This is a genomic window from Actinokineospora inagensis DSM 44258, from assembly GCF_000482865.1.
GTDB classification, from domain to species: Bacteria; Actinomycetota; Actinomycetes; order Mycobacteriales; family Pseudonocardiaceae; genus Actinokineospora; species Actinokineospora inagensis.
Map to the genome: position 1 here is coordinate 1 of NZ_AXWW01000006.1, position 115,343 is coordinate 115,343.

General features: G+C 70.2%; 106 protein-coding genes, 4 tRNA genes and 1 pseudogene (1 of these 111 running past the window's edge). 44 read left to right on the forward strand and 67 right to left on the reverse strand.

The annotated features are described in order from the left end of the window. Together fdhD and H504_RS32730 are read left to right on the forward strand one after the other, a co-directional pair. Positions 1-742 (forward strand): formate dehydrogenase accessory sulfurtransferase FdhD (gene fdhD / locus H504_RS0101075; protein WP_026421243.1); only part of this gene is annotated, 742 nt, incomplete at its 5' end. A 222-nt stretch (positions 743-964) separates the two neighbouring features. After that, entirely contained in the window at positions 965-1,849 is an 885-nt protein-coding gene (locus H504_RS32730) for an alpha/beta hydrolase (RefSeq protein WP_035302968.1), read from the forward strand. Between the two features lie 115 nt (positions 1,850-1,964). On the opposite strand, the gene clpX is transcribed toward H504_RS32730, so the two are convergent. From clpX to H504_RS0101100, 4 genes are all read right to left on the reverse strand, one after another. Further along, positions 1,965-3,257 (reverse strand): ATP-dependent Clp protease ATP-binding subunit ClpX, encoded by a 1,293-nt coding sequence (gene clpX / locus H504_RS0101085; RefSeq protein WP_026421244.1) that lies wholly within the window; start codon positions 3,255-3,257, stop codon positions 1,965-1,967. Positions 3,258-3,622: 365 nt separating this feature from the next. After that, positions 3,623-4,249: an ATP-dependent Clp protease proteolytic subunit gene (locus H504_RS0101090; protein ID WP_026421245.1), complete on the reverse strand. Its 627-nt coding sequence runs from the start codon at positions 4,247-4,249 to the stop codon at positions 3,623-3,625. 129 nt (positions 4,250-4,378) lie between these two features. Then, positions 4,379-5,794, reverse strand: coding sequence for a trigger factor (gene tig / locus H504_RS32735; RefSeq protein WP_051385370.1), 1,416 nt, complete (start codon positions 5,792-5,794; stop codon positions 4,379-4,381). Between the two features lie 114 nt (positions 5,795-5,908). Continuing rightward, the gene (locus H504_RS0101100) at positions 5,909-6,916 is read right to left on the reverse strand and encodes an LLM class flavin-dependent oxidoreductase (protein ID WP_026421246.1); all 1,008 of its coding nucleotides are present in this window, start codon (positions 6,914-6,916) and stop codon (positions 5,909-5,911) included. 154 nt (positions 6,917-7,070) lie between these two features. On the opposite strand from H504_RS0101100, the gene H504_RS0101105 reads away from it, so the two are divergent. From H504_RS0101105 to H504_RS32745, 3 genes are all read left to right on the forward strand, one after another. Then, entirely contained in the window at positions 7,071-7,457 is a 387-nt protein-coding gene (locus H504_RS0101105) for an SCO5389 family protein (RefSeq protein WP_026421247.1), read from the forward strand. A gap of 515 nt (positions 7,458-7,972) precedes the next feature. Further along, positions 7,973-8,824: a hypothetical protein gene (locus H504_RS32740; RefSeq protein ID WP_051385371.1), complete on the forward strand. Its 852-nt coding sequence runs from the start codon at positions 7,973-7,975 to the stop codon at positions 8,822-8,824. A 55-nt stretch (positions 8,825-8,879) separates the two neighbouring features. Next, a complete protein-coding gene (locus H504_RS32745) occupies positions 8,880-9,734 on the forward strand; it encodes a hypothetical protein (RefSeq protein WP_051385372.1) in 855 nt (284 codons plus the stop codon). A gap of 1,015 nt (positions 9,735-10,749) precedes the next feature. Here the strand turns inward: H504_RS32745 and H504_RS39285 are convergent. Next, positions 10,750-11,523: a GntR family transcriptional regulator gene (locus H504_RS39285; RefSeq protein WP_084467275.1), complete on the reverse strand. Its 774-nt coding sequence runs from the start codon at positions 11,521-11,523 to the stop codon at positions 10,750-10,752. A 224-nt stretch (positions 11,524-11,747) separates the two neighbouring features. Here H504_RS39285 and H504_RS38250 point away from each other — a divergent pair, with 224 nt between their 5' ends. The 9 genes from H504_RS38250 (at position 11,748) to H504_RS32755 (ending at position 17,876) form a co-directional block, all read left to right on the forward strand. Next, the gene (locus tag H504_RS38250; protein ID WP_157440141.1) at positions 11,748-12,032 is read left to right on the forward strand and encodes a helix-turn-helix domain-containing protein; all 285 of its coding nucleotides are present in this window, start codon (positions 11,748-11,750) and stop codon (positions 12,030-12,032) included. Next, the gene (locus tag H504_RS0101125) at positions 12,029-12,487 is read left to right on the forward strand and encodes a hypothetical protein (RefSeq protein ID WP_026421248.1); all 459 of its coding nucleotides are present in this window, start codon (positions 12,029-12,031) and stop codon (positions 12,485-12,487) included. The genes H504_RS38250 and H504_RS0101125 overlap by 4 nt, the downstream gene beginning before the upstream one ends. Next, positions 12,487-12,915 (forward strand): hypothetical protein, encoded by a 429-nt coding sequence (locus tag H504_RS0101130; RefSeq protein ID WP_026421249.1) that lies wholly within the window; start codon positions 12,487-12,489, stop codon positions 12,913-12,915. Before H504_RS0101125 ends, H504_RS0101130 begins: the two co-directional genes overlap by 1 nt. Before the next feature lie 152 nt (positions 12,916-13,067). Beyond that, the gene (locus H504_RS0101135) at positions 13,068-13,508 is read left to right on the forward strand and encodes a hypothetical protein (RefSeq protein ID WP_026421250.1); all 441 of its coding nucleotides are present in this window, start codon (positions 13,068-13,070) and stop codon (positions 13,506-13,508) included. A gap of 56 nt (positions 13,509-13,564) precedes the next feature. Further along, entirely contained in the window at positions 13,565-13,774 is a 210-nt protein-coding gene (locus H504_RS0101140) for a hypothetical protein (RefSeq protein ID WP_026421251.1), read from the forward strand. A gap of 8 nt (positions 13,775-13,782) precedes the next feature. Further along, positions 13,783-13,974, forward strand: coding sequence for a hypothetical protein (locus H504_RS0101145; protein ID WP_026421252.1), 192 nt, complete (start codon positions 13,783-13,785; stop codon positions 13,972-13,974). Between the two features lie 516 nt (positions 13,975-14,490). Continuing rightward, positions 14,491-15,885, forward strand: coding sequence for a DUF3987 domain-containing protein (locus H504_RS0101150; RefSeq protein ID WP_245614024.1), 1,395 nt, complete (start codon positions 14,491-14,493; stop codon positions 15,883-15,885). A 187-nt stretch (positions 15,886-16,072) separates the two neighbouring features. Beyond that, the gene (locus H504_RS0101155) at positions 16,073-16,267 is read left to right on the forward strand and encodes a helix-turn-helix domain-containing protein (protein ID WP_026421254.1); all 195 of its coding nucleotides are present in this window, start codon (positions 16,073-16,075) and stop codon (positions 16,265-16,267) included. Between the two features lie 94 nt (positions 16,268-16,361). Then, positions 16,362-17,876 (forward strand): tyrosine-type recombinase/integrase, encoded by a 1,515-nt coding sequence (locus tag H504_RS32755; RefSeq protein WP_084467277.1) that lies wholly within the window; start codon positions 16,362-16,364, stop codon positions 17,874-17,876. Between the two features lie 91 nt (positions 17,877-17,967). On the opposite strand, the gene H504_RS0101165 is transcribed toward H504_RS32755, so the two are convergent. Then, positions 17,968-18,041, reverse strand: a tRNA-Pro gene (locus H504_RS0101165). A 67-nt stretch (positions 18,042-18,108) separates the two neighbouring features. On the opposite strand from H504_RS0101165, the gene H504_RS0101170 reads away from it, so the two are divergent. Continuing rightward, a tRNA-Gly gene (locus tag H504_RS0101170) sits at positions 18,109-18,179 on the forward strand. 214 nt (positions 18,180-18,393) lie between these two features. After that, on the forward strand, positions 18,394-18,819 hold the full coding sequence (locus H504_RS38255; RefSeq protein WP_051385374.1) for an NUDIX hydrolase: 426 nt from the start codon (positions 18,394-18,396) through the stop codon (positions 18,817-18,819). Here H504_RS38255 and H504_RS0101180 read toward each other — a convergent pair. After that, positions 18,812-19,336: a GNAT family N-acetyltransferase gene (locus H504_RS0101180; protein ID WP_035302970.1), complete on the reverse strand. Its 525-nt coding sequence runs from the start codon at positions 19,334-19,336 to the stop codon at positions 18,812-18,814. The two genes, H504_RS38255 and H504_RS0101180, sit on opposite strands and share 8 nt — an antisense overlap. A 116-nt stretch (positions 19,337-19,452) precedes the next feature. Between H504_RS0101180 and H504_RS0101185 the strand changes: the two genes are divergently transcribed. Together H504_RS0101185 and H504_RS0101190 are read left to right on the forward strand one after the other, a co-directional pair. Beyond that, a complete protein-coding gene (locus H504_RS0101185; RefSeq protein WP_035302972.1) occupies positions 19,453-20,655 on the forward strand; it encodes a GNAT family N-acetyltransferase in 1,203 nt (400 codons plus the stop codon). Between the two features lie 94 nt (positions 20,656-20,749). Continuing rightward, complete coding sequence (locus tag H504_RS0101190; RefSeq protein WP_026421257.1) at positions 20,750-21,568, forward strand: hypothetical protein; 819 nt, start codon at positions 20,750-20,752, stop codon at positions 21,566-21,568. Here the strand turns inward: H504_RS0101190 and H504_RS0101195 are convergent. Both H504_RS0101195 and H504_RS0101200 read right to left on the reverse strand, forming a co-directional pair. Continuing rightward, positions 21,565-22,371 (reverse strand): Fpg/Nei family DNA glycosylase, encoded by an 807-nt coding sequence (locus tag H504_RS0101195; RefSeq protein WP_026421258.1) that lies wholly within the window; start codon positions 22,369-22,371, stop codon positions 21,565-21,567. The genes H504_RS0101190 and H504_RS0101195 overlap by 4 nt on opposite strands. Before the next feature lie 134 nt (positions 22,372-22,505). Next, positions 22,506-22,976: a ribose-5-phosphate isomerase gene (locus H504_RS0101200; protein ID WP_026421259.1), complete on the reverse strand. Its 471-nt coding sequence runs from the start codon at positions 22,974-22,976 to the stop codon at positions 22,506-22,508. A 102-nt stretch (positions 22,977-23,078) separates the two neighbouring features. On the opposite strand from H504_RS0101200, the gene H504_RS0101205 reads away from it, so the two are divergent. Further along, the gene (locus H504_RS0101205; RefSeq protein ID WP_026421260.1) at positions 23,079-23,885 is read left to right on the forward strand and encodes an MBL fold metallo-hydrolase; all 807 of its coding nucleotides are present in this window, start codon (positions 23,079-23,081) and stop codon (positions 23,883-23,885) included. Here the strand turns inward: H504_RS0101205 and H504_RS0101210 are convergent. Further along, positions 23,882-25,309 carry an aldehyde dehydrogenase family protein gene (locus H504_RS0101210; protein ID WP_026421261.1) on the reverse strand — a complete coding sequence of 476 codons (1,428 nt, stop codon included), beginning with the start codon at positions 25,307-25,309 and terminating at the stop codon, positions 23,882-23,884. The genes H504_RS0101205 and H504_RS0101210 overlap by 4 nt on opposite strands. 163 nt (positions 25,310-25,472) lie before the next feature. Continuing rightward, the gene (locus H504_RS0101215) at positions 25,473-26,123 is read right to left on the reverse strand and encodes a DsbA family oxidoreductase (RefSeq protein WP_026421262.1); all 651 of its coding nucleotides are present in this window, start codon (positions 26,121-26,123) and stop codon (positions 25,473-25,475) included. 206 nt (positions 26,124-26,329) lie between these two features. On the opposite strand from H504_RS0101215, the gene pepN reads away from it, so the two are divergent. Further along, complete coding sequence (pepN, locus tag H504_RS0101220) at positions 26,330-28,900, forward strand: aminopeptidase N (protein ID WP_026421263.1); 2,571 nt, start codon at positions 26,330-26,332, stop codon at positions 28,898-28,900. 170 nt (positions 28,901-29,070) lie between these two features. On the opposite strand, the gene H504_RS0101225 is transcribed toward pepN, so the two are convergent. Together H504_RS0101225 and ctaJ are read right to left on the reverse strand one after the other, a co-directional pair. After that, positions 29,071-29,571, reverse strand: coding sequence for a DUF5130 family protein (locus H504_RS0101225; RefSeq protein WP_026421264.1), 501 nt, complete (start codon positions 29,569-29,571; stop codon positions 29,071-29,073). After that, positions 29,558-29,806: an aa3-type cytochrome oxidase subunit CtaJ gene (gene ctaJ / locus H504_RS0101230; protein ID WP_026421265.1), complete on the reverse strand. Its 249-nt coding sequence runs from the start codon at positions 29,804-29,806 to the stop codon at positions 29,558-29,560. The genes H504_RS0101225 and ctaJ overlap by 14 nt, the downstream gene beginning before the upstream one ends. A gap of 826 nt (positions 29,807-30,632) precedes the next feature. On the opposite strand from ctaJ, the gene H504_RS43800 reads away from it, so the two are divergent. Continuing rightward, complete coding sequence (locus H504_RS43800; RefSeq protein WP_342668747.1) at positions 30,633-30,959, forward strand: hypothetical protein; 327 nt, start codon at positions 30,633-30,635, stop codon at positions 30,957-30,959. 19 nt (positions 30,960-30,978) lie between these two features. Here the strand turns inward: H504_RS43800 and H504_RS0101240 are convergent, their stop codons facing one another. Beyond that, positions 30,979-31,530 (reverse strand): HNH endonuclease, encoded by a 552-nt coding sequence (locus tag H504_RS0101240; RefSeq protein ID WP_084467278.1) that lies wholly within the window; start codon positions 31,528-31,530, stop codon positions 30,979-30,981. Positions 31,531-31,817: 287 nt separating this feature from the next. Here H504_RS0101240 and H504_RS0101245 point away from each other — a divergent pair, with 287 nt between their 5' ends. From H504_RS0101245 to H504_RS0101255, 3 genes are read left to right on the forward strand one after another with little or no spacing between them, the layout of a single operon-like run. Next, a complete protein-coding gene (locus H504_RS0101245) occupies positions 31,818-32,807 on the forward strand; it encodes a mechanosensitive ion channel family protein (protein ID WP_084467279.1) in 990 nt (329 codons plus the stop codon). Positions 32,808-32,832: 25 nt separating this feature from the next. Continuing rightward, positions 32,833-33,252, forward strand: a complete 420-nt coding sequence (locus H504_RS0101250; protein ID WP_245614026.1) for a globin — start codon at positions 32,833-32,835, stop codon at positions 33,250-33,252. 58 nt (positions 33,253-33,310) lie between these two features. Then, on the forward strand, positions 33,311-34,900 hold the full coding sequence (locus H504_RS0101255) for a glycoside hydrolase family 13 protein (RefSeq protein ID WP_026421270.1): 1,590 nt from the start codon (positions 33,311-33,313) through the stop codon (positions 34,898-34,900). A gap of 13 nt (positions 34,901-34,913) precedes the next feature. Here the strand turns inward: H504_RS0101255 and H504_RS0101260 are convergent, their stop codons facing one another. From H504_RS0101260 to H504_RS0101290, 7 genes are all read right to left on the reverse strand, one after another. Next, positions 34,914-35,549, reverse strand: coding sequence for a DUF8010 domain-containing protein (locus H504_RS0101260; protein ID WP_026421271.1), 636 nt, complete (start codon positions 35,547-35,549; stop codon positions 34,914-34,916). Further along, the gene (locus H504_RS0101265; RefSeq protein WP_026421272.1) at positions 35,542-35,970 is read right to left on the reverse strand and encodes an acyl-CoA thioesterase; all 429 of its coding nucleotides are present in this window, start codon (positions 35,968-35,970) and stop codon (positions 35,542-35,544) included. Before H504_RS0101265 ends, H504_RS0101260 begins: the two co-directional genes overlap by 8 nt. Positions 35,971-36,085: 115 nt before the next feature. Continuing rightward, positions 36,086-41,056, reverse strand: coding sequence for an NAD-glutamate dehydrogenase (locus H504_RS0101270; protein ID WP_026421273.1), 4,971 nt, complete (start codon positions 41,054-41,056; stop codon positions 36,086-36,088). A 376-nt stretch (positions 41,057-41,432) separates the two neighbouring features. Then, on the reverse strand, positions 41,433-45,086 hold the full coding sequence (locus H504_RS38265; RefSeq protein WP_051385376.1) for a hypothetical protein: 3,654 nt from the start codon (positions 45,084-45,086) through the stop codon (positions 41,433-41,435). A 16-nt stretch (positions 45,087-45,102) separates the two neighbouring features. Next, the gene (ettA, locus tag H504_RS0101280) at positions 45,103-46,779 is read right to left on the reverse strand and encodes an energy-dependent translational throttle protein EttA (RefSeq protein ID WP_026421274.1); all 1,677 of its coding nucleotides are present in this window, start codon (positions 46,777-46,779) and stop codon (positions 45,103-45,105) included. Between the two features lie 280 nt (positions 46,780-47,059). Further along, positions 47,060-47,551, reverse strand: coding sequence for a single-stranded DNA-binding protein (locus tag H504_RS38270; RefSeq protein ID WP_051385377.1), 492 nt, complete (start codon positions 47,549-47,551; stop codon positions 47,060-47,062). 126 nt (positions 47,552-47,677) lie between these two features. Beyond that, positions 47,678-49,687, reverse strand: a complete 2,010-nt coding sequence (locus tag H504_RS0101290; protein ID WP_026421275.1) for a bifunctional copper resistance protein CopD/cytochrome c oxidase assembly protein — start codon at positions 49,685-49,687, stop codon at positions 47,678-47,680. A 115-nt stretch (positions 49,688-49,802) separates the two neighbouring features. Between H504_RS0101290 and H504_RS0101295 the strand changes: the two genes are divergently transcribed. The 5 genes from H504_RS0101295 to H504_RS0101315 all read left to right on the forward strand — a co-directional run bounded on the left by H504_RS0101295 (position 49,803) and on the right by H504_RS0101315 (position 54,224). Further along, a complete protein-coding gene (locus tag H504_RS0101295; protein WP_084467281.1) occupies positions 49,803-50,345 on the forward strand; it encodes a DUF3558 family protein in 543 nt (180 codons plus the stop codon). Positions 50,346-50,482: 137 nt separating this feature from the next. Continuing rightward, positions 50,483-50,555: transfer RNA gene (locus H504_RS0101300), tRNA-Arg, on the forward strand. Positions 50,556-51,281: 726 nt separating this feature from the next. Beyond that, the gene (locus H504_RS0101305) at positions 51,282-51,989 is read left to right on the forward strand and encodes a dihydrofolate reductase family protein (protein WP_281173577.1); all 708 of its coding nucleotides are present in this window, start codon (positions 51,282-51,284) and stop codon (positions 51,987-51,989) included. A gap of 37 nt (positions 51,990-52,026) precedes the next feature. Then, a complete protein-coding gene (locus H504_RS0101310) occupies positions 52,027-53,013 on the forward strand; it encodes a GTP cyclohydrolase, FolE2/MptA family (RefSeq protein ID WP_026421278.1) in 987 nt (328 codons plus the stop codon). Next, a complete protein-coding gene (locus tag H504_RS0101315; RefSeq protein ID WP_026421279.1) occupies positions 53,010-54,224 on the forward strand; it encodes a hypothetical protein in 1,215 nt (404 codons plus the stop codon). Before H504_RS0101310 ends, H504_RS0101315 begins: the two co-directional genes overlap by 4 nt. Before the next feature lie 19 nt (positions 54,225-54,243). Here the strand turns inward: H504_RS0101315 and H504_RS40740 are convergent, their stop codons facing one another. From H504_RS40740 to H504_RS0101325, 3 genes are read right to left on the reverse strand one after another with little or no spacing between them, the layout of a single operon-like run. Then, positions 54,244-54,393, reverse strand: coding sequence for a hypothetical protein (locus H504_RS40740; RefSeq protein ID WP_157440144.1), 150 nt, complete (start codon positions 54,391-54,393; stop codon positions 54,244-54,246). A gap of 58 nt (positions 54,394-54,451) precedes the next feature. Next, a complete protein-coding gene (locus H504_RS32780) occupies positions 54,452-55,459 on the reverse strand; it encodes an isopenicillin N synthase family dioxygenase (RefSeq protein WP_051385378.1) in 1,008 nt (335 codons plus the stop codon). Positions 55,460-55,484: 25 nt separating this feature from the next. Then, the gene (locus H504_RS0101325; protein WP_026421280.1) at positions 55,485-56,336 is read right to left on the reverse strand and encodes a mycofactocin-coupled SDR family oxidoreductase; all 852 of its coding nucleotides are present in this window, start codon (positions 56,334-56,336) and stop codon (positions 55,485-55,487) included. A gap of 95 nt (positions 56,337-56,431) precedes the next feature. Between H504_RS0101325 and H504_RS0101330 the strand changes: the two genes are divergently transcribed. After that, entirely contained in the window at positions 56,432-57,253 is an 822-nt protein-coding gene (locus H504_RS0101330) for an LLM class F420-dependent oxidoreductase (RefSeq protein ID WP_035302975.1), read from the forward strand. A 3-nt stretch (positions 57,254-57,256) separates the two neighbouring features. Here the strand turns inward: H504_RS0101330 and H504_RS0101335 are convergent, their stop codons facing one another. From H504_RS0101335 to H504_RS38275, 6 genes are all read right to left on the reverse strand, one after another. Beyond that, the gene (locus H504_RS0101335; RefSeq protein WP_026421282.1) at positions 57,257-57,907 is read right to left on the reverse strand and encodes an FkbM family methyltransferase; all 651 of its coding nucleotides are present in this window, start codon (positions 57,905-57,907) and stop codon (positions 57,257-57,259) included. Between the two features lie 224 nt (positions 57,908-58,131). Beyond that, a complete protein-coding gene (locus H504_RS42270; protein WP_211239236.1) occupies positions 58,132-58,914 on the reverse strand; it encodes a gamma-glutamylcyclotransferase in 783 nt (260 codons plus the stop codon). A gap of 58 nt (positions 58,915-58,972) precedes the next feature. Then, the gene (locus H504_RS0101345) at positions 58,973-59,689 is read right to left on the reverse strand and encodes a M24 family metallopeptidase (RefSeq protein WP_026421284.1); all 717 of its coding nucleotides are present in this window, start codon (positions 59,687-59,689) and stop codon (positions 58,973-58,975) included. 62 nt (positions 59,690-59,751) lie between these two features. Then, positions 59,752-60,954, reverse strand: coding sequence for a hypothetical protein (locus H504_RS0101350; RefSeq protein ID WP_157440145.1), 1,203 nt, complete (start codon positions 60,952-60,954; stop codon positions 59,752-59,754). A gap of 123 nt (positions 60,955-61,077) precedes the next feature. Then, on the reverse strand, positions 61,078-61,881 hold the full coding sequence (locus H504_RS32785; RefSeq protein ID WP_035302977.1) for an MmyB family transcriptional regulator: 804 nt from the start codon (positions 61,879-61,881) through the stop codon (positions 61,078-61,080). 772 nt (positions 61,882-62,653) lie between these two features. Further along, positions 62,654-64,501, reverse strand: coding sequence for an HNH endonuclease signature motif containing protein (locus H504_RS38275; protein ID WP_157440146.1), 1,848 nt, complete (start codon positions 64,499-64,501; stop codon positions 62,654-62,656). Between the two features lie 224 nt (positions 64,502-64,725). Here H504_RS38275 and H504_RS0101365 point away from each other — a divergent pair, with 224 nt between their 5' ends. Then, complete coding sequence (locus H504_RS0101365; RefSeq protein WP_157440147.1) at positions 64,726-66,660, forward strand: hypothetical protein; 1,935 nt, start codon at positions 64,726-64,728, stop codon at positions 66,658-66,660. Positions 66,661-66,798: 138 nt separating this feature from the next. On the opposite strand, the gene H504_RS0101370 is transcribed toward H504_RS0101365, so the two are convergent. From H504_RS0101370 to H504_RS0101445, 16 genes are all read right to left on the reverse strand, one after another. After that, positions 66,799-67,188 (reverse strand): MarR family winged helix-turn-helix transcriptional regulator, encoded by a 390-nt coding sequence (locus H504_RS0101370; protein WP_026421287.1) that lies wholly within the window; start codon positions 67,186-67,188, stop codon positions 66,799-66,801. A 184-nt stretch (positions 67,189-67,372) separates the two neighbouring features. Then, entirely contained in the window at positions 67,373-68,176 is an 804-nt protein-coding gene (locus H504_RS0101375) for a maleate cis-trans isomerase family protein (protein WP_035303016.1), read from the reverse strand. 30 nt (positions 68,177-68,206) lie between these two features. Continuing rightward, positions 68,207-68,680, reverse strand: a complete 474-nt coding sequence (locus H504_RS32795; RefSeq protein ID WP_211239237.1) for a nucleoside deaminase — start codon at positions 68,678-68,680, stop codon at positions 68,207-68,209. Then, positions 68,677-69,090 carry a DMT family transporter gene (locus H504_RS32800; protein WP_051385381.1) on the reverse strand — a complete coding sequence of 138 codons (414 nt, stop codon included), beginning with the start codon at positions 69,088-69,090 and terminating at the stop codon, positions 68,677-68,679. The genes H504_RS32795 and H504_RS32800 overlap by 4 nt, the downstream gene beginning before the upstream one ends. A gap of 37 nt (positions 69,091-69,127) precedes the next feature. Beyond that, positions 69,128-69,445, reverse strand: a complete 318-nt coding sequence (locus H504_RS0101390; RefSeq protein ID WP_026421289.1) for a DMT family transporter — start codon at positions 69,443-69,445, stop codon at positions 69,128-69,130. A gap of 25 nt (positions 69,446-69,470) precedes the next feature. Then, positions 69,471-70,061, reverse strand: a complete 591-nt coding sequence (locus H504_RS0101395; RefSeq protein ID WP_035302978.1) for a DsbA family oxidoreductase — start codon at positions 70,059-70,061, stop codon at positions 69,471-69,473. Positions 70,062-70,141: 80 nt separating this feature from the next. Continuing rightward, positions 70,142-70,816: a transglutaminase-like domain-containing protein gene (locus H504_RS0101400; protein ID WP_026421291.1), complete on the reverse strand. Its 675-nt coding sequence runs from the start codon at positions 70,814-70,816 to the stop codon at positions 70,142-70,144. An 11-nt stretch (positions 70,817-70,827) separates the two neighbouring features. Continuing rightward, a complete protein-coding gene (locus H504_RS0101405) occupies positions 70,828-71,970 on the reverse strand; it encodes an acyl-CoA dehydrogenase family protein (RefSeq protein WP_026421292.1) in 1,143 nt (380 codons plus the stop codon). Between the two features lie 135 nt (positions 71,971-72,105). Continuing rightward, the gene (locus H504_RS0101410; protein ID WP_026421293.1) at positions 72,106-72,483 is read right to left on the reverse strand and encodes an ectoine synthase; all 378 of its coding nucleotides are present in this window, start codon (positions 72,481-72,483) and stop codon (positions 72,106-72,108) included. An 18-nt stretch (positions 72,484-72,501) separates the two neighbouring features. Beyond that, positions 72,502-72,765, reverse strand: a complete 264-nt coding sequence (locus H504_RS0101415) for a hypothetical protein (RefSeq protein WP_026421294.1) — start codon at positions 72,763-72,765, stop codon at positions 72,502-72,504. Next, positions 72,765-74,231: an AMP-binding protein gene (locus H504_RS0101420; RefSeq protein WP_026421295.1), complete on the reverse strand. Its 1,467-nt coding sequence runs from the start codon at positions 74,229-74,231 to the stop codon at positions 72,765-72,767. Before H504_RS0101420 ends, H504_RS0101415 begins: the two co-directional genes overlap by 1 nt. Positions 74,232-74,970: 739 nt before the next feature. After that, positions 74,971-76,116, reverse strand: coding sequence for an RNA polymerase sigma factor (locus tag H504_RS0101425; RefSeq protein ID WP_026421296.1), 1,146 nt, complete (start codon positions 76,114-76,116; stop codon positions 74,971-74,973). Continuing rightward, complete coding sequence (locus H504_RS0101430) at positions 76,113-76,499, reverse strand: YciI family protein (protein WP_026421297.1); 387 nt, start codon at positions 76,497-76,499, stop codon at positions 76,113-76,115. Before H504_RS0101430 ends, H504_RS0101425 begins: the two co-directional genes overlap by 4 nt. 195 nt (positions 76,500-76,694) lie before the next feature. Further along, positions 76,695-77,069 (reverse strand): hypothetical protein, encoded by a 375-nt coding sequence (locus tag H504_RS0101435; RefSeq protein WP_026421298.1) that lies wholly within the window; start codon positions 77,067-77,069, stop codon positions 76,695-76,697. Continuing rightward, positions 77,066-78,001, reverse strand: a complete 936-nt coding sequence (locus tag H504_RS0101440) for a metallophosphoesterase family protein (RefSeq protein WP_245614027.1) — start codon at positions 77,999-78,001, stop codon at positions 77,066-77,068. Before H504_RS0101440 ends, H504_RS0101435 begins: the two co-directional genes overlap by 4 nt. Beyond that, positions 77,998-78,429 carry a plastocyanin/azurin family copper-binding protein gene (locus tag H504_RS0101445; protein WP_026421300.1) on the reverse strand — a complete coding sequence of 144 codons (432 nt, stop codon included), beginning with the start codon at positions 78,427-78,429 and terminating at the stop codon, positions 77,998-78,000. The genes H504_RS0101440 and H504_RS0101445 overlap by 4 nt, the downstream gene beginning before the upstream one ends. A 503-nt stretch (positions 78,430-78,932) precedes the next feature. Between H504_RS0101445 and H504_RS0101450 the strand changes: the two genes are divergently transcribed. After that, positions 78,933-79,733 carry a hypothetical protein gene (locus tag H504_RS0101450; RefSeq protein ID WP_026421301.1) on the forward strand — a complete coding sequence of 267 codons (801 nt, stop codon included), beginning with the start codon at positions 78,933-78,935 and terminating at the stop codon, positions 79,731-79,733. Position 79,734: 1 nt separating this feature from the next. Here H504_RS0101450 and H504_RS0101455 read toward each other — a convergent pair whose 3' ends face one another. Then, complete coding sequence (locus H504_RS0101455) at positions 79,735-80,385, reverse strand: QcrA and Rieske domain-containing protein (protein ID WP_026421302.1); 651 nt, start codon at positions 80,383-80,385, stop codon at positions 79,735-79,737. Next, on the reverse strand, positions 80,385-80,885 hold the full coding sequence (locus tag H504_RS0101460; protein WP_245614028.1) for an RNA polymerase sigma factor: 501 nt from the start codon (positions 80,883-80,885) through the stop codon (positions 80,385-80,387). The genes H504_RS0101455 and H504_RS0101460 overlap by 1 nt, the downstream gene beginning before the upstream one ends. 365 nt (positions 80,886-81,250) lie before the next feature. On the opposite strand from H504_RS0101460, the gene H504_RS0101465 reads away from it, so the two are divergent. The 5 genes from H504_RS0101465 to H504_RS0101485 all read left to right on the forward strand — a co-directional run bounded on the left by H504_RS0101465 (position 81,251) and on the right by H504_RS0101485 (position 88,729). Further along, positions 81,251-83,323, forward strand: a complete 2,073-nt coding sequence (locus H504_RS0101465) for a DUF6541 family protein (RefSeq protein WP_035302979.1) — start codon at positions 81,251-81,253, stop codon at positions 83,321-83,323. A 36-nt stretch (positions 83,324-83,359) separates the two neighbouring features. After that, positions 83,360-84,163, forward strand: coding sequence for a polyphosphate kinase 2 (gene ppk2, locus H504_RS0101470; protein ID WP_026421305.1), 804 nt, complete (start codon positions 83,360-83,362; stop codon positions 84,161-84,163). 103 nt (positions 84,164-84,266) lie between these two features. Beyond that, complete coding sequence (locus H504_RS0101475) at positions 84,267-86,600, forward strand: phosphoketolase family protein (RefSeq protein WP_026421306.1); 2,334 nt, start codon at positions 84,267-84,269, stop codon at positions 86,598-86,600. Continuing rightward, positions 86,585-87,640: an acetate/propionate family kinase gene (locus H504_RS0101480; RefSeq protein ID WP_026421307.1), complete on the forward strand. Its 1,056-nt coding sequence runs from the start codon at positions 86,585-86,587 to the stop codon at positions 87,638-87,640. The genes H504_RS0101475 and H504_RS0101480 overlap by 16 nt, the downstream gene beginning before the upstream one ends. A gap of 27 nt (positions 87,641-87,667) precedes the next feature. After that, on the forward strand, positions 87,668-88,729 hold the full coding sequence (locus H504_RS0101485; protein WP_026421308.1) for a DUF371 domain-containing protein: 1,062 nt from the start codon (positions 87,668-87,670) through the stop codon (positions 88,727-88,729). A 16-nt stretch (positions 88,730-88,745) separates the two neighbouring features. Here H504_RS0101485 and kamB read toward each other — a convergent pair whose 3' ends face one another. The 10 genes from kamB to H504_RS0101540 all read right to left on the reverse strand — a co-directional run bounded on the left by kamB (position 88,746) and on the right by H504_RS0101540 (position 98,567). Next, positions 88,746-89,399: a 16S rRNA (adenine(1408)-N(1))-methyltransferase KamB gene (kamB, locus tag H504_RS32805; RefSeq protein ID WP_035302981.1), complete on the reverse strand. Its 654-nt coding sequence runs from the start codon at positions 89,397-89,399 to the stop codon at positions 88,746-88,748. A 260-nt stretch (positions 89,400-89,659) separates the two neighbouring features. Then, positions 89,660-90,496: a hypothetical protein gene (locus H504_RS0101495; protein WP_026421309.1), complete on the reverse strand. Its 837-nt coding sequence runs from the start codon at positions 90,494-90,496 to the stop codon at positions 89,660-89,662. A 276-nt stretch (positions 90,497-90,772) separates the two neighbouring features. Then, on the reverse strand, positions 90,773-91,147 hold the full coding sequence (locus H504_RS38280) for an STAS domain-containing protein (protein ID WP_051385383.1): 375 nt from the start codon (positions 91,145-91,147) through the stop codon (positions 90,773-90,775). Positions 91,148-91,365: 218 nt separating this feature from the next. Further along, entirely contained in the window at positions 91,366-91,533 is a 168-nt protein-coding gene (locus H504_RS40745) for a hypothetical protein (RefSeq protein ID WP_157440148.1), read from the reverse strand. Positions 91,534-91,772: 239 nt separating this feature from the next. Continuing rightward, positions 91,773-92,234 carry a PPOX class F420-dependent oxidoreductase gene (locus H504_RS0101515; RefSeq protein ID WP_026421310.1) on the reverse strand — a complete coding sequence of 154 codons (462 nt, stop codon included), beginning with the start codon at positions 92,232-92,234 and terminating at the stop codon, positions 91,773-91,775. Further along, positions 92,235-93,173, reverse strand: coding sequence for an acyl-CoA desaturase (locus tag H504_RS0101520; RefSeq protein WP_026421311.1), 939 nt, complete (start codon positions 93,171-93,173; stop codon positions 92,235-92,237). Between the two features lie 213 nt (positions 93,174-93,386). Then, the gene (locus tag H504_RS0101525; protein WP_026421312.1) at positions 93,387-94,166 is read right to left on the reverse strand and encodes a S1 family peptidase; all 780 of its coding nucleotides are present in this window, start codon (positions 94,164-94,166) and stop codon (positions 93,387-93,389) included. 1,017 nt (positions 94,167-95,183) lie between these two features. Next, positions 95,184-96,164 (reverse strand): SMP-30/gluconolactonase/LRE family protein, encoded by a 981-nt coding sequence (locus H504_RS0101530; protein WP_084467288.1) that lies wholly within the window; start codon positions 96,162-96,164, stop codon positions 95,184-95,186. A gap of 9 nt (positions 96,165-96,173) precedes the next feature. After that, positions 96,174-96,923, reverse strand: a complete 750-nt coding sequence (locus tag H504_RS0101535) for an SDR family oxidoreductase (RefSeq protein WP_026421314.1) — start codon at positions 96,921-96,923, stop codon at positions 96,174-96,176. 81 nt (positions 96,924-97,004) lie between these two features. Continuing rightward, positions 97,005-98,567, reverse strand: a complete 1,563-nt coding sequence (locus H504_RS0101540; RefSeq protein ID WP_211239240.1) for an AMP-binding protein — start codon at positions 98,565-98,567, stop codon at positions 97,005-97,007. A 179-nt stretch (positions 98,568-98,746) separates the two neighbouring features. On the opposite strand from H504_RS0101540, the gene H504_RS0101545 reads away from it, so the two are divergent. Further along, positions 98,747-100,408: a bifunctional 3'-5' exonuclease/DNA polymerase gene (locus H504_RS0101545; protein ID WP_051385384.1), complete on the forward strand. Its 1,662-nt coding sequence runs from the start codon at positions 98,747-98,749 to the stop codon at positions 100,406-100,408. A 3-nt stretch (positions 100,409-100,411) separates the two neighbouring features. Here H504_RS0101545 and H504_RS0101550 read toward each other — a convergent pair whose 3' ends face one another. From H504_RS0101550 to H504_RS38290, 3 genes are all read right to left on the reverse strand, one after another. Beyond that, complete coding sequence (locus H504_RS0101550; RefSeq protein WP_026421317.1) at positions 100,412-101,566, reverse strand: lactate 2-monooxygenase; 1,155 nt, start codon at positions 101,564-101,566, stop codon at positions 100,412-100,414. Between the two features lie 59 nt (positions 101,567-101,625). After that, entirely contained in the window at positions 101,626-102,147 is a 522-nt protein-coding gene (locus H504_RS38285; RefSeq protein WP_157440149.1) for a hypothetical protein, read from the reverse strand. A gap of 79 nt (positions 102,148-102,226) precedes the next feature. Further along, on the reverse strand, positions 102,227-103,807 hold the full coding sequence (locus tag H504_RS38290) for a tetratricopeptide repeat protein (RefSeq protein ID WP_051385385.1): 1,581 nt from the start codon (positions 103,805-103,807) through the stop codon (positions 102,227-102,229). Positions 103,808-104,062: 255 nt separating this feature from the next. Here H504_RS38290 and H504_RS39300 point away from each other — a divergent pair, with 255 nt between their 5' ends. After that, entirely contained in the window at positions 104,063-105,403 is a 1,341-nt protein-coding gene (locus tag H504_RS39300) for a multidrug effflux MFS transporter (protein WP_026421319.1), read from the forward strand. Here the strand turns inward: H504_RS39300 and H504_RS0101570 are convergent. Beyond that, positions 105,374-107,152, reverse strand: a pseudogene (locus H504_RS0101570) (SDR family oxidoreductase); the annotation flags it as partial. The gene H504_RS39300 and the pseudogene H504_RS0101570 sit on opposite strands and share 30 nt — an antisense overlap. Positions 107,153-107,203: 51 nt before the next feature. Further along, positions 107,204-107,407 (reverse strand): hypothetical protein, encoded by a 204-nt coding sequence (locus tag H504_RS0101575; RefSeq protein WP_026421321.1) that lies wholly within the window; start codon positions 107,405-107,407, stop codon positions 107,204-107,206. Between the two features lie 175 nt (positions 107,408-107,582). On the opposite strand from H504_RS0101575, the gene H504_RS0101580 reads away from it, so the two are divergent. Next, complete coding sequence (locus H504_RS0101580; protein WP_026421322.1) at positions 107,583-108,782, forward strand: NAD(P)/FAD-dependent oxidoreductase; 1,200 nt, start codon at positions 107,583-107,585, stop codon at positions 108,780-108,782. Here the strand turns inward: H504_RS0101580 and H504_RS0101585 are convergent. Next, the gene (locus H504_RS0101585) at positions 108,775-109,854 is read right to left on the reverse strand and encodes an NsdA family TPR-like regulatory protein (RefSeq protein WP_483756960.1); all 1,080 of its coding nucleotides are present in this window, start codon (positions 109,852-109,854) and stop codon (positions 108,775-108,777) included. The two genes, H504_RS0101580 and H504_RS0101585, sit on opposite strands and share 8 nt — an antisense overlap. A gap of 76 nt (positions 109,855-109,930) precedes the next feature. Between H504_RS0101585 and H504_RS0101590 the strand changes: the two genes are divergently transcribed. Together H504_RS0101590 and H504_RS0101595 are read left to right on the forward strand one after the other, a co-directional pair. Further along, positions 109,931-110,428, forward strand: a complete 498-nt coding sequence (locus H504_RS0101590) for a PH domain-containing protein (protein ID WP_245614029.1) — start codon at positions 109,931-109,933, stop codon at positions 110,426-110,428. Next, positions 110,425-111,882: a PH domain-containing protein gene (locus H504_RS0101595; protein ID WP_026421325.1), complete on the forward strand. Its 1,458-nt coding sequence runs from the start codon at positions 110,425-110,427 to the stop codon at positions 111,880-111,882. The genes H504_RS0101590 and H504_RS0101595 overlap by 4 nt, the downstream gene beginning before the upstream one ends. On the opposite strand, the gene H504_RS0101600 is transcribed toward H504_RS0101595, so the two are convergent. Continuing rightward, positions 111,879-113,354 (reverse strand): glutamate-cysteine ligase family protein, encoded by a 1,476-nt coding sequence (locus tag H504_RS0101600; protein WP_026421326.1) that lies wholly within the window; start codon positions 113,352-113,354, stop codon positions 111,879-111,881. The genes H504_RS0101595 and H504_RS0101600 overlap by 4 nt on opposite strands. Before the next feature lie 157 nt (positions 113,355-113,511). Here H504_RS0101600 and orn point away from each other — a divergent pair, with 157 nt between their 5' ends. Together orn and H504_RS0101610 are read left to right on the forward strand one after the other, a co-directional pair. Beyond that, positions 113,512-114,117, forward strand: coding sequence for an oligoribonuclease (gene orn / locus H504_RS0101605; RefSeq protein ID WP_026421327.1), 606 nt, complete (start codon positions 113,512-113,514; stop codon positions 114,115-114,117). Between the two features lie 76 nt (positions 114,118-114,193). After that, a tRNA-His gene (locus H504_RS0101610) sits at positions 114,194-114,266 on the forward strand. A 193-nt stretch (positions 114,267-114,459) separates the two neighbouring features. Here H504_RS0101610 and H504_RS0101620 read toward each other — a convergent pair. After that, the gene (locus H504_RS0101620; protein ID WP_026421328.1) at positions 114,460-114,672 is read right to left on the reverse strand and encodes an RNA-binding S4 domain-containing protein; all 213 of its coding nucleotides are present in this window, start codon (positions 114,670-114,672) and stop codon (positions 114,460-114,462) included. A 9-nt stretch (positions 114,673-114,681) separates the two neighbouring features. Then, positions 114,682-115,343, reverse strand: the 3' portion of a protein-coding gene (locus H504_RS0101625; RefSeq protein WP_035302983.1) for a L,D-transpeptidase. The gene runs 409 nt beyond the window's last position; the window shows 662 of its 1,071 coding nt (coding positions 410-1,071); the start codon falls outside the window, past its right edge; its stop codon occupies positions 114,682-114,684.

The following is a 115,343-nucleotide window of genomic DNA, read 5'->3' on the forward strand; positions in this document are numbered from 1 at the left end:
GGAGGAGCCGTTGGAGGTGCGGGTTGGGGGGCGGGCGTTGGCGGTGACCATGCGGACGCCGGGGAGTGATGTGGAGTTGGTGCATGGGTTTTTGTTGACGGAGGGGGTTATCGGGGGGCGGGGGGATGTGGCGGTCGCCCGGTATTGCGATGGGGTGGATGAGTGGGGGCGGAATACGTACAACGTTCTCGACGTGACGTTGGCGGAGGGGGTGGCGGCGCCTGCGCCTGGGGTGGAGCGGAACTTCTACACGACCTCCTCCTGCGGCGTGTGCGGTAAGGCGGCGTTGGAGGCGGTGCGGGTGAAGACGCGGTTTTCGCCTGCGGGGGATTCCGTGGTGGTGGAGGCGGCGACACTGGCGGGGTTGCCGGGGGTGTTGCGGGAGAAGCAGAAGGTGTTCGGCAGCACCGGTGGGCTACACGCCGCAGGGCTGTTCACCGCCGACGGGGATGTCCTGGTGGTTCGGGAGGACGTGGGGCGGCACAACGCGGTCGACAAGGTGTTGGGGTGGGCGTTGCAGCAAGAGCTGGTACCGCTGCGGAACACCATCTTGCTCGTGTCGGGGCGGGTGTCGTTCGAGTTGGTGCAGAAGGCTGCGATGGCGGGGGTGCCGGTGTTGGCGGCGGTGTCGGCGCCGTCGTCGTTGGCGGTGGAGTTGGCGGAGGAACAGGGCATGACGCTGGTGGGGTTCCTGCGCGGGGACACGATGAACCTGTACAGCGGCGACGAGCGCGTCCGCTGAGTGGACTGGGGTCCAGTTCCCGGTGGGCGAGACGGCCCCGGGGGTGATGTGGGCAACAAGTCACCACTGATTGGGCTGGTCGGGGGACATCAACCGAGCAGTGGGCACACTCTGTAGCTGAACCGAGAAACATCCGGGCATGCTCACACGATTGAGCATGTTGACGAACCCAGCCCTAGGGCCGGTCCGTCACTTCGGGGGGCGGGGAGCACGGAGGACACCATGGCGCGACTGGGCAACATCCGGATGAGCAGGCGTTCCCTGCTCATCGCCGGTGCCGCCGGTGCCACCACGGCGGGGATCGCGCTCGGCGCGAGCACGGGCGCCCTGCCGGTGCTCGAGGCTATCGCACAGGCCCTCGGGGACGTCGACCCGGTCATCCGCACCGACCGGGTGCACTCCGCGGCCCGGGGCACCGATGTCGACGTGGTCACGATCCTGCCCACCGAACTCCCGGCGAAAGACCTGCCGGTCTGCCTGTTCCTGCACGGCCTGCGCGGCAACGCGCGGCACGCGGCGCCGACCGGGTTGGCGACCAGCCTGGTCCGCAAGGCCGCCGACGGGTCGATCCCGCCGTTCGCCTTCGTCGCGGTCGACGGCGGCGACAACTACTGGCACGAGAACCACGTCGGCGACAACCCGATGGGCATGCTGCTCGACGAGGTCCCCCGCTGGCTGGCGCAGCGCGGCCTCAACCCCACCCCGTTCGCCTGCGCTGGTGTCTCCATGGGCGGCTTCGGAGCCCTGCTGTACGCGCGGCGCCGGGCCGAACTCGGTCGACCGCTGAACGCGGTGGCGGCGATCTCGCCGGGGCTGCTGATGTCGTGGCGCGAGATGAGCACCCGGCACGCGTTCAAGAGCAACCACGAATGGGCGTCGCTGGACCCGCTGCGCAACACCGACCGGCTGGGCAAGACCCCGGTCGGCATCTGGTGCGGCACCGAGGACCACTTCATCGACGGCGCCCGCAAGTTCATCAAGCTGGCGCACCCGGAGGTCGCCTTCACCGGGCCCGGCGGCCACGGCGACCCGTTCTACCGGGGGGTCGTGCCGTCCGTGCTCGACTTCCTCGGCAAGCACAACCGGACCACCGCGATCCACAGCTGACCGGCGTTCCGAGGCTCTGGACGCCACGCAGCAGCCAGTTCGGTGCGCGCGCGGGAAAACGGACGAGGCCGCCTGCTCCGGGATCGGAGCGGCGGCCTCATCGGGTGTCTCGAGGTCAGGCGGACTTCTCGCGGCGCTCGCGGCGGGACGGCTGCCTGGCGACGATCGTCGGGTTCACGTTCTCCCGGACCGTCTGCTCGGTGATGACGACCTTCGCCACGTCGGTGCGGCTCGGGATGTCGTACATCACCGACTGGAGGACCTCCTCCATGATGGCGCGCAGGCCACGGGCACCGGTGCCGCGCAGGATCGCCTGGTCGGCGACCGCCTCCAGCGCCGTGTCGGTGAACTCGAGCTCCACACCGTCCATCTCGAACAGCTTCTGGTACTGCTTGACCAGGGCGTTGCGCGGCTCGGTGAGGATCTGCACCAGGGACTGCTTGTCCAGGTTGGTGACGCTGGCCAGCACCGGCAGGCGGCCGATGAACTCCGGGATCAGCCCGAACTTGATCAGGTCTTCCGGCATGGTGTCGGCGAACATGTCGGCGGCGTCCACGTCGGCCTTGGACCGGATCTCGGCGCCGAAGCCGAGACCGCGCTTGCCGACCCGGTCCTGGATGATCTTCTCCAGGCCCGCGAACGCGCCTGCCACGATGAACAGCACGTTCGTCGTGTCGATCTGGATGAACTCCTGGTGCGGGTGCTTGCGGCCACCCTGCGGCGGCACGCTCGCGGTGGTGCCCTCCAGGATCTTCAGCAGCGCCTGCTGCACGCCCTCGCCGGAGACGTCCCGGGTGATCGACGGGTTCTCGCTCTTGCGGGCGATCTTGTCGACCTCGTCGATGTAGATGATGCCGGTCTCGGCGCGCTTGACGTCGTAGTCCGCGGCCTGGATCAGCTTCAGCAGGATGTTCTCGACGTCCTCGCCGACATAACCGGCCTCGGTGAGCGCGGTGGCGTCGGCGATCGCGAACGGCACGTTCAGCAGCTTCGCCAAGGTCTGCGCGAGGTAGGTCTTGCCGCAACCGGTGGGGCCGAGCATCAGGATGTTCGACTTGGCCAGCTCGACGGTCTCCTCGCGGGACTCGCGGCCCTCGGGGCGGGCGCGGTCACCGGCCTGGATGCGCTTGTAGTGGTTGTACACCGCCACCGCCAGCGAGCGCTTCGCGTCGTCCTGGCCGATGACGTACTGGTCGAGGAAGTCGTGGATCTCGGCGGGCTTGGGCAGCTCGTCGAGCTTCACGTCACCGGCCTCGGCCAGCTCCTCCTCGATGATCTCGTTGCAGAGGTCGATGCACTCATCGCAGATGTACACACCTGGACCGGCGATGAGCTTCTTCACCTGCTTCTGGCTCTTTCCGCAGAAAGAGCACTTGAGCAGGTCTCCGCCGTCACCGATACGTGCCATGACCGCTGACCTCTGTCCCCTCCGGCGCGCCCGGGGCGGCGCGTCTGGCTGTGTGTCCGGCTGCTCCCGGACCCGACCACCCGGCCGGAACCCCGCAGGGGGATCCGCCACGTGACCGGACCGGTCGCGACCGTTGCCCTCGACGGTACCCGCCCACCCCCGCCGAACGGGAGAAGCAGGCACCGACGCGGGCCAATTCGCTCGGGTGACCGGGTGGTCCCCGGCCCTCGGCACCGGTGTTGACCGGCGCCCGCCTCGACCCGTGACCGCCTTGGTACCGCCTAGACGACCACGGTAGGCCGCCTTCGGCCCGCGTGTCGGGTCTTTTCGACCGTTCGGCGGCCCAGTCGAGGAATTTCGCGCTCTCAGCCGCGGGACAGCTTGCGGTACGGCAGCACCTCGTCGATGATGCCGTACTCCTTCGCCTCGTCGGCGGTGAGGATCTTGTCCCGCTCGATGTCCTGGCGGACCTGGGTGACGTCGCGGCCGGTGTGCCGGGACAGGGTGGTCTCCAGGGCGGTGCGCACCCGCTGGATCTCGTTGGCCTGGATCTCCAGGTCCGACACCTGGCCGTAGACACCCTCGGTGGCGGGCTGGTGGATGAGCACGCGCACGTTGGGCAGCGCGAACCGCTTGCCCTTGGTGCCCGCGGCCAGCAGCACCGCGGCGGCCGACGCGGCCTGGCCGAGGCAGAACGTCTGGATGTCCGGGCGGACGTACTGCATCGTGTCGTAGATGGCCATCAACGAGGTGAACGAGCCACCCGGGGAGTTGATGTACATGGTGATGTCGCGATCCGGGTCGGTGGACTCCAGGTAGATCAACTGGGCCATCACGTCGTTCGCCGAGGCGTCATCGATCTGGACCCCGACGAAGATCACCCGCTCCTCGAACAGCTTGTTGTAGGGGTTGGACTCCTTGACCCCGTAGCTCGTGCGCTCCACGAAAGACGGCAGCACGTACCGGGACTGTGGGATGTGGCGTTCACTCACGGGAAGTGCTCCTGTTTCTCTACGTAAGCAGGTGGATCTAGTCCGACATTAACGAAGGCGGGCGGCGCCGACTTCCCGACACCGCCCACTTTCGCTCAGAGCGTCAAACCCGTCTCGCCCGACCGGGTGCTACCGGGCGGCCGTTTCCTCGTCCCGCGCGTCCGACCCGGCCTCGACCGGGGCGGCCTCGGTGACCTCGGCGACCGCCGTGGCCTCGGCGGGCTCGTCGGCGCCGAACAGCTCCGAGAGGTCCACCGCGTTGCCGGACTCGTCGGTCACCTCGGCCTGGCGGACCACCGAGGCCAGCGCCTTGCCCCGGCGCACGTCGGCGAAGATCGCGCCGAGCTGGCCGGACTGCTGGGCCCGCTGCACGTACTCGTCCGGGCTGATGCCGAACCGCTGCGCCTGGTAGATGATCCGCTCGGTCAGCTCGGCGTCGGACACCGACACCTGCTCGCTCTCGGCGATCGCGTCCAGGATCAACTGGGTCTTGACCGACTTCTCCGCCTCGGCGCGCACCTCGGCGTCGAACTCCTCGCGGGTGCGGTCCTCGGTCGCCAGGTAGGCGTTGAACTGCTCCTCGCTGTGGTCGAACGGGTGCACCGCGTCGTGCTGGCGGCTGCTCACCTCGGCCTCGACGACCTTGTCCGGCAGCGGCACCTCGACGATCTCCAGCAGCGCGTCGAGCACCTTGTCCCGCGCCTGCACGCCCTGCTGCATCTTCCGCACGCGGGTGAGCCGCTCACGCAGGTCGGCGCGCAGGTCCTCGATCGTGTCGAACTCGCTGGCCAACTGGGCGAACTCGTCGTCGGGCTCGGGCAGCTCGCGCACCTTCACCGACTGGACGGTGACCGACACCTCGGCGTCCTGACCGGCGAACTCGCCCGCGACCAGGGCCGTGGTGAAGGTCTTGGTCTCGCCGACCTGGGCGCCGAGCAGGGCGTCGTCGATGCCGTCGATCAGCTCGCCCGAGCCGACCTGGTAGGACAGGCCGCTGGTCTTGGCGTCCTCGACCTCTTGGCCGTCGACGGTGGCCGACAGGTCGACGGAGAGGAAGTCACCGTCCTCGACCGGGCGGTCGGCGCCGGTGAGGGTGCCGAACCGGGCGCGCAGCTCATCGAGCTGCTCGTCGACCTGGGCGTCGGTGAGCTCCAAGTCGTCCACGGACACCTTGAACTCGCCGAACGCGGGCACGGTGATGTCCGGGCGCACGTCGACCTCGGCGGTGAACGCCAGGTGGTCGCCGTCCTCCAGCTTGGTGACCTCGATGTCCGGCTGGCCGAGCGCGCGCACCTCGCCCGCGTTCACGGCCTCCATGTACTTGGCCGGGATCGCCTCGTTGACGACCTCGTCGAGCACCGGCGCGCGGCCGATGCGGGACTCGATGACCCGGGCGGGCGCCTTGCCCGGCCGGAACCCGGGGATGCGGACCTGACTGGCGAGCTTGCGGTATGCGCGGTCGAAGTTCGGCTTGAGCTCGTCGAACGGCACCTCGACGTTGATCCGTACCCGCGTCGGGCTGAGCTGCTCGACGGTGCTCTTCAACGTGATCTCCTCGTGCGACTGTCTTATGGCGGTAGGGCCTTGCCTGGTGTGTCGGGGGTTCCCCTGGTCCAGCCCGGCAAGGCGGGGGCGCGCGGGCTGGATCAGCCCCCGAGTCTAGGCGAGCTTGCCCAGGTCGGGACCGGGCGGGGTGGCCACGACCCGCCCGAGGTGGTCGAGGGTGCGCCGCGCGTGCCCCGGGGACCCGGTCACCTCGACCAACGCGATGACGTGGTCGACACCGGACCCACGCGCCCCATCCCGCAGCTTGCGCGCGCAGTGGGCGGGGTCGCCGACTGGGTGAAGGTCGCACAGTAGCCGCGCGTACGCCACTGGATCTCGGTCTGGGCCGGGGCCACCGTCGACTCTTACGTGGGCGGCCAGACCCTGGGCGAGCCATCCGGGGGCCGTAGTCATGACGTCCTCGACGGCTTGCTCGCGCGTGTCGGCGACGTGGGCGACGACGGTGGAGATGTGGTCCGCGTCCTCGGGGCCGCCCGCGCTCCGGTAGTGGTCGACGAACTCGCGCTTTTGTTCGTCGGTCATGTGCATGCCGAGGAGCATGGGGAGCTTCTTGGCGGCGGCCAGTTCGACGGAGGCCGTGGACGTGCATGCCATGTGGACGGTGGGGATGGCTTGCGGCGTGGGGGACATCGGGACGGGGCGGAAGTCGTAGTAGCGGTCGTGGTTTTCGACCGTGGAGTCGTTGAGGGCTCTTAGGAGGAGATCGAGGGTGGCGGGGAAGCCTTCGTTGTAGCGGTCCAGTGAGGAGTTGAAGACCTCTAGATCCATCCACGGTCCGCCGCGTCCGACCCCCAAGCGGAAGCGGTTGTGGCTGACGATGGACAACAACCTTGCCCGCTCCGCTAGGGCCAACGGGTGGGTTGTGGTGAGGACGCTAACTGCCGTGCCGACGTCAATCCGGTTCGTGGCACCAAGGATGTTGGCAGCGAGCGTCGTGGCATCGGGGCAAGTGCCGTAAGACATGAAGTGGTGCTCGGCGACCCAGACGTCGTGCAGGCCGAGCCGGTCGGCGTCGATGGCGAGAGCGGTGGACCGGGTCAGGGCATCGATGTCGCTCTGACCGGGGAACCGGGCGGCGAGGAGGAAGACTCCGAGTTTCACCCTCCCCGCTGGTACGGGTTTTCCGCCGCGAGGGCAAGGGGCGACGGGGTGATCCCGACTGGGCCGAACCGGTGGCGGGTCTTGTCCACTGTTCAACCGTCGCGGTACGCAGTACTCGCGGCCGGACGGCCGCCCCATGGACCAGGAGGTGCGGATGTCTCTCGATGTGCCCGCTGACCTGTTGGCGCGCGCCGAGGCAGGCCCCGTCGACGACGCCGAGTTCATCACCGTCGTGCGCGACTCACTGCCCTACGCCTGGAAGGTGATCTCCTCGGTGGCCACCTCCGTCGACGCCACCGGCTTCGCCGACAACGAGATCCCACCCCCCAGCGAGACCGAACGCGGCCAACTCCTGCGCGCCCTCGCCTCCGACGCCATCCGCGGCGGCCTCGAACGCCACTTCGGCGTCAAACTCGCCTTCCAGAACTGCCACCGCGTCGCCGCCTTCACCCCCGCCACCGTAGACAGCGACCGCTACCGCGCCTTCATCTCCCCCCGCGGCCAACTCCTCAACCAGTCCCCCGAACTCCGCGACTGCTAACCCCCTCCTCCCCTTCCCCTCCAACCCGGCAGGGGGCGCGCACTTTCACTCCCCGCGGGAAGCGACCTCCCGCCCGCCGCCCCCTGCCTTCCCCCTGCCCAAGGGGTCGCCACACTCACTCTTCGTAGTCGCAACGCCGCTGGTCGGCGCACCAGCCGGGCGAGTACTTGCCAAATACGGATATTTGCCACGGCCTGACAAGTCGCCAAATCTGGCAAGTCCGCTAGTCTGGTCGGGTGAGCACGACCACCAGGCCACTTGATGGACCCGAGCTACTCCACAACGGCGCGGAGGCTCTGAAACGTCTGCTTGGAACACGGTGGGTGGTCAAGGCAAGCATCGAGTCACACGATCACCTCGGTCGAGATCGTGACTGTGACGCCGTGTGGGAGGTTGCCCCTCCCGCAGGCGGCCCGGCCGCGACCGTTCTCGTCGAAGCCAAGTTACGACCCACTCCAGCGATCGCCGAGGCAAGTGCCAGACAACTGGCTCATCGCGCCGAGGAGCGGCACGCCGTGCCGCTGTTCCTCGCTCCTTGGCTGAGCCCGCGCGCACGGCAGGTGCTCGATTCCATTCCAGTTGGCTACCTCGACCTCACCGGCAACGTTCACCTGTCGCTCGAAGCACCAGCCGTGCTCATCCGCACTGTCGGCGATGATCGCGATCCCGCTCCGGCGAGTCAGGCCAAGCGCGGCTTGTCCGGGGCGCTGGCCGGTCGCCTGGTCCGCGAACTAGTGGACCACGACGCACCCAGGCAACCGCGCGAACTGACCCGCGCCGCAGGCATCAGCGAGAGCTACACGAGCCGGTTGTTGGACGTGATGACCAGGGAAGCCCTGATCACCAGGAACAACAAGGAAATCACGCACATCGACTGGGAAGGGCTGCTGCGAGCGCGAGCGGCCACCTATGACCTGACAGGCGTCAACAGTGTGGTGCCGACGATCGCCAGGCAGGGTGTCGACGAGGTCCTGCGGAAACTCCAACGCGGCGCGTCCCGGCACGAGGTGCTGGTGACCGGCACCTACGCCGCGACCGTGCTCGCGCCGCTCGCCGTGGGAGGTGCTCTCATGCTGTACGTGCGGGCGAGCCCGCTGATCGAGGACGTGCGCAAGGACTTGGCCCTGATGCGAGCCCGCGAGGTCAACGACGCGGATGTGTTGCTACTGGTGTCCCCCGACTCCGCCGTGTTCATCCGCCCCGAAGCAAGCTTGTTCAACGGCCTGCTCGGCGTCGGGATCAGCCAACTCGCGCTCGACTGCTTGAGCGGGCCTGGACGAATGCCCGCGGAGGCGGAGGAACTGCTGGCGTGGATGCGCGGCAACGAGCACGCGTGGCGTCGCCCCAGCCCGCGGCAAACGCCGTAGTGCGACCGACTTCCACCACGAAATGCGAGAGGCACGTCGAAGGTCCCCGACGGCGTTGACCGCCGCCAACTCACCATCATTCACCCGCCGAGTCCTGCTAGACGCCCTGACGGCGCTGCGCGACCAGACCACGGCGGTGACCGTGGTCGGCGCCCAAGCCGTCTACCTCCGCAGCGACGACGTCCGCTTGGCGGTCGCCGCCTTCACCAGCGACGCCGACGTCAGCCTGGACCCTGGCGCACTCCAAGACGTCCCACGGCTCGAACAGGCCATGCTGGAAGCCGGGTTCACCGTGGGGGACAGAGGTCAGCCCGGTACCTGGCTTCGAGATGAGCGCGTCAACGGCAAGGTGGTCTCGATCCCGGTCGACCTGCTCGTGCCCCAGAGCCTCACCCCGGGCAGGCGCGGCGGGAAGATCCCCCGCACAGCTACGACGCGACCCGGCGGGTCCTGGGGATTGAGGCGGCCCTCGTTCGACCGAGACCTCATGGACGTGACAGCCCTCGATTCCGGCACGGACCGGCGCGGCATCAAGGCCAACGTGGCCGGGCCCGCGGCCTTGTTGATCGCCAAAGCGCACGAGATCGGTGAACGGGCCGTCGACAGGGGACGACCGGATCGACTGATCGACAAAGACGCGGGCGACATCGCCCGTCTGATGATGGCCGATGGGAGCGGGGTCGAGGAGGTCGCCGCCCGCGTCCGGCGCCTCCAAGCCGACCCGCGCACGGTCGAGGTCACGAACGCCGGTCTCCGGTACTTGGACGAACTCTTCGGCTCCCCATCAGCCGTCGGGCTGACGATGGCCCACCGGGCGCTGGCAGAGCCCCCCGGCGTCCTACCGCGCACCCTCGCCTACATCGACGAACTCAAGATGGAACTCACCGACAACTGGCCCCCAAGGTCCTAACACCCACACCCACTCACCCACCGCACCGTGGCCGCAAGCCCCCTGGTCCCCCACCTCGATGCGACGACCGAAGGTCGAGCGAGCCCCGCTGGTTCCGGCGCCCGCCGCACCGTGGGCGACAAGCCCATCGGTTACCTACTCGACGTGAGGGCCGACAGGCCCAAAACGAGCAACGCTGGTGCCGCCGCCCGCCGCGCCGTGGGCGACAAGCCCATTGGTTACATACCCGATGTGAGGGCCGACAGGCCCGAACGAGCAACGCTGGTTCGGGAGAGATCGCACCGTGGGGGTCTGGGGGGTCGCCCCCCAGTCGAAACTACGAACGACCCGGCTCACGCTTTCCGTGAGCACGGGTCGTCCGGAGTTCGTCGGGCTGACAGGATTTGAACCTGCGACCCTCCGCTCCCAAAGACTCGGCACGGTCGTTCCGCACGGTTCACCGCCGATGCTTTCGCAGGTGGGGCGGCATTAGCGAGACTGAGGAAACTCGCTGAACGATCCCGTACTGAGACCCGCATTGAGACCCTTCGGAGCCGAGGCCGCCGCAACTGTGCGGCCTGGCGGCCAAGCCGTGAGGCCTGCACAGCGGCTGGCCTCTGCATGACGCTGACAGGTTGCGGCGTGGCCGCAACTGGTCGCGGCCACGCTACCTGGGCCGCGACCGCACTGGTCAGCGATGACGCATCAAAGTCGCGGGTCGCGCCCGGTGTCTACAGGCCCCCGAAACCGCGCAGACGCAAGGGTCCCTGGCTGCGACAGCGCAACCGCGACCGAGCGAAGATCCCCGAACATCGTCCTACTAGCCCCCGCGCCGTGCTAGTAGGGCTGCGGTCGGTGCGTTCCATTGGCCGCGCGAGAAAGGCCCCTAGAGGCACTAGAGCGCAGGTGAGTGGGCCGTAGCGCCCTAGGGCCTGCCCCTAGACCTAGGGGCGATAGGCCTAGCTTGGCGGTGCGCCCCTAGACACTGCGGATTTGGGGTCCGGCCAAACCCGCAGCACGTCTTCGCTTCACGACGTTAGTCCACGGCGAGCTGGTAAAGCAGCCCATTTCGGTCAGCTCTCAACACAAAACGGGTGACCTCAAAAGGCGACTGGTTTTGGTCAATGCTTGTGTGAATTACTTGCAGCACGGGCGTCCCTCCTGGCAATGCCAGCATTTCACGCTCGCGATGATCAGGCATCCGTGCCGTAACCTCTTCGCGGATAGTGGTCATGATGTGGCCGCAGTCTTCAAGCCTGCCGTAGATGCCATCTTTTCCGGTCTGTTTGCGTTCAACCAGTGGTGTTCCCTCTGCCACAGCCCAAGGGATGTAAGTGTTGACGACTTGCACAGGCTCATCGTCTGCGAAGTAGAGGTTCGAGCGCTGCAGAACGGATTCTGTAAATGAGTCTACGCCTAGGCGCTGTGCAATCTCAATCGGAGGCCGCGCCTGCTCTGCCGCAAGGACTTCTACTCGCGGAGTAAGTCCAGCCCTTTCGCACTCTCTACGAAAGGGGGTCGGCCCCCCTCGATACTTACGGGAGTACCGATCACCGCCAAGGCGAATTAGCGGGCTCGTCTCGCGAACGAAGTTTCCCCGACCATGCTGGCGAAGTACTAGACCTTCCTGCTCAAGAAGGCGGATCGCGGCGGAAGCCGTTGTCCTTGCAATTTCATATTCGGAAGCTATCTCGCGTTCGGACGGCAATTTAGATCCCGCCGCAAGTTCGCCTTTCTCAATCCTGCCCCGCAGGGCCGCTGCGACCCTCTTGCTTGCTGGCTCATCTTGCGCAGACAAGTTCCCTCCCATCAGGCCGGACTGGCTGCTGCCTGCTAGTGACTGTACCCCGCACTGGCTTGAGCCAATCGGGTGACATTGGCTGCAGCCAGTTGACTCTAACTGGCTGCAGCCAGTAGACCTTGGAGGCGTTGGAACTGGCAGCAGCCAGTGACACGCTGAGGGACAACAGAAAGCCCCGACCAGTGCGGACACACCGGCCGGGGCGCATGCACCGAGCCGTGAAGGGCATAGCGATGCGAACTGAGAGTAGCCGATTCCACCGCGTTCGCGCGGTCGCTGACATGTTGGATGTGTCCCCGAACACGATCTATCGGGCGATTGAAGCTGGTGAGTTGGACGCGGTGCGGATCGGGAAGTCGTTGCGGATCTCGCCGGAGTCCCTGCGCATCTACCTGAACACCCGCGCTGAGTCGGCCTACCAGGTGCAGGCGGTGGGCCAGGTCGTGGTGGAGCCGAGCGCCGGAGACCTCCCGGTGGCCCCGGTGTCCGGGGCGGTTGTGTCGGGGGTGGCCCGGTGAGCGGCTACAGGGTCATTCCCCGGGCCGCCGCGAACGGTGAGATCACCTCCCGCACCGGCCGGGTGAGGGTCCGGTTCACCGCCGTGAACCGCGAAACGACCCGACCCGACCCGGTGGCGGCGACCATCGCGATCGCGGTCCCGATGAGCGCCGGTGACCTGGCCGCCCTGGCGTGGTTGGCCATCCAGGGTGACAACCCGGACGAGTGGCTGGCCGACTTCGAGGCCGACCCGCAGCTGTTGCACGCGATGCTGTGCGAGGCGTTGCTGGCCTGCGGTGGTCACGACATCGCCGACACCCGGGCGCTGATCGAGTCCGGTCACCGCGACGGCCCCGACCGTGACCTGCGCGACCGGCTCTACGCCGTGATCGAGCAGATCTACGGCGGTCGCACGGCCCCGGTGGCGAGTTCCCGGGGTGGTCGCGGTTCGCGCCTGCCGGTGGGGGTGGCCTGATGTCGTCCACCCAGGCCCTGCCCACCCAGGTCGCCCAGGTCCGTTTCGGTGACTACCCGCCTGTCTCGGTGCCCACCGCGTTCGAGTGGGAACCGGCCGCCGGCCCCACCGTGGCGTTCTCCGCCCCGCTGCGGTTGAGCACCGGCAACCTGGTCGCCGTCCTCTACGGCCTGGTCTGTCAGGGCCACCCGGTCGAGGACCTCGAAGGCGACCACGTCCATGTCCGCGCACTCGTCGCGGACCAGGTCCTCAACCTGGGCCTGATCCACGTCGTCGAGTGCGAGAACGCCGTGCGTGCCCGCCTGCGCCGCGACCACGACGTCATCGCCCGCCTCAACACCGTCGTCCACGCCGCGTTCACCCTCGCCCTGCCCCGCGACACCCGACCCCGCCCGGCCCGGCAGCCCTTGGCCGCCCTGCGCGGCTGACACCCGGGTCCCCAAGCCCCCCGGCTGTTCCAGCCGAACTCCGCCCGGCTGGAACAGCCGGGGGCTCCCGGACCGCCCTCGCCGCAGCTCACCCCGCCCACGAACCCGGGTTCGTGGGCGCCCGCCAACCGCCCCCGGGGAAGGGACACGACATGCCCACCACCGCCCACGAACCCGCCCACGAACTCGCACCCGCCGCCGCGCCCGTGGTCGGGTTCCGCACCATCGGCACCACCCACGACCGGTGGGGCCGCGTCCCCCTGATCCGCCTGTCCGGACCCGGAGCGCCGCCCCAGGTCCTCACCGGCCCGGAACTGGCCACCGCCCTCACCCTGGCCCGGACCCGCCTGCTCGGCACCGCCACCCCCACCCAGATCGCCACCGACGCCTGGACCGCGCTGACCGACACCGGCGTCGAAGCGCTGCGCGCCCTCACCGACACCACCCCCGACCCCGTCGTCCACGCCGTGCGCACCGGACACCCCGAACGGCTCTACGCCCTCACCCGCGACCACAACGCCCGCCGCTGCCACGCCCTCGCCGCCCTGCTGGCCGACGCGGGAACCGGGCCGGTCGACCTCGACCACCCCTGACACCCGTATCGACGACAGCCGTCCTCACCCGTCCACGAGAAGGGACACCACACACCATGACCACCCCCGACCGACACGAACCGACCCCGACCACCGGGCGCCGAGGTGCCGTCGACACCGTCGCGCCGTTCCCCACCCTCACCCCCGCCCCCGACACCGTCCCCGGGGTCGGCCGCGTCGACCTCACCGTCGACACCGTGGCCGCCCTGCTGTACCTGGTCCCCTCGACCCGCATGGACTGGCGCACCCTCGACACCCCACCCTGACCCAGTTCGTGCTGTTCCTGGTCGACACCGCCCTGGCCAACGCCGCTCGAACGGTGGACCTGTCCACCGTCGGCACACTCGTGTTCGACACCCGCCGCCACCCCGGCGCCCGACTGGACATGGATCTGCTCACTCTCGCCCAGACCCGGGCCGCGCAGGTCATGGACGAACTCGCCGCCATCTCCGAGCACACCGACTGACCCTCGACTACAGCCGCAGTCCACTCGGGACCGCTGCAGTCGAAGACGGGGACGGCAGTCGAGACCACGTCCCACTAGCCCCCCCGCTCAGCGGGCCACCCCCGCTAGACCTAGCGGCGCCACTAGCGGCCCACACCGGCGCTGACCTCGGCACTAGCACCTAGCGGCCTCCCGGCCCGCACACCGCGAAACCGCCCACACCCGGCCAGACACACCCCCCGGGGGGGCTAGTGGGACCTCAGATCACACCCCGCACGAGCACCGACAGCAACAGGGAACGCCCGAGGGACACGGGCCGAGGGGAGGGAGTTTTCCCTCACCGCCTCCCCACCCCACATCCCTCACCCGACCAGCCCCAACACCCGCCAGGGAGGCAAGGGAGCACCCCGCGCCCCCTGCCCCGAGACCCCCGGAAACGCGAATCTCCGCCCCCACTCGGTCCTCCCTCCCCGACTGGTCCTGCCCTTTGCCCGGACTGTTTGGCCACGTTCTGTCACCGCCCGAGAGGAACCCGCCGTGAGCACACCACACCCCGCCACCCGGCGGCTGCACGCGGTCCCACCCCCGGCCGACCAGCCCGAACACGGCCCGGCCACCGCGGCGACCGACCAGACGGACCGGGCGATGGCCGCCCAGGTCGCCCGGGTCCGCGACTGGCTGCCCCCGACCGCCCCGGCCGTGTTCGACACCTTCCTGGGCCAGGTCGCCCTCCACGTGGACCGGTTCACCGAGGCCGACCCGGTCAACGTCCTGGTCACCCTCCTCGCCGCCGCCGCAACCGCCATCGGCCCCGGCCCGCACGTGGTGGTGGGCGGGTTCGAGCGCCACCCCCTGCTCACCTGGCCCATCGTCATCGGCCGGACCGGCACCGGACGCAAAGGCACCGGCTACAACGTCGCCAAAGCCGTCCTGTCCCACGCCATCCCCGACTTCGTCACCGGCAACATCAAGTCCGGCCTGTCCAGCGGCGAGGGCCTGGCCGCCGTCTTCGCCACCGACGACGACGGCGGCGGCGGCGGCGGGAAACCGGGCCGCGCGCGGCTGCTCCCCGCCGGAGACGTCCGGCTCCTGGCCTACGAACCCGAGTGGGCCTCCGTCATGGCACGCATGAAACGAGAGGGCAACACCCTCTCCGCAACCCTGCGCGCCGCATGGGAAGGCGGCGACCTGTCCACATTGAACGTCGCCGCCCGCACCGCCCGCGACACCCACATCGGCATCATCGCCCACATCACCCCCCAAGAGTTCGCCGCCAAGGTCTCCGCCACCGACCTGGCCGGAGGCACCTACAACCGCTTCCTCCCCATCGCGGTCGCCCAGTCGAAGTTCCTGCCCACACCCTCCCCAGTGGACGACACCCTCATCCTCCACTTCGGCGCCGCGCTCAACGACCGCATCGGCCACGCCACCCGACTCGACCGCATCACCATCGCACCCGACGCCACCGACCACTGGCGACAGTTCTACCTCGAATTCGCAGGCACCGACTCCGACGGCGACGGCAACCCCGTCCTCGCCCAATTCACCTCCCGAGCCGTCCCCAACACCCTGCGCATCGCCGCCACCTACGCAGCCCTCGACCGCACCCCCCACATCACGACCCAACACCTCGCCGCAGCCGCCGCCCTCACCCGCTACAGCATCAACTCAGCCCGCGCCGTCCTCCACCCTGACAACGCGCTCGCCGCCCTACTGGCCTACATCACCGCAGCCGGACCACAAGGCCGCACCAAACGCGACATCACCACCGGGCACTACCAGGGCAACGCCAAACGACGCCACATCGACCCCGACGCACTCCTCGCCCGCCTGATCGACACCGGCCGCGTCACCCACACCACCCACCGCCGACCCGAGGGAGGCCGCCCCACCGACACCTACACCGCCACCCCGGCGAACTTGACGAACTAACGAACTATGCCCCCCACCAGCACAAACACCACCAGGTTAGTTCGTCACGACGAACTAACCCCCCACCAAACCCCCAGGTCAGACCCAAAGTTCGTTAGTTCGTCAAGTTCGTCGGCCCGCGCCACCCGTGACGCAAGAGACCAGGTCGCTTCCGTCACCACCACCCTCACCAAGGAGCACCCCGGTCATGAACAACGACACGAACACGGCCACACCACGCGTGCTGCTCACCGTCGAAGCCGCCGCCGCACTGCTCTCGATCAGCCGCACCCGCATGTACGCGCTCATCAAGAATGGCGCCATCCACAGCGTCCGCATCGGACGGCTACGCCGCGTCCCCGCCGACGCCCTCACCACCTTCACCAACGCCCTAGCCGCCTGACGACAAGAACGGCTGCAACAGGGGGCATCACCACTGCTGCAGCAGCAGTCCGCCGCACCACGCATCGCACACCCCACCACGCGAAAGGCCACCCATGCCTCGCAAGAAGCGCCCCGAAGGGACACGACGCCCCAACAACGCCTCGTCCATCTACTTCGGAAAGGATGGCAAATGGCACGGTCGTGTCACCATGGGTGTCAAGGACAACGGCAAGCCTGATCGTCGGCACGTCAAGCGTGCTGATGAGAATGCCGTGATCGAACGCGTTCGAGAATTGGAGCAGCAGCGGAAGTCGGGGGCGGTCACCAAGGCGGGTCGCGCTCCGACGCTGGAATCGTGGCTCACCGAATGGGTCGAAAAGATTGCCGCACCAACGGTTCGAGACTCGACACTCGCGGGCTACCGTACGGCGGTCTACCGGCACCTGGTCCCGGGAGTTGGTGCGCACCGGCTGGACCGACTCCAGCCCTCTCACTTGGAAAAGCTGTACGCCGCAATGATGAAGGCCGGGGCGAAGTCGGGTACTGCTCACCAGGTTCACCGCACCGTGAAAACCGCCCTGTTCGTCGCCGTGGAACGCGGGATCGTCACCAAGAATCCAGCGGCGATGGCGAAGCCGCCGCGAGTGGATGAAGACGAGATCATTCCGTTCACTGAGGACGAGGCCCAGCGCATTCTCCTCGCCGCAGAGAAGCGTCGCAACGGTGTACGGTTCGCGCTGGCGCTGTCGCTAGGTCTCCGTAAGGGTGAAACACTCGGCCTGAAATGGACACGGATCGACCTGGACAAGGGTCTTCTGCGCACGCCGCGCCAACTCCAGCGCCATACCTGGAAACATGGATGCGAAGACTCACACGAATGCGGCCGCAGGTTGCACAAGACCAAGCCATGCAAGCGCGAGTGCACCCGCCACAAGCGACAGTGTCCGCCGCCCTGCCCGCCGAACTGCACCGCGCACGCCTCGGCCTGCCCACAGCGGCGCGGCGGCGGTCTCCGCGAAGTCGAAGTGAAGTCCCGGGCCGGGAACAGGACCGTAGGTCTCCCTCGCCCGCTGTTGGAGTTGCTCCGCGAGCACAAAGCCGCTCAAGACATCGAGCGCGCGGACGCCGGGAACCTCTGGGAAGAGGGCGGGTGGGTCTTCACCCAGCCCACCGGTCGCCCGATCGACCCACGTGCCGACCACACCGCGTGGAAGGAGCTGCTGATCGATGCCGAGGTGCGGGACGCCCGACTCCACGACGCACGCCACACGGCGGCAACCATGCTGCTCGTGCTCGGAGTGCCGCTCCCCGCGATCATGGAGGTCATGGGCTGGGGCGAAGCCTCGATTGTCAAGCGCTACGTCCACGTGCCCACGGAGGTTGTCCTGGGCATCGCAGGACAGGTGGAACAGCTGTTGTGGAAGACGCCGCCAGTGGCCCCCGTGGAGGGCGCCTGTCCGCACTGCGGGGCGACGTCCACACCAGCAGGGGAAGGAGGCCCGGAGGGCTTCTCCACAGCGCAGAAGGACGCCCTGGTGAGCCTTCTCGCCGAGGTGCTGCCCACGATCGCCAGGAACGGCGATGACGACGAACCTGGCGGCCGAAGGTGGCCTGTGCCGGCGGCCTAGCAGGTACGAGTGAGACCCCAAATGAGACACAGTGGGGCACCCTCACCGAGGGTGCCCCACTGTTTTCGCTGGTCAGGACCAACATTTCCGGTCGGGCTGACAGGATTTGAACCTGCGACCCTCCGCTCCCAAAGCGGATGCGCTACCAAACTGCGCCACAGCCCGGGGGGTCGTCACCCAGCCTAGCGGCACGCGCTAGGCTGTTTCCCGCGCGGGGCCACTTACCGCGTACGCGGGCGTAGCTCAATGGTAGAGCCCTAGTCTTCCAAACTAGCTACGCGGGTTCGATTCCCGTCGCCCGCTCTGGGTGCGGCCGCTCCGGGGGGACCGGGGCGGCCGTTTCGTCGTTTGGGATCGTTCCCGGCCTGCGGATCAGTGGGAATGCCCGACTGTCGGTGGCGGGTTGTCCGGCTGTGTGGTGCACGGCACAGCCAGCCGGGTGATTTTCCGGCTCGGGTGCGAAGAACGGGTCAAGGGCCGTGGTGCCGGGTGCCGGTCGGACGGTAGGCAGTAAGGCATGTCGCAATCCGGCTATTTCGACTCTGTGGCCGCCGTCCGCCGGACCGTGGTGGGGGCGGGGATCGTGGTGTTCGACGACGCGGGGCTGGTGTTGATGGCGCGCACCGGGGACGGGTACCGGCTGCCCGGACGACCGCAGCCCGCGGCCGACTCGTTGCCGGTGGTCGCGGTGCGGGCGGTGGAGGCGCTGACCGGGGTCCACGTGGAGATCACCGGGCTGGTGGGGGTGTTCAACGACCCCAGCGAGCCGTGGAGCGCCGAGCTCGCCGTGTGCTTCCGGGGGCGCCCGGTCGGCGGTCGGCTGATGACGTCGCGGGCGGCGTGGCTGGAACCGGAGCGGCTGGGTGAGCTGCCCGTGCCGGAAGCCACCCGGCTGGTCGTCGAGCACGGCCTGGAACAGCAGGGCGAGGCCTACTTCAACTGAGCGCGACCGGCCGCCTGGCGTACTCGACCTCGAGGACCGGGCGGCCGTCGCCGTAGTCGCGTTCGCGGATGAGGCCGGTCTCGGCGAAACCCGCGCGGGTGTAGAAGCGGCGGGCCCGGGTGGCGCCGCGCAGGGTCCACAGGCGGATCCGGCGGCAGCTCGCGGCGGCGGTGAGCACCTCGTCGAGCAGGGTCTGGGCGACGCCGCTGCCCCAAGCGGTGGGGTGGGCGTAGAGCGACCGCAGTTGCACGTCGGCACGGTTGTCCGGGTGTTCGCGGTACCAGGCGAACGCGACGACCCGTTCACCGCGCTGGGCGACCAGCACGACGTCCTCCGCGCCCATCGCGGCCATCCGGTCCACCCACTGGCCGCGGCGGCGTTCGGCGAGGATCGCGAGCCAGTGGCTCTCGAACAGGTCCCGGTGCCCGGTGCGCCAAGACTCGGCGTGCACGGCGCCGATCGCCAAGGCGTCGTGCACCGTCGCGTCCCGGACCAGGACTGGAGCGCTTACCCGCATGACACACCCACCCCGAGGGCTGCCTTCCCCATCGCCCCACCCTAGCGGGGGTCGCCACCCGGGCAACGGGACAAATCCGTGGCAACGAGGAGCCATTCTCCCGTAGACACGGCGACATGGACACCTTCACCGTGCGGAACCTGACCGCCGACGAGATCCAGCCGAGCGCCGCCCTGGTGGCGCGCGCCTTCCTCTGGGACCACAACTCGGCCGCGTTCGAGGCGAAAGAGTTGCTGTTCACCGACGCCCTGCTCGATCTCGGCGCGTTCGCGGGCGACCGGCAGGTCGGCGCCACCCGGGTGCACGAGCGGCCGTTGGCGCTACCCGGCACTGGGCCGGTCCCGATCGCGGCGGTGTCGGCGGTCGCGGTGGCCTCGGACTTCCGCAGGCGCGGCGTGTTGCGGGCGATGCTGCGGGAGGCGCTGCCGCGGTCGGGTCCGGCGGTGTCGGCGTTGTTCGCGTCGGAATCGGTGATCTACGGCCGGTTCGGGTACGGGGTGGCCACCGAGCAGCAGCAATTCACGTTGCCCGCCAAGACGCCGTTCCAGCCTGACGTGCACGCCGACTCGACGGCGGTAAGAGAGTTGACGCGGGACGAGGCGATGCCGCTCCTGCGCGAGAAGTACGACCGGTACGCGCGTGAACGCGTTGGCGCGCTCGGTCGCGTGGACGCGAACTGGGGCTACCACTTCCACGACACCGAGAACACGCGTCGTGGCCGGTCGGCGTTCAGGTTCGCGGTGCACCCGGAGGGCTACGCGGCCTACCGGGTGACGCCGAGCTTCGACGACCACGGTCCGGCGGGCAAGGTGTCGGTGTACGAACTGGTCGCGAACTCCCCCGCCGCGTACACGGCGCTGTGGCGGTACCTGCTAGACCTCGACCTGGTCACCACCGTGGACTACGCGGGCAGCCCTGACGAGCCGCTCACGCGCCTGCTGCCGGAGTCGCGGGTGGCCCTGCGCAAGCGCTTCGACGCGCTGCACGTCCGGCTGGTGGACGTGGCGGAGGCGCTACCGCTGCGGGGCTACCTGACGCCGGTGGACGTGGTCGTCGAGGTCGTGGACGCGTTCTGCCGCTGGAACGAGGGACGCTGGCGGCTCACGGCGGCCGACGGGCGGATGACGGTCACGCAGACTGAGCAGGCCGCCGACCTGACGCTGGACGTGCGGGAGTTGGGCGCGGCCTACCTCGGCGGCGCCCGGCTGAGCGCGGCAGCGGCGGCGGGCCTGGTCCAGGAGCACACGGCGGGCGCGGTCGCGGCCCTGTCGAACGCGATGCTGGCCGAGCGCGAGCCGGTCTGCACCGAGATCTTCTGAGCGGAACCTGTGGGTCGCGGTGTTCTGGGTGACACGGGGAACCCCGGCGGTAGCGTCCCGCGTTGTCCAGGACAAGCGGACAAAGGAGGCACGCATGGGCGGCGCGATCGCGGTCGTCGTGATCATCGTGGCGCTGGTCGTGGTGGGGGTCGTGGTGACGCGCCGCCAGGCCGCGGCCCGCGCCGCGCGGCTGGCGGACGCCAAGGCCGACGCCCGGCGCTGGGTCGAGCGGCTGGGCGGGCAGGTGGTGAACCTGTCCGGCACCGACGAGGCGTCCAAGCAGGCGTTGGCCGACGCGGCCGAGCGGTACACCGCGGCCGGGTCGCAGATGGAGCAGGCGACCACCGTCGAGCAGGCGCGGCTGGTCACCAAGACCGCCATGGAGGGCCTGTACTACGTGCGTGCCGCGCGCACCGCGATGGGCTTGGACCCCGGCCCGGAACTGCCCGCCGACCCGGAGCAGCAGCGCGCCGGGCGGGTGCAGGAGGACCGGCGCGTCGTCGTCGAGGGCCACGAGTACGAGGCGTCGCCGATGCCCGGCCAGGGCACCCCGCACTACTACCCGGGCGGGCGGGTGGCCGGGCGGCCGGTCCCGCAGGGCTGGTACAGCGAGCCGTGGTGGAAGCCCGCGCTCATCGGCGGCGCGTGGGGCCTGGGCACCGTCCTGCTGTTCGACGCGATGTTCACCGGCATGCACGGCATCCCCGACGCCTCGGCGTGGGAGTCCGGGTACGACGCGGGCCAGGCCGACGCGATGAACGACTTCGGCGACTTCAACGGCGGAGACGGCGGTGACGGGGGCGGCTTCGACGGCGGCGCCGACAACGCAGGCGACTTCGGCGGCAACGACTTCGGCGATTTCGGCGGCGGGGACTTCGGCGGGGGCGACTTCGGTGGAGGTGACTTCTTCTAGGCCGGTTGGCAGGTGGGGCACCAGAAGTTGTTGCGTGCCGAGAGCTTCTCGGTGAGCACCGGGGTTCCGCAGACCAGGCAGGGCAGACCGGCGCGGCGGTAGACGTAGACCTCGCCGCCGTGCCGGTCCTGTCGCGGGGCGCGGCCGGTGGCCTCGGGCAGGTCCTCGTCCCTGACCGTGTCAATGCGTCCTCTGTGGACGCCGATGGTCATCAGGGCGACCAGGTCGGCCCACAGCTCGTCCCAGCACGGGCGGGCGATGTCCTTGCCCGCCACCGACGGGTGGATGTGGTGGCGGAACAGCAGTTCGGCGCGGTAGACGTTGCCGACACCGGCGATCACCGACTGGTCCATGAGCAGGACGGCGACGGACGTGCGGGACCGCGAGATCCGCGCCCACCCGCGGTCGGGGTCGGCGTCGGCGCGCAGCGGGTCGGGGCCGAGGCGGGCGCGCAGCGCGTCGACCTCGGCGTCGGTGAGGACCTCACAGCGGGTGGGGCCGCGCAGGTCCGTCCACTGTGTCCGGCCGATCAACCGCATGCGCACCTGGCCCACCGGGTCCGGGGGCGGTAGCTCGCCGTCGGTGAACGTGCCGTAGAGACCGAGGTGGATGTGCACCACCCGGTCGGGGCCGTAGCCGTGGAACAGGTGTTTGCCGTGCGCCTCGGCGTGGTCGAGCACCTGACCGTCCACAAGGGACGCGTCGGTGAACCGGCCCTGCGGGCTGGTCACCCGCACCGGCGCACCGGCGTAGAACTCCTGGTGCAGCCGAGCGAGCCGGTGCAGGGTGTGCCCCTCCGGCAAAGTTCACCCCATCAAGTGAGTGGAACCGGGCCGCGTTCCGGGTTGGTGGTCACGGCCATTCGACCTGGCGGCGCCCGCCCAGCCCAGCCGGGGACGGTGCCGGGTGGGGAAGAGGGGGCGGGCGGCGGGAGGAATCAACTCGGCAGTGAAGGCGGGGTGCCGGTGCGTTCGTAGTCGGTGAGTTGGGTGATGCGGCGGATGTGCCGCTCGTCGCCGGAGAACGGGGTGGCCAGGAAGGCCTCAACGATGGCGGTGGCGTCCTCGGCGCTGTGCATGCGGGCGCCGACGCCGACGACCTGGGCGTCGTTGTGCTGGCGGCACAGTCGCGCGGTCTCCTCGCTCCAGGCGAGGGCGGCGCGGCAGCCGGGGACCTTGTTGGCGGCGATCTGCTCGCCGTTGCCGGAACCGCCGAGCACCACGCCCAGGCTGCCCGGGTCGGCGACGACGCGGCGCGCGGTCTCCACGCAGTACGGCGGGTAGTCGTCGAGGGCGTCGTAAGCGTGCGGGCCGACGTCGATGACGTCGTGGCCCGCCGCGCCGAGGTGCTCGACGAGGTGGTTCTTCAGGTCGAGGCCCGCGTGGTCCGATCCGAGGTAAACGCGCACGGGTCGGAGTCTGCCATCCGGACCACGACGGCACCCACCGGGGCGCGGGCGGCGTGATCGGGGTTACCGGCGATCGGGGCGTGATCGTGTAAAAACCGGAAAATGCGATGGATCGAACTGGCTGACCGGGTGTTCGCCCGCCGCTACCCCGAACTGGACCAGACGCTGGGCCTGGTGGTCGGCGACGACCGGTGCCTGGTGGTCGACACCGGCACCGACGAGCACCACGGCACGGACTGGGCCAAGCGGGTGCGGGAGATCACGGATCTGCCGTGGACCGTGGTCATCACGCACGCCCACTGGGACCACTTCCTCGGCACGACCGCGTTCCACGGGGCGGACGTGTGGGCGCACCCCCGCTGCGCGGCGGGAATCGCCGCGGGGGCGCGCGAACAGGTGCTGACGTGGGCGGGCAAGTACCGCGACGACGACAAGGACCTGCTCGCGGAGCGGTTATTGGCCGCGCGGGTCGTCCTGCCCACGCACGAAGTCGCGGACCGGGTCGAGTTGGACCTGGGCGGTCGCGTGGTGACGTTGCTGCACCCCGGCCACGGGCACACCGACAACGACATCGTGGTGCACGTGCCCGACACCGCGGTGGTTTTCGCGGGTGACACGGTGGAACAGGGCGCGCCGCCGTCGATCGGGAAGGACGGTTTCCCGCTGGACTGGCCGAGCGCCCTGGACACCATCCTGGAGTTGGCGCCGCACAAGGTGGTTCCCGGGCACGGCGAACCGGTGGACGCCGGTTTCGTGCGGACCCAGCGCTCGGAACTGGCCACGATCGCGAGCCTCTACGACGGTGTGCGCAGCGGCTCGATGTCCGTCGAGGAAGCGTTGCTGCAGAGCCCTTATCCGGCGGACGCGACCCGCCCAGCCCTGGAGCGTGGACGGGTCACCAAACCCTAGAGCTGAATGCTCTTTACTTCGCAGAACTCCTCTAGGCCGTACCGGCCAAGTTCGCGGCCGTTGCCGGACTGCTTGTAGCCGCCGAACGGGGCGATCGGGTTGAAGGCGCCGCCGTTGACGTCCACCTGGCCGGTGCGCAGCCGCTTGGCGACCGCGACAGCGTGGTCCCGGTCGCCGCCGAACACCGCGCCCGCCAGGCCGTAGACCGTCGAGTTGGCGATGGCCACGGCCTCGTCCTCGTCGCGGTAAGGCAGGATCGACAGAACCGGGCCGAAGATCTCCTCCTGCGCGATCCGCATGTCCGCCCGCACGTTCGCGAAGATCGTGGGCGGGACGAAGGCGCCGTGTTCGGGCAGGCCGTCGGTCTTGCCGCCGTAGGCGAGGGTCGCGCCCTCGTCCACCCCGAGGTCGATGTAGCCGAGGACCCGGTCGCGCTGGGCGGCCGACGCCATCGGGCCGATCCGGGTGCTCTCGTCGAACGGGTCGCCCACGGTGTACTTCGCGGCCGCGGCGGCGGCGAGGGCCACGATCTCGTCGTGCTTGTCGGTGGGCACCAGCATCCGGGTCCACGCGGTGCAGGTCTGGCCGCCGTTGAGGTAGGTGTTGGCCAACCCGATCTTGACGGCCCGGCCGAGGTCGGCGTCGGCCAGGATCACGTTGGCCGACTTGCCGCCCAACTCCAGCGCGACCCGCTTCACCGTGCCCGCCGCCACGACCGACACGCGCTTGCCCGCCGCCGTCGACCCGGTGAACGAGACCATGTCGACCCGGGGGTGCGCGGCGATGGCCTCGCCGACGACGGGGCCGGTGCCGTGCACCAGGTTCACCACGCCGTCCGGGACCCCGGCCGCGGCGAGGACCTCCAGGAAGAGGTTGGCGTTGAGCGGAGCGACCTCGCTGGGCTTGAGCACGACGGTGTTGCCCGCCGCGAGCGCGGGGGCGATCTTCGCGGCGATCTGGTGCAGTGGGTAGTTCCACGGGGTGATCGCGCCGACGACGCCGATCGGCTCGCGCAGCACGAGCGAGTTGCCGATCTCCTCGGTGAACGCGTAGCCGGCGTCGAGCAGGTCGGCGATGCCCGCGGTGGTGGCGGCCGGGAGGGACGCCTGGACCTTGGTGGCGAACCCGATCGGCGAGCCCATCTCGGTGGTGATGAGCCGGGCGATCTCGTCGCGGCGGGCGATCAGGCCCTCGGCGATCTTGCGGACCACGGCGGCGCGCTCGGCCGGATCAGTGCCCGCCCAAGCGGGGAAAGCCTCGGCGGCCGCGGCGACGGCGGTGTCGACGTCGGCGGCGGTGCCCGCGGGGACGGCGGCCACGACGGCACCGGTGGTCGGGTCGACCACGTCGATCCGCTCGCCCGCCTGCTCGATGAGCCTGCCGCCGATCACGTGCCCGGCGCGGACGGTGACGGGTGCGGCCATGCGAACCTCCAGCTTGTGACACTTGAGCCGACTTTCGGGGCAAGAGTGTCACAAGTCGGCGGCCGCGCGCACCCGGGCCCGGGGCGGGAATCCCGACCCGGGCCCGGTGTGACGCAGCCTGCCGCGTGATGTTCGGCTCAGAGGAATTTTCGGGTAAGACCGATCAGTCGAAGCTCAGCTCACCCGTCCGGGTGCGCTTCAATTCGAAGAACTTCGGGTAGCTCGCCAGCGCCACGGCCCCGTCGAAGATCTTCAGCGCCTCCTCGCCGCGCGGGATGGCGGTGAGCACCGGGCCGAAGAACGCGACCCCGTCGATGTGGATGGTCGGGGTGCCGACCTCCTGGCCGACCGGGTCCATGCCCTCGTGGTGCGACTTGCGCAGCGCCTCGTCGTACTCGGTGCTCGACGCCGCCTCCGCCAGCTCCACGGGCAGCCCGACCTCGGCCAACGCGCCCGTGATCACCTCGGTGTAGTCGGTGAGCTTCTGGTTGTGGATGCGGGTGCCCAGCGCCGTGTACAGGTCGCGCAGCACCTCCTCGCCGTGCGCCTGGGCGGCCGCGATCGCCACCCGGACCGGGCCCCACCCGCGGTCGAGCAGGTCGCGGTACTGCTCGGGCAGGTCCGGCTTGTTCTCGTTGAGCACCGACAGGCTCATCACCCGGAACCGCAGGTCGAGGTCGCGGTGCTGCTCGACCTCGAGGATCCACCGCGAGGTGATCCAGGCGAACGGGCACAGCGGGTCGAAGTAGAAGTCGACCTTGGTCTTCTTGTTCCCAGTGTTGCCAGTCGACGGTGCGGACTGCGTGGCGGTCATCGGGTCTCCCAGTTGGATCTTTGCCGCGGTGGGCGGGCGCGGACGGCCTCCCGACCGGGGCAACACGCCGACGCTGGGAATGCTTCCCCGACATCGGGCACACCATCGGTGCTCGGAGCGTGATTGGATGCGATTGTCAGTACGAGTTTGCCAGCCCCCGCTGTTCCCCGCCCCAGTCCAACCGACGAGTTCGCCGAGGTGTTGTCGTGGCCGCGCCCAACCTGACCCGAGACCAAGCCCAACAGCGCGCCGCGCTCCTGGGGGTGGCGTCCTACACCATCGAGCTGGACCTCACCGACGGCGTCGGGCAGCCGGGTGAGACCACCTTCGGCTCGACGTCGACGGTCCGGTTCACCGCCGAGCCGGGGTCGAGCACCTTCATCGACATCGTGGCCGAATCGGTGCGCTCGGCCGAGCTGAACGGCACCCCGCTCGACGTGTCCGGCTACCTCCCGGAGGCGGGGCTGGAGCTGACCGGGCTCGGCGAGACCAACGTGCTGACCGTGGTCGCGGACTGCCTGTACACCAACACCGGTGAGGGGCTGCACCGGTTCGTCGACCCGGTCGACAAGGGCGTCTACCTGTACTCCCAGTTCGAGACCGCGGACGCCAAGCGGATGTTCGCCTGCTTCGACCAGCCCGACCTGAAGTCGACCTACGCGATCACCGTGCTGGCGCCCGAGTCGTGGAAGGTCATCTCCAACGCGGCCGCCGAGTCGATCACCGCGGCCGCCGACGTCGAGGGCACCTCGCGGCACGTGTTCGAGACCACCAAACCGATGTCCACCTACCTGGTGGCGCTCGTGGCCGGTCCCTACGCGGAGTGGCGCGACGAGTTCCGCGACGAGCACGGCACGATCCCGCTGGGCATCTACTGCCGGGCCTCGCTGGCCGAGTTCATGGACGCCGACCGGCTGTTCACCGAGTCCAAGCAGGGCTTCGCGTTCTTCCACGAGAACTTCGGCGTCGCCTACCCGTTCGGCAAGTACGACCAGTGCTTCGTGCCCGAGTTCAACGCGGGCGCCATGGAGAACGCGGGCTGCGTGACCTTCCTGGAGGACTACGTCTTCCGCAGCCGGGTCACCCGCTACTCCTACGAGCGCCGCTGCGAGACCGTGCTGCACGAGATGGCGCACATGTGGTTCGGCGACCTGGTCACCATGCGCTGGTGGGACGACCTGTGGCTCAACGAGTCGTTCGCGACCTGGGCCAGCGTGCTGGCGCAGGCCAGCGCCACCGAGTACGAGCACGCCTGGACCAGCTTCGCCAACATCGAGAAGTCCTGGGCCTACCGGCAGGACCAGCTCCCCTCGACGCACCCGGTCGCCGCGGACATCCCGGACGTGCAGGCGGTCGAGGTCAACTTCGACGGCATCACCTACGCCAAGGGCGCGGCGGTGCTCAAGCAACTGGTCGCCTACGTCGGCCTGGACAACTTCCTCTCCGGCCTGCGGGTGTACTTCGGCAAGCACGCCTGGGGCAACGCGACCCTGGCCGACCTGCTGGCCGCGCTGGAGGAGGCGTCCGGCCGGGACCTGTCCTGGTGGAGCGCGCAGTGGCTGGAGACCACCGGCCTCACCTCGCTGCGCCCCCGGTTCGCGGTCGACGCCGCGGGCCGGTTCACCGAGTTCGCCGTGCTGCAGGGCGGCGCCAAGCCGGGCAAGGGCGAGCTGCGCACGCACCGGGTCGCCATCGGCGTCTACGACGACGCGGCGGACGCGGTCGGCAAGCTGGTCCGCACGCACCGGATCGAGATCGACGTGGACGGCGAGCGCACCGACGTGCCGGAGCTGGTCGGCATCGACGCGGGCAAGCTGGTGCTGGTCAACGACGACGACCTGACCTACTGCACGATGCGGCTGGACCCGGGCTCGCTGACCACCCTGATCGACCGGATCGGCGACGTCACCGAGCCGCTGCCGCGCACCCTGTGCTGGTCGGCGGCCTGGGAGATGACCCGCGAGGCCGAGCTGAAGGCCCGCGACTTCGTCACCCTGGTCTGCCACGGCCTGGCCGCCGAGACCGAGGTGGGCGTGGTGCAGCGGCTGCTGCTGCAGGCGCAGACCGCCGTCGCCTCGTACGCCGACCCGGCGTGGGCGCCCACCGGCTGGCGGCAGCTCACCGACCGGGTGCTGGAGCTGGCCTTCGCCGCCGAGCCCGGCTCGGACCACCAGCTCGCCCTGGTCAACTCGCTGACCACCTCGGTGCTCGACGACGCCAAGCTGACCGTGCTGCGCGGCTGGCTGACCGGCGACGACGCCCTCGACGGGCTGGTCGTGGACACCGACCTGCGCTGGCGGCTGCTGCACGCCCTGGTCGCGCACGGCCAAGCGGGCGACGCCGAGATCGACGCCGAGCTCAAGCGGGACTCCACCGCGGCCGGGCACCGGCAGGCCGAGCGGTCCCGGTCGCTGCGGCCCGGCGCCGAGCACAAGGCCGAGGCCTGGCGGCGCGCGATCCACGACGACGAACTGCCCAACGCGATCAACGAGGCGATCATCGCGGGCTTCTCGCACCCGGCGCAGCGGCCGGGTCTGGCCGAGTACGCGCCGCGCTACTTCGCCGACGTGGCGGGTGTCTGGGAGCGGCGCTCCAGCGAGCGAGCGCAGTCGGTGGCGCTGGGCCTGTTCCCGGCCTGGGCGGTCACCGCGGAGACGGTCGCGGCGGCCGACGAGTGGCTGGCGGGCGAGCACCCGCCCGCGCTGCGCAGGCTCGTGTCCGAGGGACGCGCGGGCATCATCCGGGCACTGGCGGCCCGCGAGTTCGACGGCTCCTGAGACGCCGGCGTCGATCCCCGGGCACCACACGGGCGCCCGGGACCGGCGACACGTCTACCAGCGGTAATCGCGGCGGACGGGCAGGCGCGACCACACCCGCGCGGAACAATCGACCCACAACACGCGAAACGGCCCGGACGCGATGTCCGGGCCGTTGATCGCTGAGACGGTCAGCGCCGCTTGGGGGCGTGGCCCGCCTGGTCGGCCAGCATGCGCAGGGCGCTCACCAGGCCGCCGACCAGGTCACCCTCCTTGAACGAGGCCACCATGCTCATCACGGCCAGGTTGCAGCCGCGGTCGGGCAGCCTGCGGCCGGACTCGGCGCCGGTGACGACCTCCACCCGGCGCTTGCCGGGGGACACGGCGATCAGCACCGCGTCGGCGGCGTCCGGGCCGATGTCCGCGTGCAGCTCCCTGGCTCGGGCTCGGGTGTCCGCGCCCAGGTCGCCCAGGTACACGCTGAACGCGATGCCGGTGGCCCTCGACGCGAGCGTCAGGGCCTCGTCCAGGCGGGTCAGCGCGACCGAGGAGAACGGCAGGCCGGGCGGGGCGGGCGTGTACTGCCTGGCCACCGAGATCCGGCCGCTGATGGTGCGGACGGCCCCGTAGCCGTGCTCGGGGTCCTCGGCGATGATGTCCGGCTCGGTCCGGACCAGGTCACCAGCCACCACTGGCTCCTCCCTGCGCGGTGTGGGCGGGGGACGACGCGGCCACGTCGTGCGTCCGCTGCGTCGCGCCCACCCCGACGGGGTTGGCCGTCCACCACACCGGCTCGTGCTCCCACTCCTGGCCGGGGCGGTAGCGGGGTGCCTTGGTGAACTTCTCGCGCAAGGTCAGGAGGGCGATCACGCCGTAGATGGCCAGCGGGATCGCCGCGAAGACGAGAAGGGTCTCGACGAGCGTCACAGCCGATACGGTAGCCGACACGGCGCTGACCGGCCGCGACACCCTCCGGGTGGGATCACTGCTCCGGGGTGGCCGCCACCGGCCCGCACAGCCCGCGCCGGTCGCGCGGAGTGAGCGGTTGGTGCTCCCCTGGTAAGCCTGCTCGGCCGGTGGACGGCCGCACCGATAGCTCGTTGGGCCTATCGACAAGGGGCGAATGGCCTCAAACACGCACGCCAGGACCGTTGGGGACGCCCGGCGTCTTGTCGGTTACCGATCCGAGTCATAGCTTTCACCTGTACGGCCCTTGCGAAGTCAACCCCCAGCTCTCGTCGATGCGCAACCGCCCACAGGAGGCCACTCCATGTACACCATCGCTTCCCACGACGCGGCAAAGATCATCACCCAGATGGCCGACAAGGCGCAACCGGTAGTCGGTTCGCGGGGTACCCGGGTGACCAGGGGAACCCGCGTCACCGCCGCACAGCGTGACATGGAGCACGACATCGACACCAGGGACAGCCGGGACACCGGCGCGGGCGGCTGGGTGATCGTCGCCGCCGACCGGGGTACCCGCGTCACGCGCGGTACCCGGGTGACCGCACTGCTCGGGACCCGGGTGACCAGCGAGCTGGACCGGGGCACCCGCGTCACTTTCCGGGTGGAGCGCGGCACCCGGGTGACCCGCGGGACCCGGGTCACCATGGGCACCAGGGTCACCGCCCAGGCCGGGCGCGGCACCCGAGTCACGCGCGGCACCAGGGTGACGGCACTGCTCGGGACCCGGGTGACCGGCGAGTTCGACCGCGGCACCCGGGTCACCCGGGGTACCCGCGTCACCGCCGAACTGGACCGCGGCACCCGCGTCACGCGCGGCACCAGGGTCACCTCGGAACTGGACCGGGGTACCCGCGTGACCCGTGGCACCAGGGTCACCGCCGAGGCGGACCGGGGCACCCGGGTCACGCGCGGCACCCGGGTCACGTCGCAGGAGCGCGGGACGCGGGTCACCAGGGGTACGCGGGTCACGTCCGCCGTCGAGCGGGGCACCCGGGTGACGCGCGGGACGCGGGTCACCGCTCAGCACCGGGGTACGCGGGTCACGCGCGGGACCCGGGTCACGCTGCAGGAGCGGGGCACCCGGGTCACCCGGGGCACCCGCGTCACGGCCTAGGCGCACTGGGGCGGATCCGTCAGGCGGCGGGTTCGCCCAGGTAGGGCAACCAGAGCGGGTCGGCGTCGAGCACGCCCGCGAGCAGCCGCCAGTGCGGCCCGCGCGGGGCGGTGGGCACGACCCGCAGCCGCCAGCCCAGTTCGGCCAGCAGCTTGTCCGCCTTGCGGTGGTTGCACCTGGCGCAGCAGGCGACGCAGTTCTGCCAGGTGTGCTGACCGCCTCGGCTGCGCGGGATCACGTGGTCTATTGTCTCCGCTCGGCCACCGCAGTAGGCGCAGCGGTACCGGTCGCGGTGCATGAGTCCGGCTCGGGTGAGCGGGACCCGGCCGCGGTAAGGGACGCGCACGTAGCTGCTGAGGCGGATCACCGAGGGGATCACCACGGTCGACGTCGCGGAGTGCACCACCATGCCCGCCGGGTCGCCGTGCACGACCTCGGCCTTGCCGCAGACGACGAGCACTACCGCCCGGCGCAACGACAGCGCGGTCAGCGGTTCGAACGTGGTGTTGAGCAGCAGGACCCGCCGCCTGCCCCAGGAGGGCGCGGGCGAGCTCGGCACGGGGACGGCCACGCAGGTCGGGGCAGCCCGGCTCGCCTGAACCACGCCATCCGGCGCGGTACCCGGCTCCGGGCACAGTCTGGGCCCCGGCGCGTGCCCCGAGGGCACGCCGGAGCGGGTCGGTTGTCGGTCTGGCACTCGACCACCTCCACCGATGCTGCCTAAGTCGACCACACACCGGGGCCACTACGCACGCGTGTTCTGTGACGTGTCCCGGATCACCCGGCCAAATCGGGGTGAACGCGGCTCGCGCATCCCGTTTCGACCGATGTCGCCCCGGCCGGCTATCGTCGGCCCCGATGAACGCCTCGATCCCCCTCACCGGACTCCCGTTCTCCATGGAGCCGCCCAAGTGCATCACCGACGACGGGTCGTGGTGCGCGGAGGTGTGGCGGCTGACCGGCAACGAGTGGCTGGCCGCCTCGGCGGGCTGGCTGGTGGCCAAGCCGCTGAAGATCCTGGTGATCTTCCTGGTGGCGTTCGTCATCCGCTACCTGGTGCGCAGGCTGATCGACCAGTTGACCTCCGGGCAGGGCAAGACCCCCGCGCTGCTGCGGCCGCTCAAGGAACGCGCGCCGCAGGCCCTCGGCGCGTTGATCTCGGAGCGGCGCCAGCAGCGGGCCAAGACCATCGGCTCGGTGCTCAAGTCCGTGGTGACCTTCCTGGTCTACGGGCTGGCGTTCATGATGGCGCTGGGCGAGCTCGGGGTGAACCTGGGACCGATCATCGCGTCCGCCGGGATCGTCGGCGTCGCGCTCGGGTTCGGCGCGCAGAACCTGGTCAAGGACTTCCTGTCCGGGATCTTCATGATGCTGGAGGACCAGTACGGCGTCGGTGACGTGGTCGACGTCGGCGCGGCCAGCGGCACGATCGAGGCCGTCGGCCTGCGGGTCACCACGCTGCGCGACGTGAACGGCACCGTGTGGTACGTGCGCAACGGCGAGATCCTGCGGGTCGGCAACTCCAGCCAGGGCTTCGCGGTCGCCGTGGTCGACCTGCCGGTCGGCTACGGCGTGGACGTCACCGCCGTGTCCGACCTGCTGCACGACGTGGCGACCACGCTGGCCAAGGCGGAGCCGTTCTCGGCGGACGTGATCGCGCCGCCGGAGGTGCTCGGCGTGGAGAAGGTCACCCCGGAGAGCGTGACGATCCGGATGACCGTGAAGGTCCGGCCGGGCCGCCAGTGGGCGGTGCAGCGGGCGCTGCGGGCACGGGCCATGGCGGCGATCGAGGAGGCCGGGATCCAGCCGCCGATGGGCAGGCTGTTCCCCCCAACGGCCGCGGACTAGCGGTCGGTACGCGAGGATGGACGTCGTGGGCACACCGTTGAACCCGTCCGACCCCCCGGAGAACCTCCCGGTCGAGAACTTCTACGAGGCGGTCGGCGGGGAGCAGACCTTCCACCGGGTGGTGGCCCGGTTCTACGCCGAGGTCGCCCAAGACCCGCTGCTGCGGCCGATGTACCCGGAGGAGGACCTCGGTCCGGCCGAGGAGCGGCTGCGGCTGTTCCTGATGCAGTACTGGGGCGGGCCGCACACGTACTCGGACCGGCGTGGGCACCCGCGGCTGCGGATGCGGCACATGCCGTTCACCATCGGCCCGGAGCAGCGGGACGCGTGGCTGCGCTGCATGCGGGTCGCGGTGGACTCGGTCGGGCTGGCCGAGGCGCACCGGCAGCGGTTGTGGCAGTACCTGGAGATGGCGGCGAACAGCCTGCTCAACAGCTGGGCCTGACGGGTTCAAGATCACAGGTGCTTCGCGCGCAGCGGCACCGCGGGCAGGATGGACAACCGTGCGACGATCCGCCGAACCGGACCACCCGGGAAACCAGCAGGCACCGCCGTGGTGGCACCGGGCCGTGTTCTACCAGGTGTACGTGCGCTCCTTCGCCGACGCGAGCGGCGACGGGGTGGGCGACCTGGACGGGATCCGCTCCCGGCTGGGCTACCTGGAGCTGCTGGGGGTCGACGGGCTGTGGCTGACCCCGTTCTACGCCTCGCCGATGGCCGACCACGGCTACGACGTGGCGGACCCGCGCGCGGTGGACCCGCTGTTCGGTGATCTCGACGCGTTCGACCGGCTGGTGGCCGACGCGCACGCGCGCGGCATCAAGATCACCGTGGACGTGGTGCCGAACCACGTGAGCGACCGGCACCGCTGGTTCCAGGAGGCGCTGGCGGCAGGCCCCGGCTCAGCGGAGCGGGCCAGGTTCTTCTTCCGCGACGGCCGCGGCGACGGGCCGCCGAACAACTGGACGAGCGTGTTCGGCGGGCCCGCGTGGACCCGGGTGCCGGACGGCCAGTGGTACCTGCACCTGTTCGCCCCCGAGCAGCCGGACCTGAACTGGGACAACTCGGAGGTCCGCGCGGACCTGGTGACCACGCTGCGGTTCTGGCTGGACCGGGGCGTCGACGGGTTCCGCATCGACGTGGCGCACGGGATGGCGAAACCGGCCGGGCTGCCGGACATGCCGGAGTACCTGCGGGTGGTGCACGGCGCGCACGGGCACGGCCCGGACGACCCGCGGTTCGACAACGACGAGGTGCACGAGGTGCACCGGCTGATCCGCAAGGTGACCGACGAGTACCCGGGCAGCATGGCGGTCGGCGAGATCTGGGTGCAGACCGACGACCGGTTCGCCCGCTACGTCCGGCCGGACGAGCTGCACCTGGGTTTCAACTTCGCCCTGGTGGGGGCCGATTTCGACGCGGACGCGGTGCGCAGGGCGATCGACCTGTCGCTGGCGGCCGTGTCCCGCTCCCCCGCGCCGCCGACGTGGACCCTGTCCAACCACGACGTGCCCAGGCACGTGTCCCGGTACGGCGGCGGTGACGTCGGCGCGCGGCGCGCGCGGGCGATGGCGTTGGTGGAGTTAGCGCTGCCCGGCGTGGTGTACCTGTACAACGGCGAGGAGTTGGGGCTGCCCAGCGTCGACCTGCCGGACTGGGCGCTGCAGGACCCGATCTGGGAGCGGTCGGGGCACACCGAGCGCGGCCGGGACGGCGCGCGGGTGCCGCTGCCGTGGGAGGGTTCCGCGCCGCCGTTCGCGTTCACCGAGGGCGAGTCGACGTGGCTGCCGATCCCACCGGAGTGGGCCGGGTTGACCGTCGAGGCGCAGTTGGAAGACCCGGAGTCGATGCTGTCGCTGTACCGACAGGCGTTGGAGCTGCGGAAAACCCACCCGGGCTTCGAAGGCACGGGGCTTGAGTGGTACGGCGCCCCGCCGGGGTGCTTCGCGTACCGGCGCAAGGGCGGCGGGTTGATCTGCGCGCTCAACACCTCCGGCGCGCCGGTTCCGTTGCCGCCCGGGGAGATCCTGCTGTCGTCGGGTCCGATCGAGGGCACGGACCTGCCGCCGGAGACATCTGTGTGGCTTGTCTGACCGGCTGATCCGGCTAGACGAGCAGTGGCAGCAGGGCGTGTCGGCGGCGGACAACGGCGCCGTAGCGGGCGTCCAGGCGCAGCCACGCGTCGGTGGCGGTCACCCGGATCCGGTCGTCCGCGCCGTCGTCGGCGAGGAAACCCATGCCGGACAAGGCGAACAGGCAGCGCAGCGGGACCTTCACCTCGAGGCCGTCGCCGGACACGGTCAGCACGGTCTGGTCCAACAGGGACGCGGGTGGTGTCCCTTGTGGACCGACGTTCTCCCGGGCGACCGCGATGCCCTTGTCGGCCAACTCGGTGACCATCCGGGCGGGCAGCAGGTCAACCACCTGCCAGTGCTTGGTGGGCGGCAGGGCGGAGCGCCACAGCATGTCTCGCGGCGGACCCGGGTCCAGGTGATCACCGCGGACGACGGCGAGCGCGGCGAGCAACTCGTTGCCGGACACGGTCATGTCGGTCGGCTCGACCGTCCCGCGCGCGGTGCGGGTGGCCAGCACGTCGAACGGGGTGGCGACCCAGGCGTCGAGCAGGCCCTCGTCGCGCGAGCGCAGGCGGACCACGGCCTGCTGGTCGAGCCGGACCGCGCGGGCGACGAAGGCGCCGAGGTCGTCGCGGTCGGACGGGTCGGCGAAGCGCAGTTCAGGCACCGTTGCCCCCGTGCCACGCGGCGAGGAAGTCACGTTCGGCGTCGGTGATCCGGCGGGGCTTGCCCTCGGCGAGGTCGTACGGGGCGAGCGTGGTGGACGCGGTGACCGCGACCTGGTCGGACTCGGCCGGTCCGCCGCGGATCGAGTAGTCCATCACGAAGTACGCGGCGCGGATCTCCCGAACCGACATCTCCACCCGTAACGCGCCGCCGTTGGCGAACAGCGGGGCGCGGTACTCCACGGTCAGCTTCGCCACCACCACGCCGCGGGCCAGGTCGTGCGCGCCACGGCGTGCGGCCTCGTGGAACAGCAGGTCGATACGGGCCTCTTCCAGCAAGGTGACCGTGTGCGCGTGGTTCACATGGCCGTACACGTCCATGTCCGACCAGCGCGGCCGCACCTCGGCGACGAACACACCCAAACGACTGCCCCTCCCGGCTCACCCACTGCTCACCCAGACCCTATCTCGCCCTGGTCGCGACCGATTTCGGGCCGCGACCAGGGCGAGTTCGGGAGTGTCCTGCCAGCCGACCCGGCTAGCGGACCATGCTGCGGACCTGCCGCGCGGCCACCGACAGCGTCGCCAGGTCCAGCCTGCCGGAGGCGTGGATCTGCTCCAGCGCGGTGCGCGACCGGGCCAGCCGGGACGCGTTGACCCGCTCCCAGGTGGCGATCTTGTCCTCGGCCGCCTCGCCCGGCTCGGCCTGGCGCAGCACGTCGAGGGTGATCGCGCGCAGCGACCCGTACAGGTCGTCGCGCAGGGCGAGCCGGGCCAGCGCGTGCCAGCGGTTGCCGCGCTCCAGCGCGCTGACCGAGCTCAGCATCTCGTCGATGTTGAGGTGGTCGGACAGCGCGTAGTAGAGCTGCGCCGTCTCCAGCGGGCTGCGCTCGGACTCCACGCCCGCGTCCCGCTCGGCCAGCTCCGACACCTCGGTGATGTCGAGCAGGCTGTACGCGTCGAGCATCCCGGACACCCGCTTGGCCAGCGCCGCGGGCACCCCCGCCTGGACCATCCGGTCCGCGTCGGCGGCAGCCTCCTCGCGGGCGTTGCCGCGCAACAGGTCGCCGACCACGGGGGCCAGCTCGCCGACCACCCGGTGGAACCGGCTGATCTCCGCGCCCACCGCCAGCGGCTGCGGCCGGTTCGACAGCAGCCACCGCGACGCCCGGTCGACCAACCTGCGCGACTCCAGCACCATGGCGTCGGCGACGTCGGTGGGCACCACGTTGTCCAGCGCGTCGATCTCGGACCACAGCGACGGCAGGTCGTAGACCCGGGTCGCCACCACGAACGCCCGCACCGCGTCGGTCGCGCTGGCGCTCATCTCCTCGGCCAGGCGGAACGCGAAGGAGATGCCCGCGCCGTCGACCACCTCGTTGACCAGCAGGGTCGTGGTGATCTGGCGGTGCAGCGGGTGCGCTCCGATGGCCTGCCCGAACCGCCTGCGCAACTGGGTCGGGAAGTAGTCGACCAGCCTGCGGGCGAACACGTCCTGCTCGGGCAGCTCGCTGGCGAGCACGTCCTCCTTGAGGGCGAGCTTCACGTGCGCGAGCAGCGTCGCCAGCTCCGGCGAGGTCAGCCCGTCGCCGGACTTGTCCATCGCGCGGAACTGGGCGCGCGAGGGCAGCGCCTCCAACTGGCGGTCGAAGCCCTCCTCCTGCTCCAGGGAGTCGACCAGGCGGGCGTGCACCGACAGCATCGGCTTGGCGTGCGCGCGGCTGACGCCGAGCACCGCGTTCTGCCGGTAGTTGTCGGCCAGCACCAGCGCGCCGACCTCCTCGGTCATCTCGGCCAGCAGCGCGTCGCGGTCGGCCCTGGCCAGCTCGCCGTCGCGGACCAGGTGGTCCAGCAGGATCTTGATGTTGACCTCGTGGTCGGAGCAGTCCACCCCGGCGCTGTTGTCCAGCGCGTCGGTGTTGACCTTGCCGCCCTTGCGGGCGAACTCGATCCGGCCGCGCTGGGTCAACCCCAGGTTGCCACCCTCGCCGACGACCTTGGCCCGCAGCGCCGACCCGTCGACCCGGACCGCGTCGTTGGCCTTGTCGCCGACATCGGCGTGGCTCTCGGTGCTCGCCTTGACGTAGGTGCCGATGCCGCCGTTCCACAGCAGGTCGACCTCGGCGAGCAGGATCGCCTTCATCAACTCCTGCGGGGACAGCTTGCCGGTGTCCTCGGGGATGCCGAGCGCGCGGGCCACCTCGGCGCTGATCGGGATCGCCTTGAGCGTGCGCGGGAAGACGCCGCCGCCCGCGCTGATCAGCGAGCGCTCGTAGTCGTCCCAGGAGGACCGGGGCAGCTCGAACAGGCGCTTGCGCTCGGCGAAACCGACCTCGGCGGACGGGTCCGGGTCGAGGAAGACGTGCCGGTGGTCGAACGCGGCCACCAGGCGGATCTTCTCGGAGAGCAGCATGCCGTTGCCGAACACGTCACCGGACATGTCGCCGACCCCGACGACGGTGAACTCCTCGGTCTGCGTGTCCGTGCCCAACTCGCGGAAGGCGCGCTTCACGCTCTCCCACGCGCCCTTCGCGGTGATGCCCATCGCCTTGTGGTCGTAGCCGACCGAACCGCCGGAGGCGAACGCGTCGCCCAACCAGAAGCCCCGGCTCATCGCGACCTCGTTGGCGATGTCGGAGAACGTCGCGGTGCCCTTGTCCGCGGCCACCACCAGGTACGTGTCGTCGCCGTCGTAGCGCACCACGCCGTGCGCGGGCACGACCTGCCCCGCGTCCAGGTTGTCGGTCAGGTCGAGCAGGCCGGAGATGAACATCCGGTAGCAGGCGATGCCCTCGGCCAGGAACGACTCGCGGTCCAGGCTCGCGTCACCGGTCGCCGCGGGCGGGCGCTTCACCACGAACCCGCCCTTCGCGCCGACCGGCACGATCACCGCGTTCTTCACCGCCTGCGCCTTCACCAGGCCCAGGATCTCGGTGCGGAAGTCCTCCCGGCGGTCCGACCAGCGCAGACCGCCGCGGGCCACCGCGCCGAACCGCAGGTGCACGCCCTCGACCCGCGGCGAGTACACGAAGATCTCGAACCGCGGCCGGGGCTCCGGCAGGTCCGGCACCGAACGCGGCTCCAACTTCACCGCCAGGTACGGGCGCGACGAACCGTCCGCGTCGCGGACGAAGTAGTTGGTGCGCAGCGTCGCCCGGATCATGGTGAGCAGGCTGCGCAGGATCCGGTCCTCGTCCAGGCTGGTCACCCCGTCGATCAACTCGGTGATCTCGGCGACCCTGGTGCCGGACTGCGCCTGCCGGGACTCCTCGGTGAGCGACGGGTCGTGGGCCACCTCGAACAGGCCGACCAACGCGGTCGCGACATCGGTGTGCGCGAGCACGGCGTCCTCGATGTACTCCTGCGAGTACGGGGTGCCCGCCTGCCGCAGGTACCGCGAGTAGGCCCGCAAGATCACCGCCTGGCGCCAGGTGAGACCGCCGCGCAGCACGAGCGCGTTGAACCGGTCCGGCTCGGCGTCACCCCGCCAGATCGCGGCGAACGCGTCCTGGAAGTGGACCCTCGCCTGGTCCAGCGTGTCCGCGTCCCGACCCTCCAGCACCGAAGGCTCGATCCGCAGACCGAAGTCGTAGATCCACCAACGCCTGCCGTCCTCCGGACGCAGCTCGTACGGGCGCTCGTCGACCACCTCGACGCCCATGTTCTGCAGCACCGGCAACACCTGCGACAGCGTCACGCCCTCGCCGGACAGGTACAGCTTGAACCGCCGCTCCCCCGGCGCCGCGCCCTCCGGCAGGTAGAACGACATGTCCAAATCGGACTCACCGGACAGCCCGTGCAGCCGGTGCAGGTCGGCCAGCGCGTCGGCGGCGGTGAAGTCCTCCTTGTAGGCCTCCGGGAACACGCTCGCGTACCGCTGGCCCTGCTCGGTCGCCGACTCCGAACCCAACTGCGAACCGAGGTCGGCCTGCTCGCGCTGCTCGGCGAACACGGCCTCGACCAGGCGGTCGTCCCAGCCGCGCACCGCCTCGGTCAACCGCTCCTGGATGCGCTGCACGTCCGGGTCGACCTGGCGGCCCGGGTCGGTGTGCACGATGAAGTACACCTGGGCCAGCGGCGTCTCCCCCAGCCGCGTGCTGAACTCCAGGTTGGTGCCGCCCAACTCGTCGAGCAGCACCTCCTGCATGGCGATGCGGGAAGTCGTGGTGTAGCGGTCGCGGGGAAGGAAGATCAAGCACGAGAAGAACCGGTTGTACGGGTCGCGGCGCAGGAACAGCCGCAGCCTGCGCCGGTCGGCCAGCGCCAGCAGACCCGTCGCGGTCTGGTACAGCGCGTCGGCGGTCGTGGAGAACAGCTCGGCGCGCGGCCAGTTCTGGATGACCTCCAGCATCCGCTGACCGGAGTACGACTCCAGCGGGAACCCGGCCTGGTGGATCACCTCACGCACCCGGCGGGCCACCACCGGGATGTCCAGGACGTCCTCGTGCAACGCGTTCGTGGTGAACACACCGAGGAAGCGGTGCTCGCCGTTGACCTTGCCGTCCGCGCCGAAGGTCTTCACACCGACGTAGTACGGGTACGTGGAACGGTGCACTGTGGAGGGCGCGCTCGCCTCGGTGAGCACCAACAGTCGCGGGGCGAGGGCGTACGCGGCGGAATCGGGACCCGCGGTGAGGCTGCGCGCGGCGAGACTGTCCTGCCGCAACACACCCAGGCCGGACGCCAGGACGGCCCGCAACGCCGGGTCGCCGTCCTCGCTGACCACCTCGTTCTGGCGGTAACCGAGGAAGGTGAAGTGGCCGTCGGCCAGCCAGCGCAGCAGCGCGGCGCCGTCGCGCACCTCGTGGTCGTCGACCGGCGGCGGGTTGCCCTCCAACTGGTCGGCCAACGCCCGCGCGGTCCCGGCCATCTTCTCGGTGTCCTCGACGACCTCGCGCACGTCGTTGAGGACGCTGAGCAGACCGGTCTCGATCTCCCGCGCCCGGTCGGCGTCGGTGAGCAGGTCCACCTCGATGGACATCCACGACTCGGCGAACGCCTCCCCGGGCGGGGCGTCCGGGTCGCACCGGGGCAGCACGTCCTTGAGGCTGCCCGCGAGATCGCGGCGCACCACCACGATCGGGTGCACCACCCGCTGCACCTGCACACCGCGGCGCACCAACTCGGCGCTCACGGACTCCACCAGGTACGGCATGTCGTCGGTGACGATCTGCACCACCGAACCACCCGTCGACCACCCGTCGGTCGCCGGGGTCGGGTTCAGCATCCGCACCGCGGGGCGACCCTTCACCCTGGTCAGCGCCAACTGCGCGTGCGAACGCACCGCGCCGACGAGGTCGACCGGGTCGTCGTCGATGACCTCCTCGGGCGGGATGTAGCGGAAGTAGAGGCGGATGAGGTCGGCGATGTCCGGCGCCTGCTCGGCCGCGCGCTCGATGAGGTCGTCTCTTTTTTGTTCCGGGCTGCTGCTGACCGGCCGCCCGGCCGACGCCGAGCCGTCGACGCTGACGGCTCCATCGGTGCGGGACGGTGTTCCAGTCGAGGTCATGGTGTTCCTTGGCTCCACGCTTGGCGGCACGCCGCTGTGCCGCATGCACCCCACACACTAGTGCCGCCGGACCGCCCGCCCGCACGTCGGGACGCGCCGTTGACCCCACTCGACATGGCGTTTTCCGAGGTGGGAACGGTGTGTTCGGACCGTCGTGGCGCACTGGCCACCTCCCGGTGGCCGGTTGTCGCGGATCAGCCGGCCCGGGTGGGACGGCGGATGAAGATCAACAGCTGTGGAGCGCGCCGATCCCGGTGCGCCACTGGGCCTTCCGGCGGTCACCCACCCGGCCGGACACCGGCGGCGAGCGGGTGTTCTGCGGGAACTGGAGGTCGACGGTCGGGGTTGGCTGTGGGGCGACGTTGCCCGGGTGGGATCAGCCGCTTTCGAAGTCGGCGGGCGCCCACTCGGAGGACCGGTGCCGGCCGCGCAGCGGGGACGAGGAGGAACGGCGGGTGGGGCGCTCGGTCGGCTCGGCGGCGCGGGCATCGGCCGCCCAGGTGGCGCCGTCGGTGCTGGGGGTGGGCCAAGTGGGTTGGTCCGGCCAGTGCGACTCGGTCGACATGCGGGACCAGCGGGGCAGCTCACCGGTCGGCCGGGTCTTCGCACCGTCGTCCGGCTGGGGGATGTCGGTGGAGCGCAACAGGTCGCCGAGGCGTTGGGGCTCACTGGCCGACTCCGCGGGGGGCGGCCAGTCGACGGCGGGTGGGTCGTCATCGGGTTGGGTGGCCTTGAAGGCGACCAGTGCCTCGGCGAGCAGGTCGGCGAGACCACTGGGGTTGGTGCGCTCCCGCCTGCTGCTCGGCGAACGCCGCCTGCGCGTGGGCAGGGTGGTCCGGTCGTCCAGGTCCTCGACCGGGATTTCCTCCTCGGCCGGGGTGATCTCGGTGCTGGCGGCGGTGGTGCGCGGCAGACCGCGCAACCGGGCGGCGAAATCGATGGCCTGGCGATCGGTACCGGTGGGCTCGGCACTCACCTGCCCGGCCGACCAGACACCGCTGTTCTCCCCGGCCCGCCGCCCGGACTCGCCTCTCGCGCCGACGCGGTCGCTCTCCGGCCGCCCCGACGCGGCCGACCAGGCCGGGTCATCAGCCGAACCGTGCCGCGGTCCGGAATCACCCGATGTCGACCAGGTGGCACTGGATTCACCGGGCGCGGGTGGGGAATGACCTGTGTCCACGGGATCTGGCGCCGAGCGGGCACTGCCGCGCTCGTCCGAACCATGCCGGGAGTCGCCCGCCTCGGCTTCCGAGAGGTCGCTGGGCTTGGCGGGTGGGGGTGGGGTGATGGCCGCCCACACGCCGCTCGTCTCGCCGGGGCGATGTGGCCGGGCCTCGGTGGCGTCCGCGGTGAACCAGGTGCCGCTGGACTCGCCCGTTCGGATGGCGGGCCACACGCCGCTGGGGTTGGTGGTGGGCTCGGCGGCGAGGGTTTCGCTGATCTTGCTCGCGGTCGGTGGGGTGGGGTCATCGGGGCGCGGCGGATCTGGCTCGGGGGACGGCCATGATCCGCTGGGGTCGGCGTCGGGGGCCATGCCGGGGGGGAGCATGGGTGGGGCCGGGAGGTTGGTGCCGACGAGGGCGTTGGGGTCGTAGTAGTCGTCCTCGCCGTCGGGGGCACGGCGGCGGCCACCTGGCTCGGGGGTGCGGCCGAAGCGGCTGAGCATCGACTGGACGCCTTCGTCCGGTGTGGACTCCTCGGTCGACTTGGCGCGACGGGCGGCGCGGCGGCCGATCGCACCGGTGTTGGTGCTGACCGGGTCGTCGGTCTCGTAGTCGGGGGTCTCGTGATCGCGGGTCTCGTCGACGCCGGCCTCTTGGTCACGGGGCTCGCCGTCGTGGGCTTGGTCGTCGTGGGCCTGGTCGTCGTGGACGGCGTCGATCGGGGCGGTTGGCTCGTCTTCGTCGGAGCGGGTTTGCCGTGGGATGGCACCGGAGTTGCGGAGGCTCTCGACGGTGTCGGCGAGCTGTTCGGAGGTCCGGTGCAGGCGCTCGGTCCGGCGCAGCACAACGGGCGCGGGACTCGACGGCTCGGGGACGACCAAGGCGGCGCGGGCGGCCAAGAGCAACGCCTCGACACCGTCCGCGGGGCCGTCCACGGTGCCGGGGCCCGCCGCCACCCCGGTGCTGATCATGAGCTCCTGGCCCTGGTCGTCGATCAACCACTGGGCCTCGGGCGCGGTGTCCCGGATCGCCTTGGCCAGCGCCTCGGCGTCGGCGCGGGTCGTCGACGGGAGCAGGACGGCGAACTCGCCCCGGTCCGACCGGAGCAGTTCCGCGTTCGACGGCGCCAGGTCCCGCACGTGGATCGCCAGGGCGTTGAGGGTGACCTCGCCCCCGACCGGCAGCGGCGGCTCCTCCGGGTCCACCGGCTCCGCGACGCCCTTGGGCCACACGCGCACCAGCGTCACCGCGAACGAGTCCTCCGCCACCGGGTACGCGTCGGTCGGCTCATCCCCGGCGACACCCACGTCTTCCACCCGGCGCCTGCGTGACCGCGCGGACTCCTTGCGCGAGGTGCCTGCCGACGCGGACTTACCCCCTCGACCGGCGGCAGTCTCCGGCGCACGGTCGACCTTCTTGCTGCTCTTGTCCCGGGCGGGCTCGGCGCCGCTCTTGGTCACACGCTCGTTGGCGGTGGGCTCGGTGTCCTGGGCTTCGGGCGAATCAGGTCGGGTCGTGGACTCGGTGGTCTTGGGGGACTTGCTGTCGGTCGGCTCGCCGTGTTTGCCGGTGGGGGTGGCCGGATCGACCTTGGTGACCGGCATGGGGGTGGTGGTCTCCACGTCCGCGGGTTCCCCGGGCTCGACGGCGTCGGCGCGGCGGCGGGCCGCGCGGGTGTGGGCGCGCGAAGTGCGCTCGACCTGCAGGGGAACGGTGGCGGTGGACTCGGTGCCCGCGTGCGGGGTGTGCTCGGCGGGGGCCTGCCGGACGGTGGCGCGCAGCAGACTGACCGCGCTCTCCGGGTCGCGGACCGCGCCGACCTCGGTGATCAGCGCGGCTCGGGCGGACTCGGCGGCCCGCAGGTAGCGGTACTCGGCGGCGCGGGCGGACCGCAGGGCGTGCAGGGCGTCGACGTGGTGGCCCGCTTCCTCCTCGGCGTGCGCGAGGAAGGTCCACGCGTCGGCGAGCAGCGAGTCGAGGTGGTGGCGTTCGGCGAGCCAGACCACGTCGGTGAGCAGGGCGCGGCCCAGTTCGGCGCGACCGGAGGGCAGGTGGACCCGGGTGGCCATGGCCAACCGGAGCCTGCCGAGGGCGAGCGCCGAGGTGGCCCGGACCGGGGCGTCGAGCACGGTCGCCGCGGCGGCGACGGCGTCGTCGAGGTCGCCGTCGTCGAGTTGGGCGCAGACCAGCTCCAGCACCAGCCTGGCCCGTGCCAGGCCTGCCTCGACCCCGGCGCCGCTGAGCTTGTCGATCAGGGCGAGGCCGTCCCGGGCGGCCTCGGTGGCGGCCTCGGTGTCGCCGTGGCGGCGGTGGTAGGAGGCGGCCCGCACGCACAGCAGGGCGCGTTCGAGCCTGCGCCCGTCCTGACCGAGGTCGGTGTCGGCGGCCAGCAGCCGATCGGCCTCGGTGAGCGCGTCCTCCAGGTCGTCCCGGCCGCCGACGTGCGCGGCGCAGGCCACGAACTGCCCGAGCGCGAGCGCCCGGGTGGCGGGAGCCGCCGTCGAGGTCTGCAGCACCGGCCGGAGCAGTTCGCAGCCGGCCAGGGGCTCGCCGAGCACCCGCGCGCAGGCGGCGAGCGCGACCCGCACGGCGGCGGCCCGTTCGACCAGGCCGCCGCCGGTGACCGCGTGCAGGGCGGCGAGCGCGGGCTCGACCGCCTCGGCGTGTCTGCCGAGCCGCACCAGCGACCCGCCGAGCACCACCCGGGCCGAGGTCGCCGTCGCCTCGGACGCGGCCGGGGCGCGCAGGGCGCCCGCGGCGAACTGGACCGCCAGTTCGGGCGCGCGCCAGCGCAGTTCCTCGGCCGCGGCCACGAGCGCGGCGCTCTCGGCCGGTCCCGCCGCGGATAACTCGTTCCAGGCCGCCACCTCGCCGCTCCCCCGTCTAGTCCCGGGTGAGCTTGCGGTAGGTCACCCGGTGCGGGCGGGCGGCGTCCGCGCCCAACCGCTCCACCTTGTTGCGCTCGTACCCCTCGAAGTTGCCCTCGAACCAGAACCACTGGGCCGGGTTCTCCGGGGTGCCCTCCCAGGCCAGGATGTGCGTGCAGGTGCGGTCGAGGAACCACCGGTCGTGGGAGATCACCACCGCGCAGCCGGGGAACTGCTCGAGCGCGTTCTCCAGCGAACCCAGGGTCTCCACGTCGAGGTCGTTGGTGGGCTCGTCGAGCAGGATCAGGTTGCCGCCCTGCTTGAGGGTCAACGCCAGGTTCAGCCGGTTGCGCTCACCGCCGGAGAGCACGCCCGCGGGCTTCTGCTGGTCCGGACCCTTGAACCCGAAGGCGCTGACGTAGGCCCTCGACGGCATCTCGACCTGGCCGACCTGGATGTAGTCCAGGCCGCCGGAGACCGTCTCGAACACCGTCTTCTTCGGGTCGATGTTGGCCCGGCCCTGGTCGACGTAGGACAGCAGCACCGTCTCGCCGATCTTGACGTTGCCCGCGTCCGGCTGCTCCAGGCCCACGATCGTCTTGAACAGGGTGGTCTTGCCGACGCCGTTGGGGCCGATCACGCCGATGATGCCGTTGCGCGGCAGGTCGAAGGAGAGACCGTCGATGAGCACCCGGTTGTCGAAGCCCTTGCGCAGCTTCTCCACCTCGACCACCACGCTGCCCAGACGCGGGCCCGGCGGGATCTGGATCTCCTCGAAGTCGAGCTTGCGGGTCTTCTCCGCCTCCGCGGCCATCTCCTCGTAGCGCTCCAGGCGGGAGCGCGACTTGGTCTGCCGGGCCTTGGCGTTGGAGCGGACCCAGGCCAGCTCCTCCTTGAGCCGCTTCTGCAGCTTCTGGTCCTTCTTGCCCTGGACGGCGAGCCGCTCGGCCTTCTTCTCCAGGTAGGTGGAGTAGTTGCCCTCGTACGGGTACGTGCGGCCGCGGTCGATCTCCAGGATCCACTCGGCCAGGTTGTCCAGGAAGTACCGGTCGTGGGTGACGGCGAGGACGGCGCCCGCGTACTGCGCGAGGTGCTGTTCGAGCCAGAGCACGCTCTCGGCGTCCAGGTGGTTGGTCGGCTCGTCGAGCAGCAGCAGGTCGGGCTTGGACAGCAGCAGCTTGCACAGCGCGACCCGGCGGCGCTCACCACCGGAGAGCACGGAGACCTCGGAGTCCGGCGGCGGGCAGCGCAGCGCGTCCATCGCCTGCTCCAACTGGGAGTCCAGGTCCCACGCGTCGGCGTGGTCGAGCTCCTCCTGGAGGCCGCCCATCTCCGTCATCAGCTCGTCGGAGTAGTCGGTGGCCATCAGCTCGGCGATCTCGTTGAACCGGTCGAGCTTGAGCTTGATCTCGCCGAAGGCCTCCTGGACGTTGCCCAGGACGGTCTTCTCCTCGTTGAGCGGCGGCTCCTGCTGCAGGATGCCAACGGTGTAGCCGGGCGAGATGAACGCCTCGCCGTTGTTGGGCTGGTCGAGCCCGGCCATGATCTTCAGGACGCTGGACTTGCCCGCGCCGTTGGGACCAACCACCCCGATCTTCGCCCCGGGCAGGAACTGGAGGGTGACGTCATCAAGGATGACCTTGTCCCCGTGCGCCTTGCGCACCTTCTTCATGGTGTAGATGAACTCGGCCATGCTCGCGATCGTAGAGTGGTCGGTCGTCGCCCCTGAGCGCGACCGGGGGGACGGATTGTCGGGGGGATCGCCCGGCTGGGTGCCCCTGTCGGAGTTCAGCCGAACGTCAGTGGTCGCGGAGAGCGTGCCCCGGCGGCCGCCGGGGCGCCCCGGACGACCCCGCCCACCGGCCAAGATCCGATCGGCGCGCGGTCGCCCGGGTGGCCTGCGGGTTGGCCGGGTCCACCCTCCGTGTTCGCTCAGCGCGGGACATGCCCCGTGCGTGGTCATCGCAAACACCTCAGGCCGCCCGTTCAAGCGGTTCGGGCAGGTCGAACGGGAGCAGCGGGGCGGTGGCCGCCGTCGAGCCCACTGTCGACCCCGCTGTCTCGACCGGGTCGCTGTGGTCGGTGGAGCCGGTGGTCACCCAGTTCGGCCGGGTGATGGCGATGTCCTGGAACAGCACGTCCGCGCCGATCGCGCGGGCGTCGACCAGGGCCTCGAAGCGGTGCGGGTCGTCGTCGGCGGAGCGCTGGTCGCGGTGCCGGAGCCTGCCGTACACGATCACCCGGTCACCGCGGTGCAGGGTGCCGCGGACCGCGGCGCCCAACCCGTCCCACGAGTTGACGGTCAGGAACAGGGTCTCGCCGTCCACCCAGGCGTCGTTCTCCCGCAGGTAGCGGCGTTCCTTGGCCATCATCCGGAACCGGACGAGCTGCTTGTCCTCGGGGTAGCGGCGGGCGGTCACGTCGCCGACCACCCGGCCGACCAGCGTGATCATGGTCTCGTTCATCGTGTCCTCCCGGTTTCGCGCGCCGCCGTCGGGCGCTGCCGGGACCAGGGTGCCCGCCGGAACCGGGGGTTGGCGGCGGTCCGGGTCAGGCTGGGGACGGCCGCCCCGGGTGTGGACAACTCGCGATCATGGTTGGTGCTTGCCCTCGGCCAGGTGGCGGAGCATCGCGTTGTACGCGTCGAGGTCGTCGGTGGTGCCCTCGTCGACCCGGCGGTCGGAGCGGCGGGCCTCCCGGTCGTCCGCGCGCGACCACTGGACCAGCAGGGCGAGCAGGACGATCAGCAGCGGCACCTCGCCGGACGCCCAGGCGATGCCGCCGCCGAGCCGCTGGTCACCGAGCAGGTCGGTGTTCCACGGCAGCCCGAGGCCCTGGTAGAAGCGCTCGCCGATGACGGTCTGCATGCTCATCAGGATCACGCCGAAGAACGCGTGGAACGGCATTGACGCGAACACCAGGCCGAGGCGGCCCAGGTGCGGCAGCCTGCGCGGCGCGGGGTCGGTGCCGATCACGGGCCAGTAGAAGATGTAGCCGACGAGCAGGAAGTGCGCGTTCATCACCAGGTGCGCCCAGTGCTGCTCCAGTGCCGCGTCGAACAGCCCGGTCAGGTAGAGACCGTAGAACGAGCCCACGAACAGCACGAGAGCGACTACGGGATGCGTGAGGAACCTGGACACAGGCGAGTGGACGAACGCCAGCACCCACTCGCGCAGACCGGGCGGGGCGTCCTTACCGGCGGCAGGTAGCACCCTCAGCGTCAAGGTCACCGGTGCTCCGAGGACCAAGAGCACCGGTGCCAACATGGACAGCATCATGTGCGCTTCCATGTGCACGCTGAACATCGACGGCGAGTAGCGGCCGAACCCGGACGACGTGGCGAACAGGATCACGAAGCAGCCCGCCAACCAGGAGACGAGCCTGCCGATCGGCCAGGCGATCCCCTTGGCTCGCAGCCGCAGGAACCCGCGCAGGTAGAGACCGGCGAGCACGATCGCCGCGGTGCCGAAGACGAGGTCGAACCGCCAGGCGAACAGCAGGTTGGCCAGCGTCGGCGCCTGGTCGATCGGGTAGCCCAGGGCGAGTTCGACCGGGCCGGGCTCGGTCGCGTTGAGCTGCGGCGGTGGGGTCCTGGCCAGCGCGGCGGCGATGCCGATGGTCAGGATCATGATCAACACCTCGACGGCGGCCAGCCGGACCAGTGCCCCGCCGGTGCCCTTCTCGACGATCCCGCGCACCCCCCGCTCACGCTGGAAGTAGCCGAACACCCCCAGGATCAGCAGCGCGGCGGTCTTGGCGAGAACGAGCGCGCCGTACCAGGTCGAGAAGAGGTCGCTGAGCGGAAGCCGGACGAGGGCGTTAACAACGCCCGATACGGCCATCACCAACCAGCACACGAAGGCCATACGAGAGAAGCGACTCGCGGCGAGCGCGAGGTGCTCACCACGTCGGCGTCCGTGCGCCAGCAACGCGATAAGACCCCCGACCCACAGCGCGGCGGCGACGAGGTGGAACAGGAGGCTGTTGGTCGCCACGTCGTGCTGGCCACCCGCGGAAGAGTGCCCGGTCACGGCCACCGGCACGATCCCCACGACAGCGACAACGAACAGGGCCGCCGTCCACCCCCACGACAACACGAACCGCGTCGCGACAAGAACAACGAGCGCGATACCGGCGGTCAGCAACCACGCCTGCGACTGGGACAACGAGCCGACGAGGTCAAAGAGGACATCGCCCCGCAGCACCGTCGTGATCGATTGGCCCACCGCGTCAGCGGCCGTGAACGGCGCGGAGGCCAACGCGCCGATGAACCAGACCGCCGCACCCCACGACGCCATCCGCAACGCGGCATAACCGCCGACGTCGAGGACCCCGGAACTCTGCGGCGGTACGAGGAACGCGGCGAACAACAGTGAACCGACAGTGACAACGCAACCGATCTCGGTGAACACGCGCACGACCGTCAACGCGTGTTCGGTGAACGCGTCCGGGGTCGGCAATCCCTCGATCTCGTAGGGATTGGCGCCCGACGCCGCCACGAGCGCGGCACCGACAAGGGCCGCGAGCAGCCCCCCGACCACGATCAGCGGAGCCAGGCCCGATCCCGGGCGCCGGGTCGCGGTGGAGCTGTCAAGAGGCACGGGTCCGAGCGTAGTAGCCCGACCGGACGACTCCGAGGGGCGCCGATTCCCATAAGAGCCGGGGTTGGGGTAATCACACACAAACCGGTCAGGCATTACCGTGGTAGGCGTGAGGATGGCTGTGTTCGTAGTCGCCTGCGGCGCGCTGCTGGCCGCGTGTGGCGCACCCGTGGCGGGCCGCCCGGTACCCGCCGCCGGTTTCGGCGCGGTCACCACGGTCACCACCAAAGCCACCGTTCCGTCACCGCTATCCCTCGAAGGCGTCGACCTGTGCGGGTTACTGACCCCCACGGACCTCACCGCCGCAGGCGGCCTCGCCGCACCCCCGCGCAAGAGCACCGCCACCTTCCCCGACGCCTGCGACTACCCCCTGGCGAACGGCGCCACCGGAGACCTCGCCCTGGTCGCCTTCCACAAACCCCTCCCCCAAGTCCGCCGCGACCAACCCGAGGGCCACGCCGAGTCCACCCTCGGCTACCCCACGTGGCTGCACTGCGCAACCGCCGACGGCTACCGCACGTGCACCGCAGCCGTCGACATCCGCCCCGACAGATCCCTGCTGGTCGCGGTGGACAAACGCGACATCTCCGAGGCCGCCCTCCTGCACCTGCTGCAACCGCTCACCGAACACGCGGTAACCAGACTCCCGCACGCGTAGCGCGACCACCCCTCCCCCGAACGGGCGTACCAAAGCGGCGTTCGTCACCCGATCAGTTCCAGGCGGAAACGGTGAGCCCGCCTACAACGATCAGTCCCGTGAGCGGACTACTGTGCAGCCTCGGCCGCACGGCCCAAGCCCCCGTAGCTCAGCGGATAGAGCAGGAGCCTTCTAAGCTCTTGGTCGCAGGTTCGAGTCCTGCCGGGGGCACGAGCTTGGCGTGTCCATGCCCGCGGAGAGCGCGGGCCGGGGCGCTCGTCATTTCTTCTGGGGTGCGACCCCAGGCCGCCCGGTGGGCTTCGCCCCCGGACACCCGTCCGGGGGTCGGGCGGATGGGGTACGAGCCTGCCCGGGGCACCGAGAACATGGACAACATCGACAGTCGGGCGAGTGACTCTCGGTGGGCGCGACTCGCTTGGCCGGACCGCTTCTCGATCTCCGGCGGCGATCAACTTCGGAGCTTGGGGCACTCACGGGCGAATAGCTTCGTGTCCGGCCACCTGTATGCGGCGTCCGGTGGGATGGAGAATTTAAACGCTCGCGAAAATGTTTGGGGACTTGTCGAGCGTATTCTGAAAAAGGGGTCGACGTCGCTGCGGGGAGATTGATGGCAATGGCGTAGGCGACGGGGGTGTGGGAAGTGTCGGTGAGGGTGTGGACGGGGCCGGGGGCGGACGCAATCGCTTGGGGGCGTGGGGAGGCGGGCTGTGGGCGTGTGGGGCGTCTTCGGTGGGGGGTCTGGGGGCGGGCCGTGGGGTGTCTGGGTGGGGGTGCATTCGGGTGTTGCGGCTTGACGTCTGTGGAGGGGGCATCGGAGGATGGGGGGCGCCTGGTGTTCGTCAAATGCCGCTCTTGCAGGTAGTGCATCGATAAGTCGCTGAGGCAGGCTTCTCCGCATGAACTGGAATGGCTTGAGCCGTGAGTAGCGATATCAGCGTGGCGGCGTGTCTGGCTGCCTCCGTTGACGGGCGGATCTGGCATCCGGACGTTCCGGTGCTGGGCTCCGATGACGATCGTCAGGTGTTGGAGGCGGTTCGGTCGCAGGCTGACGTCCTGCTTTACGGGGCTGGTACGGCGCGGGCCGACAGCAGGCGGCGCATCCAGTTCCGGCATGAGCGGTACGCGGCGGTCGCGGTGGGCAGGCTCGCTCGTGTCGTTCCGCCGATCGCGGTGTTGTGTCGGTCGCTTGACTTCGACTTCTCCTCGCCGTTTTGGACTTCTGACTGCCCCATGGCGATTGTGCGGGACGCGTCCTCTCCGGGGGTGGCGTCCAGTCCGGTGCCTGCGGGGGTGGAACTGCTTGCGGCGGCCGGCGAGTCGTTGGCTGCTGCTGTCGGGGCTGTGGCCTGTTGGGCGCGGCGGGTACTCGGCGGTGCGGCGGATGGCCGCACGATCCGCGTGCTGTGTGAGGGGGGTGGGCACCTGGTCGGTTCCCTGGTACGGGCCGGGTTGCTCGACGAGCTCTTTCTCACGGTGACGCCGTGGGTGTTGGGGGACGGCGGCACGCCAAGCACATCGGCGATCCTCACACCAACACCGCTGACGTTGCCCGAGTGGCGAGTGGGGGCGGCCGGGGAGGTGTTCCTCCGCTACCGCCGCCCCGGGGCCGACCCGTGGGCACCCGAGGGCATCACCAGCGCGTGACACCCGCCTGAAACCCCCTCGCACCGAAGGAGATCCGGTGACCACCACTCCGGTTGAGCAGGACGTGTTACCCGCTGCCAAGGTCGACTTGGAGCACGATGTTCCCGCCCAGGCGCCCGAGACGCCGTTGTCGGTGGACGAGGTATCGATCTTCAACCAGCGTGCGCCGTTCGCGGTGACCGATCCCCTTTTCGGCAGCGCGGTCATCCTGTGTGACGTGGTTGTCGGCTGCTCGCTGAGCCGTGGTCAGCGCGGCATCCACATGTCCAGGATGGAAGTCGCCCTCGGCGAGGCGTCCCAGGGCACCGGGGCACTGGCGAGCGCGGCGGTTCTCGTGGCCCGCCAGATCTCCGGCACGCAACGGATGCCCGCTGCCTGGGCCCATCTGAGCGGCGAATGGGTTCTCACCAACCAGACCAGGGTGACCGGGCTGGCTTCGCGCGATCGGGTCGTGGTGGGCGCGGCCGCGCGGCTGGCTCCGGGGGCCGGTCGGGTCGAGGTCAGCTTGTCGGCGACGACCATGACGGCGTGTCCCTGCATGCAGGCCTACGCGCTCGATGACCTGCTCGCCCACTTCGGTCACGCCAACGGTTCTCCCGAGGAGGTCGCCGCCGCCCGCGCCGCGGCCAGGGTCGCCGTGCCGGTGGCGACGCACAGCCAGAAGGGACGGGTGACGGTGACGGTGGGCGTACCCAGCTCCGATGACCCGGCGGCCGTTCCCGTGCCGACGTATGCCGACCTGATGGACGTCATCAGCGCCGGAACGACACTGACGAGCGAGCTGCTCAAGCGACCGGACGAGTACGAGTTGGTCAAGCGAGTCCACCTTCGCGCCCAGTTCGTCGAAGACGTCGTGCGCGACACCGCGGCGGCTGCCGCGCGACACCCCCGCATCGCCGCGGAAGCGACCCTCACGGTGGCCGCGGAGAGCTACGAGAGCATTCACGGGCACGACATCCAGGCGCGGCTGACGTGCCCGGTGTCCGAGCTGCGCGCGCAACTCGGCGACGCGGCACCGGCGTGACGGACCTGTGGGTTGTCCGGTTGCGTGCGGAACGGTGTGCTCGGGGCTGGGACGAGCGCACAGCGGCGGCGGAGCTCGGCCGTCTGCTCACCACGGACCACGATTCCAGTCCGGGTCCGGACGACTGGCTCTCCTGGGAACGGGGCAACCGTCCCCCCGCCGCGGTCAGGTCGGCTCTGGCCCGCTTGTTCGGCACCGTCACGGCGGGCCTCTTCGCTGAGGCCGCACCGCCTCGCACGGACCTCTCATTTGCCGAACGGCAGCACACCGCCTCCCTGGTGCGGGCGGGCCGGGTCGAGGAAGCGCTGGCAGGACTGAAAACTGTGGTCGACCACCTCTGCGGTGACTACCCGACGAGGTCACCGGCAGCGCTGTCCACGGACGCCCTCTCGTGGGTGACATTGATCGATGCCGCCGCCACGCCGGACCTGCCGGACGACGTGAGCGAGCCCCTGCATCTCCTGGGCGGCTGGCTCACGCTGCTGCGGTCGTCGGTCGAATACGACCAGGGGCACGTCCGCCGCGCTCAGGAACTGCGGCGGTCGGGTCTGGAAACCGCGACTCGTACCGACGACAGGTCGATGGCCGGATGGGGGCACGAGATGGGTGCCTGGTTCGGGTTGACCCAGGGCCGGCACGACGAGGCACTCAGGGCGGCGGCCGCGGCGCAGGAAGCCGCCCCGATGACCGCGGTCTCCTCGCAGGCCGCGGGACTCGCGGCCCGAACCTGGGCCAGACTGGGTGACGCCAACCGGGTCGACGAACACCTTCGGGCCGGTCGCGAAGTCCTGGAGGCGCTGTCCGAGACCGTCGATCCCGATCACCAGTTCTCCGTCGACCCCGGGCGGTTCGAGTTCCAGCAGATGGACTGCGAGCGCGTGCTCGGGCGGACGGACTTGGCCCTGACCCACGCCGAGCACGTCATCCGCCTCGGCACGCTGGCCGACGGCACCGAGCGAACTCCCTTGCGCAACGCGGAGGCACGCATCGCCGTGGCCACGGCACACCTGCGGAACGCGGAACTGGACGACGCGATCGAGGTCGGGCTGCGCGCCCTGACCAGCGCCCGCCAATCCCTGCCGTCGCTGGCGATGGTCGCCGACGAACTCCGGCGGGAACTGCGCGCACGGTACCCGGAGGACTCGCGCGCGAACGAGTTCCACGTGGCAGCGCGCAGACTGCGGGACCAGGTCGACGCCGCCGGACCCTAGTGCCTCGGACCATGCGGCTTCACGAACACGGTTCCCGCCAACCGATCGACGTCTTGGTCAGGAACTCGGCGCTACCGGTCGGACCCGGGAACTCACTGGCACCCCAGCGCACCGCGCCGAGAGCCGCCGGTGGTAGTTCCCCGTCCGACCGGCCAACGAGTCGGGACACCAGGCCAGGCTTGCGGCTCTTTGACCGGTCGGTCCGAAGTGGAGGCACGGCTCCTCCCTCAGTGCCTCGGTACCTGTCGGCCACGAGCCGGGTCGTGGACCTGGCCGGTGAAAGACACGTGGCCCGCCTGCACCCGGTCGTCGAGGTAGGAGAACGCCTCGGCGGTTTGCGACCACAGGTGTTGGCCCGCGATGACGGGGGCGCGGGCGGGGCGGGCGTCGCTCACGAACTGCGGGCGTGGGGCCACGGGCGTCCAGTAGTCGACGGTGCAGAACACCGGCCACGAGCAGCGGCCTCCGGTGCTCTGGCGCACCCGGTGGGTCGTCGCGGGGAACTCGCCGTTGGTCCAGACCTCCATGAGTTGGCCGAGGGTCACGGCCAAGCGGCCCGGAACAGGCGGTGTGGCAACCCATTCGCCGTCGACCGTGCGTTGTTCCAGGCCGGGGGAACTCGCCCGCAGGATGGTGAAGCACTCGTAGTCGGTGTGCTCGTGGCACGCGGGCAGTGTCCGGTCGCGGTCACCGGGCGGGTAGTGCGGGTAGTGCAGCAGGCGCATGGCGGTGCTCGGCTGCCGCAGATGGGGGTCGAAGTAGTCGGGCGCCTCGTCCATGGCGATGGCCAGGCCGCGGAAGACCGCGCGGGCGACCGTCAGCATGTGGGCGAAGTACTTCTCGACCGGCTCACGGAAACCGTCCAGGTCCGGCCACTGGTTCGGACCCGCCATGGGATCGCGCCCGCACCCGGCGGGCAGGTCCTGGGCGAGTTCGTAGACCTCGTTGTGGTCGGTTCCCCCGTGTTCCTCGCCCAGGGGGGCGAATCCGCGGTGGTATTTCGAGCGGTCGATGTGTACCGCCATTCGGGCGTCGAACGGCTGGGCGAAAAAGGCCCGGGTGGCCCGGTCGACGGCGTGCAGCAGGTCGGGTTCGGGCAGCGCACCGCTGATGGTGAACGGTCCCACGGTGGTGATCGCGGATCGCATCTGTTCGCCCGCCGCCCGCTCGGCGGCGTGGTCCGTCCGGGTCAGCAGGGGAGTGAGATCGATGTCGGGGATCGATGACGTGGTCACGTGGGTGGGCTCCCTGCGAATCGGTTCAGCCTGCGAGAAATCCCCCGTCGACGGGGAGGGCGATCCCGGTGACGTACCGGGCCAGGTCGGACCCGAGCCACACCACGGCATGGGTGATGTCAGCGGGCTCCACCAACTCGACGGGCAGCGGCGAGCCGAGCCGGGCGCCGATGCCCGTCCGGTCGTAGTAGTCCTCGCTGTGCGGGTTGTTCACCATCGCCGTGTCGACCCCGCCGGGCAGCACCGCGTTGACCCGCACCCCTTGCGGCCCAAGGCTGTTCGCGTAGGTTCTCATCAGCCCCAGCACGGCGTGCTTGCTGGCCGTGTACGCGATGGCGCCGGGAGAGTCACCCCCGACCCCCGACACGGAGAACGTCGAGCCGATCATGACCACCGAACCGTGGCCGCTGCCGACCAGACACTCGCGCGCGACCTCCACGGTGTGCCAGACACCGGTGACGTTGACGTCGAGCACGTGCCTGAACACGTCGGGGTGGGCACTGTCGAGGGTGACTGGGGCGATGCCCGCGTTGGCGACCACGATGTCGCAGCCGCCGAACTGCTCGACCCCCCGCCGGAACGCGGTCTCCAGGCTCGTCCGATCGCGCACATCGGCCTGTGCCGCGACGATCGCGCGGCCTTCGGCCCGCACCAGACGCGCGGTCTCGTCGAGATCCGCCGTCGTGGACAGGGAGTAGGGCACCGACTCGATGGGGCGACCGATGTCGACGGCGATGATGTCGGCGCCCGCACGGGCCAGCCCCACGGCGTGGCTTCGTCCCTGCCCGCGCCCCGCCCCGGTGACGAGCGCGACGCGGCCCGCGAGGGAACCTGTTGCGGTGACTGCATTCGGCTGCGGAGTACGCTCGGCCGTCATACCCCCGATTGTCCCACACGGGTTCGGGACAGTCGAGGTACTGGCGCACCAAGGAATTTCCACCGCGCGAGCACGATTTCCCTTACTATGAGCCGATGTTGTCCTCGGACGTGAACGCGAGACCGATCAGGATCGGCGCGCACCTGGAACCCGAGCACGTCGACTACCGGGACATCAGGCACGCGGTCAGCGCCGTGGAGGACCTGGGCGTGGACATGGTCACCACGTGGGACCACTTCTTCTCGTTGAGCGACGACCCCCAAGGCCGCAACTTCGAGTGCTGGACCATGCTGGCGGCCTGGGCCGAGCAGACCAGTGTCGTCGAGATCGGGCCGCTGGTGAGCTGCGTGGCGTACCGCAACCCGGACCTCATCGCGGACATGAGCCGCACGCTCGACCACGTGAGCGCGGGTCGGTTCGTACTCGGCCTGGGTTCGGGGTGGGCTGAGCGGGATTTCACCGAGTACGGGTACGAGTTCGGCACGATGGGCAGCCGAGCGGACGTCCTCGACGAGGCGCTGCCGCGGATCGAGGCCCGCTTCGCCCAACTCAGCCCGGCACCGACCCGGCGGATTCCCGTCATGATCGGCGGGACGGGCGAGCGCCGAACCCTGCGTACCGTGGCCAGGCACGCCGACATCTGGCACGGCATGGGCAGCCCCGAGGAGCTCAAGCACAAGCACGCGGTGCTGGATGCCTGGTGCGGCCGGGAAGGACGCGACCCCGCGTCGATAGAGCGCGCGGTCATCACCGACGATCCGCCGGGTGCGGTCGGCGGCTACGGCGACCAGGTCGTGGCAACGGGAACGACGCTGATCGCCGTGGGCCTCAACGGGCGAACCATCAAGGAACTGGACAAGATCCAGGCATGGGTGCGGTGGCGCGACCAACGCAACGCCGATCGCCCCCGGGGATAGCGCTCACAGCTCCCGGCGGTTGCGGAAGACACCGTCGACCATCAGCATCTGGCCGTCTTCGAGATCCCCGTGGTTCTGCTCCAGGGCGACGAGGTCGAACCCTGCCTCATCGAGCGCGTGCAGGACTTCCGCCAATCCTGGCCCACCGCGGAAGTTCGGCGCGACCGAGATCTCGAGTTCTATCAACGACACCCCGGACAACACCGCGCCCGCGCCGCGCAGCACGGCGAGTTCGTAGCCCTCCACGTCGACCTTGAGGAAGACCCGGCCCACACAGCCCAGGTCGGGCCAGATCTCGGCGAGAGTGGTCACCGGGACGAGCTCGGTGGCGCGGGCCGCCGCCCCGGGCCAGTGGCCGACAACGTGGGGGGCGGGGACGAGCGCCGAGGAGAACTCGGACTCCTGCGTCACCGTGATCTCCAACTGTCCGCTGCGCTCGCCCAAAGCAGTGCGATGGCAGTCCCACGCGTCGTCGTCGGCCGCGGCGAGGGCCAAGTGGTCGTAGACCTCGCGGACCGGCTCGAACGAGATGATGCGCCCGGCGAACCCCACCTCACGGCGGAGCCACCGCGCGTACTGCCCTGCGTTCGCACCGACATCGAGCACCGTGGCGATCTCCGCCAACAGGATCTGCCGCCGTTGTCGCGGCAACATCGGCACGTCACCACACGGCGGATAGTCCGGCGACACCTGAAGTTCGGCAACCACGGCACCCCGATTCCACGCGCTGTCGGCGGACCAACGATACGCCCGCCGGGAACACCCGGATAGCCCCCCGACCGTCCATAATGGACTACAGGGCAGCTCGACTTGCGCGTCCGCCACCTCGACTTTCACCCGAGATGGGCCGTCCTGCCTGCGGGTGGCCCTCCGGTTGGTCAGGGGGTGATGGCCAGGTAGGACCAGGCGGTGGCGCCGGAGGCGAGGTGGACGGGGACGCGGCGGTAGTCGTCGACTTCGTAGGTGTCGGCGGCGGCCAGTTCGGTGGTGGTGATGGTGAAGACGGTGCCGGGGACGGTGTCGGCGGGGTTGGCGGTGGGGCGGACGATGGGGTGTTGATCGGTACCGCTGTCGGCGATGACCGCCGGGTCCGTGATGGTGACCCAGTCGGTGCGGTGGCCGGGCAGGGTGTCGGGGATGCCGGCGAGCTCGCGGCCGAAGTGGGCGACCTGGACCTGCGGGAGTTGCAGGGTGCCGTAGGAGAACAACTGCGCGGTGGCGGTGTGGGTGCCGCCGACGCGGCGCAGGACGGGGTGGGCGCCGATGTCGATCACGATGGTGGCGCGGTCCGCCGGGGTGTCCTCGTCCGGGTGAGCAGGTGCACGGTCGGTGGTGAGGAAGACGATGTCGTCCCACGGGGCGGTCAGGGGCTCACGGCCGGTGACGATCAGGACGGCGTTCTCGGGGGCGGCGTCGGCGGTCTGGGCGAAGGTCTGCGGGTCGTGGCTGTCCGCGGACAGGCGGATCACGGAGCGTCCACGTGCTTCGATGGCTACGGCGAGCGAGTGGGCGAAGGTGTTCTTGTCCGCGTCGGCAGCGCCGTCGATGGCGACTCTCAGTGGGTGGCCGGGCACACGCGCGTGCAGGTGGTCGGCGACGCGGTTGAGCACGCGGTCGCCTGCGATGCCCTGCCACGGTGGGTCGATGATCCGCTCGGTCACGTGGACGACCCTAACAACGGAGCCGGCGGTGTCCACTGTGACCAGCGACAACCCCGGGTCAGCCGTCGGTGTCGTGGCCGAGGTCCAGCAGCTCCTCGTAGAAGCCGCCGATCTGCCGGTCCCGGTCGACCAGGTGGATTTCCAGGATCCAGTGGCAGGTTTGTCCGTTTCGGTCCGCGCGGCGCATCGGCTGGTCGTTGCCGGACGTGATGTAGGAGCTGATCTTGTCGCCGCTGATGGTCTCGTGCGGGAACTGCCCGACCAGGTGGCCGCTGTGCGATCCGCCGAACTCCCAGCCCGCCCGCTCGGCCGCCGCGGTGACGTGCGCGAACAGTTGCTCCCCGGTGACCCCCGGGTCGGCTTCGAAGAACTCCAGGCCCGCGCCGAAGACCACCGGGAGGTCGTCGCGCAGCCGCTGCTTCACCGGGTCCGAACCCAGCACGAAGGTGCGGCCGAAGTCGGCCTCCCACTGCTCGAAGATCGGCCCGAAGTCGCAGAACACGATGTCGTCGGCGCCGATGACCCGGTCCGGTGGGTTCTCCCGGTAGGGGTGCAGCGTGTTCACCCCGGCGCGCACGATCCTCTTGTGCCAGTACCGATCCACCCCGAACAGGTCGGCGGCCAGGTCCCGGATCGCGTTGCTCGCCTCGATCTCACGCACCCCGGGCGCCACGATGCCCCTGGCTTCCACCTCGGCGAACAGCTCGGCGGCCTTGGCCTGTGCGTCAAGCAGCCGATCGACGCGGACCGCCTCATCCCGGATCAATCCAGTCATGGTCTCGACGTTAGCAACCACAGGTGAACACGCACCTGCCAGTGTCGTCGGACCGGGGTGACCTACGGGTGGCCGAGCCAGAGGACGGAGCGGTGGAAGGGAATGCCGCCGGTGTAAGTGATGCCGTACCCGATGACGGAGTCGTGGGCGTTGATGCGGGTGGGGGTGCTGTTGTTGAGGAAGGGCAACGACTTCAAGGTCGTGAGGTTGCCCGCCGGATCCCAGACGACGATCCGGTAGTCGGTGCCGGTGCCGATGGGGGCGGAGCCGCCGACGACGGCGCCGGAGTCGTTGATGTCGTAGGCGGCGGCGAACTGGTCGCCGGGGAAGGTGGGGAGGCGGACGGGGGTGTTGGCGTCGGTCCACTTGACGGCCGAACTGACCGTGCCGCGGGACATGCCGATGAGGGTGCCGCGGTTGTTGGAGCCCGCCGGGAACGCGTCGCTGTCACCCGGGAGGGGGACGATCGGGGACATGGTGTTGCCGTGGGTCAGGTCCCAGCGGACCCGGTAACCGCGCCCGCCGGGAACGTCGGTGTACACCCAGCCGTAGGCGATCGAACCGCGCGCGCCGTCGACCTCCGCGCGTTGCGTGCCGTCGGGTACGGGCAGGGCGGTGGGTGTGCCGTCGGCGTCCCAGCGCGTGGGGGCCCGGCCGATGTCGCCGGGGGTGTTGGTGAACGAGTTGCCGACGACGACATCGTCGCTGGTCAGCGCGATCTGGGCGGAGTGGTCGCGACCAGCGAGCGGCGCCAGCAGGGTCACCTGGCCGTCGACCCAGCGCGCGGCGCGGTACTGCCCGCCGACCGACTGGAAGGTCTGCCCGACGACGACACCGTGCTCGTTGACGTCGAACGCGATGGAGTCCAGCGAGTCGGGGGTGGGCAGCGTGGTCCGGTTGCCGTTCTTGTCCCACGTCACGGCCGACTGGATCCAGCCCGCACCGTAGACATAACCGGAGACCAAGCCCGCGTCGTTGATGCCGGTGGCCTCCCCGCCCTTGTTGTCCGCGGGCAGCGACAGCGGAGTGAGCCGACCGGTCCGATCCCATTGCGCGGGAACGTGGTTCGAGGATCGGACCTGGTCGGTGTACCCCACCGACGTGTCCGACGAGTTGATGGCGACGGCCCAGCTCTGGTGCCCGCCGGTGGTCTGCAGGTTGATCGGACTCGGTGCGGCGGCGGCACTGTCCCCGACGGCGAGCGTCGCCGCCACCAGAAACCCGACCGCTCCGGCGTTTCGGGCATTCCGCCCCGTTCCCGGCATGCTCCCACCTCCTGGCTGAGCACCCAGTCTGGCCCCGCGACAACAAGCGTAGACAGGTCCGTTAGTGCGGCACCGATAACAGGTCCACTGTGGATAAACAGATTCGGGTTGTGCGCACGCCGGTCACACCCGCGCGAGCTCGTCGAGGCGGTCCCGGGTCTCGGGGTCCGCGGGGGTGAGGACGAGCAGCCGCTGGCGCTGATCAGGGGTGACGAGGGTTTCGCGGTCCAGCACCAAGCGGCCGACCCGGGGGTGCAGGACGATCTGGCGATCGGCGCGGTGCACGGCGACCTCGTGCTCGGCCCAGAACTCGCGGAACTCGGGACTGGCGGCGAGCAGCCGGTCGACCAAACCGGTGACCGCCGGATCAGCGGACCGACGATCCGCCGCGGCGCGGAGATCGGCGACCAAACCGCGGGCGTGGCACTCGTGGTCCTCCGGCGGGTGCACGGCGCGGACGGCCGGGTCGGTGAACCAGCGGTACACCAGGAAACGGCGGTCATCGGGGAAGGTCGTGTGATCACCGTTGAGCAGGACCGCCGCCGGGTTCTGCGCAAGGACCTCACCCAGGTCGGACAGCACGAGAGCGGGGGTGTCACCCAGCAGGTCGAGCACGCGGACCAGACCGGTGCGAGCCGGACCCGCGACCGGCGGCTGGTGGCCCGCGAGGTGGAAAAGGTGGTCGCGGCCCTCGTCGGACAGGCGCAACGCACGAGCCAACGCAGCCAACAGTTGCGGCGACGGCTGACTACTGCGGGCCTGCTCCAGGCGCACGACGTAGTCGACGGAGACACCCGCGAGCAGGGCCACCTCCTCCCGCCGCAAACCCTCAGTACGACGACGGGGTCCGTCAGCGATACCGACCTCACCCGGCCGTATCGCCGCGCGGCGGCGCCGCAGGAAGTCGGCGAGCTGGTCACGCTGCATTCCGCCATGGTCCCCTGCGGGGGCGAGCCCATCCAGGGAGCAGCCCTCCTACGATCGGCACTCCGTTGTGTACGAGGACGGCGACCGTCCATCCCGGCATCGGGGGTGCTGAGGTGGGGACCAGCCGTCCATCCCGGCATCCGGGCTGAGGCGGAAGCGGCCGCCCATCCGGCATCCGGCGGCTGAGGCGGAGACCAGCCGCCCATCCCGGCATCGGGGGTGCTGAGGTGGGGACCAGCCGTCCATCCCGGCATCCGGCGGCTGAGGCGGGAACCGGCCGTCCATCCCGGCATCCGGGCTGAGGCGGAAGCGGCCGCCCATCCGGCATCCGGCGGCTGAGGCGGGGACCAGCCGCCCATCCCGACATCGGGGTGTCGAAGCGGGGAGCGGCCGTCCACTGTGCGGCCGGGTTGTCCACAGTGCTGGGAGCCATCCACAGGCCGGGCTCGCGCCTCTTGACAAACCGGCCGCCGGGATAGGCTCAGGAATGGGCCCCCGGCCCCCGGGTGGGTGGGGTCCTGCCTGGGCCACGGCGGGGATGGCGTCAAGCGCTGGATCGGGTGAAGGCCGGTGGTCACCGCATGCGCTAGGGCCGAGAGCTGACTCACACGCTAGGGCCGAGAGTCGACTCATGCGCTGGGGGAGGTCATCTCGAACCTGGGGTACGAGGGTCGATGATCGGGGGGCGGACGAGGCGGGGCAGGCAAACGCTCGGGTCTGCGGAGGTCGGGTGCCGGGGTGGTGGTCGGGAGAAGTGCAGCAGAGGGGTGGGTCAGCCGGATTTGCCGTCGGGGTCGCGGATGGATTTGATGGCGAACCAGCGGCCGGGAGGGACTTCCTCGATGCGGGTGTAGCGGGGTTTGCCGCCCTTGGCGGGGGACCACCAGACGTGTTGGTGGCGGTTTTGGGTGACGCCTGCGCTGCGGTTGGCGCTGCGTTCGAGGGGCCAGAGGTTGGTTTCGTTGTCCTCGCCGGTGAAGGCCCAGTCGATGACGTGGTCGATGTCGGCCTTGTAAGCGAGGTCGTCTTCGAGGACGATGCCCTCTTCGTGGAGTTCGCGGATGAAGCGGGCGACGCCGCTGCCCCTGGGTTCCTCGCCGCCGCGGTATTTGAGGGTTTTGCCCTCGTACGGCCAGTGGTCGACGCCCATGGCGAGGCCGTTGTCGTAGACCTTGTGCGGGAACTTGGCTATCTTCTCGGCGCGTTTGCCGTGGCCGGGGCGGGTCAGGTAGTCGGGGTACCACTCGGCGGGTTTGTGCCAGACCATCAGGATGGCGTCGGTCTCGCTTTCGCCGGTGCGGGATTTCTCGTTGAGGGCGTCGGGTTTCTTGAGCAGGGGGATGCGGGGGCCGCCCGCCTGGATGCCCGCCGTGAAGCGTTCCCTGGTGGCGCCGGACGCGGCGCGGATGTTGCGTTTGAGGATTTCCAGCGGGGAACCCTTGGCGAAGGTGAACGACGTCTGCGCGCCGATGGCGCCGGTGATGTCGAACAGGTGGAAGGACGGCGTGGTGAGTTCACCGCTGATCAGACCCTCGTCGCGACCGGCCGATTCGTCGAGGATGTTGAGCAGGGAACCCGCCAACCGCAGTCTCGCCTCGGCGGTGAGCGCCAATTTCAGTGACGCGGACGGGGTGAGGGTGAACTCGGTGCGGACCAGTTTGCCGTCGTGGAAGTGCAGCACCACATTACTGCCGGACAACGCGATACCGGCGGTGGCGACCAGGTTCAGCGCGGTCTGCAGTTCGGCGGTGATCTCCGCGAGCCAGTCGAACCCGATCGCGGCGAGGGTCAACCGGACGAAAGGTGTGTAATGCAGGCCGATTGTACCGGTGATCTGGCCTTGGTCCAGGCGGGCCGTCAGGTTGTAGTCGCCCTGGAACGGGGTGGTCAGCCAGTTGAACACCGAGTCGCTGATGCCGCCCGCGACCTCCCCGCCCTTCTGGGCGCCGTGCTTGGCCCCGTACAGCGCCCCGGCTCCCCCACCGGCCACCGCGCCGACCGGACCCAGCGGCGTTCCCGCCGCCGCGCCGAGGATGCCACCGCCGACGAGACCCGCCAGGCCGCCCACGATGCCGCCGGGCACCGCGGCGATGGCCCCGAACACCGTGCGCGTTCCGGACCGCTTGCTGTCCCCGGCCGCCCGGTACCGGCTGATCTCCGCCGCGCTGATCGATCCGACCACCGGCTCCAGCACCAGGCTCGGCTGCACCAGTTGGACCGGGTTGTGCGACCCGATCGCCGCGCTCGCCGTGATGAACTCCCCGATCGGGATCGGCGGCGTCTCCAGTTTCCCCACACCCAACTCGAACTCGCCGAGATCACCGACGTCGAAGGTCATCTGCTTGCCCGAGCTGAACACGACCCGCAGGTCCCCACCGCTGTCCGGCAGCTCGACCGGCGCGCTCTCACTGGCGGCAGGCAGGTTCCCCGGCACCGGCGGCGCGGGCGGCGACACCCCGGACGCGGGCGCCGGGTTCGGCTGGCGCTGCAGATACGTTGACACAGCGCGGTTCCCGGCAGGCATCAACCGCGAGAGCGCCATCGGGTGCGGGGCGCTCGCGGGGGCAGGAGCCTGCGCGCGGCCCTGCTGCTCGGCCGGTAAGTGATCGGTACTGTGCACCTCGTCAGCCCCTCCCGCCGCGCCGAGCGTGCCCACTGTCCCCCACCGAACCCCCACACCACACCGACAACCGGACGGCGTTCCGGACGCGGTTGCCTGCCCGAAGGTGCAGGACCACGGCCGACCGGGGACACGGCGGGTAGGTGTGATCTAGCGACGAACAGCCGGTGAAGGCGGGGGCGGAGGTGTGTCCTCAAGCGACTGTGGCGGCTTAGCGTTCGGCCGTGATCCGTGTGAAGCGTGTGCTGCTGGGTGGTGTGTTGTGTGTGGCGTCCCTGCTCGGGTCGGTGTGTCCGGCCGGTGCGGTGGGGAACGGGGTGGACCCGGCGGTGGCCGGGATTCGGGAACCCGTGAGCGGGCAGTTGGTGGACGACTGGAAGTTGGCGGGGCGGGCGAGTGCGTCGGGGGTGCAGGTCGCGCCGCAGTGGGTGTTGACGACCAGGCACGCGCCGGGGGCGGTTGGGGGGACGTTCACCAACGCGTACGGGACGGCGAGGATCGACTCGGTGACGGCGTGCCCGGGGGCGAGCTGCGACCTGAGCCTGTCGCACCTGGTGACCGCGTTGCCCGCGCCCGCTTTCCCGGATCTGGTGGACAACGGCATCCCGGGCATCCCGGAGGTGGGTACCACGCTGGCGGGGGCGTTGCTGGCGGTGGGGCTGGGTGGCGGGAAGCTGACGGCGGCGTGGACGTCGCCGACCGGTGCACCGACGTTGGCGACGATGGCCAACCCGCCCGCGGCGATCTCCGGGGACAGCGGCGGTCCGGTGTTCTACCACCGGCCCGGTGACCCGGCCGGGCACCTGGTCGGGTTGATGACCTACGGCGCGACCTGGATCGTGGCGGGGGTGCCGCAATTCTCCGCCGACGCCAAGGCTTTCATCACCGGGGTGGCGGGCGCCGCGGTGCGGTGGACGACGTTCGACCAGTTGGGGCCGCGGCAGGTGTTGCCCACCGCGATCACCGACTTCACGGCGACCGCGGTGCAGAACACGATGCGGTTGACCTGGAACCCGGTCGCGGGCGGCACGGCCTACACCGCTGTCCTGATCAACCCGGCCGATCCGGCGGACCGGAAGGTAGTGCGCACCACCGGGACCACGGCGGCGTTCACGGTCGTGCCCGGCGTGCGGTGGGCCGCGTTCGTGCTCCCGGAGACCTCGACCGGGCAGGCGCTCGTGCCCGCCGGGATGGACAGCCAGGGCAGCGGGTTCGTCTACCACTACACCCGGTTCGTCGCCGCAGGGCCCGCGCCGACCCCGGTCCGCAACGTCACCGTCGAGTCGACGCCGACCGGTCTCCGGGTGAACTGGGACCGCGGGCCGGAGGCGCTGCCGGACGTCAACACCACCGAACTGCGGCTGTGCCCCAGCAGTGACATCCAGTGCGTGACGCCCCGGCTCCGGGTGACCTCGGAGAGCCCCGGGTTGGACTTCGACGTCCCGGGGATCGCGTACGGCGACCGCTTCACCCTGGCGTTGACCGACCGCAACCCGTCCGGGGTGTCCGCGCAGACCGCGGTTCCGGTGAGCTACCTGCCGCTGCTGCCGCCCGCGATGACCCGCTCGGTGACGGCGCACCTCACCGACACCAAGATCACTTTCGGCTACGACACCCGCGGTGACGACCCGCTGACCGTTTTCCCGCTGACCGGCTACCACAACCACGCCCCGGCGGACATCTTCCGGGTCACCTTCGTCGACCCGCAGGGCCGCAAGCGCTCGCTGGCCACGGTCGACCCGAAGACGCAGCCGTCGTTCGACGTCGTGTTGGCCAATTGGCGCCTCACCCCGGGCCGCTACGACTTCACGCTCACCCCGTACAACTGGATGTGGGGCGAGGGCACACCGACCGTCGTCACGGTGCCGGTCGGGACGCCCGGGGACTACTCGGTCGCGGCGAAGGTCCCGGCCGCTCCGGTGATCACGGGAGGGGTTCCGCTGACCTGGACCCAGCCCGGGACCGAGCGGGTGGACTCCTACCTCCTGGTGGAACTGGTCAGCGGACAGGTTTACGAGGTGGGGCCGAACGAGCGGTCGTTCGACATCTTCTCGACGCACCTGCAGCAGACCCAGCAGTGGCGGGTGATCGCGACGAACCACGCCAGTGGCGAGTCACTGCCGGTTACCGGACCGTACGTCGAGGTTCCGGGCGACTGAACGGACCCGGGGCCCGCCACCGGGCGGGCCCCTCGGTCCACTCGCGACAGAGCAGGAAGTCCCCAACCCGCCGGGCCCAAAGACCCTGGTGGCACGAAAACAAGTACCGGGATTCGCCAGTGGACGGTGGACAACCACCTACCGCAGTTCGGTGATCGCCTCGACCAGGTCCGCCAGGTTGGGGTCGGTCGCGCTGCGGCCGAGCGCCTCGGTCAACGCCGACTCGTACACCGGAACGGCCTTGTGCAGCACGTCGTAGCCGTGGTCGGTGATCCCGGTGTAGACGCCGCGCCGGTCGTGCTCGCAGACGCGGCGCTCGGTCAGCCCCACCCGTTCGAGGCGGGTGACCATCCGGCTGACCGAGCTCTGGTTGAGGTTGACCGCGTCGGTGAGGTCCTGCATGCGCATCTCGCCGTCGGGCGCGGCGGAGCAGGCGATCAGGGCGAGGAACTCGGAGAGGCCGATGCCGAAGTGGCGCTGCAACGCGCGGCCCACCACCGCGTCGACCTGGCTGTGCAGTGCGACCAACCGCGTCCAACTCGCGGCGGTACCGGTGAGGTCCGCGGATCTGGGCGCCGTGATCTGGGCACTCTTCTTGGCGGCGATGTCCAGCCTCCTCCGCCTCGGCTGACCCGGCCGCGCCGACGACGGGCAGGCGCGGACCGGTGTCGAGCACTACGCTGGTCGACCCGCAGCATACCCGACGCGAGGTCTATGTAGTGGTATGCAAGTTCATCAGCTTCCCGTAACCCGGCCGGGCGACAGCGGCGCCGGTCAGTTCCATGGCGTGCCAGAGCAGGACCTGGTTGGCGGTGAGCACCGGGATGTCGAGCAGTTCCTCCAACGCGTCGATGACGCCGACCGCGCGCAGGCCGTTGCCGCCGACGAAGACGCCGGTGGCGTTCCCGGCGATCCGGCGGACCCAGTCGTAGAGCGCGGGCGGGTTGATGTGCGGTTGACCGCTGGGCAGGCCGCAGGGCGCGTGGTGCACGACGTCGACGCCCAGGGCGGTGAAGTACGCGGCGCCCAGCGAGTCCAACTCCTCGTCGAACCACGGCGGGTTAACCAGGGCGAGCTTGTCCACGCCGAGCGTGTTGATGGCCTGCTCGGCGGCGAGGCAGGTGGTGGTGACCGGCATGCCGCGGGTGTGCTCGGCGAGCCGGTCGACGAGGGCGTGCTCACCGGCCGGACCCACTTTGTAGGCGGAACTGGTGAACGCGCAGGCGATCGCGTCCAGCGGCGACTCGGCCAGCTCCCGCACGCAGTTGTCCAGGTGCGGCGGCTCGACGAAGGCGCGCACCGGGTCGTGCGGGATCTTCGGGTCCATCTCGCCGCCCGCCCGCATCGCCCCGAAGTGCAGCCGGGCGGCGTGCACGGAGAGGTGGTCGGGCAGCATCGCGCGCAGTTCGCTCTCGGGGCCGACGTCGGCGTGCGGCACGACGACGCCGATGCGGGCCGTCGTGTTCCAGCCGTCGTCGCGCCAGTTGGTGGTGGGCCGGGAGATCCGGGTCGTCATCGAGTCCACTTCCGACTGCGTCGGGGCCGGTCACCGGTGGCGGGCGGCCCAGGTGGTGAAGGGGGTCAACGCGTCGTCGACCGGGAACGGCTCGGGGGTGACCCGGCCGCCGTCGGTGCGGTCGACGTGCAGGTAGGAGGCGCGGTAGTCGAACCCGTAGGCGGCGGCGTCGTCGGCGCTGACGGCGTAGAGGACCGAGCCGATGCCCGCCTCGTACGCCGCCTGGTAGCACATGCCGCACGGCTCGCCGGAGGCGAACAGCACGGACTCGCTGATCGCCACCCGGTCGTGCCGCTTGGCCGCGTCGCGCAGGGCGACGATCTCCGCGTGCGCCGTGGGGTCGCGCTCGACGAACACGCGGTTCACCCCCGTGCCGAGCACGCCGGCACGGGAGTGCACCACGAACCCGGAGAACGGGATCCCGCCGCGCTCGACCTCGGTCAGCGACAGGGCGACCGTGTCGCGCATGTAGCCGGTGAGCTGGTCGGCGTCGAGTCCGTTCACTGTCCGGCTGCCTCGTCCGCGGTCGCGTACTTGGGGCCGGAGAACAGCTTGATGCTGATGACGCCCGCGATGATCACGGCCAGCCAGAGGATGCGGACCGGGGTGAGCGGCTGGTCGAAGACGAACGCGCTGACCACGGCGGCGCCGGACGCGCCGATGCCGGTCCACACCGCGTAGCCGACGCCGACGTCGAGGTGCTTGAGGGCGAGGGTGAGGGTGAAGACGGTGAGGAAGAAGAACACGACGGCGGAGAGCGACCAGCCGAGGTTGGTGAAACCCTTGGTGCCGCCGACGCTCACCGCGTAGCCGATCTCGAAGATGCCCGCGACCAGCAGGATGGCCCAGCCCTTGGCTGAGGTGTCACCGCTCGCGGCTGCCTGCTGCTCGAGCTCGGTGGAGGATGCGGTCATGGTGGGAACTCCTTGGTCCTGGGTGGGTTCGGCGCGGTCAGACGCCGCTGAGCTCGAGGCCGATGACCCCGACGATGACGACGGCGATGCCCAGTGCCTTGCGCCAGTCCAGCTTCTCCTTGAACACCAGCGAGCCGAGCAGCACGATGCCGACCGAGCCGAGGCCGGTCCAGATCGCGTAGCCGACGCCGACGTCGAGCCTGCGCAGGGCCAGGCTGAGGAAGAAGGTGCCGCCGGCGCCGATGACCAGGGTCAGCACGGTCGGCCACAGCTTGGTGAAACCCTTGGAGGCGTTGGCCGACAGCGCGAACAGGATCTCGAAGACCGTCGCGATGGCCAGGTATACCCAATGCATGTCTGAGGTGTTCCTCTCGTGTGAACTAGCTGAGGGCGGCGATCGCGGCGCGCAGGTCCTGGGGGTCGGGCACGCCGGAGAACCGCTTCGGACCGACGTCGATGGTGGGGACGGCCTGCACACCGGCGGCGTAGGACTTGCCCAGCTCGACCTGGTGGACCTCGGCGAACCGGCGTTCCTTGAGCGCCAGGGCGAACTCGGCGGTGTCCAGGCCGACCTCGTCGGCGATCCCGGTGAGCACCTCGGGCTGCCCGATGTCCAGGTCCTGCTGGAAGAACGCCCGCAGCACCGCGCCGTGGTAGGCCTCGACCACACCGTGCTCCCGGGCGAAGTGCGCGCCCTCGAAAGCCAAGTGCGAGTACGGCTGCGGTGAGATGGTCGGCAGCTTGATCGGCACGCCGAGCCGCTCGGCCATCGGGTAGACCGACTGGCGCCACACCCGGGGCAGGTAGTCGTCCTCGGGGCGCAGCGTCGGGTTGGGGTGCGGGCGGAGCTCGAAAGCGCGCCAGGACACGGTCGCCCCCGCGTCGGCGGCGGTGATGGTGATGATGTCCTCGGCCAGCAGGCAGTAGGGACACACGTAGTCGAAGTACACGGTGATCTCAGGCGGGCTCATGCTCACTCCCTGTCCGGCGCTCGGCGCGGTCAATACTTGCATGCATATACATGCTCTTGTCAAGTACTGATCGGGTATACTCAGTCGGCCGCGGGTGCCTCGGCCACCAGGGAACCGCCGCCGTGCACGGCGTCCGCCGAGGCGAACATGCCGGGGTGCCGCTCGCGCATCAGGGCGATGACGGCGGCGTGCTCGACGTCGTCGAAAGAGGCCACGGCCCCGACGAACTCCATGTGCCTGCGGCCCTTGTCGTCGAACGGGTGGTAAACGGCGTCCGCCGTGCCGTCGAACTCCAGGGGTGAGATGCCGTAGAGCTTGCACAGCATCTTGTTGAAGACAGGGGTTGTCTTGAGCCAGCGCCCGTCCAGGTGGATCTCGTTGAGCCAGTGCAGGAACACCTCACCGCCGACGAGCTCCTTGAGCTTGTCCGACGCGAGGTGGTTGCGCACCTCACCGGCGAGCACCCGGCTCGGGATGCCGACGGCGCGGGTGGCCGCCGCGTACAGGATCGACTTGTGCAGGCAGAAACCGGTCTTGGCAACGGAAACCGCGCTGGCCCGCAACCCGTCCCGGGACATGTCCGCGCCGTAGACCTCGTAGAAGACGCCGTCGCGCACGGCGTAGAACAGCGCGACCGCCTTGTCCCGGTCGGACACGGACGGGTCCGGAACCGCGGCGGCGACGAACCGGCGCACCTCGTCGGACTCGTGGTCGAGCAGGTCGGTGGCGGCCAACAGCGCAGTGGCGGTGGTCATCGCAAGTCCCCTCAGCCCAAACCGAGCATGGCCGCGATGCGGCTTTTCTGGATTTCGGTGGTACCGGAGTAGATCGTCCCGGCGACCGCGTTGCGGACGTCCTTCTCGAAGCCGTACTCGGCCATGTAGCCGTAGCCGCCGAAAACGCTCACCGTGTGCAGCGCGGTGGCCAGCGCGGCCTCGCTGACGATCAGCTTGGTGATGGCGACATCGGTCGTGACGTCCTTGCCCAGGGCCAGTTTCCGGCCCGTCTCGTACAACCAGCGCCGTGAGTTCTCGGTGCTGATCAGCATGTCCACTACGCGGTGCTGCACGGCCTGGAACGAACCGATCGGCGAGCCGAACTGCTTGCGCTCGCGCGCGTAGCGGATGGTTTCCTCAAGCCGGTGCTGCATCTCACCCAGGTTGATCGCGAAGCCGTAGAGGATCTCGCGCTTCATCACGTGGTCGAGCACCAGGAAACCGTTGCCCGGCCTGCCGAGCATGTTCTCCGCGGGCACGTGGGCGTTGTCCAGGAACAGCTCGCACAGGGGCGACGAACGCAACCCCATCTTCTTCATCGGGGTGCCGAAACTCAGCCCCGGCGTGTTCCGCTCGACCAGGAAAGCGCTGATGCCGTTCGCTGTTCCTGCAGTGTCGGTGCGCGCGTAGACGACGATCAGGTCGGCGATCGGACCGTTGCTGACGAATGCCTTGTTGCCGTTGAGGATGTAGTGGTCCCCGTCGGCGACGGCGGTGGTCTGCATGCTCATCGCGTCCGAGCCGAAATCGGGCTCGGTGATGGCGTGCGCGCCGATCAGCTCACCGGCGCACACGGCGGGCAGTAGCCGCTCTTTGACCGCGGGCTTGCCGAACCGGTTGAGCGGCGTCCCGGTGCTGGCGAGGTGGGTCGACGCGGAGAAGCTCAGCCCGCCGTCCCGGTTGGCGTGACCGAGGCCCTCCAACACGTACATCGTGGTGGGCACGTCCTGACCCAGGCCGCCGAAGCGCTCGTCGAACGGCAGCCCGAACAGGCCGGAGGCGGCCAGCTTGTCCCATTTCGGGCGGGAGAACTCACCGTTCTGGTCGGCCTCGATGTGCCCGTCGGAGAGAACCGGGCCGAGGTCTTCAATGGTGTTCCGGAAGAGTTTCTGGTCTTCGTTCCAGTCAATCACGTGACAATCCCCCTCGTCGTCCTGGTGTGCGGCCGCGACCGCACACCAGGACGAGCGTTCTTGGCGGGCCGAGCGGGCTCGGCTTGTGGCGCGGAGGCCGGAAAACGGGATCGGGAAAGGAAACCGGACGCGGGCTCAGTACTGCGAGTAGCCCTCGGGGTCGAGGACGTGCCGCTCGTCGCCGCGGATCGGCGGGTTGAACACGCTGATGAGGTGCATGTCGTCACCGGAGGCCGCGATCAGCGTGTGCGCGTCGTGCTTGTTCAGCGCGTAGAGCACACCCGGCTCGATGATCTGGCGCACGGCGCCGTCCGCGGACACGACCTCGCCCTTGCCGGAAACGCAGTAGCAGGCCTCCAGGTGCCGCCGGTACTGCAGCTTGGACGACGAGCCCGCCGCGACGACGGTGTGCGCCATGGCGAATCCCATGCCGTCGGACTCCACCAGTAATCGGTGGCTTGTGCCGTTGCCCCAGTCGACGGTGTTGACGGTGTCCTTGTGGCGGATGAACATTCCGGCCTCCTGACGGCGTTAGTTGGCGGCACTCGGCACGGCGCCGAGTTCCGTGATGGTGGCGTGGATCGTGGAAACGGTGCGGAAATCGGCGGGAGCGACGTCGGCGTCCTCGAGGTTGACGTCGAAGCGCTCACCGAGCCAGGCGATCAGCCGGAGCAGGTGCAGGCTCTCGATGACGCCGTTGGCCAGCAGGTCGTAGTCGTCGGCCAGGTCGTGCGGCGAGACGTCCGGGGCGAAGTTCCCGGTGATGTACTCTTTGATGACGAAGGTGTCGGACATTAAACCCCTGCCTCCTGACGCGATTCGCTGATCGCGTTCCGGTCGATCTTCCCCGTTGACGTCCTCGGCAACGCGGCGTGCTGGATCTGGAAAGTGCTGGGAATGGCGGTGCGGGGCAGCGAGCGCGCGCAGTGCGAGCGCAGGACCAGGCTGTTGGTCCCGTCCGCGCCCGCGCGCACCGCGGCGTGCAACCGGTACCCGGCCTCGGCGTCCGGGATCGCGACGACCGCGACCTCGTCGACGTCCGGGTGCCGTTCGAGCACGTACTCGACCTCTTGCAGGTTGGTCCGGACCCCGCGCACCTTGACGTGGAAGTCGTCCCGACCGTCCAAGTGGAACAGTCCGTCCGCGTCGCGGCGGACGATGTCGCCGGAGCGGTAGAAGACCCCGGTATGTCCGGCGACCCCGGTGGTGAAGCGCTTGGCGGTCAGGTCCGGGTCGAGGTAACCGTCCGCTTGGAACGGGGTCGACACGAGCAGTTCGCCCCGGCCCTCGCCGTGCACCTCGGCGCCGTCCTCGTCCACCAGGAGCGCCTGCACACCGTCGATCGGGCGACCGATCGGCAGCGGTGCCGGGACGGCGAAATCGGTGACGGTGTAGCGGAAACTGTCGTTGGTCTCGGTGCAGCCGTAGATGTTGTGCAGGGTCGCGTTCGGGAACATGGTGGGAACGCGGGCGAGCAGGTCGGCGGGCAGCACGTCGCCGGTGGTGATCACCTGCCGGACCGAGTCGAACACCCGGTCCTGCCCGGACAGCAGCCGGAAGCACAGCGGTACCGCCTGCGCGACCTCGACCCGCTGCGTGTCGACCAGTTCGGCCAGGTGGCGGCCGTCGGCGGCGCGCTCCGGGTCGACCAGCACCACCTTGCCGCCCACGGCCAGGGTGGCCCAGATGTCCAGCAGGGTCAGGTCGAAGTTGAGCGGCGCGTAGTTGAGGACCACCGTGCCGTCGCCGATGCCGAAGGTCCGCGCCGCCCAGCCGGTGAACCGCCGCACCCCGGCCTGGCTGAGCGGCACGACCTTCGGCGCCCCGGTCGACCCGGAGGTGGTCAGCACCAGCGGCGGGTCGCTGGGCATAGCGTCCGCCGCGGGCGCGCCGGTGGCGTCCGACCACAGCCGGACCGGTGCGCCGGGTGCCGGTTCTGCCTCCAGGCCGACCTGGTGCGTGCTCCCGGTGCGCGCCAACAGGAGTTCGACCGCGTCGCGTCCCAGGTCGGCGGACACCAGTACCGCCGGGACCCCGGCCAGTCCACATCCGAGCACCAGGGCGACCGCGCCCGCGGACTTCCTGGCGTTGACCAGGACCGGTCGGCCGGGCAGCACCCCGATCCCGGCCAGCGCGGTCGCGACCGAGGTCGCCGTGTCCCACAACTCGGCGTACGACCAGTCGCGGCCGCCGTCGTGCAAAGCCGACTTCGCGCTCCCCACGTGCCCCTGCACCGAGCGCACCAGGTCGGAGGATCTCATGGTTCCCCTTCGGTGTCCGAACACCTCAATTGCGATTGCCGAGCCGGACGGAAATGACGGACATGGCGCCTTTCGTCAACTCGACGCGGGCATTTCGACTTTGACCGCCATCCCAGGCGCGATCCATGTTTGCGCATGTAAGTACCTTCTCGCAATACGCCGAACGGCCCAAACCACCTCGCGGCCAACCATTGCCACGGTGGCCGAAAGATGGCGTTGAGCTGGGGATTTGTGAATTCGTGACACCTTCCTGCCAGTACGCCCACACCGGAGTGACCACTGGTAAATAGAAGGTGAATGAGCAGAAAACAACACCTTTTAACAGGTGATAACGGCCCGTTTCGGGCTAGGGGTGCCGGTCGGCGGCAATGGGGGCAACAGGTTTACCCCCTGTTCGGTTTCCACAGAACTACGCATACTCTACCCGCCTGGCTGAGCGCTCAACCGTTTCCCGGTAGTGGACTTTTCCGGCGTTCGCGGCCCCACTCCACCCCGGAAACCCCGGTATCCGGACCGCGATGTCGTTCCCGAACCGGACTGTCCTTTATGGATGATCAGCCCCCATGCCGCACCCACCACTGTCACCCGCTCCCGCGCTTGACCGGCGGCACGGGTCGCACACCGTGATCGAGATCCGCCGACAGCGGAGCGGGTGACGACGATCGCGGGTCTTGTCGTACCCACCCACCAGGCTGGAAACCGGGGCTGCTCAGCGCGATTCGATCTTCCCGAACAGCGGTCAGCCGAGTCGGTTGGCCCGCGCCACCAGGTAGTCCCGCTCGGGGGTGCTCGTCGTCTGCCGAGCCGCGAGCCGGTACTGCGCCACCGCGGCGGCGACCTCACCCGCCTGTTCCAACAGGTGTCCCCGCACCGACGCGACCCGGTGGCTGCCCGTCAACCGGTCGGCCACCGGGTCGACCACCGCGAGCCCGGCCGCCGGACCGTGCACCATGGCGGTCGCGACGGCGCGGTTGAGGGTCACGACCGGGTTGTCCGCGACCTGCTCCAGCAGGTGGTAGAGCGCGAGGATCTGCGGCCAGTCCGTGTCGGCGGCGTCGAGGGCGGCCGAGTGGACGGCGGCGATCGCGGCCTGCAGTTGGTAGACGCCGAAGACACCGCCGCGGGTGAGGGCGGTTTCGGCGAGAGCGCAGCCGCGGGCGATCGCGGTGTGGTCCCAGCGGGCGCGGTCCTGGTCGGCCAAGGGTACGAGAGCGCCCGCGGCGGTCACCCGGGCGGCGCGGCGGGCGTGGGTCAACAGCATCAGCGCGAGCAGGCCCGCGACCTCACCGTCGTCCGGGCGGAGCCGGTGGACGTGCTCGGTGAGCCGAAGCGCCTCGACGGCCAGGTCACCGCGCCCGGTGTAGCCCTCGTTGAAGATGAGGTAGAGGACTTGGAGGACAGCGGCCAGGCCACCCGGGTGGGTGAACCCGATCCCGGAGTCGCGCAGGCGCTGCTTGGCGCGGGTGATGCGCTTGCCCATGGTGGCCTCGGGAACCAGGAACGCGCGGGCGATCTCCGCGGTGGTCAGCCCGCCGACGGCGCGCAGGGTCAGCGGCACCTGGGCGGCCCGGGTCAGCGCCGGGTGGCAGCAGAGGAACAGCATGGCGAGGGTGTCTTCCTCGGCGGGGACCTCCGGGGGCACCTCCGCCGCCACGGTCTCCTCACGTCGGCGGCGGGCCTGGTCGGCGCGCAGGCCGTCGATCAGCCTGCGCGCCGCCACCCGGATCAACCACGCCTTCTGATCGGCGGGAACACCCTCGACCGGCCACTGCGTGTGCGCCGCGACCAGCGCCTCCTGCACCGCGTCCTCGGCCGCGGCGAAGTGCCCGTACCGCCGCACCACCGCCCCCAGGACCAGCGGCACCAGCGACCGGTCGACGATCACACGTCGCCCATCGGGTTCATCAGCGGCCGGATCTCCACGCTGTCCCCGGTCGCGGCCACCACCCGCGACGCGATCTCCGCCGCCCGCTCCGCGGTCTCGCAGTCGACGATGCTGTAGCTGACCAGCACCTCCTTCGACTCGGCGAACGGCCCGTCGGTCACCACGGGCACGTCCCCGCCCGGCCGAACGGTCCGGCTGTGCGCCGGGTCTGCCAGCCCCTCCGCCGCCACGAACTCGCCCGAGGCGACCAACTCGCCGCCCAACTCCGCGAAGAACTGGCAGGCCGCCGCCACCTCGGCGGGCATCTCCCCACTCGCCGCCCACTCCCGCGTCGCCGCCTCCCAGGCCGCACGGTTCGTGTACGCCAGCAGCATGTACTTCATCGCGACTCCCTCACGTCCCGGCGGCGCCGTCCGGGCACCGCACACCCGAACGTCGGAGTCGACCGGGCCGAAAGGACACTAACCCGGTCGACGAACCCCCGGCGGCCGTGGACCGAGCCGCCCACCGGGGGATGTGCGGTGGGCGGCTCGGGGCGTGGGCAGGCCGCCCGGACCCCACGACCGGGCGGACTGGGCTCAGGTGGCGAGTCGGGGCCGGACGATGAAGTCCGCCGCCAGGAACAGCAGCACGGCGACCTCGGCCACAATGCTCAGCAACGCCTGCGGCGACGGTTCGAGACCGTGCTCGGAGAAGCCGAAAAGACCGACCGTCCGCGACAACACGAACCCGACCAGCGCGCCGAAGGCCGCCCCCACGGCGGCGAGGCGAAGCAGGACGAGTGACGTGAACGGCAACAAAACCGCCAAGGCGAACGAGGCCGCCGCCTGCAAGAGGAACGCCGGGCCGACGAACGAGAGCACCCGGTACCCGTGGATGTAGAGGTCGGCGTGGATGACGCCCGCCCCGACAAGGCCGAGCGCGGCGGCGATCCGCAGCAACGTAGAGGTCATGCGAGCTTCACGTCCTTCACGGCCAAGTTGTGCGACCCCTGCTGGTAGCCGACCTCACGGATACCCAACGCGTCCGCGAGCTGCCCCGCGGGCAGGGTCACCGGCGCGGGTGCCTTCGCCGTCCCCGGCTTCGGCAACGGGTACGCGGTCGTCGTCGCGCTGTAGAACGTGACGTTGCCCTCGGTCTTCGTGAACAACTGGTGCACGTGCCCGTTCAGACAGGTCACCGACGCGAACCGCTTCAACAGGTTCAACACCTGCGCCGCGTCGTCCGTCCCCCACCCCCACTGCGGGTACATCGCGAACAGCGGGATGTGGCTGAACACCACAACCGGCGTATCCGCCGACAACCCGGCGACGTCCTTGCGCACGAACTCGATCTGGTCGTTCCCGAGGTGCCCGAGCTTCTCCAGGTTCAACGTGTTCACCAACGAGATGAAATGCACCCCCTTGACGTCGAAGCTGTACCACCCGTCGCCAACCGACCCCGCGCCGAACGCCTGGCGGTACTTCTTCCCGCCGTCGTCCACCGAGTCGTGCTCCCCGGGAACGGTGAAGGTCTCCCCCGCCCGCACCGTCCCCAACATCTGCTTCACCTGGTCGAACTGCCCCGCCGTCGACAGGTGCGTCAAATCCCCGGTGTGCATCACGAAATCCGGCCGGTACGGCAACCCGTTGATCTGGTTGATGGCGTGCGTGAACGACTCCGTCACCGCCGTGTTCGCCGCACCCGTGAACCCGATATGACTGTCACTGACCTGCACGAACCGCAGCGCGTTCGGATCATCCGGCACGGCGGCGGCCGCCCCCGGCGTGTGGATGTGACTGATCACCTCACCCCCCGCCACCGTGAGGACGACAGCGGACCCGAACCAAGCCGTATGCCGCAACAACTGCCGCCGACTCATCCCCTGCGGATCATCATCACTCACGGAGTCACCTCAACGGTCGCCGTCATGAACGGGTGAATGGTGCACAGGTAGTCAAACCGCCCCGCCGTGGTAAACGTGTACCGAAACGTATCCCCGGTATTCATCGTCGGCGACTTCAACGGCCCCGCCCCCGAACTCGTCACCGTGTGCGGCTCAGTGTCACTATTGGTCCAGGTAACCGTCGTCCCCACCTTCACCGACACCAACGCAGGCGCGAACGCGAAATCCTTGACCGCAACAACATTCGTGGAAACCGCAACCCCACCCCCCGCAGGCGCCGACGAAGACCCCATCGGCATCCCCATCGCCGACGACGGACTCCCAGCCCCACCAGGACTCCCGGACCCCGCCCCACTCCCACAAGCACTCACCACAAACACCGCGCAACAAGCCACCACAAGCCCCCGCGCCACCACCAATCGCTTCATGCCACCAAATACCCCCCACGGTTACACCACCCTCCAAAAAAACACCCCACCCACCCAACCCCCACCCGCAAACCCACCCCTTCGCGACAGCGAGAACCACCCCCACCAACCCGCACCGCCACCCAGCAAACCACCCCACCACAACCCACCACGACCAACCCGCACCGCACGCCCCAAAAAAAACCCCACATCGACGATGGCCGCCAACCCACCCCACGCGCCTCGAAACCCGCCGAACCCAACCGCCCGTTGTGGTGAAGTTGTTTTGTTTGGGGGAAGCGGTGGCCTAAGCCGGCAGGCGGGTAAGGCCACGCTTTCCAGTGGCCCCGCCTTTTAGCCTTACCCAGGCCACCGCTAGGGGCCCCAAACAAAACAACTTCACCACAACGGGCACCCCAGCTTTAATCTGGCGCAATCCAGCGGCGTCGCCGAAGGCGACAAGCAGTCATCACAATCACGCATCTCCCACCCAACCCCCCACCCCACCCTGCTCTGATCACCCCATGCGCAAGCCCACCGGTGTCGCCCAAGGCGCGACCGCCGCCGCAGCCATCGCCTTCGTCACCGCGTGTTCCCTCCCCTGGATGGCCAACACCCCCGCCCTCCCCCTCCTCGGACACGCCTTCACCATGCGCATCTGGTTCCTCTTCGAACCCCCCGGCCCAGGCCCCGGCCTCGAGATGGCCACCCTCGGCCTCCTCACCCTCACCGCGATCACAGCCGCCTACTACCACGCCCACCGAACCGCAGCCGCGACAGCCGCCGTAGCCATCGCACCAGGCATATCTCTCATCTTCCGAGACCACCCCGGCCTCTCCTCCGGCTACGGCGCCACCATCGCCACCACCGCAGTAACCACCATCGCCATCGCCCAAACGGCAGCCGCCTTCCACCTCACCCAAGGGCCACCAACCGCAGGCGCCGCCACCGCCGTAATCCTCGCCGTCGCAGCAGGCTTCGCAGGCGCCGCACACGCCTCCGCCCGAGACATCGACGCCACCACGTCCGCACCAGGCGGCCCAGTGACGATCAGCACCCACGACAACATCCTCGTCGGCATCACCGCCACCGACAGCGTCACCGGAACCGAACGCTGGCACTATTGGTCACGGGATTCCACATGGCCGCACCTCGGACTCAGCCCCGACGGCAACACCGCTTACCTCTTCGTGAACCGCGTAACCGAAAGAGACGTGCTCACCTTCGACGCACACACCGGAAAGCTGCTTGAACGGAGATTCCTCGCACACACAAGCTGGGGAGACCAATCCCCCGGCCCAGCAGCGCCACTGGACAACGAATAGCTCAGGTCTGCACCGACGGAACGAAGACCTCGACCTGCCCACCCGATTCCCGCACCAACAGCTTCGGCAGCGGCCGCAGGTTCATCGGGAGTTGATGCCGCAGTACCGCCCCGTCCACCGCGAACGCCGTCCGGTGGCACGGGCAGTCCAGTTCCCGCGCCACCCGGTCCAGCATCAACTTGCAGCCCAGGTGCGTGCACGCCCCCGAAACCCCACGCACCTGCCCACCAACACGCTCGACGAACCCGGACAACACATCCAGGTCGAACGGGTGCACGCCACCCTCAGGCAGGTCACGGCCCGCGACGACCGGATGCCAGGAACCGGTGTCAGGAACCACCACCGGCGGTTGCGCCGCAGGAGCGCCCGCCACATCGGAGATCGCGCGATCGACCGCCACCCCCACCGCCGCCGACGCGGCCGCGACCGAGGTGATCTGGACGAACCGCCGACGCCCCCGGTCGACGGGGGGTTCCAGTTCGCGGCGGAGGCGGGCGTGCAGGGACGACACGAACTCCTCGCTCGGCGCCCCCTGCTCCGCCCCCGCCGCGCCTAAGAGGACGGCGGCCTTGACGTCCGCGGCCTCCTCGTCGGTGACGCCGGCAGGCCTGCGGCGCAGGAGGTCGCGGACGTATCGGCGCACCCCGGTCATCACGTCTCCACTCCGCCGGCGACCTCACCGGCTCGACGCACCGCGCGGTGCTGCAACACCTTCAGATTCGCCACCGTCACACCCAACTCCGCGGCCGCCTCCTTCAACGAGCACCCCTGCAGGAACCGCAGGCGCAGGACCGTGGCGTACCGGTCCGGCAGCGCCGACAGGATGTGCTCGGCCCGGTCCCGCGCGCGGGAGTCGATCAGCTCGGGTACCGCCTCGGCGATGTCGCGCTCGTCGTCGAAGGTGGTGACCTCGCGGCCGAGCGTGCGGCGCCAGTGGCCCGCGAGCACGGTGCGCGCGGTGGCCACCAGGTAGGTCCGCACCTCGCCGACGCTGGCGGACAGCCGAAGCGGCCGCAGCGCCCGCAGGAAGACCTCGGCGGTCAGGTCCTCCGCGTCCGCCCGGTTGCCGACCCGGGAGAACACCAACCGGTACACCCGATCGATATTGTCCCGGTAGACCGCCTCCCAGTCCGGGTAAGTCTCCTCCGACACGACGCGCAGCCGCGCCCTTGGCTCGTTCGAGCCGCCCGGCTCACGCCGGGCGGGTAAGCGCTGTCCCACCCCGCACCATCCGACTCCCCTCATCCCCGTCGACCCGCCGGGTCGCTCCGATCTGGGATAGGCGCCAGGGTTACACAACCGGCCGGGTGGACCGGGTTCCGGGGCGGGGTGGACCGCCGACTGTTCGGCGCGGGGCGGGACACGCGGAACATTCAGCGGTGTGGGATTGTCCGGTTCGCCCCGGGGCGCCCTGGGCAGAGGGCACGGCCGCGGCCGTGTAGCCTCGGTTCGCTCGAGGAGTGTTGCTCGGGGGCGAGCGAGCGCTCACCGGCACCCGAACCCCGTGGAGTTCTGAGTTGATCTCGATCGGCGAGATGGTGTTGTTGGTCCTGACCACCGGCGCGGTCATGATCCTGCCCGGGTTGCTGGTCGGGCTCGCGGTGGGTCTGCGCGGGTGGCTGCTGTGGGGCGTGTCCCCCGTGGTGACCTACGGGGTCATCGGGGTCGCGGCGCCGACGCTGCCGAAGCTGGGGATCACCTGGAGCCCGTGGACGGTGCTGGCCACGACGGTGGTCATCGCGGCGATCGGGTTCGGCGTCGGCCGGTTGCTGCGCCGGTGGGACGGCCGCTGGGTCGAGCGGGAGCCGGTGCGTCCACCGTGGTCTCGCGCGCACCACTTGTCGGTCGCGGCCAGTGTTCTCCTCGGCGGCGGTATCGGCCTGTTCGCCTCTTACCGCGCTTCTCGCGGTTTCTCCGCCGTACCGCAGTGGTTTGACGCGGCGTACCACGCGAACGCCATCCGGTTCATCTCGGACACCGGGCAGTCGGCGCCGTCGGCGTTGAAGGTGCTGACCGACCCGGACGCGTCGTCGTACTTCTACCCGAACGCGTTCCACGCTCTTGTCGCGTTGGTGCGGCAAATCGGCGGCTTCGGTGTGGTGCCCGCTTTGGACGTCGCCAACGGTCTTGTCATCGGCTCGTTCGTGCTGTGCATGACCATCCTGGTGAAGGTCTGCACGAACAGCCCGGCGCTGACAGCGGTAACGGCGATCCTGTCCTCGACGGTCACCACGTTCCCTTACGACATCCAGGTGTGGGGTCCGCTTTTCCCCCTCGTCGCCGGTATCGCCCTCGTGCCGGGGTTCTTGGCCCTGCTGCACCGCGCGTTGCTGGAGCGCAGGTTCGGCCACCTGTTCGCGACGGCGTTGGGCGCCATCGGACTGCTGGCGATCCACTCCAGTGTGGCCGTGGCCGCGATCCTGCTCGCGGGGCTGCTGCTCATCCAGCACTGGATCACCCGCAGGCAGCGCATCCTGCCGGACCTGGCCGCGGGCGTGGGCATCGTCGTGCTGGCGGTGCTGTTCGGGTTCAACCAGATAACCGCGTTCCTGGGCATCTCGGTGTCCGCCGACGACGTGGTGTGGCCGCCGACGTCGATGCCCGCCGACGGGTTCGGCAGGCTGCTCGGCGCGTCCCGGGCGGTCGGCTACCCGGCCTGGTCCGGCCCGTACAGCGCCTGGTACCCGGCGTGGTGGTTCACCGCCGCCCTGGTCGTCGGGCTGATCGGGGTGCGCAAGGCGAAGTTCCGGCCGGTGTACTGGTGGCTGCTCGGCGGCCTGGCGTTCACCGTCCTCTACATCATGGTCGCGGGCTACTCGACCCCGTTGACCCGGGCGCTGAGCAGGCCGTGGTGGAACGACCCGTGGCGGATCGCCGCGCTGACCACACCCGGTCTGATCGTGCTCGCCGCCATCGGCGTCGTCACCGCGCGCGACGGCCTGGCCGCCCTGGTCACGAAGGTGTGGCGGCCCAAGCCGCGCGCCGAGTCCACCCGGCCCACCGAGTTCACTGAGTCAGCCGAGGCAGGCGACCCGGGTGCGACCGCGGTGGTGGGCGACCGCCGCCGGGCGCTGGTCCCGATCGTGTCGTTGGCCGTGGTGCTGCTCGTGTTCGGCGCGCTCAGCCGCGGGTTCTACCTGCCGCGCAACACCGACCGGCTGCGGTGGCTCTACCTGGACGGCCCGGTCGTGTCGCACACCAAGGAAGACGCGATGGCCTGGCTGTCCCAGCACGTGCCTGCAGGCACCGTGGTGGCCAACGACCCGCACGACGGCTCCCCGTGGATGTGGGCGATCGACGGCGTGCAGCCGCTGTTCAAGGTCTCCGTCATCGGACCGGTCCCGGCGCGCAAGGACGGCAGCAACGACGCCGAGGTCATCCTGCGCAGGCTGAACCAGTACGACACGGACAGCTCCGTGCGTCGAGCCGTGGACAACCTGGACATCAGCTACGTGTTCGTCAGCAAGGGCTCGGTGAAGGCCGACCCGTACGCCCCGGTGGCACGCGGCCTGCAGGACCTGGACCGGGTGACCGGGCTGCGCGAGGTGTACCGGAACGTGGACTCGACGATCTACCAGGTCACCAAGTAGATGCGATCAGCCCGGCGGCGCGGAACACTGTCGGGCATGGCCAAGAGCAAGCGGTTCCCCCGGGAGATCTACGAGACCGAGCTGCTGCGGCTGCAGGGCGAGCTGGTCCAGCTCCAGGAGTGGGTGCGCACCAGCGGCACGCGCCTGGTCGTGGTCTTCGAGGGCCGGGACGCGGCGGGCAAGGGAAGCACGATCAAGCGGGTGGCCGAGCACCTCAACCCCCGGGTGTGCCGGATCGTGGCGCTGCCGACGCCGACCGAGCGGGAACGCACGCAGTGGTACTTCCAGCGCTACGTCGACCACCTGCCCGCCGCCGGTGAGATCGTCCTGCTCGACCGCAGTTGGTACAACCGGGCCGGGGTGGAGCGGGTGATGGGGTTCTGCACGCCGCTGGAGTACCAGCGGTTCCTCCGCCAGTGCCCGATCTTCGAGAACCTGCTGGTCGAGGACGGGATCCTGCTGCGCAAGTACTGGTTCTCGGTGAGCAGGGCGGAGCAGGAGCGGCGGTTCCGGGAGCGGCTGGAGAACCCGCTGAAGCGGTGGAAGCTGTCCCCGATGGACCTGGAGTCGATCACCCGCTGGGACGACTACTCGCGGGCCCGCGACGACATGCTGGTGCACACCGACACCGAGACCGTCCCGTGGCTGGTCGTCGAGGCCGAGGACAAGCGCCGGGCCCGGTTGAACATGATCGCGCACCTGCTGTCCAGTGTCCCGTGGCAGCCGGTGGCCCGCGAACCGCTTGTGCTGCCCGAGCGACCTACCGACACCGGTTACACCCGCCCACCCCGGGACGTGGAGCACCAGGTACCCGACCACGCGGCGTCCCTCTTGGCGTGACCGGATCAAGGGTCGAAAGCACTCCACCGGGCGGGGTGACTGACTCTGCCCTTCCGCATCAGCGCCGCTAGCGTGGGGTGGGACCAGTCGAGGGAGACGCCAAATGCCGTCCTGGACCCATGACGACCTCCGCCGGATCGACGCCTACTGGCGTGCCGCCAACTACCTGTCCGTCGGGCAGATCTACCTGCTGGACAACCCACTGCTGCGGGAGCCGCTGCTGCCCGACCACATCAAGCCGCGCCTGCTCGGGCACTGGGGCACCACGCCGGGTCTGAACCTGGTCTACGCGCACCTGAACCGGGCCATCCGGCAGCGGGACCTGAACATGCTCTACGTGGCGGGCCCCGGTCACGGTGGTCCTGGGCTGGTCGCGAACGCGTACCTGGAGGGCACCTACAGCGAGGTTTATACCGGCGTCAGCCAGGACGTGGACGGTATGCGCGCGCTGTTCCGGCAGTTCTCCTTCCCCGGTGGCATCCCCAGCCACGTGGCACCGGAGACGCCTGGGTCCATCCACGAGGGTGGCGAGTTGGGGTACGCGCTCGTGCACGCGTTCGGCGCCGTGTTCGACAACCCGGACCTGATAGCGCTCTGCGTCGTCGGTGACGGAGAGGCGGAAACCGGTCCTCTTGCCGCGAGCTGGCACTCGAACAAGTTCCTCGACCCGAAGCGGGACGGGGTAGTCCTACCGGTGCTGCACCTCAACGGCTACAAGATCGCCAACCCCACGGTGCTGGCGCGCGTCCCGGACGACGAGCTCGCCGCGCTCATGCGTGGTTACGGCTACAAACCGCACTTCGTGGCCGGGAGCGACCCGATGGCGGTGCACGAGGCGTTCGCCACCACCGTGGACGCGGTGCTGGACGAGATCGCCGCGGTCAAGTCCGGTCCGACGAGTGCCCGCCCGGCCTGGCCGATGATCGTGTTGCGCACCCCGAAGGGCTGGACCGGGCCGCGCGCGGTCGACGGTACGCAGGTCGAGGGCACTTTCCGGGCGCACCAGGTGCCGTTGGCGAACACGCGCGAGGACCCCGGCCACCGCAGGCAGTTGGAGAAGTGGCTGCGCGGGTACCGCCCGGAGGAGCTGTTCACCGAGGCCGGCGCCCTGGTCCCGGAGCTGCGCGCGCTGGCCCCGGTGGGCGACCGGCGGATGAGCGCCAACCCGCACACCAACGGCGGGCGGCTGCTGCGCGACCTGGCCATGCCGGACTTCCGCGAGTACGCCGTCCCGGTGGAGAAGCCGGGCGCGGCGACCAGCAGCGCCACGGGCGTGCTCGGCGGGTTCCTGCGGGACGTGATCCGGCGGAACCCGGCCACGTTCCGGGTGATGGGGCCGGACGAGGTGGCGTCCAACCGGCTGGCGGCGGTGTTCGAGGCGACCGGTCGGGCCTGGAACGCGGCCACCGTGCCCGGCGACGACCACCTGGCGCCCGGTGGCCGGGTGATGGAGGTGCTGTCCGAGCACCTGTGCCAGGGCTGGCTGGAGGGCTACCTGCTGACCGGCAGGCACGGCCTGTTCACCAGCTACGAGGCGTTCATCCACATCGTCGACTCGATGCTCAACCAGCACGCGAAGTGGCTGAAGACGACCCGGTCCATCCCGTGGCGGGCGCCGATCGCGTCGCTGAACTACCTGCTGTCGTCGCACGTGTGGCGGCAGGACCACAACGGGTTCAGCCACCAGGACCCCGGGTTCCTCGACCACGTCGTGAACAAGAAGGCCGAGATCACGCGGGTGTACCTGCCGCCGGACACCAACACATTGTTGTCCGTGACCGACCACTGCCTACGCAGCAGGCACTACGTCAACGTCATCGTCGCCGGTAAGCAGCCCGCGTTGACGTACTTGACGATGGAAGAGGCCGTGGCGCACTGCACGCGTGGTCTGGGCATCTGGGAGTGGGCGGGCACGGCGGACGGCGAGCCGGACGTCGTGTTGGCCTGTGCGGGCGACATCCCGACCCTGGAGATCCTCGCCGCGGCCGCGTTGCTCCGAGAACACCAGCCCGACCTGCGGGTCCGCGTGGTCAACGTGGTCGACCTGATGCGGCTGCAGCCCGCGTCCGAGCACCCGCACGGGCTGTCCGACCGCGAATTCGACGCGTTGTTCACCCGGGACAAGCCGGTGATCTTCGCTTTCCACGGCTACCCGTGGCTCATCCACCGGTTGACCTACCGGCGCACCAACCACGGCAACATCCACGTGCGCGGTTACAAGGAGGAAGGGACGACCACGACACCGTTCGACATGGTCATGCTCAACGACCTCGACCGGTTTCACCTCGTCATGGACGTCATCGACCGGGTTCCCTCTCTCGCCGGCTCTGCGGCGCTCTTGCGTCAACGCATGTTCGACGCCCGGCTGGCCGCACGGCTCTATACGCGTCAACACGGTGAGGACGACCCGGCCATCGCCCAATGGACGTGGAGCTGACCGTGCGCGTACTAGTAGTCAACGCGGGGTCGTCGAGTTTGAAGTTACGGCTACTCGGCGCAGATGACGCTGTCGAGGCCACGGCCGATGTCTCGGATACCGACGACATCGCGGCCACCTTGCGCTCTTGGCCCCGTCCGGACGCCGTGGGACATCGAGTTGTACACGGCGGGGCGGAGTTCACGTCACCGGTCCTCGTGGACGCGCGGGTGAAGGCCGCGCTGCACGACTTGGTGGAGTTGGCGCCGTTACACCAACCGAAATCGTTGGCCGGGTTGGACGCGGTGCAGGACGTGCTGCCTGACGTTCCTGCCGTCGCCTGCTTTGACACCGCGTTCCACTCCACCATCCCCTCTTACGCCTCCACGTACGCGCTCCCGTCAGCGTGGCGAGAGAGGTACGCAATCCGCCGCTACGGCTTCCACGGCCTGTCACACGCGTACTGCGCCAAGAAGGCAGGTGCCTACGGCAGTCGCGTCGTGTCCTGTCACTTAGGTGCAGGAGCCTCGGTGACGGCGATCGTGGACGGTAAGAGCGTCGACACGACCATGGGGTTCACGCCGTTGGAAGGGCTGGTGATGGCGACGCGCTCGGGGTCGGTGGATCCCGGCTTGGTGTTGTGGCTGGCCGAACGGATGCCGATCGACGAGGTCACGAACGCCCTCGAGAAGGAGTCCGGACTGCTGGGGCTGGCCGGAACGGCCGACATGCGCGAGATCGAGGCAGCGCTGGACGACGACCCGCGCGCCCGGCTCGCCTTCGACGTGTACATCCACCGGCTGGCCGGGTGCGTCGCGGCCATGACCACGGCCGCGGGCGGACTCGACGTGCTGGCGTTCACCGGTGGCGTCGGGGAGAACTCAGCCGCCGTCCGCACCGCCGTCGCCGCCCGCCTCGACCACCTGGGCGTGCGGGTGACCGGGGCCGCCGAGTTCGACATCACGGCCCCGGGCGCGCCGGTGCGGACCCTGGTGGTGCCGTCCCGGGAGGACCTGGAGATCGCCGCCGGGGTGCGGACTGTCCACTTAGGTCATCGGTAGACTGGCGTCGACGGAGAGGGGACCCCTTTGGCCACCGAGTTGCTGCGCCTGCGCTGCCGCGGCCACCAGGACATCCGGGCGACCCACGGCAAGACCCTGGAGGTCACCGCCGACCCGGACATCACCGGCCGCGCCACCTGCGTCGTCGGGGTGGCGGCCAAGATCGTCGGGCCGGTTGGCGGGCCGGTCGGCGCCGTCGCGGGACCGGTCGAGGTGACGTTGAGCGTCGCCGGGCTCAGCGTGTCCGTGCGCGCGCTGGCGAACTCGCGGTGGCGGCCGGGGGCGAGCTTCGTCATCCGGCGCAGCCCGCACCGGCTGCCGAACACCCTCGCGACCAACGCGGACCTGTCCTCGGCCGACTTCCCCCGCCCACTCGTCGACGCGCTCGCAGACCCGGCCGCGGAGATCGATGTCGTGGTGACTCGCGCGCCAACGCCAGACCGGTATTCGGTGCTGTATCGAGCCTCTTATCCCGACGACCGCCTCGTGGCCGAGTGCGCCGCCGCCGACTCGATCTCCGCGACCGACTCCGCTGCCCGCGCGTTGGTCACGGGTCTCGGCTACTCGTTGAGCACGCGGGTGGGCCGGACCCTCCAGGTGTCCACTGTGGAGTCATTCGCCGAGGCGGCCGACGAGGTCCTCGGCTTGCCGCCGGAGCTCACCGTCGCCGCGGTGCTCGAACCCGCGCCCGTGGTCGTGGTGCCCGGTTTACCCCGGCGCGAGGTCATGAAGGTCGCGGCGACGACCCAGCACGCACACGTCGTGTTCACCTGCCCCGCCGACGAACTCCCCCGCTGGCTGGCCGACGCCACCCGGCTCGCCGGGACCACCCACGCCGCGGTGCTCCCGTTCGACGAGCGGCCGATGTCCGGAGCGGTCTCGGACATCGAGGCGATCCCCGGATCCGGGACGGTGTGGTGCGCTCTCGCCCGCACCAACTCGTTCACCGAGGCCGACGTCGATCCTCGCGCCCTGTTCACGTCGTTGAAGGCCGAAGGGGTGTCGTCAACGTCGTTGGTCCGCGCGTTGAGCGGCCAACCGGGCTGGTCGCGCAAACAGGCGTACGACTTCGTGCTGGGCGTGGAGTAGCCCGTCGGTGGGACGCTCAGGTGGGGTTGATCAGGCCGCGCAGGGCTAGCACGTCCAAGCGGTCGCGAGACGAGTTCAGCCGGCGGGTCCACGAGGTGGCCAACGCCGCGATGCCCGCGTCGTCAAGGTACTCGGCGGCGTGGAGGTGCCAGTGGGCGGCCTTGAGCGCGGGGCCGAGGTCTTCGGCGGCCGAGTCCGGGGTGGGTTCGGGATGGGTACCGACCTCCGGGACCGGCGGGCGCCAGGCGTGCAGGTTGAGGGTGATGAGGAAAGGCGTGTCGGGCGCACAGAGCGCGGCCAGAGCGGTGAGCATCGCCGGGTCTGAGCCGAGGACACCGCGCAACAGGCTGCCCCAGGGCATCAGGACGTGCACCTCGGTGATGTCGGACAGCTCAGCCGGGGGCTGTTCGGCGGCGGCCCACAGGTAGAGCAAATTGGGGAGGCCGCCCTTCTTGGGGCTGGCAGCGGCCTTGGTGGCCGCCCGGCGCATGTTGTCGGTAGCGGCGTCCAGACCGATGACCAGAAGATCGGGGTGGGCACGGGCCAAGTGCAGCGCGTGCTTGCCGTCACCGGTACCGACATCAAGGAGCGCGGCGGTGTAGCGGCCGCGCAGGGCGGCGAACTCGGCCCGGTCGACCTGGACGACCTGCTTCCCGGTGACGCGGCGCATACCGGGAGCCTAGTAGTGGCTCCACCCAGGACGGTGACCACGTCTCGACCGGCCCACGCCGTCCCTGGCGGCAGTGCCGAACGACCAAATACCCCCAACGAACACCGTGGACAGGACCGATCCGCGGCCAGCGCTCCGGGTCGAGCCCCAGCGCAGGGTCGAGCCCCGGGGCCTTGTGGGCCACCGGGGCTCGGCGGTCGTGCACCGCCCGCGGTTCGCGACGCGGCGGCTCGGCGGGGCGGATCGACCCGCCGGGGATCTCAGGGCCGCAGTGTCGGCAGCGACACGGCGGCGGGCAGCAGCAGGTCCGCCGGGTCGGGCCGGACCGGCAGGCCCGCGGTGGACTGCTCGGAGTCCACCCCGATCGCGGTACCCACCACGTCGACGGCGTCACCCGGGACAGCCGACACGTCACCGGTCGCGGCCGAGGTGTCGCCCGTCACCGCGCCGGGCACCGCGGACACGTCTCCGGTCGCGGCGGACACGTCGCTGGGAACCGCGGCGACGTCGCCGGGGACGGCCGTCACGTCATCGGTCACCGCGCCGGGGGTGGCGGTGGTGTCGCCGGGCGCGGTGACGTCCGGGAGGTTCGTGTCGGCCCCGGTGCCGGGCAGCGTGACCGGGCCGGGGAGGTCCGGGATGTCCACCGGGGAGCCGGGGTCCACGGCGGGAGTCGGCAACAGGCCGCTCGGGACGACACCGGGCAGGGTGGCGTACAGCGCGGTGACCAGGGTGTTGACCAGGTCGAGCAGGCTGGACAGCAGGGCGGGGTCGACCACCCCCGGAATCGGCAGGATCTGCTGGATCTGGGCGGCCCTGGCGTCGGCCGGGTCGGCGAGGGTGCCCGCGCCGCAGCCGCGAACGTGGTTGAGCACGTCGCGCAGGGTGCCGATGCCCTGGGCGAGCGCGGTCTCGTTGGTGGTGGACCCGGCGATCTCGGTGGAGGCCGCGGTGAGGTCGTGGATGGCGGTGATGGTGCCGGACTGGTCGGCCGACGGTACGGGGGTGGTGGCGGCCGCCGCCAAGCCCGCCCCGGTCGCTGTCAGCACACTCGCGACCGCGACGGCGGCCGCGATCCGCGTGAGGTGACGGTTCATCGGTTGGGTGTCCTCTCCGGCTGGCTGGCTTGCTGGTTCCGTGGTCGTGCGTTACCTACGGCTACCAGCTAACACCGACGGTGACCGGATGATCACGGTCCGACCCGGTCACCCCGAGCGTTCTTGCCACCCACAATCACAGGTTCGCAGTCACCCAATGGACTGACAGTGGCGGCGAAAAACAAGCCGGGTTCACATCCGGGTCGGCATTCTCAACATCAACTCACCCATTGGACCCAATATGGGACTCCCGACCCGAAAGGCGGGCGGAATAGATCACCACGGCGACAGCGTGCCCGGCTCGAGCGCGGCGTCGAGGTCGCGGTAGACGGCGACCAGGTCGCGCACGCCGGTCACCTGGAGGGTGTGCAGGGCAGGCCCGAGCGGGGCGGCGACCCGCAGGACCTTGCCCCGGTGCAGGCAGTGGTAGTGCGCGCGGACGACCAGCGGGGCGGCGCCGACGCTGAGGAAGGTGACCTGCACCAGGTCGACCACCACGAGCCGCTTGACGGTGTTCTCCGAGCAGGCGTCCTCGACCTGCTCCCGCCAGGGCCGCTCGGTGGTCATGTCGATCCGGCCGACCGCGCTGACCACGACCGCGGACCGGGTGCCGCGGGTGGTGACCGACAACTGCTCGCGCGGGTGCGGCACGAACCCTCCATCGCGCGCGGGTCGACCCGGGACCGGGTGGGCGACCGAACTGGAAAACGATCACGGCGGCGCACCGCTCGAGTTCGCCGACCCTATCCCGATTGTTGTCCGCGATCCGGGCGCGACGCGAGCCCGTGCGCAACAACACACGGAAAATGCGTCTGATTCAGTGAATGATGCGTTGTTTCAGGCGGCGGTTTCCGGCCGCGCGCTCGCGGTCACGCCGACTCCCGCCGGTCGGCCCGGTCGACGCAGTGCGGCCCGGGGTAGGCCACCCGGGCCGTCTCCTCCGGTCGGGCCACCCGCAGCCGTCCGCCACCACCCGCCCGCGCCCGCCGAGCGTGCTCCTCGGCGGCCTTGGCCCACGCCAGGTCCCTCAGTTCCACCGACATACCCGGTCGATCGGCCGAATGGAGCACTTCGTTACCGACCGCAATCAGCACTCACCCGATGGATGGAGCGAGTACATGATCGGTTGAATGAGGCGGGCGCAATTCAGCGTCGTTCACCTACGTTTCGGCGGCACACCCGCCAACCGTCCCGGGCAACTCGGGTGACGTCATCACCTGCAGGAATAGTAGTGCCGAGGTGCGGAAACCAGTGCGCCGGGCGGGCCGGTTCCGGCTCAGCCGACCAGTCCCGGTGGGAAACCACCGGTCGCGATCGGGCCCCACGAGGTGGGGGTGATCCGGATCAGGCACTTGCCCTGGCGGACCATGGCGGCGCGGTACTCGGCCCAGTCCGGGTGCTCGCCGGAGATCGACCGGAAGTAGTCGACCAGGGGTTCCAGGGCGTCCGGCAGCGCCAGCACCTCGGCCTGGCCACCGATCTGCACGTACGGGCCGTTCCACTCCGCCGACAGGACGCAGGCGGACACGGTGCCGGTGCGGCGGGCGTTGACGGCCTTGGCGCGCGCCGGGTAGGTGGCGATCGTGACCCGGCCCTCGGCGTCGACGCCGTAGGTCACCGGGGACAGTTGCGGCTCGCCCGAGGACCGGGTGGTGACCAGGACCAGGCGGTCGCGGGCGCGCAGGAACGCGAGCAGCCCATCGCGGTCGGGGCGCTCGGCGGTGGCCGTGCGCGGCACCTACTTGACCGCCAGCTTCGCCAACCGCTGCGGGGTGGGCCAGCGGACCTCGGAGACCCAGCCGAACTTCTCGAACAGCCAGATGAGCCGGGCCGAGATGTCGACCTGGCCGGGCCGCACGCCGTGCCGGGCCGAGGTGGGGTCGGCGTGGTGCAGGTTGTGCCAGGCCTCACCCATGGACAGCACCGCCAGCGGCCAGAAGTTGGTGGCCTTGTCCCTGGACCGGAACGGCCGCTCGCCGATCATGTGGCAGATCGAGTTGACCGACCAGGTGACGTGGTGCAGGAACGACACCCGCACCAGGCCCGCCCAGAAGAACGCGGTGACCGCGCCCCACCAGGACCAGGTGATCAGGCCGCCGAGGGCGGCCGGGGCGAGCAGGGTCACCGCGGTCCACAGGCCGAACTGGCGGTGCACCCGCTGCAGGTCGGGGTCGGCGAGCAGGTCGGGGGCGAACCGCTCGGCGTTGGTGAGCTGCCGGTCGAACACCCAGCCCATGTGCGCGTGCCAGAACCCGCGGGCGAGCGCCATCGGCGAGGTGCCGAACAGCCACGGCGAGTGCGGGTCGCCCTCGCGGTCGGCGAACGCGTGGTGCCGCCGGTGGTCGGCGACCCAGTGCAGGACGGGCCCCTGTAGCGCCATGCTGCCGACGATCGCCAGCCCGACCCGCACCGGCCGCTTCGCCTTGAACGAGCCGTGGGTGAAGTACCGGTGGAAGCCGACGGTCACGCCGAGGCAGGTGAAGGTGTAGAAGAAGGCGGCGAGCAGCACGTCGACCCAGCCCAGCCCCCACCCCCACGCCAGCGGCACGGCGGCGACCAGCGCGGCGAACGGGACGAGGATGAACAGGTACGTGCCGACCTGGGGCCAGTGCGCGCGGGGCGAGCCGAACATCGGCTTCGGTCCCGTGCTGCTGCTGTCCTCGACGGTCGCGGTCATCTGCGGCCTCCAGCGCTCACCGGCGGCACCCGCTCGGGTACGCGCTCGGGCGTAAGCAAACCAGGCCACGGACCCGGACACCAAGGGCTTGCTTGGCGGTGGGCTGTCCGGTATGTCGCGTGTTTCCCACCGTTGTGGCAGGTCGGCGTGCCTCGCGCGGCCCGATCGCCGCCCCAGGTTTCATCCTGACGTCGCCGTCCGGACGGGCAACGGTCAGGAGAGTGCCGTGATCGCGGACTGGATGCTTTGGTAGTAGTCCGCGATCTCGGTGTACACGCCGGGGAACTGCGGCCGCGCACACCCCACCCCCCAACTGACGATCCCGACCTGCCGCCAGGCGCCCGCCGTGTCCACCGCCACCATCGGCCCGCCCGAGTCGCCCTGGCAGGTGTCGATGCCGCCGGTGCCCACCACTCCCGCGCACAGCATGGCCGCGGGCACGAACGAGTACCCGAACTTGGTGTACAGCTTCCCGCACGTGGTGTCGTCGACGTAGGGGACGTTGGCGTGCAACAGGTACCGCTGCTGCTCACCCCCCTCTTGGGTCGCGCCCCAACCCATGACCCGGAACGGCCCGGCGCCGACCACACTGGGTTCGAGCTTCACCACGGGGAACGACAACGGCCGGGCCAACTTGATCAACGCCCAGTCGTTCCCCTTCCCCGCCGTCGTGTAGTCCGGCGCCCGGTACACCGACGCGGAGTTGACCACGGTGGCGTCCGTGCTCGCCAAGTCGACCGTGCCGAAGAGAGCCTGAATCCGAGTCTCCGGCCCCGTCCCGGCCACGCAGTGCGCCGCCGTGAGGACGACGCTCGGCGCCACCAGCGACCCGCCGCACCCCATGGACAACCGCGCCAACCACGGGTAGATCCCCTGCGGCGCCCGAACTCCGCCGACCACCCGCCCCGGGTCCTCGGTGGCCCGCGCCATCCCCCCAACCCCGACGAGCACCAGCGCGATCCCAACCGCCAACGCCCGCATGAACTTCCGCATTGTCGAGTCTCCCCCGATGATCACCCACCGCAACCCCGCGGTGGCCCTCCGTCGATCGTGCCCCGCCCCCGGCGGTGCTCGCCGCCCAACCACCTGACCGGGTGATCCACACCGCCCGATCGAGCCCAGCGCTCGCCTGTTTCGGTGAACCTCGGGCAGCACCATCGCCGTCCGTCGCCACCAACGGGCCCATCACTCGGTCCCCCGAAAACCCAACCCCACCACCAAACCCCACCCACCCACGCCACTCCCACCTGGCGCTGCATTAATCACCCGCCCGTGAACCACCCCTCCCCACCCTCACCCGACCGCGCCCCAGCCCCACCCACCCTCACCTTGCCGCGATTGGCCCCGGGCGCCACGCAGGGGCCCGCCCACCCGGGGCACCGGGGCCCATTCCTGACGGTAGCGCGGATCGTGAGTTGTCAAGAGGAAGCCGTGCTGAGCTGTGGACAACTGAACACCCTGTGGAAAACGGCGAGTGTGATTGAACACCTTGTGGACAAGGGTGGGTTCAACATCCACCTGACGAGTCCCGACGGGTACTTGACATCAACCCCGCCGTGGTGCGAGCAGGGGCCCGCCCTCCCGGGGGCCGGGGGCCCATTCCTGACGGTAGCGCGGAACGCGGGTTGTCAAGAGGGACGGGCGACGGGCTGTGGACAACCGAATGCCATGTGGGCAAACGCGAGTTCGATATCCACCGGACGAGTCCCGGCAGGTACTTGACGTCAACGCCGCCGGGGTGCAGACAGGGGCCCACCCACCCGGGGGCCGGGGGCCCATCTCTGAACGTAGCAAAGCGGGCCGGTTGTCAAGGGCCGCAGGCGAAAGCGGTGGATGGCGGAGTGCATTGTGGACAGCCGTCAACGACGGTTGCGCTTCACCTGCAGGCGGTTACGGGGCCGCAGCGACCGGACGAAGCGGTCCGCATGGTGGCGGGCCGGGGGTGGGCGGGGGTGGGCGGGGATGGCTGCGTGGGGCGGGAGCGGCAGGAGATGAGCAGGCGGGAGAGGGTCAGTGGCTCGGGATGTCGAAGTGGGCGATGGTGGATTCCTCAAGGCTGCCCAGGTACACGCGCCCCCCAACTTCACGCACGCCGGTCACCATGCGGAAATCGCGGGCCTGCGCGTGGAAGTCGTGGACGACGGCGCCGGTTTCGAAGCTCAGGGCGCGGGTCCAGGTGATCCGCCGGGGTTTGGGGTGGTGGGGTTCGGGGACGCGCCAGAGGAGTTTGCGGAGGAAGGGCGGGGTGCGCAGGAGGAGGTCCACCACTGGGTCCCGTGGGGCGGCCATGGCGATCCAGAGGTTGCCGTCGGTGCCGGTGGACATGTTGTCGGGGAAGGCGGGGAGGTTGTCGGCGAAGACGTCGGCGTGGCCCTGGTGGGCGCCGGTGAGGTGGACGCGGCGGAGGCGGTAGTTCCAGACGTCCGCGACGACGACGTGGGTGGCGGTGGGGGCCAGGGCGACGCCGTTGGCGAACTGGAGGCCGGTGAGCAGGGTGTCGACCGAGCCGTCCGGGTCTCGGCGGAGCAGGCGGCCGGTGCCGGTGTGTTCGAGGAGGTCGGCCTTCCAGTAGGGCAAATCGAAGCGGTCGGTTGAGTTGGTGAAGTAGATCGTGCCGTCCGGGGCAACAGCGGCGTTGTTGCACACGCGGAGGCCGGGTCCGGCAGACACCAAGACTTCTATGTCTGAACCGTCCACAAGCAACAAGCCACGGGCGGCGTCGCAGACAACCAACCGACCGTCGGGGTACCACTCCAAGCCGAGGGGCCTACCGCCGGTGTTAGCGACAACGGTGACCTCTTCCGCTGTGATGCGGAGGATGCGGCCGTCCTCAACCCCGGTGTACACACACCCCGAGGCATCAACGAGTACGTCCTCAGTCCCTTTACCGCCCGCCGGTAGGACTGTCAGCGGCGGTAGCGTCGAGCCGCGTGGGCCTCGACCAGCTCGTGGGGCCCGCCAGACGACGGGATCGATCCGTGGCCGTGCCATGAGCCTCCTTCACGCGATCTTCGCCACTACGCGCAGCGGCAGGAAACGCATGGCGTAACCCACGACGGTCCACGGCCACGCGGGCACGCACGCCGTCGCGACCTCGCGTTCCATGGCGCGCACCATCGCTCGCACACCGGGTTCCGTATCGACGAGCAGCGGTGTCTTACGCGCTCGCGCGTTCATCTCCGACCGGATGTACCCGGGGAACAACGTGGTCACCTTGATCGGCGTGCGCAGCGTGTCGGCGCGCACGCCTTCGGCCAACGCGGCGATCCCGGCCTTGCTGGCGGCGTAGGTCGACATGGTGCGCGGCAGCCCACGCATCGCGCTCATCGACGACACGACGACGAGGTGCCCGGCGTCCTGCGCGCGGAACGCGGTCATCGCGGCCTCGCACTGGGCGAGCGCGGCGACGAAGTTGGTCTCCGCCGTCTGCTTGTTGGCGTGGAAGTAGCCGGTCCCGAGCGGCTGCCCCTTGCCGAGACCGGCGTTCACCACCACCCGGTCCAGGGTGCCCAACTCGGCTTTGGCCTCGGCGAACACCCGGAACACGGCGTCGTGGTCGGTGACGTCGAGTGCCTTCACCAGCACGGTGATCCCGGGGTTGGCGCGCAGCAACTGCTGCCGGACCTCGGCGAGCCGGTCGGTGCGCCGCGCGGCGAGGACCAGGGTGCGGCCGAGCGCGGCGAACTGGCGGGCCATCTCGGCGCCGAGCCCGGCGCTGGCCCCGGTGATCAGGATGTTCTGGCGGGTCAACGGTCTCCCTCCACCTGCCGCGAAGTTACCCGTCGGTTAAGTTAGCGCAGACGCGGGACCGCGGCCGACTGGACCGCGCGGTCAGCCGAGCTCGACCAGTCGGTTGCGCAGGACTTTGCCGGTCGCGTTGCGGGGCAGTTCGTCGAGGAAGACGACCTCGCGCGGCACCTTGAACCGGGCCAGGTTCGCCCGCACGCGCCCGCACAGGTCCTCAGCGGTCACCACCGCCCCCGGCTCGCACACGACGTACGCCTTGAGCCGTTGCCCGAACTCCGCGTCGGCGACCCCGATGACGGCGGCCTCGACCACGCCGGGGTGCTCGACCAGCAGGTTCTCGATCTCGGCCGGGAACACGTTCTCGCCGCCGGAGATGATCATGTCGTCGTCCCGGCCGTCGATGAACAGCCTGCCCGCGGCGTCGAAGTGGCCGACGTCGCCGGTGCACAGCAGGCCGTCGATCACCTCCTTGGTGCCGCCGTCGGTGTAGCCGCCGAAGGCCAGGCCGCTGCCCGCGAACACCCGGGCGGTCACGTCCGGCCGGGTGACCGGCCTGCCCCCGGCGTCGTAGAGGGCGATCCGGCAGCCGACCGGGGCGCGACCGACCGTGCCCGGGGCGGCCCGCCAGTCCTCCGGGGTGGCCACCGCGGCGACCGCGACCTCGGTGGAGCCGTAGAGGTTGTGGATGACGTCGCCGAACGCGCGGGTTGCCCGGTTGCCGAGCTCCGGCGAGAGCACCGATCCGGCGGTGAACACGATGCGCAGGCTGGACGTGTCGTACCCGGCGAGCACGTCGTCGCCGAGGTCGAGGATGCGCTGCAGCATCGTCGGCACCACCACCAGCGCGGTGGCCCGGTTGTCCTGGATGGCAGCGAGCGCGGCCAATGGGTCGAACCGACGCCGTAGGACTGCGGCTGAGCCAAGAGCCAGCGACAGCGTCAACTGCGAATAGCCCGTGGCGTGGAACAACGGCGCCGCGAGCACGGTGGCCTCGTTGGCGCGCAACGGGATCCGGTCGACGAAATGCGCTGCGGCCAACGGTGACCTCACCTGCCGCGGAGCGCCCTTAGGTGTACCGGTGGTGCCGCTGGTGAGCAGGACAGTGCTACCGGGCTGCCTAGGGGTTGGGATGGGGCTGTCTTCGGTCTCGGCGATGAGGCCTTCCAGAGTCGGTACGCCCGCCGGGTCGCCGTCCGTCCACGCCAGAACGCGGAGAAGCACACCGGGTAAAGCACTGGCGAGCGGGCTGAACTCCTGGTCGTAAACGAACGCCGTAACCCCCTCGCGCAGGGCCACGTCCACGAGCTGGGGACGCGCGAAGCCGGTGTTCATCAGCAACAGCCGTGCGCCTATCTTGGCAGTCGCCAGCATCGTCTCCACGGCGCCCCGGTGGTCACGGGCCAGCAGCGCGACCACCGACGCGGGTGTCACCCCCCGGCCGACCAAGGCCCGCGCCAACGCGTTCGACCGGTGGTCCAGCTCGGCGAAGGTGAGCTTGCCGCGCTCGTCGACCAGCCCGACCGCGCCCGCGTCCCGGTTCGCGGCGACCCGGGCCGCGCCCGCGATGGGACCGAGCCTGCGGGTGGTCATCATGGCGGTGAGCACGTGGTCCGGCCTGCCCAGCGGGACCAGCCCGGCCCGGTGCATGACGTCCACGCTCCGGATGACGGTGGCGCCCTGCGCGGCGACGCGGCCGACCAGGTCGCGGACTCGGGTCAGGTACTGGCTCACCGACGCCTCCCAAAGGTGTTACCGGGTGGTAACACGATGCCGTGGGACCTACTCGCGCGTCAACTACGGGCGCGTTGTCGTGGTCATGAACAACAATGCCGGACGTGCGGGTCATCGTGGTACCGGGAACGGCGGGCGCCGGGCGGGCGCTGCTGCCCGGATCGGCCCCGGTCGACGTACCCGACCTCGCCGCCTGGATGGCCGAGCTGGAACGGCGGGAGGCGCCGCGCTGGGTGCTGCCCGCGCTGGACGAGTCCTACCCGGCGCTGCTGGGCGCGGGCGTCCGGCTGGGACGGTGCCACGACCTGTCCCTGGTGGAGGGCATCCTGCTCGCCTTCGAGGAGCGCCCCGGCCGCCCGCGCAACCTGGCCGCCGCCTGGGCCCGACCGCGCGGGCTGCCCGAGCCCGCCGACCCGCGCCCGGTCACCAGGGGGGAGCAGCCCACCCTGTTCGAGCCCGACCGGGGCACCACGCCGGTCGGCACCGACCCGGTGCTGGCCGCGGCCGACGTGCTGGCCGACCAGGAGCGCAGGCTGTCCGCCACCGCACACCCCGACCGGCTGCGGCTGCTGGCCGCCGCGGAGTCCGCCGGTGGGCTGGCCGCCGCCGAGATGACCCACCACGGCCTGCCCTGGCACGCCGACGTCCACACCGACCTGCTCACCGACGTGCTCGGCCCCCGCCCCACCCCGGGCGCCCGGCCCGCGAAGCTCGCCGCCCTCGCCGACCGGATCGGCGCGGCCTTCCACGGTCGCCCCATCAACCCGGACAACCCGCAAAGCATCGTCAAGGCGTTCGCGCGCGAAGGGGTCGAGATCCCGTCCGCGCGAGCGTGGGTGCTGCGCGAGGTCGAGCACCCCGCGGTGGCGCCGCTGCTGGAGTACAAGGAGCTCGCCCGGCTGTGGGTCGCGCACGGCTGGACCTGGCTGGACTCGTGGGTGGACGACGGCCGGTTCCGCCCCGAGTACGTCGTCGGCGGCGTCGTGTCCGGCCGCTGGGCCACCCGCGGTGGGGCCGCCCTGCAACTGCCCAAGGCGCTGCGCACCGCCGTGCGCGCAGACCCGGGCTGGTCCCTCGTCGTCGCCGATGCCAGCCAGCTCGAACCCCGCGTGCTCGGCGCGCTCTCCGGCGACCAGCGGTTCGCCGAGGTCTGCGCGACCGACGACCTCTACACGAGCCTGGCCGCCGACGCGTTCGCCGACGACCGCCCGCGCGCCAAGATCGCCATGCTGTCGGCCATGTACGGCGGCACCAGCGGCGAGGCCGGTCCCCTGCTCGCGGTGCTGCGCAAACGCTTTCCCACCGCCGTCGACTACGTCGAGCAGGCCGCCCGCGCCGGTGAGGACGGCCGGGTCGTCCGGTCCCGCCTCGGCCGCACCAGCCCGCCGCCCAGCGACGCCTGGCACGAGCGCACCACCGCGACCGGCGACGAGGCCACCGACCGCGCGGGCCGCCAAGCCGCCCGCGACTGGGGCCGGTTCACCCGCAACTTCGTCGTCCAGGCCAGCGCCGCCGACTGGGCGCTGACCACGCTGGCCACCCTGCGCCGCCGCCTCACCACGACCGCCCCGGACGCGCACATCGTCTTCTTCCAGCACGACGAGGTCATGGTCCACTGCCCGTCGGACGACGCGGCGGCGGTCGTCGAGGAGATCGGGGCGTCGGCGCGGGAGGCGAGCTCCCTGGTGTTCCCGGACTCCTCGATCCTGTTCCCGCTGCCCGCCGTCGCCGTTTCCTGCTACGCGGACGCGAAGTAGCGCTCAGACCCGGCGGAGCGCGGCCGGAGTGAGGTCGGCGGGCGTGCGGTGGCCGGACAGGCCCAGCGTCAGGTCCAGGTCGGCCAGCAGCCCGCGTACCGCGTGCCGGACCCCTTCCTCGCCGCCGAGTGCCAGGCCGTAGACGTACGGCCGCCCCAGCAGGACCGCCCTCGCTCCCAGCGCCAGCGCCTTGACCACGTCCGCGCCGGTGCGGATGCCCGAGTCGAACAGGACCTCCAGCCGGTCGCCGACGGCGGCCACGATCTCGGGCAACGCGTCCAGCGAGGCGAGGGCGCCATCGACCTGGCGGCCGCCGTGGTTGGACACGACCAGGCCGTCCATGCCCGCGTCGGCGGCGCGGCGGGCGTCGTCGGGGTGCTGAATGCCCTTGAGAACGATGGGGCCGTCCCAGTGCTCGCGCAGGAACGGGAGCTGATCCCAGCGCTTGTCGGTGCCGGTGAAGAGAGAAACCCAGCGCAGGACGGCCATCGCCTGGTCCTCGGCAGGCGATTTCTCCAGCCCGGCTAAGAAAGCGGGGTCGGTGAACGCGTTGGCGACACCAGTAGCGCGCAAGAACGGCAGGTACGCCTGGTCGAGGTCACGCGGGCGCCAAGCGAGGGTCCAGGTGTCGAGGGTGACGACCAGAACGCGGTAACCAGCCCTCTTAGCGCGGTGCAGCAAGCTGGCGCACACGTCCGGCTCTTTCGGCCAGTAAAGCTGGAACCAGCGCGGTCCGCCCACCGCCGCGACATCCTCCATGGGGTAAGACGACGCGGTAGAGAGCACGATCGGCACCCCGAGCGCGGCGGCCGCGCGTGCCGTGGCGAGTTCCCCGTCGGGATGCACGATGGACTGGACGCCAACGGGGGCGAGCAACACCGGCGCGGGCATCTCCGTGCCCAACACGGTGGTGGACAGGTCGCGCGTGGTGGCGTCGGCGAGCATCCGCGGCACGAGACGCCAACGGGCGAACGCCTCCCGGTTGGCGCGCACCGTGTCACCGGACCCGGCACCGCCTGCGACGTAGCCGAACGGGCCGGGCTGCATGGCCGCCTCAGCGACCGACTCGACCCGGGTCGGGTCGGTGGTGAACGGCGGCACCTCGTCGGCGAGGCCCCGCAGGTAGATCTCGTTCTGGTACTGCGCGTGCCCCGCCATCAGCCCTCACGTCCGCCTCGAAGTCGCGGGCGAGTCTGGCACCGGGGCCGGTCGGGGCGCTAGCGCGGCCCGAAGCCCTGGCCGCCGGGCGGCTGCTGGTACCCGGGCGGCTGCTGGCCGGGGATCTGCGCGACGGGCGGGGCGACCGGCGGCGGGTACCCCGGCTGCTGCTGCGGGTAGCCGGGCTGCTGGTACCCAGGCTGTTGCCAGCCTGCCTGCGGGTAACCGGTCTGCGGATAGCCGGGCTGCGGGTACCCCTGCTGCGGCGGGAACCCGGGCTGCTGCGGCGGCGCGAAGCCCTGCTGTGGGGCGAGACCCTGCTGCTGGTCGAACGCGGGCTGCGGGCCCGCGTAGGACTGGCCGGGCGGCGGGGGCAGCGGGACCGGGCCCGGCTGGTGCTGCTTGTCCTTGCTGAACACCGTCACCAGCAAGATGATCAACACGCCGAGCGCGCCGATGCCGAGACCCATGCCCGGCTGGTACGGGTCCGCCCACGACAACAGCCGGAACTGGATGCCGGTGAAGCTCAACACCGCCGAACCGAACCCGTAGACCAGCAACAACCCGGCTAAACCGCGCACGACTATCCCCTAGCACGTTGTTCGAACCCGGGGACGCAAACCGCCCGTGGTTCCCCCAGTGAAAACCGACCCGCGCACTTTAGCGAGCGACAGTCCGAATACGCCAGAGCCCGAACCAGGCCACAGTGGACGACCCGATGCCGAGCACCGCGGTCGGCACCAGCAGCCCGGTCCCGGCGATGCCGACGGCCAGCGCGAGCAGCCACACCACCAGCATGACCAGGCCGAGGAGCAGCAGCACCACCCCGGCGGCGACCAACGGGACGTGGTCGACCAGATCACGCGGGGTGGGCCGCTCGGCCGCTGGGATGGCTCGATATCCGAACCAGCCCGCGCCGCCGACCAACAGCACCAGGGCGAGGGCGAACCAGGCCAGTAGTGGACTCGGCTGTGGCATTCCGGCGACTAAAAGGACAAACGACCCAATTGTCAGCCAGCCCGCGCACCGGCGGAGAATGAGCCACAACGTCACCCGGCGCGACCGGGTGTACCCGGGCCGCCGCGCTTGCGTGGCCACCGCGCCCAGGTCGACCGGGAGGGCGCCGTCGTCCTGGACGGTCGGGAGTTCCCGGGTGCGCTTCGCGGACGGCTCCGGATCACCGGTCAGCAACCCACCCGGTTCCCGGCGCGCCGCCGCGGGCTCGCCGCGCCCCGGCCGCACCGAGACCCCGGCCCCCTTGGGTTCCGGTTGGACCTCGACATCGGCCGCGACATCGGCCTCGGCGATCGGCTCTGCGGCGATCGGCTCGACCGGCACGGGTTCGGCGGTGACCGGGATGACCGGCTCGATCTCCGGCTCCGCTACCGGCGTTGGCCACACCGACGACATCCGCTGCCGCCACTCCGACTCGACCGTCCACGACGGCCGGGCCGCACCCGGCTCCGGTGTCCCGCTCGTCTCGGCCTCGGGCCGGGTGCCCGCCTGCGGCACGGTGTCCACCAGGGGCTCGACCACGGGCACGATCACTGGCTCGGCCTTGGTCTTGGCCGCGACGACCTCCCCCGGCACGGCGGACTCGCCCGGGTCGGTCCAGTCCGCGCCCGCGCCGAGCCTGCGGGCGAACCCGCCCGAGCGGGCCGGGCGGGTGGACTTGACCACGGTGACCGGCCGGGGCAGCCGGTCCAGCCGGGCCTTGACCTCGGTGTTGCCCGGGTCGAGCAGCAGGGCGTCGGTGAAGGCGCGGCGGGCGAGGTTGTCGTCGCGCACCCGGGTGGCGGCCAGGCCGAGCACCTCGTGCACCCGGGGCACCTCGGGGGCGACCTCGGCGGCGATCAGCGCGGCGGCCAGCGACTCATCCGGGTCGGCGGCGCCGAGCACCTCGGACAGGGTGACCATGGACCGCCAGTCGCCCGGGTCGCGCCGGGCGGCCTCGCGGGCGGACACGACCGCCTCGTCGTGCCTGCCCATCTCGGCCAGCGCGAGGCTGGCCAGCCGGTGCGCCCAGGACCGCTCACCGAGGGTGATGGCCCGTTTGGCCGCGTCCAGGCTCAACTGGTGGTCACCGGAGTCCAGCAGCGCGGCCGCCAGCCTGCACCAGGCCTCGGAGCTGTCCGGATTGGTGACCAGCACCGGGCGCAGCAGGTCGACCGCCTCGCCCGGTCGTCCGGCCGCGGTGAGCCGCGCGGCCTCCACCAGCACCGCCTCGATCGGCTCGGCCATGGCACCTCCCGCCCTCTCGACCCCAGTGTGTCAAGCCACCGGTCGGACCACCGCCACAACCCCGGGCGACGTGGTCACGATTGGCAACACCAGTGTCCTCCGCACAGGTGACCAATTCACCCGTTTACCGTCAACCCCACCCGACTGGCGGCATCCGGTCACCCGCACGCGTGACCACGGACCGCGACGTGGCGTTCGTCCTATCGGCCCACCTTTGACTCCCGGTGGCCGAACCGGGCTTCCTAGACTGATCGGGTGAACCCCCCGACCAGGGCCACCCGGATCCGGCTCGCCCTCATCCTGGGCGGGCTCTCCGCGTTCGGTCCGCTGTCCATCGACATGTACCTGCCCGCCTTCCCGGCGCTGGCCACCGGCCTGCACACCGGTCCGGCGCAGGTCCAACTCACGCTGACCACGTTCATGATCGGGCTGGCGGTGGGCCAGGTGGTGGCCGGTCCGCTCTCGGACGCGCGCGGGCGGCGCGGGCCGCTGCTGGTCGGGCTGGCGCTGTACGTGGTCAGTTCGTTGGTCTGCGCGATCGCCCCGTCGGTGTATGCCCTGATCGTGTTGCGGTTCGCGCAGGGCGTGGCCGCCGCGGCCGGGGTGGTGATCGCCAGGGCCGCGGTCCGCGACCTGTTCACCGGGCAGGCGATGGCCCGCTTCTTCTCGGCGTTGATGCTGGTCAACGGCCTTGGCCCGCTGCTGGCGCCGCTGATCGGCGCGCAACTGCTGCGCTGGACGTCGTGGGTCGGGATCTTCGTCGTGCTGTCCGCGTTCGGCACGCTGCTGCTGGCCGCGACGCTGCTGTGGCTACCGGAGACGCTGCCCCGCGAGTTCCGCGGCGAGGCGCACCTGGGCCGGACGCTGCGCACCTACGCGCGGATCGGCACCGACCGGACGTTCGTGGCGTACGCGGTGTCGGCGGGGTTCGTGCTCGCGTCGATGTTCGCCTACATCGCCGGGTCGTCGTTCGTGCTGCAGGACATCCACGGCCTCAGCCCGCAGCAGTACAGCCTGGTGTTCGGCGGGAACGCACTGGGGATCATGCTCGCGTCGCAACTGAACTCGCTGCTGCTGCGCCGGTTCACCCCGCGCGGGCTGTTGATCGCCGGACTGGTCGCGGGAGCGGTTGGCGGAGTGGGCGTGCTCGTATCGGTGCTCGGCGACCTACCACTGGTGTTCCTACTGATCACCCTGTTCGTGTCGGTCGCGTGCGTCGGCATGATCAGCCCGAACTCGACGGCGCTGGCACTGGCCGACCACGCCCGGGACGCGGGCGCGGCCTCGGCCCTGATCGGCGTGCTCCAGTTCGTCATCGGCGCGGTCGCCTCACCACTGGTCGGCCTGGGCGGCGAGACGACAGCAGTACCGATGGCGGTGGTGATCGCCGTACTCTCGGTCGGCGGAATCACCACATTCGCCATCATGCGACCGTCAACGCCGCACCCCACGCCAAACCGCCCGAACGACGACAGTGGCGAAGACGGCGCCGGGGCGCTCGGGGCGGGTCCTGGCCTCGGGGGCGGACTCGCCGGTGAGCCGGTAGACGATGTTGAGGACCTGGCGGGCCGCGCCAGGGGTGAGCACCCGAAGTAGTTCCATCAGCACCCCTTCCGGGCGCTGCACGACCTCGTCGTCGCCGATCAGGGCGCGCACGACCATGCCTGCGGCCTTCTCCGGCGAGACGGCGGGCACGCGTTTGTAGGCGTTGGTGGCGCCGATCATCGGAGTGCGGACCAGTGGCATCCGCACGGCGCACACCGTGACGCCGTCACCGAGCAGCTCGCGGCCCGCCGAGCGGCCGAACGCCTCCAGGGCGGCTTTGGAGGCCAGGTAGGCCGAGAAGCGCGGTGTGTCAGTCTGCAGGCCAAGTGTGGTGACGTTGACGACGCGGCCGAAGCCCCGCGCGCGCATACCGGGGAGAAGGCCGAGGGTGAGCCGTAGTGGCGCGAAGTAGTTCAAGGCCATGGTGCGCTCGTAGTCATGAAGCCGGTCGACGGACAGGTGCACCGAGCGGCGGATCGAGCGGCCCGCGTTGTTGACCAGCATGTCGACCAAGCCCAACTCCTTGACGAGCGCGTCGACGGCATCAGCATCCGTGAGGTCGCACGGGTGGACCGACGCGGTACCACCGGCTGCCTCTATTTCGACGCGGACCTCGTCCAGTTCCGACTGCCGACGCGCGACGAGCAACACGGTCGCCCCGCGCGCACCGATAGCCAGCGCGGTAGCCCTACCGATACCGGACGACGCGCCAGTGACGACAATTCTCTTACCTCGCAGAGATTTCTTGTGGAGCCAGGGTTTCTCCGGGTCGAGGTGTTCGGCCCAGTAGCGGACGAGGACATCGGCGTAAGAGGCGAAATCAGGTAGTTCGATGCCGGATTCCTTCAGCGCGCGAACAGTTGCCGCGGAGTCGAACACGGTCGGCAGGTCCATGTGCGGGAGAACCTCGGCGGGCATGCCGAGTTCGTTGAGCACGGCAGCGGGGAGTGCACCCACCCGTGTCACGCGCGGCAGCCGGAGCGGCAGCGTCGCCCGGACCTGTGGAGCGCCAACGGCTTTCGCGAGCGCGTTGAACACGTCGGTGACAGGCTGCCTACCGTTGTGGGTCAGGTGGTAGGTCGCGCCAGATGGGGCATCGACGTGCATGAGGTAGACCATTGCGTCGATGACGTAGTCGACCGGGACGACGTTGGTACCACCCAGGTCCGGTAGCACCAACGGCAGTCTCCCCGGGAGTCGTGCAAGACGAGCTACCAGGGGCAAGAAGTAGTAGGGGCCGTCGACCTTGTCCGTCTCACCGGTCTGCGAATCGCCTACGACGGCGGCAGGCCGGTAGACCGTGTACGGCACCTCGGTCTGCTCGCGGACCAGTTTTTCCGCCGCGAACTTCGTGGCGTGGTAGGGCGAGTGGTGCCGTTGGCCCAAGTCGAAATCGGCCTCGGTGAACCTGCCCGCGTAGTCACCGGCCACCGCAATAGACGAGACGTGATGGAACCGACCCGCGTTGACGGCGGCGGCGAACTCCAACGCGTTCGCGGTGCCGGTCACGTTCACAGTCCGGTTGACCTTGTCGGGCGCGGTGAGGTCGTACACGGCGCCGAGATGGACAACGTGATCGACGCTGGACAGGCCCGTCGGGTCGATGCGCTCGGAGAGGTCACCGACGACCGGCGTAACCAGGTCCGGGCGGCTCCAGCGTTGGGCTGCCTCGGTGAACCTGTCCATCGAACCTTGCCGTACCAGCACGTGCACCGCGGTAGTGCCCTCGCGCGCGACCAGCCGTTCGACCAACCTGCGGCCAAGGAACCCGGTCGCTCCGGTGACGAAGTAGGTTGCCATCGTTGCCTCCTCGGCACGATCCTGACACAACCTACTCGTCAGTAGAAAGCGTTAGTCGGCAGGCTCGGTCGAGGCGTCGACCACCGCGTCGCGTAGGGCTGCGCGTAGCCGGCCGACGTCCAGTGGTGCGAAGACGGCGGTTTCTCCGGGCGGGGCCACCAGCACCACCCGCCCCTGGCGCACGAACACCGTCACGTCCCGCTTGCGGCCCGCAAGGTCGCGACAACTAACTGACCACTCCCTGTGGCTGTTCATCCGCACCCACCTCTCCCACCATCCCCCCGTTCGGGGCGACGCACCGTCGACATGGTGACGGGCACGGTAACGACCCGTGACGACGAAAGTGACGTGATCTCAAGATTTCCCCTTCCGGCGGCCGGACCCGTTGACCGCTAACGTGCGACACACAGCGATTTCACGGAGGTTGGACATGGCCGGACCGGGCCGGATCGTCATCGTCGGGGCCGGGCTCGCGGGCGGCACAACCGCCAAGGGCCTGCGCGAACGGGGATACACGGGCGAGATCACCCTCATCGGGCAGCAACAGCACCGGCCCTACGAACTGCCCGCGCTGTCCAAGGGTGTCCTGATCGGCGAGGCCGACGAACCCGACTGGGTGGAACTCGCCGGTGTCGAACCGATCAGCGGCGTGCGGGTCACCGAACTCGACCTCACCGGCCGCTCGGTCACCGACTCCACCGGCGCCACCCACCCGTACGACCGGCTCGTCCTGGCCACCGGCTCCGCGCCCCGGGTGCTCGGCGTCCCCGGCGCGGACATGCCCGGCCTGCACAACCTCCGCACCCTCGACGACGCGCTGGCGCTGCGCTCGGTGATCAACGAGGGCACGCACGTGGTCGTGGTGGGCGCGGGCTGGATCGGCTGCGAGGTCGCCGCCGCCGCACGCACCCGGGGCGCCGCGGTCGCCGTCGTCGAACCCCAGCCGACCCCGCTGTTCTCGACCCTCGGCCCCACCATCGGCGAGTTCTTCCGCGAGATCCACGCCGCGCACGGCATCGACTGGCACCTCGGTGTGGGCGTCGCGGGTTTCACCGGCACCGACACCGTCACCGGCGTGGAACTCGCCGACGGGACAGTGCTCGCCGCCGACGTCGTGGTGGTCGGGGTCGGCGCGGCCCCGCGCACCGAGCTCGCCGAACGCGCGGGCCTCGACCTCGCCCTGGGTGGAGTCGCCGTCGACTCGACCCTGCGCACCACCGCCCCCGACGTCTACGCCATCGGCGACATCGCCGCCCACCTCCACCCCCGCTACGGCGAACGCGTCCGCGTCGAACACTGGGCCAACGCCAAAGACCAGGGCGCGCTCGTCGCGGGCAACCTCATCGGCGCCGCCGACCCGTACACCGCCAGCCCCTACTTCTTCTCCGACCAGTACGACCTGGGCCTGGAGGTCCGCGGCCACTTCGACCCGCACGCGGACCAACTCGTCATCCGCGGCAACCTCCGCGAGTCCTTCATCGCCTTCTGGCTGCGCGACAACCACGTCCGAGCCGCGATGAACGTCAACTCCTGGGACGACGGCGACACCCTGCAGTCCCTTGTGGACAACCAAACCGCCGTCACCCCGGACGCCCTCCGCGACAGCGACCTGACCGCCCTGGTCAACTAGCCAGGAACGCGGTAATCCGCTCCCCCACCCGACCCGCGCCCACCTGCCCCGCCCGCCGCCGCAGCGCCCGCACCCGCTCCACCGTCCGCTCCGACGACAAACCCCCCACCGAGTCCAACGCGGCGGCGGTGACGTGGTCGGCCGCCTCGAAGTCCCGCAACGCCAACTGCGCCGCCGCAATGTGAATCTGCGTCTTGGCCCGGGAAGTGACCCGCCCCTCGGGAAGCGCGTACAGGGCGCGCTCCAACATCACCAACCCCTGCCGGGGCCGCCCGGAATCCCGCAGGCACTGACCGATGTCCGAGGTGAGGTCGACCTCGGTGTAGTACCCCAGCCACGCCGGTTCCTCGGCGGGCCCCCGCTCGAACGCCCGCTGGGCCTCGCCGAGCGCCCGCAGAACCCCTTTCGTGTCACCGAGAACGGCCAGCCCCCGCGCCTCGATCGCGTGGATGTACGCCGACACCGCAGGCGTCGCCCGGTCACCCACCACGTACAACGCCGACCGCGCCAACGCGGCCGCGTGCTGACCCGCGTCGAGCACATCGTCCCCGGTGGCCCGCGCGCTGAGATCGATCGTCTCGCGACTCATCTCCGCCAGCACGTTGCCACCGGACGACTTGTCGCCCGCCCGCATCGCCAATCCCAACGCCTGCGTGTAATACCGGTGCCCCAACGCGTGCCGACCGGTGTCGACGGTGATCAACCCCGCCAGGAAAGCCAACTCGGACAAGGCCGACAGCAGGTGCCCGCCCACCTCGTCGGAGTAGCTCCCCTCAACCGCGCGCCGGGACTGCTGGTTGAGCAACTGGACCACCTGTGCCCGCAACAACCCACCACCGTGCCGCCGGTGCAGCACCTCGAAGTTGCGCAGCACCGACCGCAACACCTCGACATCGGCCATCCCGATCCGCGAGCCACCTGCCCGCCCGAGATCACCACCCGGCACCGCCGTCATCGCCAACCACGCTGGCTCGGCGAACACCGCCGCCACCGCCGCCGACCCCACCATGAAGTCCCGCCGACTCAGATCCCGCCTCGACAGCTCAGCCACAGTAGCGATCGTGCCACCCACCTACCTGAAACCTCGTGCAGGCGGCCATCGCGGTGGGGTGACGTCGGATGGCGGGGAAGACAGGCACACTGTGGGGGTGAGTGAGTCGGAGTGGGGGTTGCGGGCGCCCGCGAACCTGGTGAGCAAGCGGGCTGTGTGGCAGTGGACGGTGCAGGCCGGGTTGGTCTGGGGTGTCCTGGTGGCCGGGTTGGCGGTGGCGCGGCACGTGTTGGACAACCCGCCGGGGTGGTTGGGGTATGTGCTGGTGGTGGCGGCCGTGGTGGGGGTGGTGCACACCGTGGTGATGCCGCAGTGGCGGTATCGGGTGCACCGGTGGGAGGCGACGGCCGACGCGGTGTTCACGCGGAGTGGGTGGGTGACGCAGGAGTGGCGGGTGGCGCCGGTGTCGCGGATCCAGACCGTGGACACCGCTCGGGGGCCGGTGCAGCAGTTGTTGCGGCTGGCCACCGTCACGGTGACGACGGCGTCGGCGCAGGGGCCGGTGAAGATCGACGGGTTGGCGCTCGACGTGGCGGCGCGGTTGGTCGAGGACCTGGCCGCGACCACCCAGGCCACGCCGGGGGACGCGACGTGAGCGCCGAGTGGGGGCGGCTGGACGCGCGGATGATCGTGGTACGGCCGCTGAACGAGTTGATCGGGTTGGTGCCGCCGCTGGCCGCGTTGGTGTTCCTCGGGAACTTCGACACGTGGCGGACGGTCACCAGTGTCATCGTGGTCGGGCTCATCCTCAGCCGTGGCCTGTTGTCGTGGGCGACCACGAAGTACCGCATCACGGACACCCGGGTCGAACTGCACAAGGGTGTCCTCTTCCGACAACGGCTGGCGATTCCCCGCGACCGCGTGCGCACGGTAGACCTAACGGCGAAACTGGGGCACCGCCTGTTCGGACTCGCGGCCGTGCGCATTGGCACCGGGCACCACGAAAAGGACCGGGAGGGCGTCACCCTTGACGCTGTCACCGCCGGTGAGGCCGAGCGGCTACGCCGGGTCATCCTCCGACGGGTGGTGGCCGCGGAAGGGGCACCGCAAGACGACGGGGTGCTCATCTCGAAGCTCGACAACCGCTGGTACCGCTACGCGCCGTTGACGATGTCCGGTCTGCTCAGCATCGGGGTCGTGGTCGGCTTCCTGATGAACATCGCGCACGAACTGGATCTGCGGTTCTCCGATGTCGGCCTGGTCCGGTCGATCTTCACCTGGGTCAGCCGGACCGATGTCGGCGAGGTGGTCCCGGTCGTCGGTGTGTTCGTGCTCGTGTTGTCCGTGCTGGCTTCCCTCGTCGGCTACCTGCTGCAGAACCACGACTACCGCCTCACCAGCCATTCCGACCACACCATCCGAGTACAAAGAGGACTACTCACCACCCGTTCCGTGTCCATTGAGGAAAAGCGCCTCCGTGGCGCCGTGCTGCACGAGCCCCTACTACTACGGGCAGGCCACGGCGCAAGGGTTTCCGCCGTCACCACCGGTCTACACACGAAGGGCGGCAGTAGCCAACTCCTACCCGCCGCGCCGCGCGAAGAGGCCGACCGCGTCGCCGCAGAGATCCTCCGGCAACCACACACACCGACCGCCGCGCCGCTGACCAAGCATCCCGCGAAGGCCAAGACACGCAGGCTTGTCCGCGCGATAGTGCCCACTGTCGTCATTGCCGCTTTCCTGTCGCTGATGACCGTTGTCGCCAACTGGCCCGTGTGGCTCGCCGTCATCGCGATCGTTCTTATCCCCGCGTTCGTCCTCGTCGGACTCGACCGGTACCGCAACCTCGGCCACGCGCTCACCGACGACTACCTGGTGTCCCGGTCGGGCTCGCTGGACCGGAACACGGTCGCGCTGCAACGCACCGGAATCATCGGTTGGACGATCCGCCGCACCATCTTCCAGCGACGCGCCCGCGTCTTCACTCTTACCGCTGTCACCGCGGCAGGCGCAGGCGGCTACCGCGTACGTGACCTCGGCAACCAGCAAGGCATCGAGCTCGTGGACGCTACCGTGCCCGACCTGCTAACCCCGTTCCTGAAGCACTAAACCGGCCATGTGTGCACAGGTTCGTTGCTGTGCATGTGTTCCCGGTACCGCCGCACCATCTCCCGCAACGCCTGGGTGCGGTCGACGGAAGTGCTGTCCTCGATCGAGCGCACGGTCTCGACCTGCCACGTCGCACCGTTGCGCCCGGTCAGGCACCGCTGCTCGATGACGCCCAGCAACCGGTCCCGCTCGGCCGGGTCGACCCCCCACGCGTCCAGCCCCTGGTACGCCAGCGGCAGCAGCCGCCGCAGCACCAACTCGGTCACCGGCACCTCCCCCACGCCCGGCCAGTACACCCGCGCGTCGATGCCGTTGCGGGCCGCGGTGTGGAAGTTGTCCTCGGCGGCGGCGAAGCTCATCTGCGTCCACAGCGGACGGTCCTGGTCGGCCAGCGCCCTGGTCAGACCGAAGTACAGCGCCCCGTTGGCCACCGTGTCCAGCACCGACGGCCCGGCGGGCAGCACCCGGTTCTCCACCCGCAGGTGCGGCCGCCCGTTGACCACGTCGTAGATCGGCCGGTTCCACCGGTACACCGTGCCGTTGTGCAACCGCAGCTCGTGCAGCTCCGGGATGTCGCCGCGGGCCAGCACCTCGGCCGGGTCCTCGGCGTCGGTCAGCGGCAGCAACGCCGAGAAGTACTGGGCGTTCTCCTCGAACAGGTCGAAGATGGACGTGATCCACCGGTCGCCGAACCACACCCGCGGCCGCACCCCCTGCGCTTTCAGCTCGTCCGGCCTCGTGTCGGTGGCCTGCTCGAACAGCGCGATCCTGGTCTCGGCCCACAGGTGCTTGCCGAACAGGTACGGCGCGTTCGCGCCCAGCGCAACCTGCGGCCCGGCGGCCACCTGGCTCGCGTTCCAGAACCGGGCGAAGTCCTCCGGCGCCACCTGCAGGTGGTACTGGACGCTGGTGCACGCGCTCTCCGGAGCGATCGAGTCGGCCGTGGCCACCAGCCGCTCCGGCCCACCGATGTTGATCTCCAGGTCCTCGCCGCGGGCCGCCAGCACCTGCTCGTTGAGCAGCCGGTACCGCGGGTTCGCGGACAGGATGTCGGCGCCGATGTGCTGGGCCCGCAACGTCGGCAGGATGCCCACCATCAGGATGTGCGCGCCCAGCGGCGCCGCCTTCGCCTCCGCCTGGTTCAGGTCCGCCCGCACCAGCCGCTCGAACGCGCCGAGACCACCCGGCGCCAACCGCTGCGGCGGCAGGTTGATCTCGATGTTGAACTGGCCCAGCTCCGTCTGGAACGCCGGGTCCGAGATGGCGTCGAGCACCTGCGCGTTGCGCATCGCCGGGTCACCCGCCGGGTCGACCAGGTTCAGCTCGATCTCCAGGCCCGCCATCGGCCGGTCCGCGTCGAACCGGGACTCGGCGAGCATCTGCGCGAACACGTCCAGGCACGCCCGGACCTTCTGCCGGAACCGGGCCCGGTCGGCCCTGGTGAACTCGGTGGCCTCGACGTCCTTGCCCATGCCGACCAGCGTGATCCATTCGCACCCCGCTCGCCACACGTAGTCGACTCCTCCCGCCCCCTCTTCCCCGCCCGGCATCGTTCCCGGCTTGGCGGGGCGGGGCCTGCAACCCGGGACGCCCGGCGTGCCGCCGACCGGGCGGGCTAAGCTCGCCCAGGTGACTGACCGGCTGGTATGGATCGACTGCGAGATGACCGGGCTCACCCTCGCGCACGACGCCCTCATCGAGATCGCCGCTCTGGTGACCGACTCCGACCTCACCATCCTCGGTGACGGCATCGACCTGGTCATCCACGCCGACGACGGCCAACTCGACGCCATGCCCGCCGTCGTCCGCGACATGCACGCCCACTCCGGCCTCACCGACGAGGTCCGCGCCTCCACGCTGACCATCGCCGACGCCGAGCAGCAGGTGCTCGACTACCTGCGCGAATGGGTCCCCGACCCCGGCGTCGCCCCCCTCTGCGGCAACTCCATCGCCACCGACCGCGGCTTCATCGCCCGCGACATGCCCGCCCTCGACGCCCACCTGCACTACCGCATGGTCGACGTGTCCTCCATCAAGGAACTCTGCCGCCGCTGGTACCCCCGCGTGTACTACGCGCAGCCGGACAAGGGCCTCGCCCACCGGGCCCTCGCCGACATCCGCGAGTCCATCCGCGAACTCCGCTACTACCGCGGCACCGCCTTCGTCCCCCAACCCGGCCCCAGCACCGACGAGGCCAAAGCCGTCGCCACCGCGGTCTCCACCCCCAACACCTAACCCGTTTCAACCCCCACCGCCCGACACGCTACGATATTCCAGCACCAGCGGAGCCCTGGCTCCAGTGGTGTGGATGGTGGGTGTAGCTCAGTTGGTAGAGCACCTGGTTGTGGTCCAGGATGTCGCGGGTTCGAGTCCCGTCACTCACCCGCAGGCGCCCTGTGCCCACGGACAACGTGGGCCGGGGCGCTTTCGTCATCGCCCCTGGGGGGCGACCCCCCAGACCCCCACGGTGCGGCGGGCGCCGGAACCAGCGTGCTCGCTCGGGCCTGTCGGCCCTCACATCGGTAGGTAACCAATGGGCTTGTCGCCCACGGTGCGGTGAGGGCCGGGGGCCACGGCTTAGCCTGCGGTGACCCGGATTTCGTCCGGGCCGACGGTGACGTGGTCGCCGATGAAGATCTGGCGGCCGCGGCGGTCCTCCGGCTTGCCGTTGACGGCCACGGCGCCGTCGTCGAGGAGGTCTTTGGCGTGGGTGCCGTCGTCGGCGACGCCTGCGAGCTTGAGGAGTTGACCGAGGCGGATCATGTCGTCCCGGATTTCGACGTCGCGCATTGGTCGAGCCTACTTCTTGCCGCCCGCCTGCCAGGTGGGCCAGGGGACCTGCCAGTCGCCGAGGCCGTCCCAGGGTTCCAGGGCGGGGCCGCCGGAGTTCTGCACGGCGATGACGTCGCCCTTGGCCGAGATGCTCTGCAGCCACGCGGCGTTCTCGGTCGACATGTTGATGCAGCCGTGGCTCACGTTGCGGACGCCCTGGTCGCGGACCGACCACGGGGCCGAGTGGTAGAAGATGCCGCTGTTGGACATCCGTGTCGCCACGGCGACCTTGGTGCGGTAGCCGGCGGGCGAGTCGGACGGGACGCCGTAAGTGGACGAGTCCATCGTGTAGTCGGTGTGCTCACTCATCACCGTGTACGTGCCCACCGGTGTCTCGTGGCCCTTCTTGCCCAGTGACACCGGGATCGTGCGCGCGAGGACACCGTTGACGGTCACGGTCATCTGATGGGTCGTACCGTCCGCGACAGCGACAACGGCGTCGCCGATCGTGACAGTCGCCTTACGGTCCTCGCGGCCGAAGAGTCCGTTGCCGAGGCTTTTACCGTAGATGGCAGCGTCAACGGTGACGGTTGTCCCGGACCTCCAGTAGTCCTTCGGGCGCCAGTGGACCTCCTTGTCGGAGAACCAGTAGAACGCCCCCTCCGCCGCCGGGGACGCCGTCACTTGGA

Coding starts and splice junctions, on each gene's coding strand:
- H504_RS0101430 (WP_026421297.1), bottom strand. CDS start 76,499: ATGAAGTACATGCTGCTGGCGTACACGAACCGTGCGGCCTGGGAGGCG.
- H504_RS0101415 (WP_026421294.1), bottom strand. CDS start 72,765: ATGTCCGACACCTTCGTCATCAAAGAGTACATCACCGGGAACTTCGCC.
- kamB (WP_035302981.1), bottom strand. CDS start 89,399: ATGCGCCGCGTCACCGGGAAGCAGGTCGTCCAGGTCGACCGGGCCGAG.
- H504_RS0101600 (WP_026421326.1), bottom strand. CDS start 113,354: ATGGGCAAGGACGTCGAGGCCACCGAGTTCACCAGGGCCGACCGGGCC.
- H504_RS0101530 (WP_084467288.1), bottom strand. CDS start 96,164: ATGGCACGGCCACGGATCGATCCCGTCGTCTGGCGGGCCCCACGAGCT.
- H504_RS0101575 (WP_026421321.1), bottom strand. CDS start 107,407: ATGAACAGCCACAGGGAGTGGTCAGTTAGTTGTCGCGACCTTGCGGGC.
- H504_RS0101580 (WP_026421322.1), top strand. CDS start 107,583: ATGGCCGGACCGGGCCGGATCGTCATCGTCGGGGCCGGGCTCGCGGGC.
- H504_RS0101550 (WP_026421317.1), bottom strand. CDS start 101,566: ATGGCGGGGCACGCGCAGTACCAGAACGAGATCTACCTGCGGGGCCTC.
- H504_RS0101620 (WP_026421328.1), bottom strand. CDS start 114,672: ATGCGCGACGTCGAAATCCGGGACGACATGATCCGCCTCGGTCAACTC.
- H504_RS0101325 (WP_026421280.1), bottom strand. CDS start 56,336: ATGACGGCCGAGCGTACTCCGCAGCCGAATGCAGTCACCGCAACAGGT.
- H504_RS0101390 (WP_026421289.1), bottom strand. CDS start 69,445: ATGCATTGGGTATACCTGGCCATCGCGACGGTCTTCGAGATCCTGTTC.
- clpX (WP_026421244.1), bottom strand. CDS start 3,257: ATGGCACGTATCGGTGACGGCGGAGACCTGCTCAAGTGCTCTTTCTGC.
- H504_RS0101345 (WP_026421284.1), bottom strand. CDS start 59,689: ATGACTGGATTGATCCGGGATGAGGCGGTCCGCGTCGATCGGCTGCTT.
- H504_RS38290 (WP_051385385.1), bottom strand. CDS start 103,807: ATGGCCGAGCCGATCGAGGCGGTGCTGGTGGAGGCCGCGCGGCTCACC.
- H504_RS38250 (WP_157440141.1), top strand. CDS start 11,748: ATGCGAACTGAGAGTAGCCGATTCCACCGCGTTCGCGCGGTCGCTGAC.
- H504_RS0101205 (WP_026421260.1), top strand. CDS start 23,079: ATGCGATGGATCGAACTGGCTGACCGGGTGTTCGCCCGCCGCTACCCC.
- H504_RS0101270 (WP_026421273.1), bottom strand. CDS start 41,056: ATGACCTCGACTGGAACACCGTCCCGCACCGATGGAGCCGTCAGCGTC.
- H504_RS0101450 (WP_026421301.1), top strand. CDS start 78,933: ATGCGCAAGCCCACCGGTGTCGCCCAAGGCGCGACCGCCGCCGCAGCC.
- H504_RS0101140 (WP_026421251.1), top strand. CDS start 13,565: ATGACCACCCCCGACCGACACGAACCGACCCCGACCACCGGGCGCCGA.
- H504_RS0101395 (WP_035302978.1), bottom strand. CDS start 70,061: ATGAGCCCGCCTGAGATCACCGTGTACTTCGACTACGTGTGTCCCTAC.
- H504_RS0101335 (WP_026421282.1), bottom strand. CDS start 57,907: ATGTTGCCGCGACAACGGCGGCAGATCCTGTTGGCGGAGATCGCCACG.
- H504_RS0101420 (WP_026421295.1), bottom strand. CDS start 74,231: ATGAGATCCTCCGACCTGGTGCGCTCGGTGCAGGGGCACGTGGGGAGC.
- H504_RS0101190 (WP_026421257.1), top strand. CDS start 20,750: ATGGGCGGCGCGATCGCGGTCGTCGTGATCATCGTGGCGCTGGTCGTG.
- H504_RS0101540 (WP_211239240.1), bottom strand. CDS start 98,567: ATGCACCGGGCCGGGCTGGTCCCGCTGGGCAGGCCGGACCACGTGCTC.
- H504_RS32785 (WP_035302977.1), bottom strand. CDS start 61,881: ATGCAGCGTGACCAGCTCGCCGACTTCCTGCGGCGCCGCCGCGCGGCG.
- H504_RS0101210 (WP_026421261.1), bottom strand. CDS start 25,309: ATGGCCGCACCCGTCACCGTCCGCGCCGGGCACGTGATCGGCGGCAGG.
- H504_RS0101105 (WP_026421247.1), top strand. CDS start 7,071: ATGTCTCTCGATGTGCCCGCTGACCTGTTGGCGCGCGCCGAGGCAGGC.
- H504_RS0101215 (WP_026421262.1), bottom strand. CDS start 26,123: ATGACCGCCACGCAGTCCGCACCGTCGACTGGCAACACTGGGAACAAG.
- H504_RS0101525 (WP_026421312.1), bottom strand. CDS start 94,166: ATGCGGAAGTTCATGCGGGCGTTGGCGGTTGGGATCGCGCTGGTGCTC.
- ppk2 (WP_026421305.1), top strand. CDS start 83,360: ATGGCCAAGAGCAAGCGGTTCCCCCGGGAGATCTACGAGACCGAGCTG.
- H504_RS0101480 (WP_026421307.1), top strand. CDS start 86,585: ATGGACGTGGAGCTGACCGTGCGCGTACTAGTAGTCAACGCGGGGTCG.
- H504_RS0101475 (WP_026421306.1), top strand. CDS start 84,267: ATGCCGTCCTGGACCCATGACGACCTCCGCCGGATCGACGCCTACTGG.
- H504_RS32800 (WP_051385381.1), bottom strand. CDS start 69,090: ATGACCGCATCCTCCACCGAGCTCGAGCAGCAGGCAGCCGCGAGCGGT.
- H504_RS0101375 (WP_035303016.1), bottom strand. CDS start 68,176: ATGACGACCCGGATCTCCCGGCCCACCACCAACTGGCGCGACGACGGC.
- H504_RS0101130 (WP_026421249.1), top strand. CDS start 12,487: ATGTCGTCCACCCAGGCCCTGCCCACCCAGGTCGCCCAGGTCCGTTTC.
- H504_RS0101545 (WP_051385384.1), top strand. CDS start 98,747: ATGCCGGACGTGCGGGTCATCGTGGTACCGGGAACGGCGGGCGCCGGG.
- H504_RS0101455 (WP_026421302.1), bottom strand. CDS start 80,385: ATGACCGGGGTGCGCCGATACGTCCGCGACCTCCTGCGCCGCAGGCCT.
- H504_RS38270 (WP_051385377.1), bottom strand. CDS start 47,551: ATGAACGAGACCATGATCACGCTGGTCGGCCGGGTGGTCGGCGACGTG.
- H504_RS0101520 (WP_026421311.1), bottom strand. CDS start 93,173: ATGACCGCGACCGTCGAGGACAGCAGCAGCACGGGACCGAAGCCGATG.
- H504_RS32755 (WP_084467277.1), top strand. CDS start 16,362: ATGCCTCGCAAGAAGCGCCCCGAAGGGACACGACGCCCCAACAACGCC.
- H504_RS0101330 (WP_035302975.1), top strand. CDS start 56,432: ATGTTGTCCTCGGACGTGAACGCGAGACCGATCAGGATCGGCGCGCAC.
- H504_RS0101410 (WP_026421293.1), bottom strand. CDS start 72,483: ATGTTCATCCGCCACAAGGACACCGTCAACACCGTCGACTGGGGCAAC.
- H504_RS0101350 (WP_157440145.1), bottom strand. CDS start 60,954: ATGCCGGGAACGGGGCGGAATGCCCGAAACGCCGGAGCGGTCGGGTTT.
- ettA (WP_026421274.1), bottom strand. CDS start 46,779: ATGGCCGAGTTCATCTACACCATGAAGAAGGTGCGCAAGGCGCACGGG.
- H504_RS0101495 (WP_026421309.1), bottom strand. CDS start 90,496: ATGAACCGTCACCTCACGCGGATCGCGGCCGCCGTCGCGGTCGCGAGT.
- H504_RS0101435 (WP_026421298.1), bottom strand. CDS start 77,069: ATGACCTCTACGTTGCTGCGGATCGCCGCCGCGCTCGGCCTTGTCGGG.
- H504_RS0101245 (WP_084467279.1), top strand. CDS start 31,818: ATGAACGCCTCGATCCCCCTCACCGGACTCCCGTTCTCCATGGAGCCG.
- H504_RS32730 (WP_035302968.1), top strand. CDS start 965: ATGGCGCGACTGGGCAACATCCGGATGAGCAGGCGTTCCCTGCTCATC.
- H504_RS0101135 (WP_026421250.1), top strand. CDS start 13,068: ATGCCCACCACCGCCCACGAACCCGCCCACGAACTCGCACCCGCCGCC.
- H504_RS0101185 (WP_035302972.1), top strand. CDS start 19,453: ATGGACACCTTCACCGTGCGGAACCTGACCGCCGACGAGATCCAGCCG.
- H504_RS0101180 (WP_035302970.1), bottom strand. CDS start 19,336: ATGCGGGTAAGCGCTCCAGTCCTGGTCCGGGACGCGACGGTGCACGAC.
- H504_RS38255 (WP_051385374.1), top strand. CDS start 18,394: ATGTCGCAATCCGGCTATTTCGACTCTGTGGCCGCCGTCCGCCGGACC.
- H504_RS0101445 (WP_026421300.1), bottom strand. CDS start 78,429: ATGAAGCGATTGGTGGTGGCGCGGGGGCTTGTGGTGGCTTGTTGCGCG.
- H504_RS39285 (WP_084467275.1), bottom strand. CDS start 11,523: ATGGGAGGGAACTTGTCTGCGCAAGATGAGCCAGCAAGCAAGAGGGTC.
- H504_RS0101400 (WP_026421291.1), bottom strand. CDS start 70,816: ATGACCACCGCCACTGCGCTGTTGGCCGCCACCGACCTGCTCGACCAC.
- H504_RS0101155 (WP_026421254.1), top strand. CDS start 16,073: ATGAACAACGACACGAACACGGCCACACCACGCGTGCTGCTCACCGTC.
- H504_RS0101295 (WP_084467281.1), top strand. CDS start 49,803: ATGGCTGTGTTCGTAGTCGCCTGCGGCGCGCTGCTGGCCGCGTGTGGC.